The sequence below is a fragment of the Kribbella sancticallisti genome, assembly GCF_039530625.1.
Lineage (GTDB): Bacteria > Actinomycetota > Actinomycetes > Propionibacteriales > Kribbellaceae > Kribbella > Kribbella sancticallisti.
In genome coordinates this window covers 56,901-170,943 of the sequence record NZ_BAAAOS010000006.1, presented here as the reverse complement: position 1 = coordinate 170,943, position 114,043 = coordinate 56,901, and the positions used below count along the sequence as shown (strand labels likewise).

Sequence of the window (114,043 nt, the reverse complement as noted above, 5' to 3'; positions counted from 1 at the left end):
ACCGCGAACGGCTGAAGGCGTCGATCGGGCCTTGGCTGACCAGGCTGTCGGACGAACTGGCCGACGACTGGGCCGAGGTGGTGATGGGTGAGCGGCAGATCTACGGCCCGAGTGGGGTGGCGGCGCATCGGATCGCGTTGCAGCGCTTGACGCTGCGGAGCAACACCGAGTTGCTGAACCTGGTCGCGGACAGTGCCCGGGAGTTCGAGCTGACCGGTGACACCCGGTTGCTCGACGACGAGTTCGTGCGACCGCGGATTACCTTGCTGACCGAGTCGATGCTTGCCTTGCGCAACAGATTCCTGACGGCCAGAGCGGCTGCCCAGGCCTCTGCTGCCGCTCCGGCCTCTGCTCAGGCAGCGAAGAATGTCGTGCCGCTGAGGCGGGTCGGGTAGTCGCCGGCGGCCAGGGCCTGGTCGAGCGCGGCCAGTTGGGTGCACGCGGCGGCGAGCGCTTCGGACTGCGTGCGGCAGCCGTCGACGTACCAGTAGGGGTCGTCGGGCTGGCGGTCGTCGGCGTCGTCGATGTCGGCGTACCAGCAGTCCACGCCCTGGCAGCAGTAGTGCACCACCCGAACCTTGAGCTTCATGCCGGGTACGACGTCCCTCGTCCGGCCGCCGGTTCCCGGCCGCGGGAAAGGAACCTTTCGATCCTGGTGTGATCTGTTTACGAGCCGTGTTGCAACGTTGTACAACGAGTCATGAGGTTCTTCCGCCCCACCCTCGTGCTGGCCGCCCTGTGCGCCCTGCTTGCCCCGCCCGCCCAGGCCGCCGTGCCTGCCGACCGGGAGAATGGGGTGATGGCGAACAGCTTCCGGAACCCTGTGAACGGTGGCGCCGACCCCTCCCTGTTCTTCCACAACGGCCGGTACCACGTGGCCACCACGACCGGCGACCACATCGGCATCTGGTCCTCGCCGAGTCTAGCCACGCTGCTGGTCGCCCCGGAGAAGGTGGTCTGGCGCGACAACGACCCGAGCCGCAACACCCAGATGTGGGCTCCGGCGTTCCGCCACGTCGGCAGCCGCTGGTACATCTACTACACCGCCTCGGACGGGGTGGACGCGAACCACCGGATGTACGTGCTGGAGTCCGCCGGCGACGACCCGCTCGGGCCGTACAGCTTCAAGGCGAAGATCGCGGACTTCGGCGAGTACGCGATCGACGGCGAACCGATCACCCACAACGGCCGGCAGTACTTCGTCTGGACCGGTCCCGGCCGCGGGCAGGGTGGTCCCGCGCAGTTGTACATCGTGCGGATGAGCAATCCGTGGACGGCGACGGGTGGCCGGGTCGCGATCCCCGCCAGCGGGGGGTGCAGCGAAGTACGGGAAGGGCCGACGCCGTTGTATCGCAACGGGCGGACGTTCCTCACCTACTCGACCTGCGACACGGGCAAGCCGGACTACCAACTGTGGATGAAGAGCATCGCCAACGGCGCGGACCCGATGGTGGCGTCCAACTGGGTGCAGCATCCCGGCCCGATCTTCTCCCGCAACGACGCGACCGGCGTCTGGGGACCCGGGCACCACTCGTTCTTCCAGTCGCCGGACGGGACCGAGGACTGGATCGCGTACCACGGGAAGAACACCAGCACCTACACGTACGCCTTCCGGACCGCGCGCGTGCAGAAGATCGGCTGGAACGCGGACGGCACCCCCAACCTCGGCAGACCGCTGGCCGCCGGCGCCACCCAGACCCTGCCCTCGGGCGATTCCGGCGCGGCCACGTCGGTGATCAACGACACCGACCTCGCCCAGATCCAGTACGCCGGCAACTGGCTGTCCGGGTCAGGCTGCGGCAACCAATGCTTCTGGGGCAACGATCACTGGAGCGGCGAGACGAACGCCTCCGCCACCATCCGTTTCACCGGCAGCAAGGTCGCCCTGCTCAGCGTCGCCGACCGAGGCAACGGCATCGCCGCAATCTCCATCGACGGCGGCCCCGAGCAACGCGTCGACTACTACAGTTCCATCCGGGTGGGCGAACAACTCATGTACATCAGCCCCACCCTCGCCCCAGGCCCTCACACCTTGAAGGTCCGCGTGACCGGAGACAGGAACCCCGCCTCCACCAGCGCGGTCATCAGCCTCGACCGCATCGAGGTGTACTAGCCGCGCGCGAGCCACTCCGGGGCGAGGAGGGACCAGACCTCGGAGCTGTGGCGGGTGCCTTGGTGGAGGTAGTCCTCGCGGAGGACGCCGTCCAACCGCATGCCCAGGCGCCGGGCTACGTTGCTGCTGGCGGTGTTGTCGGGGCGGGTGATCCACTCGACGCGGTGGATGCCGCGGGTGCGGACGACCCAGTCGATGAGGTGTTCGGCGGCCTTGGTGATGAGGCCGCGGCCCTGGCCGGCCGGTTCCAGCCAGCAGCCGATCTCGCATTTGCCGGCCGCGGCGTCGAAGGCGACGAACATGGTGCCGCCGACGAGGGTGCCGTCCAGCCAGATGCCGTACAGGCGGCCTGCGTCGCGGGCGGCCAGGTCGGCGTACCGCTGCAGGGTGGCGCGGGCCGACTCAAGGTCCGTACTCCGGCTGGCCCACGGCACCCAGGGGTCCACGTTTTCGCGGGCCCGGTCGATGTGAGCGAGAAACTCTTCGGCCTGCCACGGCTCCAGGGAGCGCAGCTCGGCACCTTCATTTAGCGCGATGGCGAACACGTTCGGCACTGTAGCCGCGGATCGGGGCGGCATCCACCGAATTAGCCGGCCCACCTCGGGGTCCAATTGTCGTCGGCGGGCCGGTGAGTGCCGAGGTGGTCGCGGAGCTTGGCAAGCCCCGGATGCGGGTTGTCACGAAGCCAGACCAGCGAGTGTGGATAGACCGGGGTCGGGTCGCGCAGGGCGATCCGCCGGAGGTCGCAGTCGACCGGCCAGACGAGTGGGGTGTGCTCGCCGACGAAGGTCGCCAGGAACGGGTTCTCCGCGACCGCGTCGAGGAGCGGCTCGATGCCGAAGTCGGGCCCGGTCGTCTCGATGGTGAGCCCGAACGCGGCGGCCAACTCCTCGTAGTACGCGGCCCACTCGGTGCCGGCGGCGTTGCCGGGCATCCAGATCCGGTGGCCGGCGAGTTGGTCCGGCCTGACCGCGCGTTCCGCGGCGAGGGGATGGTCCGGGCTGGTGACGATGTGCAGGGGCTCGTCGAAGACCCGGACCATGGCGAGATCATCGAGACGCGTCGGCGGGGCGACCGCGCGGAAGGATGCGTCGAGCGTGCCTGACCGCAGGGCTGCGATCGCTGTCGCCCTGTCGAAGAGGGTTACCACGTCGAGGCCGACCTCGGGATGGGCGCTGTGGAAGTCGCGCAGCAGTTTGGCCGGAGCGAGCCGTCGACCGATCACGTCGACCCGCAGCGGGCGGCCGCCTCGCCGTACCGATGCGGCTGCGCGTTCTGCTGCTTGCAGGAGGGCCTGGGCGTGGGGCAGGAAGGCCTGACCGTCGATGGTCAGCTGGGCGCCGCGCGCGGTACGGGTGAAGAGCCGGACCCCGAGGTCCTTCTCCAGCGCGGCGATGCGTTTGAAGACGGCCTGCTGGGTGATCGACAGGTCGGCGGCCGCTTCCTGGAACTGCCCGGCGTCCGCGGCGGCGACGAAGGTGCGGACGGCTTCGAGATCCACATCGATGGACCTTAGACCAACAACGTCGCGTTGTGGCTCGCCGGTCGTGCGGTTGTTTGATCGCCCGAAGCCCGCGTTGCTTGGATCGTCGGCATGATGGCAAGACGGTCGCTCGGGCGGCAGTTCGGATGGCTCTGGGCGGCGTACGGAGCGAGCACTTTCGGCACCTGGCTCGCGTTCGACGCGTTCACGCTGGTCGCGATCCTGGTGCTGCACGCCGGTACTACGCAGGTGTCAGTGCTCGCCGCGGCCGGGCTCGCGGTGGGAGCGGCGGTCGCGGTACCGCTCGGGCCGTGGGTGGACTTCCGGCGCAAGCGGCCGGTGATGGTGGCGATGGACCTGATCCGGTTCGCGGCGCTGATGAGCATCCCGGCGGCGTACGCGCTCGGCCGGCTCAGCTTCATCCAACTGCTGGTGGTCTCGGTGCTGGTGGCGGCGGCGGACATCACCTTCAGGGCGGCGAGCGGCGCCTGCTTGAAGGAGTTGGTCCGGCCGGAGGACCTGCTGATCGCGAACGGTCGATTCGAGTCGACCACCTGGACCGCGACCATGCTCGGGCCGCCCATCGGTGGGGTCGCGATCGGGTTGTTCGGCCCAGTGACGACGATCGTGGCGAACGCGGTCAGCTATCTGCTCTCGGCACTGGGGGTCCGCGCGATCGGCGGCGACGAGCCGAAGCCGTCGCGGATCGGTGTACCGCGGCTCCGGGCGGGCGATCTGCTCGACGGTTGGCGATCGATCCTGGCCCACCCGGGCCTGCGGGCGCTGTTCCTGAACACGATGCTGGTGAACGGCCTGATCATGGCGACGGCGCCGCTGCTCGCGGTACTGATGCTCAGTGAGCTCGGGTTCGCGCCCTGGCAGTACGGTCTCGCGTTCGCCGCGCCGTGCGTCGGTGGGCTGATCGGCTCACGGCTGGCCCGGAGATTCGTCGAGCGCTTCGGTCAGCACCAGGTGATGCTCGTCGCGGGTGCGCTGCGGGCGTGCTGGTTGCTCGGGTTGGCCTTCGTCGGCCCCGGCACCGGCGGTCTGCTGCTGGTGATCCTGGTCGAGCTCGGGCTGATCGCCTGCATGGGGGTGTTCAATCCCGTGTTCGCGACCTACCGCCTCGAGCAGACGGCGACGGATCGGGTCGCGCGGGTGCTGTCGGCGTGGTCGGTCAGCAGCAACGCCACGATCGCCGCGCTGACCGCGCTCTGGGGTGTGCTGGCAGGCCTCACCAGCCCCCGTACCGCGATCGCGATCGCGGGCGTCCTCATCCTGGCGACACCACTGCTTCTCCCACGCCGACAGTCCACGCCACTACTGGTAGATCTCTAGCTCCACGATCCGCGAGTACGTCAGTCCCTCATTGCTGGCAAGAGCCAGAATCCGTACCGCGGTCGCCGTCACCGGGGTGAAGGTGGAACTCGTCAGGCCGGCCTTGTTGTCCCGGACCTGCGCGACTGGTTGCCAGCTGCCGTTGACCTGGGCAAGCACATCCCAGTCCTTCAAGCCGTAGCCGGCGGCCGGGTACTGCTTCGAGTTGAGCGTGTAGAGGTCGACCCGGCTGACGGCCTGCGGTTGGTCGAAGGTGACCTGGACCCAGTCGGGGAAGTTGCCGCGGGTGGCGTCGTTCCAGCCGGTGCCCTTGGCCCAGTGCTCGGAGTCGCGATCGCCATCGACGGCGCCGCACACAGGGTAGACGGGAAGATGCTCGCTGGACGCGGTCACCGGGACGTAGCGGGCCAGGTTGCCGGTGGTGTCGACAGGTGCTTCGCCGACTTCCACCGGCAAGGTCAGCTCCTGGTCGCCGGCCTTGACCGAGATCGAGTACGTGCCGGGTGCGGTCCCGCGAGGCGCGTTGACGTCGATCCGCACCTTGAGGGTGTAGCCCGGCGGCAAGTAGCTCGACACCAGCTTGCGCGACAGGGTGAGAGGCGCGTCCGCCTCGAGGAACGCATCGGCGTACACGGCGTTCTTGCCGGTGTTGCCGAAGCGGAGCTCGAAGCCTTGTTTAGCACAGGGAACCGGTGTCACGGCGACCTGAGCGACATCGGCTCCCAGCGTCAGGCCGCGGTGCACCGAACGGTCCGCGGCCGCGGGGCCGGTGATGCCTGCGGCAACGATCCCGGCCAGTACCGCGCCGACCAGGACGAGTGGGCGCCAGCCATGGATTCTCATCGCACCTCCAAGCCGGGGTTGCCGGCTTCCACCACGAACGAACGGACGGTCGAGATCGGGGCACCCGGCTTGTCGATGTACGGGACCACCTTGCAGTCGACTTGGAGTTGTTGCTCGTCGAAGCGGAGTACGGAGTAGCCGCGCCGTTCGTCGACGAACTTCAGGTGCGGGTTGCCGTCGAGGAACTTCTGGCCGTTGGCCGACACCGGTACTCCGTTGCCGCCGCTGCTGAATGAGGTCGGCACCAGTTCCACGCCGTAGGTCTGGGAGGCGGGATCGGCGAAGTCGCGCTTCATGTCCATCGCATAGCCCGCGTGCACGTCGCCGGTCAGGACCACCGGGTTGCGGTGGCGGTTCAGGGCGAGCCCGTCGAGCACGGTCTTCTGCTCCGCGCCGTACCCGTCCCAGGCATCCATGTTGTAGAGGTTCGACGCAGTGGGGTCGAGGTCCATCCGGCTCATGATCACCTGGTTGGCCAGGATGTTCCAGGTGGTGTGGGACTGGTTCAGGCCGTTCAGGAACCACTGGGTCTGCTGCCGCCCGGCCAGTACCCGGCCCGGGTCTCGTCGAGCCTCCGAGTCGACCTTCCAGCCGTCGCCGGCGGCCTGGTCCGACCTGTACTGCCTGGTGTCGAGCACGCTCAGCTCGGCCAGCCGCCCGAAGGTGAATCGCCTGTAGAGCAAGTAGTTCGGGCCCTGTGGAGCGGGACCACGTAGTGGCAGGTGCTCCCAGTAGGCGCGGTACGCGTTGGCCCGGCGTACGAGGAAGTCTTCTACCGGGGCGTTGCTCTTGGAGATCGTCCCGGCGTAGTTGTCCTGTACTTCGTGGTCGTCCCAAGTGGTGATCCAGGGTGCGTTCTGATGGGCGGCCTGGAGGTCGGGGTCGGACTTGTAGAGCGCGTACTGCAGTCGGTATCGGTCCAGGGTGTCCGCCTCGGTACGGAACTGGCTCGGGACCGGGTCAGCCACGTTGCGCAGACCACCGGCCGCAGAGATGCCGTACTCGTAGATGTAGTCGCCGAGGAACACCACCGCGTCCACGTCCTCGGAAGCGAGGTGCCGCTGTGCTGTGTAGTACCCGTCGGGCCAGGACTGGCAGGAGCTCACGCCTAGGGTCAGGAGACCACCTTGCTGGCCGGGAGCGGGCGCAGTACGGGTTCGGCCGGTGGGGCTGAGGTAGCCGTCGACGCGGAAGCGGTACCAGTAGTGCCGGCCGGGCTGCAGGTCGCGTACGTCGACGTGCACGCTGTGGGCGAACTCCGGACGGGCGGTGGCTCGCCCGGATCGGACTACCCGGCGGAAGTGCTCGTCGGTCGCTACCTGCCAGTCGACGCCCACCTCCTTGTACGGCGCACCGCCGAGTGGCTCGTACGGCTTCGGCGCCAACCGGGTCCAGATGACGACCGCATCCGGCAGTGGATCGCCAGAGGCGACTCCGAGGGTGAAGGGGTTGGCGGTGAGTCCACCGGACCCACCACTGCCGAGCGCGGTGCCCGGCAGGTTCGTCCCGAACGCCACCGCGGTGGCGGCGCCGGTGAGAGTGAGGAATCGGCGTCGGGCCAACCTCACCGCTGGTCTGAGATCTTCTGTCACGTGATCAGGGCTCCTTTGGGCTGGTACCTCACGCGGACCGGCCCGAACAGGCCGGACGTCCGCTGTCCCCCGAAGACGAAATGGGTGGGGCTGACCGCGTCCAGGTAGGGCGCGACCGTGCCGAACACCTCGATGTCGAGCGTGTGCTCACCCGGCGGGAGGTCGGTGAGCTCGAAGACGTAGGGCGAGCAGAACCGGACTCCTGCGCTCTGACCGTCGACCAGGACTTCCGCGGTGCCGCGGACTCGGCTGAGGTCGAGTTGGATGCTGCCGCCGGTGGTGGTGAGCTGGCGCCGGTAGCGGACACCGCCGCTGTACTCCGCCAGGCCGTGGTCTTCCCAGTTGCCCAGGGCGATCCGGCCGGGTCCGACGATCGCCCGGATCGGTCCGGTCAGAGCTGCGCCGGCTTCGAAGCCTGGCTCGGTGAGGAGCGTCAGCAGGCCTATGCGCCCGCCCTTTGGGACCTCCGCCACGAGATGCCCAGTCCCGGCGGCGATCTCGGTCTCGTCCACCGTGACGACCGCGTGACCCACCAGCTCGAACTCCAGCCGGATGGTGCCTGGCGGCAGTTCGAACCGCAGATACTCGACTCGCTGCGGCTCTACCCGAGGCACAGCGAAGGTAATCGGCTCGACGACCTCCGTGCTCGTACCGTCAAGCCAGGCAGCCTGCGGCAACGGATGTGGTCGTCTGTGCAGGTAGAGGTCCGCAAGTGCGCGGTGACGTTGGCGCCTCCGAACTATCTTCGCCTGTACTCCATTGACCTCGGCGTGCCAGTGGTGGTCGGAGAGGACCAGGCCGTCGACCATGATCGGCGACGGCTGTGTCACCTCGATCGACACCACGTTCTCGCCGGGTCGGAGAGCCGCAGCCACGTCGTACCGGCGTACGCGTGGGGTGGGTCGCTCGTAGGGCAGGAAGCCGCCCTGGCGGCCTACCTCGACGTCGTTGATGAAGAGCTTGGCTGAGCCGCTTGCGGTCAGCGTTAGCTCGGTAGTGCCCGCTGAGACCGCGGAGGTCGAGTAGCGGATCGCAGTACCGGCCGCGGGTGGCTCGGCCAGGGCTATCCACTCGGGACGCCAGTACGCCGCGAGGTCTCGGACGAATGCGAGGTTGGCGCGCAGTGGGGTTTCCACCTCGGGCGTCAGGCGCAGCTCGATCGTGTGCCGCCCGGCGGAGAGACGGGCGGGCGAAGTACCGAACTGGCCGCCCGCATCGTCGACGGGTACTGCGATGCCGTCGAGCAGAAGCTCCTTGGCTGCGGGTGCTCCGACGACGATCGTGGTGTCGAGTGGTTCATCCAGGCCGAAGGCAGCCCGGAACGAGACAGTCTCCCCGGCTCCCACGACGCCGAAGTCGAGAAACTCCTCCGGCACGTGTCCCTTCGGCCCGAGCGCGTCCTTGTGGATCTTGTCCTTGAAGATTCCGAGCCGCTCGGAGTACTCGATTGGCGATCCATCGATCACCCCATGCGGCCCGAAGGTGGCATGCGCGGGTCGCCACTCACTCTCACCCTCGACCCGATGCTGCAGAGCCCACCGCTCCACCACAACTTCCTCAGGATTCCCGCCAGGCCAGGCGAAGTCGCCCCACGTGTTGTCCAGCGTCGGCAGGAGCGTTGCCTCCCAGTCGCCGGTCAGCTGTTCCTCCACCTCCGCGGTGGGCGCTTCCACTCGGGGCTCCTCGCCTTCGGCGAACACCACCAGCGCGGCCGGTCCTTGGTCGAACGGGACGGTGACCTCGGTGACATCTCCGATCAGCTGGTAGGAAAGGGGCTTCGGGTCAGCACCGAACGGCGAGCAAAGGATCGGCACTCCCGTTGCATCGCGAACTCGCAGAGTCGTCTCGCGCAGATAGCGATCGGGGTCGAAGGAATAGCCGACGGTCGCCCAGTCATGACTGATCCCCCGCTCGACCGTGCGACCATCGCCGACTCGGGTCGCACTCCACTCGGTCGCCGTGACGAAGACAACGAGCGATCCATCCACCTCCCGAACCAACGTCGGTACGTCGGCCTCCACCCGCCGCGGCAACCGCGCCAGCGCCTCCGGCACCTCCGCGGCCGTCGCCACCAACTGCGCCTCACCCCGAGCGAACCGCTCCCGCAGCAACGCGACCGCCTTGTCCCCACCAGCCACCCCGCGAGCCGGCAGCGCCCCGACCGCGACCAGCACACCCCCAGCACCGGCGAACTCATCCAGCCGCTCGGCGACCGGCCCTTCCAAAACAGTTGCCGCAGGCAACACGACCGCCGCGTACTGCTCATCCGAGATGAAGAGCTTCGCCGACTCGATCTCAGCAGCCGCAACCGAGTCGTCATCGATGACATCGGCATCGATCCGAGCCCGATCCAGCACCCCCAGCACCGGCGCGAACCACGTCGCATCACCCACGAGCTCCCGATAAACCCCCTGAGCCCGTACTGCGTCCGCCCCCGGCCCGTCCATGGTCAAGTCGGCCTGTGCGGTGGCATTGGGAAACAACACGGCGACCTCGCAAACATGCCGCCCCATCGACAGCGCGGCGCACAACCTCGCGACCGCATCGGCGAAGTGCTTGTGGTGGCGCCAGTACGGCTGCCGCCAGTCTGTCGACGGCGGCGCCCACTCCCACCAGCCCGCCCGGGTCGTGTAGTAGACCGCATGCGGGTTGTAGAGCGTGGCACCAGTCCGCAGCCACGGCAGCAACCAGTCGAACGTCTCCTCCAGCGTTCCACCCCAGCCAGTGGAGTGGAACGCCTCGATCCAGGTCCGCGGCCGGTCGTAGAGATGCGCGAGCGACGAGTGGATCCGGGCGTCGCCGTGGTGGTCGGAGCCAGGCGCACTGAACCAGCGATGCGTCCGCGCGTAGTCGGCGTACAGCTGCACGCCCTCGACAGGTAGACCGGCGCGCGCCGGGTCCTGCTGGTCGCATCCGACCAGGAGTCCATACCGCTCGTGCCACTCGTGCAGCGGCTTGAAGAACGCCTCCTCGGCCAGCGAAGCGCGCAACGCGTGGTAGTCACGCCGTACCCGGTCCGCGTCCGGCAGAGGCGAGCCCCACAAGGCAGCAAGCCGGTCACGGAGGTCATAGCCATATCTGCTGAGGAACTCCTCCGCGAAGGTCGCCGACCAGGTCGGCATCGACGGAAGCTCGTCTTGGAACGAGCCCACGACAACCTTGCCGAGGCGAGGACCCAGGCGTCGGGCGAACTCTCCGTGCACCTGGTCCAGCAGCGCAGTACAGGCTTCGCGGCCGAGGTAGTCGAAGCCGTGGTCCGTCTCGTAGAACAACGACAGCCGCGACTCCACTGCAGCTTCTACTGGCTCCCCTGGAGTGACAGACCGGCTAGGGCTGCCGTCCAACGACTCCAAGACGGCAGCGACGGGACGACCACCCGCAGGGCACTGCACAACCAGCTGCCCTGTACCGAGCGTGGTAGCCCGCTGCAGCCGGCGCCCGGCGTACGACGGCTGCCGGGCGACCAAGCGAGCCTGGAGATCCGCGCCGGAGAAGCCGAGCTGGTCGTAGAACCACAAGGAGACGCCCAGTTCCTCCGCATCCGCACAGACGCCCAGGAAGATCTCCCACCACGCCTCGGACAGGAACGGCGGATCGTCGGCGTCGCAGCCGTGGTCAGACCCGGCAGGCGCCAGATTGAGCACGACCAGCTGGTAAACGCCTCCTTCGACGAAGCGCTCGAGCTGCCAGCGCAGCCGGGCCGGGTCGAGCGGTTCCCCGCTCCACCACCAGATCGGCACCGGCGAGAAGGATCTGGGCGGGTCGGCCAGGACAGCCGCCAGACGGTCGGGCAATGGCATCGGGTCAACCCTTCAGTCCGCTGGCGAAACCGCGGATGACGTAGCGCTGGAGGACCAGGAACACGAGCAGGATGGGCAGCGCCGCGAGCACCAGACCGGCGGCGACCAGGCCGTAGTCCGACGTGTACTCGTTGACGAAGGCGAACACCCGGACCGGAACCGTCTCCCGGCCCGAGCCGCCCAGATAGAGCAGTGGGGTGAAGAAGTCGTTCCAGATGTGGACGGCGTTCAGGATCAGCACCGTGCCGGTGATCGGGCGCAGCAGCGGGAAGATCACGTGCACGAACGCCTGCAGGTGCGAGGCGCCGTCGATCAGCGCCGCGTTGGTGTAGTCGGCCGGCAGCGACCGGATGAATCCCGTGTAGAGGAACACCGTGAACGGCAGCTGGATCCCGGTGTAGAAGAGGATCATGCCCTGGTACGTGCCGAGCAGGCCGAGGTCGTTGACCAGTTGGTAGAGCGGGATCATGCCGAGCTGGAACGGCAGGATGATGCCGACCAGGAACAGGATGTAGAGGCCGTAGCTGAGCCGCCCGGCCTGCCTGGCCAGGAAGTACGCCGCGAGCGAGCCGAGCACGATCAGCACGATCACGCTCGAGACGGTGATCAGGGTGCTGTTGAGCAGGGCGGACCCGAGCGAGGCGGACTGCCACGCGGTACCGAAGCTGTCCACCGACGGCGGGTCCGGCGGTGAGAGCGGGGCGTTCGCGATCTGGCTGGGATCCTTGAAGGCCAACGTCACCAGGGCGTAGACCGGGAACAGGAAGGCGACCGCGGCGGCCACCATGACGAGCTCGAGGACGAGGGTGCGGGGGCGATAGCGGGTCTTCATGCGGCCGTCTCCCGGGAGCGCAGATAGGCGATCTGGACGAACGAGACGGCGGCGACGAAGATCGCCAGTACCAGCGCGACGGCGGTGCTGTAGCCGAACTTCCCGAACACGAACGCCTGCTTGTAGAGCACGGTCGACAACGTGTCGGTCGCGTAGCCCGGACCGCCGTTCGTCATCGCGATGATCTGGGTGAACAGCGTCAGGCCGCCGACGGTCGACAGCATCACGTTGATCGTCACGGCCGGCGCCAGCAGCGGCCAGGTGATGTGCCGGAACCTGGCGACGGTGCCGGCACCGTCGACCATCGCCGACTCGTGCAGTTCCTGGGGCACGCCTTCGAGACCGGCCAGGAAGATCACCATCGAGTAGCCGGCGCACTGCCAGATCACCGTGAAGGCGACCGACCAGATCGCCAGCGACGGGTTTCCGAGCCAGTCCTGCCGCAGGGCGCCGAGCCCGATCGCGTTCAGCGCGGCGTTCAGGCCCGCGTCCGGCGCCGGGTTGTAGACGTACTTCCAGAGGAACGACACCATCACCGGGCTGACCACGACCGGCGCGAAGAAGATCACCCGGAGCACCATCCGGCTCTTGATCGTGGTGTGCACGCCGAGCGCGAGCAGCAGGCCGATGCCGTTCTGCACGACCACGATCGCGATGGTCAGCAGCAGGGTGTTACGAAGCGCCCCGAGCGCCTGGTCGTCGTGCACCAACTGCTTGAAGTTCTCCAGCCCCACAAAGGACCGCTGCTCACCGACCCCCGACCAGTCAGTGAAGGCCGACCCCGCGCCGATGATGCTCGGATAGAGCATCACCAGCGCATAAACGACCAACGCAGGCGCCGCAAACAACCAGGGCGGCGCGACGCCACCTCTGCTCCTTCGCTTCCGTACGGCGTTTGGTCGTACGGACTCAGGTGCTGGAGCAAGAACTGTCGTCATCGAACTGCCTCCCTTCGCAAAACCGTGGACTGTCGGTCGCGACTGATTGAGTAGGCGGCATGTCCCGGTTCCGGATGTACCCGAGTCATCCGCAGCGATCTGCGTTGCTGGAGCAGTGCGGGCATGCCCGGTCCGTGTGGAACCTGGCCGTTGAACAGTGGTCGATGTGGACCCGCGACAAGACAGCGACGCCTGGATACGTCGAACAAGCGAAGCAGTTGACCGAAGCGCGAGCCGCGTTCGATTGGTTGCGAGCGGGGTCGCAGACCGTGCAACAGCAAGCGCTGCGAGATTTCGACCAGGCTGTGAGGAATTTCTACGCCGGTACCCACCGGCGGCCGAGGTGGCGTAAGGCCGGACTGCACGAGGGGTTCCGCATCGTCGGCCCCCAGGCATCCCGGATCGTGAAGCTGAGCCGGAAGTGGGCCGCGGTCAACGTGCCGAAGGTCGGCTGGGTACGGTTCCGGCTGTCCCGTGCCATTCCCGCCGCGAAGTCGTACCGGGTGACCTTCGACCGGGCAGGTCGCTGGCACCTCGCGTTCGCCGTCATCCCGTCGCCGATCCCCGCACCGGGCACGGGCGAGGTCGTCGGTGTAGATCGTGGCGTCACCGTCTCGGCCGCCCTGTCCACCGGCGAACTCCTGACCTGCCCCGGGCTGTCGGCGACCGAACAAGCACGGCTCAAACACCTGCAACGTCGTCTGTCCCGCTGCCGCCGCGGCTCCACCCGGCGTCAGCGGGTGAAAGCAGCGATCGCCACGCTGTCTGCCCGAGCGGTCGATCGCCGCAAGGACTGGGTGGAAAAGACCAGCACCGATCTCGCACGACGATTCGACGTCATCCGGGTGGAAGACCTGCGCATCGCCTCGATGACCAGACGACCCAAACCCAAACCCGACCCCGAACAACCAGGCACCTACCTGCCGAACCGTCGCCGCGCCAAGGCAGGTCTGAACCGGGGCATCCTCGCCAACGGCTGGGGACTGCTCGTCCAGCGTCTGGAGCACAAGGCAGCGGGCCGGGTCGAGAAAGTGAACCCTGCGTACACGTCGCAAACCTGCAGCGTCTGCGGGCACCGCGCACCGGACAACCGCGAGAGCCAAGCGGTGTTCCGGTGCACAGCCTGCGGCCATCAGGCCAACGCCGACGTGAACGCGGCAGCCAACATCGCGGCCGGACGGGCCGTCAGCGCACGCCGAGAGACGCCGGCACGGGTCTCGCCGAAGCGTGAACCTCAACTCGCTACCTCCACGTAGTAGTTGGAATCCCCGCCATTCACGGGCGGGGAGGACGTCAAGCGCTCTTCCGGTAGGCCGCGTCCATCTTTTTCAGTGCGCCGTCGACGGTTGTCTTGCCGCCCAGGAGTTCCTGGACTACTGCGAAGTGGGTCGGCTGTACTTCGGCGTTCGGCCAGCGCTGGTCCATGAACGGGACCGCCTTGTCGCCCGACAGGTAGGGCAGGAAGGGCTTCAGGACCGGGTCCACCTTCGGCTCGCCCTCGGAGTACAGGGGAACGCAGGCGACGGCCTCGGCCCAGGCGTTGACCATCTCGGGCTGCCCGCAGAAATCGAGGAACTTCTTGGCCTCGTCGGCCTTCTTGCCCTTCGCGCTGACGCCCAGGCCGACCACGATGCCGCCGGGGATCCAGTTGTCGGCCGGGTTGTCCGTCGCCGGCAGCGGGAACATGCCGAGGTCGTCCGGCGAGGGCGCCGCGGCCCGGTAGGCCTGGAGCACCGCGGAGACCTGGACGGCCATCGCGGCCTTGCCGGTGCCGACCATCGAGGTGGCCTGCTCGTACGTCGTACCGTTCGGGTTGTCGTTGAAGAAGCCGCGCTTCTGCAGTTCCAGGTACTTGTTCATCGCGTCGGCCCAGCCGGACCCGGCGAAGCTCGCGGAGCCGGCCGCCATCTTGTCGTCGAAGTCCGGCTGCTTGGAGTAGACCGTGCCCGGGACCAGGGCGTAGTTGATCAACTGGGTCACCCACGGCGTCTGGGCGCCCAGAGCGAACGGCACGATGCCCTTCTTCTTGAGGGTTTCGCAGACGGTCAGAAGCTCGCTCCAGGTGGTCGGCACCTCCACGCCGGCCTTCTCGAACGCTTTCTTGTTGTAGATCGCGCCGAGCACGCTGGTGCCCGGCGAGAAGATGTACGTCTTGCCGTCGTGTTGGTAGGCGCCCTTGAAGCCGGTGGGGATCTTCTGGGTCCAGGCCTGGTCGCTCAGGTCGGCGAGCAGGTTCGCCTTGCTGAGCTGGGCCATCGACATGGCGCTGCCGTTGCCCGGGTAGACCGCGTGCAGGTCCGGCGCGTTGCCCGCCGCGAGCTGGGCCCGCAGTGAGGTCTGCAGCTGGTCCGCCGGCGAGAAGGACAGGTTGAAGTCGAAGGAGCCGTTCTGCTTCTTGTACTCGTCGAGGGCCTTGCGCAGCCCGGCCTCCTGGCTGCCCGCGCCGATGACCTTCAGGCCGCCCCCGCCACCGGCACCGCCGCCGGACGAGGTGCCGCCGCAACTCGCCAGGGTTCCGGCGGCCATCGCGCCGCCCATCAACTGCAGGAGCCGGCGCCGGCTGACCGGCGTACGGATGATCTCGGGTGCCACGGTTCCTCCTGAGCTCGGGGCGCCGATGCGGCCCCGGAAATATCACCGCTGGATGTGAACAGAACGTGAAGGAGTGTTATATTCCTCACCTCGGGCACGCTACGAAGTGCCGAGTTGGCATGTCAAGAGTTCGGGGCACACCTTTTGAAAGGATTCAGTAGGCCACCGCCGGGGACGGCCTGAGAAGATGGCCGCGTGCCTGAGACCACCCGTGCCCTGTTGACCGCGCAGGCCGCCGCCTGGCAGCGGATCCTGGACCACCCGTTCGTCTCCCGGACCTCCGCCGGTTCGTTGCCAAAGGCCACTTTCGACCGGTGGATCGCCGAGGACTACTTCTTCGTGCTCTCGTTCCGTGACTACCTCGACGCACTCGCCGCGGCGGCCCCGGACGACGAGGCCCGGAAGGTGCTGGCCGGCGGATCGGCCGCGCTGGTGCCGGAGCTCGCCCTGTTCGAGCAGGCAGCCGCGGACCGTGGCATCGACCTCGAAGTGGAGCCCTCGCTGCTGAACCTGGGCTACTCCTCGTACCTGCTCGCCTCGGTCCAGGAAGGCTGGCCGGTCGGAATCACCGTGCTCTACGCGGTAGAGAAGGCGTACTACGACGCCTGGGCGTCTGTGCGCGACACGACCAGCCCCGATACGCAGTACGCCGGATTCATCGCGAACTGGTCGTCGCCGGAGTTCGCCGCGTACGTCGAACAACTCGGCGCCCTGGTGGACCGGGAAGCGCTGACCCCCGAGATGACCCGCGCCTTCGATCGGGTGGTCCGCTTCGAGCTCGCGTTCTGGGACCTGGTGCACGGGTGAAGACACCGGTCCTGGTCTGTGGTGTCGTCTTCCTCGGGCTGGTCGGCGGAGCAGCCGGCTACGAGGCGGGCGTCCTCACCCAGCCGTCCATCACCTCCCCGCTGGGGACGGCCGTGCCGCTCGCGGCCGCGACTCCATCGGTGTCACCGCACCGCAAGACCCCCGAGCCGTACCCGCTGCCTGCCTTCACCACCGCCGGACTCCGGTTCCACGACGTCGACTTCACCGTGCAGGGGACGACCGGCGGACAGACCAGGCTGTCGGTCCGGGCACCCCGCGGCTGGCAACTGGTCAGAGCGACCGAACGCCCGGAGGAGGTCAAGTTCCTCGATCCGCTGCGGGAACGCGGCATCCGGGTGGAATCGGGCTTCCCGCCCGCCCTGACCACGACGGAAGCGCGGCTCAAACTCGTCCGTGAACTGCAGGAGAGCCAGCCGTACGAAAACAATCTGCACATCAGCTCCCAGGGCGAGGACGTGGTGATCGGCGAGGACGGCGAGCCCCGGACCGTCTCGACGCTGATCTACACCTACATCCCGACCAAGACCCTGCGCTACGTGATCGTGCGCTGGGTCGCCACCGGGCCGGACCAGCGGGCGACGGTGGAAATGAGCATCACCGGTCTCCCCCAGGACGCCAAGGGACTGGCCGCGGTGGTCGCCGAGGCCAGCAGGACGGTCGAGCTCAGGAACTGACGGCTCGGCCGCTGAATCGCACCGACAGGGCTCGAACATTTCAGCGGCTTACGGTGTCCAACGACGTGTCGGAACGGACCGGGAGGAGGGGTGGTCGTGGCCGGACGGAGGGACGGGCGCGCCCTGCTCGGTTCGGGCTTGCTCGCGGTCACCCTGCTGGGGGGAGCAGGGGGCTACGGGGCGGGCCTGTTGACGACCACAGGCACCGCCACGGCGCAGGGCCAGGCAGGGCCACTCGCGGCCGTCAGCCCGCAGCCGTCCACGCCGACGGCATCGCCGACGCCGACGGTGATACCCAAGAAGATCGTGCCCGACAACTCCCCGGCGCTGCAGGCAGACGACCTGTACTACAAGACGCGGTCCTTCACGGCGACCAGCGTGGTGCGTTCGAGCGTCAGCGTGCGGGTGCCCGGGAACTGGACCCTCACCCAGCCGGACCCGCCGACGCTCGGGCGCTTTACCGACCCGACCTCCAAGCGCTGGATCCGGATCGAGGCCGGCTTCACCATCCGCCGCCCACCCGCGGAGTCGATGGCGGCCAGGGTGAAGGACCTGGGCAGCGTGCCCAAGAACCAGCAGGTGACGATCCTGTCCAGCGAGATCGACCCGAAGACGCAGAACGCGACGCTGGTCTACACCTACGTCCCGGAGCAGACCGTTCGCCATGTGATCGTGCGCTGGGTCGCGAACGAGGACGGCCTGTGCCACTTCGAGATGGCCACCACCGGACTCCCGCAGGACAAGAGCGCGCTGCTCGCGGTACTGGATCGCGCCACCGACTCGTCAACCCGCTCCGACAGCCCGCTCTAGGAAATTCGCCCGCCCCTCTCGCAACCTTTCCCGACGCCGTCTCTTCAGGCGACCGCGACCAGCACCGCGGCGGCACTGGCCAAGCAGAAGAGCCTGCGCGGGGCGGCGGGGCTGAAGGTGCCGGTCAGCGGGGCCAGATGATCCGGAAGATGACCGAGCGGAGCCGGTAGAACCGGCGGCGGCCGGACTGGATGAGGGCAGGCGACGGCCGCAGCCGTTCGACGACGATCATCACGGGGATTCCTTCACCTGTACTGGACCGAGTCGGCCACTTCCACTGCCTTCGCCTGGTCGGCGGCAGGCACCTTGACCTGCAGGAACAACGAGTCGCCAGTCCCCGTGTCGACTACTCGCTGCAGCAGCGTACTGCCATTCACGCAACCGAAGGAAAATTGGTCTAGCACAGTTTGGCTGCCGTTCTGTGTCGGCTTCATAACTTCGGTGCGCTCGCAGTCGTACTGCTTCGGGTCCGGGAACATCTTCGCCGGGTCACCGGGGCGCGGCATCAGCCCGACGAACACCCCCGACGACGTACCTTCCGGGGCGAGCCAGGTCTCGTCACTGCTGACCCGCAACGCGGGGCGGTCGTCCGGGCTACCCGGCGGACGCCAGTCGGACTGCGCGATCGCCCCCGCCCACTCTCGCGGCATCCGCACGGAGAAGCCGCCTTCGCTGACGTCCACCGCCTGCTTGGGCAACAGATACCGCTGCGCTCCGAACCCCGCCCCTCCACCCACCGCCAGGGCAAGCACCGCTGCCACAACCCACCGCCCACGCCGCCGCTTTCTCTTCACGGCAACCACCTCAGGCGCAGCAGCAACAGGTGTTGATGCGCCTTTTGTGGTTGCGGCGGGGGCAGGCGGATCGACCGTTTCCGACTCGTCCTTCGTGGCGGGTTCGGTGGGCTCCGGGGTTTTGACGATGGTGGGGGCGTTGGACTCGCTGAGGGCGGTCTTCTCGCCATCCTCTGACTCAGGCTTCGCGAGCAGCGGGAGCGGAGTACCGGCTGTCGCTGCCGGCGGCAGGAAGCTGTGGGTGGTTTCGTCGAGCGCCCCGACCAACTCGCGGGTGAACGACTCGACGTCCGGCCAGCGCTTCAGGCGGTCGGGGTCGAGGGCGCGGACGATCGCGGCGTCCACCTTGTCGGGGATGTCGAAGCCGAGGGAACTCGGGGGCGGCGGGGCCTTCACGCGGCCGGCGGCGCCCAGGCCGTCCACCTGGTGCGGGGAGCGGCCGGTCAGGGCCGCGTAGGCGACCGCGCCCAGCGAGTACTGGTCGGCGCGCTGGTCGAGCCGCTCGCCCAACGCCTGCTCGGGCGCCACGTACGACGGAGTACCGCCGGGCATGGTGATTCGCGACACCTCGTCGAGGGACTTGCCCAGGCCCAGGTCCGAGAGGACCGCCCGCTCCCCCTCGTCCGTACTACGGAACAGAACGTTCGCGGGTTTCACGTCACGGTGCAGCAGACCACGCCGGTGCAGCGCCTGGAGACCCCGTCCGACCTGGACGATCACCCCGACCGCCGGTTCCAGCAGCAGCGGCTTCTGCTTCAGCCGGTCGGCGAGCGTGCCGCGATCGGCGTACGTGAGCACCAGGAACGGCCGCCCGTCCTCCAACTCCCCCACGTCGTGCACCTGGACGACGTGCTCGGACTCGACCCGGCGCAGGAACCGGCCCTCCTCGAGGAACCGGCGGCGGACCGAGTCGTCGTGCGCCCAGTTGTCGGCCAGCACCTTGACGGCGACCTCGGCGTCGAGTTGCTCGTCGTGCGCGAGCCAAACCGTTGCGAAACCGCCAGAACCCAGGCGACGGCGCACGACGTACCGGCCTAGTCTGGTTGGGACCCCCATACAAGGCATTATGGATCACTCGGAGTTCCACGCCCCGGGGGACCGATGACAACGAAGGCGCAGATGAGCGAAAGCAGCAGTCCGACCGACGACCTCGCCGTCCTGGCCGAGCGCGCCGCCGGTGGTGACAAGAACGCGATGGACGACCTGCTCCGGCTGGTCTATCCCCGCGTCCTGCGGATCTGCCGCAGCGTGCTGCCGTACTCCGCGGACGCCGAGGACGCGGCCCAGGAGGCCCTCCTCAACGTCGCCACCAAGATCCACACGTACTCCGGCCGCAGCAGCTTCTCCACCTGGGTCCACTCGGTCGCGGCGAACTCGGCCCGTTCGACGTACCGCAAGCTCAAGCGCACCGCCCAGGCGGCGCACAACCCCGAGCAGATGGACCGCCCGGACCCCCGCACCACCAGCGTCATCGCAGGCACCCGGCTGGATCTCCTGGAGGCCCTGGAGACGCTCGAGCGCGACCGCCCGCAGATGGTCACCCCGCTGGTACTGCGCGACGTCTACGGCCTGTCCTACGAGGAGATCGCCGCCGAGGTGGGCGCCCCGCTCGGCACGATCAAGTCCCGCATCCACGACGCCCGCGAGGTCGTCCGCCCCCTCCTCCGCCCGAAGGACTGACCAGGTCGTCGCGCAGAGCGGCGATGGAGCCCTATCCGGCGACGCTCGGCGAGGCAGCCGGTTCGGTGGCCGCCGCGGTCGTGTGAAGGGTGGGGCTCCCTCCGGTCGCGTTCGTGCCTCGTACCTGCGGCAGGGGGCTCCCGCAACGGGGTTCTGTGTGCTCAGATGGGCTCATGAAAAAGCTCATCAACGACCCTGCCGATGTTGTGAGTGAAGCGCTGCGGGGGATGGAGGCGGCGCATCCGGACCACCTGCGGGTGGATCACGAGAACCGGATCGTCTACCGCAAGGACGCACCCAAGGCCGGGAAGGTCGGGCTGATCTCCGGCGGCGGTTCCAGGCACGAGCCGATGCACGGCGGGTTCGTCGGGCTCGGGATGCTCGACGCCGCCTGCGCGGGTGAGGTGTTCACCTCGCCGGTGCCGGACCAGATGATGGCCGCGACCAAGGCTGTCGACGCCGGCGCCGGAGTGCTGCACATCGTGAAGAACTACACCGGCGACGTGATGAACTTCGAGATGGCCGCCGAACTGGCCGCCGCCGACGCCGGTACCGAAGTACTGTCCGTGGTCACCGACGACGACGTGGCCGTCCAGGACAGCCTCTACACCGCCGGTCGCCGGGGTGTCGGGGTGACAGTGCTGCTGGAGAAGATCGTCGGTGCCGCCGCGGAGGAGGGCCGTCCGCTGCAGGAGGTGGCCGATCTCGCCAAGCGGGTGAACGACAACGGCCGCAGCATGGGGATGGCGCTCACGTCCTGCACCGTTCCGGCCGCGGGCAAGCCGACGTTCGAGCTGGCCGAGAACGAGATGGAGGTCGGGATCGGCATCCACGGCGAGCCCGGCCGGCAGCGGTTGCCGCTGGCGCCGGCCAAGGACGTCGCCGCGCTGCTCGTCGACCCGGTGCTCGGGGACCTGCCCTACCAGCAGGGCGACTCGGTGATCGCGTTCGTGAACGGGATGGGCGGGACGCCGCTGATCGAGCTGTACGTGATGTACAACGAGGTCCGGCAGTTGCTGGACCGGGCCGGGATCACGGTCGCGCGATCGCTGGTCGGCAACTACATCACCTCGCTGGAGATGGCCGGCTGCTCGGTCACGCTCCTGAAGGTGGACGACGAACTGGTACGGCTCTGGGACGCACCGGTGAACACCCCCGGCCTACGCTGGGGCGCGTGAGCATGGGAGATGAGACGGCCAAGTTCGCGAACTGGCTGCGGGATTCCGCGAGCACGCTGCACGACAACGCGGCGTACCTGACCGAGCTCGACTCGGCGATCGGCGACGCCGACCACGGCAGCAACATGGACCGTGGCTTCGCCGCGGTCGTCGCGGTCCTGGACGAGACCTCGTTCGAGAGCGTCGACGAGTTGCTGAAGAAGGCCGGGATGACGCTGGTCAGCAAGGTCGGCGGCGCGAGCGGCCCGCTGTACGGCACGTTCTTCCTGCGCTTCGGGACCGCGCTGGCCGGGGCGGAGATCACGCCCGCGTCGGTCGGTGAGGGGTTGAAGGCAGGCGTCGGAGGCATCCTCGCCCGCGGCAAGGCCGAACTCGGCGACAAGACCATGTACGACGCCTGGGCGCCCGCGCTCGACGCGTACGACGACGCGGTGGCGGGTGGAGCCGACCTCGCCGGCGCCCTCGCGGCAGCGGCGGAAGCGGCCGCGAAGGGCCGGGACGCCACGACTCCGCTGGTGGCACGCAAGGGCCGGGCCAGCTACCTCGGCGAACGCAGCGCCGGCCACCAGGACCCAGGCGCGACCAGCACCACCCTGCTGCTGGAATCCGCCGCTCGCACGCTGGCATGACCCGTTGATCGGGATCGTGGTGGTGTCGCACAGCCGGGCACTGGCTGATGCGGCGGTCGGGTTGGCGTCGGAGATGGTCGCCGAGGGCGATCGTCCGGTGATCGCGGTGGCCGCGGGGCTGGACGAGAGCACCTTCGGCACCGACGCCGCGGCGGTCGCGGAGGCGATCGGCGCCGCCGACAGCCCGGACGGCGTACTCGTGCTGCTCGACCTCGGAAGTGCGGTGCTGAGCGCCGAGATGGCGCTGGAGTTCGTCGACCCGGAGCTCGCTGAACGGGTGAAGCTGTCGAGCGCGCCGCTGGTCGAAGGGTTGGTCGCGGCCGTGGTCACTGCCTCGACGGGCGCGTCTCTGGACGCCGTACTGGCTGAGGCCGGGCGTGGTCTGGCCGGTAAGCAGGAGCATCTGGGCGGCGACGTCGCCGAGGATTCGCCGGTGGCCGCCGGTGACACCTTCCTAGAAGTTGCTGTCGGCAACGAGCATGGCTTGCACGCGCGGCCGGCGGCGAAGCTGGTGGCGCTGGTCCACGGGTTCGACGCCGCGGTCACGCTGACCAATCTGAACACCGGGCGTGGGCCGGTGGAAGCGGGCAGCCTGAGCATGGTCGCGACGCTCAACGCCCAGCAAGGTCATCGACTCAAGGTCGGCGCCAGTGGTCCACAGGCCGCCGAAGCGCTGGAGGCAGTGCGCCAGCTCGCCGCTCGGGACTTCGACGATCAGCCTGCTGCTCCTGTTGCTGCTGTGGCTGGGAAGAGTGGGTCGGGGCTCGATGTAGCTGTGGGGCCGGCGGCGGTGCTGGATGCCGAGGTGGAGCTGAGCGGGTATCAGGCCGGTGATGTCGACGCCGAGCGCGCCAGAGCGAAAGCTGCGCGACAGGCGGCGGAGGAGCAGTTGGTTCGGTTGCGGGATCGGGCGGTGGTGGAGGTCGGACCGGCTGAGGGCGCGATCTTCGACGCGCAGATCGCGCTGCTCGATGACGCTGTCCAGCTCGACGCGGTGTTCCAGGCGATCCGGAAGGGCGACAGCGCACCGGCAGCCTGGCAGCGGGCGCTGGGTGCCCTCGCAGCGGCGTTCGAGGCGCTGGATGATCCGTATCAGCGGGAGCGGGCGCAGGATGTGCGGAGCGTGCGAGACCGCGTTCTGCGGGCGTTGATCGGCGCCGAGGAGACTGTGGAGCCGGCTGCGGGTGCCGTGCTGGTCGTGCCCGAGTTGGATGCGGCGACGGCCGCGGGGCTGGATGCCGGGCGGATCGCGGGCGTCGCAGTACGGGCGGCTGGTACGACGGGGCACGGGGTGATCGTGGCGCGGTCGCGCGGGATTCCGTTGATCACCGGGATCGGTGACGTGACCGTGCCGGACGGGGTGCTCGTTGGTTTCGACGCCCGCGCCGGGTCGTTCGTCGTCGATCCACCGGACGGCGGCCAATCCCTCCGTACTGCGGCGCGCGATCGTGCGGCCGAGCGGGAAACGGCGTTGGCCGAGGCGGATCGTCCGGCGGTGACGGTGGACGGGCAGACCGTCGCCGTGTTCGCGAACGTCGGGTCGGTCCAGGACGCGGTGGACGCGCGCGGAGCGGACGGATCCGGCTTGGTCCGGACCGAGGTGCTCTTCGGGGACCGGCGGCAGGCGCCGAGTGTCGAGGAGCAGGTCGAGGTCTTCCGGGCGGTCGCGGCAGCGTTCGGCGGGAAGCCGATCACGATCCGGACCTGGGACATCGGCGGCGACAAGCCGCTCCCCTTCCTGCCGCAGGACGCGGAGGCCAATCCGTTCCTGGGTGAGCGTGGGATCAGGGTGTTCCGGCGGCGGCCCGAGCCGCTGCGGGATCAGCTGCGGGCGATCTGCCAGGTGGCGGCGGAGACGCCGGTGCAGGTGATGTTCCCGATGGTCACGACGGCCGAGGAGGTCGCCTGGGCGCTGGAGGAACTGGGGAAGGTCGGCACGTCGTCCTGGGGCGTCAAGGTCGGCATCATGATCGAGGTCCCCGCGGCCGCGTTGCGGATCTCATCCCTTGCCGACGGGCTGGATTTCGTCAGCATCGGGACGAACGACCTCACGCAGTACACGACTGCTGCCGATCGCGGGAACAGCGCCGTGGCCGGGCTGGCCGACGGCTTGGATCCGGCCGTGTTGCAGCTGATCGACCGGGTGGTCCGAGGCGTGCCCGACGGCGTCGAGGTCGCCGTCTGCGGCGACCTGGCCAGCGACCCGGACGCCGCGGTGCTACTCGCCGGCCTCGGCATCCACGAGTTGAGCGCCGTTGGCCCACAAGTCCCGCTGATCAAGGCACGACTGCGGCGCGCTGATCTCTCAGTGGCAAGCGTGAAGGCAGCGGAGGCGCTCAAGCAGCGGAGCGCCTCCGAGGTACGCAAGCTGGCTCACGAGCTGTAGTAGCGGAGCTCTACGAGGTTGTAGCCGCTGGTGCGGGTGGGCTTGGCGGGGAGGGTGTAAGACCCGCCAGGCTCCAGGTAGGTGACGGTGGGGGTGGAGCGGTCCAGGTCGACCACCAGAGCGGGGTAAGCGCCGGTGCGCCAGGTGTAGGACTCGCCGGCGTCGGGGGTCACGTGCTGGACGCGTACGTCGGGCTCGTCGACCACTGTCTTCACCGGGATCTCGCCGGGGCCGTCGAAGGCGCTCTCGGGCTGGACGTCGTCGGCGACCGTGTAAGGCTCACCTGACGCCTCCTCGCCGAGGTCCAGCAGCTCGATCAAGCGGTTCTGGTACTGCGCATCGCCGTCGTTCGTGAGCATGTGAACCGGCGACACCGGTCGATAGACCGAGCCCCCGACCGTCTCGCTGAGCTGCCGCGCAGGACTCCCGTCGAGCCAATCCATGTGGCACGGAGACGTGGCCAAGCAGAGCACGACGTACGGGTTGTGGTGCAGGTGCCAGCCCTGCGCCTCGCCTGGTTCGAGGGCGACCTCCCAGACGCGGACCCGGGAGTTTTTCAGCAGCACCCGGGTGCCAATCTCGCCGAGGACGACGTCGGTGCCGTCGGGGGCCTGGACGGTGGTGCCTGCGGTCATGCTGATCTCCGATCACCAGATGCTCGGTGCCAGGCTATTTCAGCCGCGCGGCGCGTACATGATCAGGCCCACGCCGACCAGGCAGACCGCCGCCCCGGCCAGGTCCCAGCGGTCCGGCCGGAACCCGTCAGCGACGACTCCCCAGGCGAGCGAGCCCGCCACGAAGACCCCGCCGTACGCCGCCAGGATGCGGCCGAAGTTCGGGTCCGGCTGGAGCGTGGCGACGAAGCCGTAGGCGCCCAGGGCAAGGATCCCGCCCAGCACCCAGAGCACCCCGCGCTGCTCGCGAACCCCCTGCCACACCAGCCAGGCGCCACCGATCTCAGCGAGCGCGGCGACCCCGAACAACCCGATCGAACGCAGTACGGTCATGCACCGCAGGCTAGGTGGTCAGCCCCGGCGCCACGCAAACCTCCGCCAGAGCCGACCGGGCCGCCGCGCGTCGGCTTAGCACTTCGTACTCACGCTCGTCGGACACGTATCCCCCAAGGATCCGCCCTCGCCGCTCCGCCCCCAGAAGCGGCCTAGTCCACTCTTGCAGGCGAGGAGGTCATCGAACTGTGTCGCCGCTGCGATCCGGAGCGGTCCGGTCGCGGGGTGAAATGGAGAGCCGGGGTGCCGGACATGTGAGGGGTATGACGCAGATATCGACGAGGGCCCAACCCGGGCCGGTGAGCGAGGCGGATGTGCCAGAGCCTGCTGACCGGCAGCAGAGGTTCGAGGAGTTCTTCGCGGCGAACCGGGAGGCGGTGCTCGGGTATCTCGTCCGGCGGACCGCGAACCGGCACGACGCGGCCGACCTGCTCGCCGACACGTTCCTGGTCGCCTGGCGCCGGCTCGAGGACGTGCCGCCGGGCGACCAGACCAGACCCTGGCTGTACGGCGTCGCCCGCCGGGTGCTGGCCAACCATCACCGCGGCGAGGGCCGTCGGCACGCCCTGGCCGACCGGCTCCGGCAGGAGCTCACCGAGCTCGACGAGGCGGCTGGTTCGCCGGCGGAAAACTCCCCCGCAGCCATCGCGTTCCGGGCACTGCCGGAGCAGGACCGAGAGCTCCTGTCCCTGGTGGCGTGGGAGGAACTCGACACCGCCCAGATCGCGATCACGCTCGGCATCTCGCGCAACGCGGTACGGATCAGGTTGCACCGGGCCCGGAAGCGGTTCGCCAAGTTGCTGACCGCTCCGCTGGACAACCGCTCCCTGGTCACCCTGAGAACTGTTCACCCTGAAGGAAGGGCCTCCCATGAAGACGCATGACCTCGAGGCGGTCACCCGCGGCCTGAACCCGGCTCCCACCACCGAGATCACCGACGCGGCCTGGACCCAACTGTCCGACGGCATCACTGCCGCCGGCGCCGAGGACCAGCAGGTCGTCAGCATCGAGACCCGCCGGCGACCGGCACGCCCCCGCGTCCTCCTGGTAGCCGCCGCCGGCCTGCTGATCGCCGGCGTGATCGCCGGGACCGTGATCACCCGGCCCGGGCAGGACCTTCCGCAGGCGTTGTCCGTCACGGACCAGGGTGACTGGCTGACGGTTCGCGTGGTCGACCCGGACGCCGACCCGAAGGCGTACAACGAGCAGTTCAAGAAGCTGGGCCTGAACATCAAGGTCAAGATGGTGCCGGTCTCCCCGTCAGGCGTCCGCAGCTACGCGACCTTCCTGTCCTACGAGGGCAGCGACGACGCGAAGCTGGGGCTGCTCGAACCGGGCGAGAACTGCCCGCCGACCCTGACCGCGAACGACCCGGCCTGTCAGTACGGCGTCGAGGTGGGCAAGTCGTTCAAGGGCAGAGCCGAGATCGAGTTCGGCCGGCCCGCCAGGTCCGGCGAGCTGTACCGGCATTCGCCGGGCGAGGCGAACGCGCCCGGGGAGGAACTGGCGGGCGTGAAGTATCGCAACCTGCGGGTCTCCGACGTCCAGAAGATCCTCGCGTCGCGCGGGATGACGGTCGCGACGTATCTCAACTCGACGACCGAGAAGGTGAACGGCGTCACCACGGCGATGGAGGTCGACCCGGCCCCGGGCGACTGGTACGTGCACTCGGTCCAGCCGCACTCCCCCGGAGTGGTCATCCCCTGGATCGGTCCCGCACCGGAGAAGTAGGCGCTACGACGAACTCCCGCTGGACCTCAGGTCCGGCGGGAGTCGCGTGCTCCGGAGCTCAGGACTGGCGGGAGCGGCGGGTCGGGGCGGAGGCCCAGCGATACGCGGCGCCGACCCAGACCAGTGCCGGGATAGCGAAGATGGCGGCGGCCACCTCACGGCCGAAGACCAGGAACACCAAGCCGGTCAGGAAGAACGGCAACGCCATCCAGACCGCGCCGACGAAGGCAGCCCAGCGCCAGCGGCCCTGCTTGCGAGGCGGCGGGGTGTAGAGGGCCGGCTGCGGAAGCCCTGCGAAGGCCGGCTGCAGGTCTGCGTGGGTGACGGCCTCGTTGACGATGTCGACCCGGCGGTGCAGCTCCAGTTCGTCGAGCCGCCCGATCGCGAACTGCTCGGAGAGTTCGTCGATGCTGACCAGGCGTTCCTCGTCGGTCAACCGGACCGGCATCATCCGGCGCCGCGCGGCAGCCACCCGGGCCTCCTGGCTCGCAGCCGCGGCCAGCCCGGCCAGGTTCGCCAGATCGGCCTTCGGCCGGGCTCTGTTCCGATCGGTCATCGCCAACACCCCACTCCCTTCTAGCGAGTGTGCCAGCCGCTTGGGCGACACCCAACCGATCAGGAGCCCCTGAAGCTGACAGGCAGCCAGGTCAGGGCAGGAGCAGGCGATCGCGGAGGCGGTCCAACTGATCGAAGGTGAGGCCGCTGGATGTCAGATAGCCCGCGACATCGGTGGAGCCCAGGAACGCGACCATCGCGAGGCACGCGTCCGCACAGTGCAGGTCGAGCTCGGCCGAACTGAGTGGTCGCTCCCCGGACTCGGGTGTCGCCTCGTAGTACGCGTTCATCGTCCGGAGGGCGAGCTCGTAGTCGTCCAGGATGTCCGCGACCGGCGTACCGACCAGCGACAGCAGCATCGCGATGATCATCCCGGTCCGGTCCCGGCCTGCCTTGCAGTGCACGAGTACGCCGCCCTCCGGCGCATCCGCGATCCGGGCGAACACCGAGGTGATCAGACCGGGCCAGCGCCGCAGCGCCTCCCCGTAGTACGCGGGGGTGTCGAGCCGCTCACCCCACACCGCCATGAACCCGTCGTCCTGCTGATCCTCGACGGGATGGTGGTGCACGATGTCGAGCACCCGTACCTCGAGCCGCTCGTAGTCGTTGCGCAGATCGATGATCGTGCCGATCCCGGCGTCGGCCAGCTGCTGCCAGCCGGCCTCGCTCAGCCCGTCCGGCCGCGCCGACCGGAAGATCCGGCCCGGCTGGATCGTTCCCGACCCAGCCGGCAGCCCACCGAGGTCCCGCGCGTTCGCCGCGCCGTCCCACTCCAGTTCGCGGCTCATCCCCGCGAGGTCAGCCGAGCGCGTTCGGGAGCGTGGCAGTCCATGTGCTGCGGAGCTCGGACAGCGGGATCTCGAACTGGTCCTGTACGTCGAGAGCCTCGCCGGTGACCACGCCGATCTTGGTGTGCGGGAAGCGGCGCGCGGTGCACATGTCGGTGAACCGGACCTCCTCGGTCCGCGGTACGGCGACCACCGCGCGGCCGGCCGACTCGGCGAACAGGAACAGGAACGGGTCGAGACCGTCCGGCGCCCACACCCGGGCGCCCGTGCCGCCGCGCAGCGCGGACTCGACCAGGACCTGGGCGACACCGCCGTCGCTGACGTCGTGCGCGGCGTCGATCAGCCCGTCGCGGGACGCGTTGATCAGGATGTCCGCGAGCTGCGCCTCGGCGGCGAGGTCCACCGCCGGCGGGCGTCCGCCGAGGTGGCCGTGGATGACGTGCGCCCACTCCGAACCCGACAGCTCCTCCTCGGTCTCACCGAGCAGGTAGAGCTGGTGGCCCTCCATCTCGGCGGTGAAACCGATCGGGGTCCGCCGGGTCACGTCGTCGATCACGCCCAGTACGCCGACCACCGGCGTCGGCAGGATCGGGGTCTCGCCGGTCTGGTTGTAGAACGACACGTTGCCGCCGGTGACCGGGATGCCCAGCTCGATGCAGCCGTCGACCAGGCCGCGGATGGCCTCGGAGAACTGCCACATCACGCCCGGGTCCTCCGGCGAGCCGAAGTTCAGGCAGTCCGTCACCGCGGCCGGGCGGGCCCCGGTGGTGGCGACGTTGCGGTAGGACTCGGCCAGCGCCAGCTTGGCACCGGTGTACGGGTCGAGCTTGGCGAAGCGGCCGTTGCAGTCGGTGGAGACCGCGACGCCGAGACCGCTCGTCTCGTCGACCCGGATCATCCCGCTGTCCTCGGGCTGGGCGAGCACGGAGTTGCCGAGCACGTACCGGTCGTACTGGTCCGTCACCCAGGACTTGTCGCACAGGTTCGGCGACGCGATCAGCTTCAGCAGCGTGTCCCGCAGCCCGTCACCAGTGGTTGCCCGAGGCAACTTCTCGGCGCCGTCGGCCTGCAGCGCGTCCTGCCAGGACGGCCGCGCGTACGGACGCTCGTAGACCGGGCCCTCGTGCGCGACGGTCCGCGGCGGTACGTCGACCACCCGCTCGCCGTGCCAGTCGATCTGCAGCCGGCCGGTGTCGGTGACCTCGCCGATCACGTCGGCCTGGACGTCCCACTTCTCGCAGATCTTCAGGAACCGCTCGACGTTGGCCGGCGTGACGACCGCCATCATCCGCTCCTGCGACTCGCTCATCAGAATCTCTTCCGGAGCGAGCGACGCGTCCCGCAGCGGCACCTTGTCGAGCGAGACGAACATGCCGCCGTCACCCGCGCTGGCGAGCTCGGAGGTCGCGCAGGACAGCCCGGCGCCGCCGAGGTCCTGGATGCCCTCGACGATCCGGGCGGCGAACAGTTCGAGCGTGCACTCGATCAGCAGCTTCTCCATGAAGGGGTCGCCGACCTGGACCGCGGGGCGCTTGGTCGGGCCGCCTTCGGCGAAGGTCTCGCTGGCGAGCACGGAGACGCCGCCGATCCCGTCGCCACCGGTCTTGGCGCCGTACAGGATGATCTGGTTGCCGATGCCGGTGGCGTTGGCCAGGTGCAGGTCCTCGTGCCGCATCACGCCGACGCAGAGCGCGTTGACCAGCGGGTTGCCCAGGTACGTCGAGTCGAAGACGACCTCACCGCCGATGTTCGGCAGGCCCAGGCTGTTGCCGTAGCCGCCGACGCCGGACACGATCCCCGGCAGGACGCGCTTGGTGTCCGGGGCGTCCAGCGGGCCGAATCGCAGCGGGTCCATCACCGCGACCGGGCGGGCCCCCATCGCCAGGATGTCGCGGACGATGCCGCCGACCCCGGTCGCGGCACCCTGGTAGGGCTCCACGTACGACGGGTGGTTGTGCGACTCGACCTTGAAGGTGACGGCGTAGCCCTCACCGATGTCGATCACGCCGGCGTTCTCGCCGATGCCGGCCAGCATCTTCCCGGCCGGGGTCTCCTGCGGGATGTCGCCGAACTTCTTCAGGTGCACCTTGGACGACTTGTACGAGCAGTGCTCGCTCCACATCACCGAGTACATCGCCAGCTCGCAGCTGGTCGGCCGCCGGTCCAGGATGTCGCGGATCCGCTGGTACTCGTCCGGCTTGAGCCCGAGCTCCGCCCACGGCTGCTCGACGTCCGGCGTACTGGTCGCGTTGCTGACGGTGTCGGATCTTGGGTCGGTCGACACTTTATTTCTCCTGGACTAGTGGTGCAGTGGGGTGGGACTCGGAGGAAACGGTAGCGGGCTGGTGATCGGCCAGCAGATGGGCCACCAGCAGCGGGAGGGCTAAACCGGTCATGATCGCGGGCAGTGCGACTCCGGCGTCGTTGAGCAACATGCCGACCAGCCCACAGGTCGACAGGGCAAGCAGTGTCGGCCGGACCATTTCACGGCCGTAGTAGAACCGGCGGTAGCTCTCGAACGGCACCTTGTCGGGCCAGACGGTCGCGAACATCGCCAGCAGGACCCCGGCGAGCATGAACCAGCCCGCCGGTGTCTGGAAGAAGCCCAGCGACATCTCCAGCTTGCGGATCAGTACGTCGTTCACGTCGCCGTCCAGCAGCCGGGCCACAAAGGTGCCGAAGTGGCTGCGCTGGTCCTCGGGTCGCAGGAAGTCCAAGAAGGCGACAGCGGACACCGCCAGCACTCCCGCGAGGCCGATGCCGACCAGAGCCTTGAACGTGATGCCACCACGCCAGGTGAGCCAGGCCATCAGCAGTACTGCGGGGGTCAGCGCGATGATGCCGCCGAAGTCGGTCCCCCAGCCCGGCTTGCCGTCCACGATGATCGCCAGCCCACCGATAGTCAGTACTGCGAGCGCAGCCTTCACCCGGCTCTGGTCGAGCAGCTTCTGCGCGACCCAGCCGGCCGTGACCAGCGCCGCGACCGCCAGGGTGGCGAAGGTGGAGTTGCCGAAGCCGTAGAACCGTCCGCCGATCACCGGCCCGTCCGCGAACATGCTGCCGAACTGCAGCGGCGTCCCCAGCACTCCGTCGACCAGCAGGATCACGTACGCCGCCAGCAGGATCCCCAGGCCGGCGTACTGCTTCAGGAGGGCCCGGGACACTGCTGCGAAGGCGGCGCTGATCGCGAGCACCACGAAGTACAGGGAGAGTCCGGGCGACGGCCAGCGCCACCAGACCGTCGCAGTGGACAGGAAGACCGCGATGAAGAACCCACCCTGGGTCAGCATCGTGAACTCACTCGTACTGCGGGCTCGGCGGCCGCGGGTGACCAGGAACCAGCCGAGCGCGATCAGTTGCGCGGCGAGAAGCGTCATCGCCACGGCGATCAGCATCGGGCGCGGGTGCTCGAACCGCTCGTTGGTGTCGAGGCGGTCCTCGATCACCGCGGTCGCATCGGTGTGGTGGTCGCCGGTGAAGTGGATCTCGTTGCCGTCGAGCGGCCCGGGCTCCTCCGCGCCGGCCGGGTCGATCGGCTTGGCGGCGCCTCGCAGTACCGTCGCGGTGACGTCGGTGAGCTGGATCAGCCCCGGCCCGCGGGTCGAGTCGCTGGTCAGCCAGCGGGGTACATCGTCGGGCGGGAGTTGCATCGCGACGAGGGGTTCCTGGTGCGCGTTCGCGGTCTCCTCGCTGATGCCGACCAGCAGCACCCAGGAGTCGTCCGCGGCGTCTTTGGCTTGCGTGACCAACTCGGCGACGCGGCGGCGGGCCTCTTCGCGGCCTTCGCGCAGCGGCATCGGGCCGGCGTCGATGATCGCGTCGCCGCAGTCCGTGCTGCCCAGCTTGGCCACGTCGAGCTCGGGCTGCCAGTCGCTGACCGAGCCGTTCGCTTTGGCGACCGCAATGGCGGCCCCCGGTCCAAACCCGCAAACCCGGTTCCGGCTCTCCCCGAGCCTTCCGAGGGGTGCGCCGGTGTGGTGCTCGGCCTGACGGTCGACATACGTCTGCCAGCCCTGCACCTTGCCGTCGACTACTCCTGGCAGCGCACCGCACTCCTGGTCCGGCACACTCCCCCAGGCCCGGGTGCCGGCGCTGATGGTCAACCACCCGTCCACCGGACAGGTATGCGGCCCCGCGGTTTTCACCGTGATCGACCCGACATGCGACTCGTTCACAAACGCCGTCAACTCCGGCGAAGCCTTCACATCACTCCACCGCAGCCCCGGCACCCCCACCACTACCACCTTCGCGAACAACCCCTGCCCACCCTGCGGCAGTCCGGCAGCCGCGGCGGCGAGCGATCGAGCAGCGCCGGCGGAAGCCGAGCCCGGGACGGCGACAGCGGAAGCCGAGCCCGGGGCGGCGACCTGCCCCGCCCACACCTGCGAGCTTGCTCGCGTGCTCAGCCCCAGCGGAGCAGCAGACTGGTCAACTGCCTGTGCCGGCGCGACGTTCGCAGTACCGGCGGCGGCTGCGAACACTCCGGCGAGGAACAGGGTGCGGACAAGGGTCCGCCGCACCCCACGAGGCTTCATCAGGAGGCGACGACGGCCTTCAGCACCGAGGTGAAGAAGCCGAGGCCGTCCGTGCTCGGCCCGGTGAGGGTCTCGACGCAGTGCTCCGGGTGCGGCATCAGGCCGACCACGTTGCCCCGCTCGTTGCTGATCCCGGCGATGCCGCGGTACGACCCGTTCGGGTTCTCGTCCAGGTAGCGCGCGACCACCAGACCCTCACCCTCGAGCCGGTCCAGCGTCGCCTCGTCGGCGACGAAGGAACCGTCCTGGTTCTTCAGCACGATGGTGATCTCGTGGTTCGCGTCGTAGTCGCTGGTCCAGGCGGTGCGGTTGTTCTCGATCCGCAGCGGCTGGTCCTTGCAGATGAACTTGCGGTGGTGGTTCTTGATCAACGCGCCCGGCAGCAGGTGCGACTCACACAGCACCTGGAAGCCGTTGCAGATCCCGAGCACCGGCAGCCCCTCGCCGGCCTTCTTGATGATGGTCCCCATCACCGGCGCGAACCGGGAGATCGCCCCGGCGCGCAGGTAGTCGCCGTACGAGAAGCCGCCCGGCAGCACCACCGCGTCCACGCCGTGCAGGTCCGCGTCGCCGTGCCAGAGCGGGACCGCCTCGGCGCCCGCGACGGCGGCGGCCCGGCGGGCGTCGACGTCGTCCAGCGAGCCCGGGAAGGTGACGACCCCGATCTTCACTGGTCGCCCTCGACGTGCAGGGTGTAGTCCTCGATCACCGGGTTGGCCAGCAGCGTGTCCGCCGCCTTGCGGATCTCGGCGACCTTCTCCTCGGTCGCCTCACCGTCCAGGGTGATCTCGAAGCGCTTGCCCTGACGCACATCGGCCACGCCGTCGAAGCCGAGCCGGCCGAACGCGCCGTGCACCGCCTTGCCCTGCGGGTCGAGGATCTCGGGCTTGAGCATGACGTCGACGACAACGCGAGCCACTGAAACTCCTGGTTCGGACCGGGGATGACGCCTGAATCCTACCGACTCGGCCGTACTGCTCCCGCATCGGCCGCTTTGTCAAGGGTGCGGGAGGCCCGGACGGGGTGGTCCCGGGTTTCTCCCCGGGGTAGGCCTGGGGTACCTGATCCGGCAGCGGCCGGGCCGTAGCCTCGGGACCATGTGGTTGTGGCAGTTGGCGCTGGCGGTGGGCTTCGGGATCGGGTCCGCCGTCATCCCGGTGATGAACGCGGAGGCGTACGTCCTCGGCGTGGGCGTCTCCGGAGCGCTCGATCCCGTCGTCGCCGCGGTCGGCGTCTCGGTCGGCCAGACCGTCGGCAAGGTGGCGATGTTCCTGGCGGTCCGCTACCGCCCCGGGTACGCGGCGAAGAAGGGCAAGGAGCCCAAACCGGTCGATCTGGACACCCGCCGCGGCCGGTTCATCCAGTGGAATCGCGACGTCAGCAAGCGCCTGCTCGACGCCCTGAGCGACCGGCGCTGGGGCATCCCGGTCACCCTGCTGAGCTCGTCGGTCGGCATCCCACCCCTGTACGGCGTCGCGCTGATCGCGGGCGCGAGCCGGATGGGCGTGGTGACGTTCAGCCTGTCCGTACTGGCCGGGCGGCTGGCGCGCTTCGTCACCCTGGCCCTCGGTGTCGGCCTGTTCTAGCCGGTGAACTTCTCGCCGGTCAGTTGTTCGTAGGCGCTGATGTACGCCGATCGGGTGCGCTCGATCACCTCGTCGGACAGCCGCGGCGGGGCCTCGCCGGACTTGCGGTCCCAGCCGGACTCGAACTGGAGCCAGTCGCGGACGATCTGCTTGTCGTACGACGGCTGCTGCCGGCCCGGGGACCACTGGTCGGCCGGCCAGAACCGGCTGGAGTCCGGGGTGAGCACCTCGTCGGCGAGCACGATCGTGCCGTCCTGACGGGCGCCGAACTCGAACTTGGTGTCGGCCAGGATGATGCCGTGCTGCTCGGCCGTGGCGTGGGCGCCGGAGTAGATGTCGAGGGTGAGCCTGCGCAGCGCGTCGGCGGTCTCGGCGCCGACGGTGGCGACCACCGCGGCGTACGAGACGTTCTCGTCGTGCTCGCCGAGGTCGGCCTTGGTCGCCGGGGTGAAGATCGGCTCGTCCAGCCGGGAGCCCTCGACCAGCCCGGACCGCAGCGGGATGCCGCAGACCTCGCCGGTGGCGTTGTAGTCGAGCAGCCCGGAGCCGCTCAGGTAGCCGCGGGCCACGCACTCGACCGGGAACATCTCCAGCCGCTCGCAGACCACCGCCCGTCCGGCGACCTCGGCCGGTACGTCGGTCGACAGGATGTGGTTCGGCACGTCCAACTGCTCGAACCACCACAGGCTCATCGCGGTCAGCACCTTGCCCTTGTCCGGGATCGGCGTGTCCAGGATCCAGTCGAAGGCGCTCATCCGGTCGCTCGCGACCATCAGCAGATCGCCCGACTCCAACTCGTACAGATCCCGGACCTTGCCGGAGTGGAGGTGCTTCGCGCCCGGGATCTCAACTGCCTGCGGAGGGGTGATCACATCCGCGATTGTTCCACCCGGCGCCTTCTCGCCGACAACCCGGCCGACAACCTGCCCGCCAGCCCGGCCGCTGTGCCACCGAGGCCCAGCAACCCGTCCCGCAGTACGCAGAGCATGCGGTTGTCGACCTGGCCGAGCCGGCCGATCGCCCGGGACCGCTTGACCAGCTTGGCCGTCACCGGCCTCCGCTCGGCGTCGTACGCCGCCAACGCCGTCGCCAGATCCTCAGTTGCGCGCAGGTGCCGAGCAAGGGCGCCGGCGTCCTCGATGGCGGAACAGGCGCCACGGCCGAGGTTCGGCGTCATGGCGTGCGCGGCGTCACCCAGCAGGACAACGCGACCACTGACGAACGGGACCAGCGGCAGCGGCAGGTCGTAGATGTCGTTCCGCAGCACGTACTCCGGCGGCGTCCCGGCGAGCAGGGCCGGGATCGGGTCGTGCCAGTCGCCGAAGCGCCGAGCGACCTCACCTGCGTCAGACGCCAAGCCTGCTTCACGATTCGCCGTGGCATACCAGTAGTACCGCCCGTCGATCAGCTTCGCGAACCCGAACCGTTGCCCCCGGCCCCACGTCTCCCCGCCCCCGTCGCTGAGGTCGACGTCGGCGATCCCCCGGTACGCCGTATAGCCCGAGTACCGCGGTCCCGGGTGCGACGGATGCAACGCCCGCCGTACGACGCTGCGAAGGCCGTCGGCCGCCACCACCAGCTCGGCCCGGAGCGACTCGTCACCAGCGGTCACAGTGACTCCGGCCGCGTCCTGGGATATCCCGGTCACGGTGATCCCCGTGCGGACGGTGACTCCCGGCCCGAACCGGTCGGTGATCAGCTCGTGCAACTGCGCCCGGTGGATCATCACCGGGATCTCGACCCCGAGCGCGGCCGCCTCGACCACCCAGCGGCCGTCGGGCCTGCGCATCCCGGCCATTCCCGCCGGAACGGCCGCCTTCTCCACGCCCTCGATCCCCAACTCCTCCAGCACCGCGACCGATGACGGCCAGACCGAGATTCCCGCTCCCACCTCGCCCAGCTCGGCCGCCCGCTCGAGCACTGTGACCTGCCAGCCGCACCCCTCCAGCGCGACGGCCGCCGCCACCCCACCGATCCCCGCTCCCACCACGATCGCTGTCCTCATGACTCGGACTCTACATCTGTAGAGTCGGGAACGGTAGAGTGTGCCCGGTGACGAAAAAGGTGCCGCTCGGCGAGGACCGCCGGGCAGCCATCGCCGATGCCGCCATCCATCTCGTGGCCACCCGCGGACTCCGCGGCCTGACCCACCGGGCCGTCGACACGGAGGCCGGCCTGCCACCGGGCTCCACGTCGTACTACTTGCGCACGCGCGCCGCCCTCCTCACCGCCTGCGTCAACCGGATGCTCGACCGCGACCTCACCGCCGGTACTGCGCCGCCCGCGGTGAACCCGGACCTGGCGGAACTGCTGGTCGGGATGATCTTGAACCTGGTGCGGGAACGCCCGGACGACCTGATCGCGCGGTACGAGCTGTCTCTCGAGGCCAGCCGGCAACCCGAACTCCGGGACGCGATCATCCAGGGCGGCAGGCGGCTCCGGGAGCGCCTCGCCGAACTGCTGGCCGCGTTGGGGATTCCGGACGCAGAGGTGGTGGCCTGGCCGGTCGCGGCGATGATGGACGGTTTGCTGTACGACCGGGTTGCCGGGGCCGGCTCCACCTTGTCGCCGGAGGCTTACGAGCACGCGGTACGCAGTACTTTGTCGGCTTTGCTGGCCGGGTTGCGACATGCTTAGCGCTGCGCAGTGATCGCCCGGGCACTTAGAGTTGGATCTTCGTAAACGCCGCCTGGGGGGCCGTTCGTGGTCGAGTCAGCTGCACAGCGCTACGCCCGGATCAGTACCGCGGAACGTCCGGCCGACACCAGGGTCATGATGCGGCGAGCGATCGTCCTGGGCGCGAGCATGGCCGGTCTGATGGCGGCTCGGGTGCTCAGCGATCACGCCGATGAAGTGCTGGTGATCGAGCGGGACGACTCCGCGGACTCCGCACTGCCGCGTCCCGGCGTACCGCAGGGCACCCAGGTTCATGCCTTGCTGCCCGCCGGTCAGGCCCAGCTGGACCGATGGTTTCCAGGTTTCACCGCTGAAGTGGTCGCCGCGGGCGCGGTGGATCCGCCGCCGACCGGGGTGCAGACCTTCGTGAACGGCATCCGGCGTCCGGCCTCGCCGCGGGAGACGCTCGGCCAGGCGTTGGTGAGCACCCGGCCGTTCCTGGAGTCGCAGGTCCGCCGGCGGACGCTGGAGATCGGCAACATCAAGCTCGTCCACGGACGTGCCGACGGCCTCGACTTCACCGGCGACCGGGTCACCGCTGTCCGCTACCACCCAACCGGCGAAGACGGGATCGTGACCGAGGTCGCCGATCTAGTGGTGGACGCGACCGGGCGGTCGAGCCGGCTCAGTGACTGGCTGGGCGCGGCCGGGTGGCCGCGGCCGGCGCTGACGCGGATGCCGATCAAGCTGAACTACGCGACCGCACTGTTCAAGCGGGATCCGGCGGTCTGCGACGTCTGGGTCTCGGTCGCCCAGACCCAGCCCAGCAGCGGGCAGACCGCGCGGATGGGCGGCGTCCTGGCCGTCGAGGACGACCGCTGGCTGGTCCTGGTCGCGGGGTACGCCGACGACCGCCCGAGCCGCGACGTCGAGGAGTTCCGCACCCGCTGCCGGGAGGACTTCCCGCCCGCCTTCGGTCAGATCGCCGATCGCGGCGAACTGGTCGGCGAGGTGATCACCTACCACCAGGCCGACAGCAGACGCCGCGACTACGACCGGCTGGAGCGATTCCCGGCGGGCCTGATCGTCGCCGGTGACGCCGTGGCCTCCTTCAACCCGATCTACGGCCAGGGCATGACGTCGGCGACCCTGCATGCCTCCTGCCTCTCGGCGTATCTGCGCTCCGGCCCGTCCCTCGACGAACCGGCCCGCGAGTACTTCGAACAGGTCCGCGTGGTCGTCGACGCCGCCTGGCAGGTCTCCACCTTCGCCGACCTCGAACTCCCCCACGTCAACGGGCCGTTCCCGCGGGGCTACCGCCTGGTGAAGTGGTTCTCCGACCTGATCTTCCAGGCCGCGGCGCACGACAACCGCCTCAACGACCAGTTCAACCGCGTCACCACCATGCTCGACCACCCGACCGCACTGGCTCGCCCGCTCACCCTCCTCCGCGCCCTTCGCCGGACCTACCTGCCTGTCGGCTGAGGCCTACAGGCGGTTGGTGAGGGTGATGAAGGTGAAGTAGCCGACGCCGATGACCGTGCCGACGTGACCGAGCAGGGACAGGCCGGCCCCCGAACCCCACGCGTCCGTGGCCTTGTCCTTGGCGTGCTTGCTGGCGCTGGGCAACCAACGGGCCAGGATCAGCAGGCCGACGATTGCCAGCAGCCACCACCCGGCGAGGGCCGGGAACGCTATCTCCCGGCGGGCGGTGACGAGGGCAACGATCCAGACGAGCAGAGTGAGCACGCCGACCGTGGTGTGAATCCGCACCAGGATCGAGGAGAAGCTCGCGACGCCACTCGACCGGGGCGTGCCGCTCGCGCTGTCGCCGCCGAGCCGGACGCGCGTCAGCAACACCACTACTGCGCCCAGGGCGGTCAGGAACCAGGTGATGTTCGACCATTCCACGTCCCGATCCTTACCCCGTCAGTAACTAAAACGAACGCATGAAGCGTGTCGCCCGGTGGGTGACACGCTTCCTGCGCTGCAAGTGACCGTGCCTGTCAGTTGGTGCCGCCGGTCAAACGGTCGTTCGTCAGGTCGTCTTGGTCTGTCTCGGAGCGCTGGGAACAGTCCCCGAATCCTGGGTCCCGTGGTGAGGTCGTAGATGGTGGTGCTGCCAACGGTCCGGGCCTGGAAGTTCTCCGCGACCCAGGTGCTGATCTCGCTCGAGGTGCCGCCACGTCCGCCGCCGAAGCCGCCTCTGCCGCTTCCGATGAAGTAGTGCACCTTGCCCTTCGCAACGAGCTCCTGGAACTCCGCCAACGTCGGCGCCGCGTCGGTTCCGTTGAAGCCGCCGATCGCCATCACCGGTACCTCGGCCGCGATCTGAATCGGCGCCGCCCCGTTGGCCGTCACCGCCGCAGCGGCCCAGGTGTAGCCCTTCGCGCCCTGCCGAAGCAGCGTGACCAGCTCACTCGAAACTCCACTGATCCCACCTCCACCAAGGAATCCACCCGCACCGCCCTGCGCGGCGCCGGCGCCCGGCGCGCCCTGGGCTGTTCCCCGCGGCGCTGTTCCTTGCGGCGGCGGTCCCATCCGGCCACCGCCACCCGGACCACCGCCACCCATCCGGCCGCCGCTCGCACTGGCAGGCCCGGCCGATGGAAGCGCTCCGGCATGCGCGGTACTGATCGTCTCCAGCGAGTACGCCGCCGGCCCGGCCAAAGCCGTCAACGCCAGCAAGGTCGCGGCGAACAACCCCGTACGGCGTACCGCAGTACGGTGCGACTTCAGCTCCGGCAGGATCATCACCAGACCAGCCGCCGCGACCCCCGCGATCAGGATCACCCAACGCAACCACGGCTGCCAGGTGGCGTTCGCCTGCAGCAAGGAGAAGCTCCAACCGGCCGTCAGCAAGGCGCCTCCGGCAAGTGTTGCGCGCGGCAACCACTCGGCCCGTCGCCGCCAGAGCACCATCGCCGCTGCCCCGATCAGAGCACCCACCGCAGGAGCCAAGGCGACCATGTAGTAGCTGTGGATGATCCCCCGCATGTAGCTGAAGACGAGCCCGGTGGCGACCAACCAGCCACCCCACAGGATCGCGAACGCCCGCGTTTTGTCGGTCCGGCCGGCCTTGCCGGCAGCAACCACCAGCACCACGGTCGCCAACAGCGCGGCAGGAAGCAACCATGCGATCTGACTCGCGAACTCGCCACCGAACAAGCGCTGCAGTCCAGTAGCGCCACCCCAACCGGGATTGCCCGTGCCACCACCGACAGAGCCGGTCTCGTTGCCGTTCAACCGCCCAAGTCCGTTGTAGCCGAGCGTCAACTCGATGATGCTGTTGGTCGACGACCCGCCGATGTACGGCCGGGCCGAGGCCGGCATCAGCTCGACGATCGCGATCCACCAGCCGGCACCCACGATCAACGCGCCCAGCGCGACCAGGCTGTGCAGCAGCCGCTGGCCCAATGCAGGTTTGCCGGCGATCAGGTAGGCGAGCCCGAAGGCCGGCAGCACCAGGAACGCCTGCAGCATCTTGGTGAGGAACCCGAAGCCGACCAGCACGCCCGCGAGGGCCATCCACCGCCAGGCGTACTTCTCCGAGTCGATCGCCCGCGTGACCGCCCAGGCACCCGCCACCAGCAGCAGAATCAGCAGCGCGTCCGGGTTGTTGAACCGGAACATCAGCACCGCGACCGGCGTCAACGCGAGGATCGTGCCCGCCAGCAACGCGGCGTTGGCCGAGAACCACCGCCGCACCGACACGTACACGAACCCGACGCTGGCAACCCCCATCAGCGCCTGCGGAACGAGCATGCTCCAGACGCCGAACCCGAAGATCCGCCCGGACAACCCCATCACCCACAACGAGGCCGGGGTCTTGTCCACGGTGATGAAGTTCGACGAGTCGAACGCCCCGAAGAACCACGCCTTCCAACTGGTGGAGCCGGCTTGCACGGCGGCCGCGTAGTACTCGTTGGCGTAGCCGTTCTTGGACAGCCCCCACAGGTAGGCGATCGCGGTGAGCACCAGCAGCCCGCCGTACAGGATCTTGTCCCAGCCGATCGAGGACGCCGTGGTGAGCGCGCGCGATCTCGCCTGGCCAGGCTCGGCGCGCGGTGGCGCCGTGGTGGTCGGTTCGGTGATCGTGGTCATCAGTTGCTCCGGGTGGTGTCGAGGACGGCCGGGGGTTCGAAGGTGGGAAGGGTGGGCGCCTCGTCGTCGAAGACCCAGGTCTGGAACAGGCTGAAGCGGACCACCGTGGCGGCCAGGTTCGCGACCGTCAGCACGGCGACCTCCAGACTCTTCGCCGGTACTGCGACCGCCGCGTGCAGCAACCACAGCGAGGAGGCGGTCAGGCTCCAGCCGATCGCGAAGGTGACCAGGCCGCGCAGTTGGTGCCGGCCGCGGTTCGCCACGCCCCGGACCCCGAAGGTGACCCGGCGATTGAGCGCGGTGTTGCCGACGGCGGTGATCAGCAGGGCCAGCAGATTCGCGACTTGGGCGGGCATCGCGTGCCGTAGTACGAGGTAGAGCAGGGCGTACGCGATCGTGCTCAGTACGCCGACCGCGGCGAAGCGCAGTACGCGGGCGGCCAGGGCGGTCTTGGGATCGGCGATCGCGGGACGGCCGAAGACTTGCCGGACCGGTTCGAGCGGGACGCGCCCGCGGCCGAGATCCTTGCTCAGCCTGGCGATTCCGCGCAGATCCTCGACCACGGTCCTGGCGATCGCCACCCGCGAGTCCAGGTCGTCCACCCAGTCCACCGGTACTTCGTGGATCCGCAGCCCGGCGCGCTCGGCCAGCACCAGCAGTTCTGTGTCGAAGAACCAACTGGTGTCCTGCACGAGCGGCAGCAGTTCGGCGGCCACGTCCCGGTGGATCGCCTTGAAACCGCACTGGGCGTCGGAGAACCGCGTCCCCAAGGTTGCCCGCAGCAACAGGTTGTAGCCGCGCGAGATCGCCTCCCGCTTGGGCCGCCGGACCACTCGGGAACCCCGCGCGAGCCGGGAGCCGATGGCGACGTCGCTGTGGCCGGCCAGCAACGGCGCCACCAGCGGGAGCAAGGCGTTCAGATTCGTCGACAGGTCGACGTCCATGTAGGCCAGGACGTCCGCGTCACTGCGGGACCAGACCTGCTTCAGCGCCCGGCCGCGGCCCGGCTGCTCGATCCGGACCACCCGGACCCCGGGCAGCTCGGTCGCCAGCAGGCAGCCGATCTCCCAGGTGGCATCCGTACTGCCGTTGTCGGCGATGCAGACCTCGGCCGGGAACGGGAACGCGGTGTCCAGGAACTCCCGCAACCGCCGGATGTTCGGACCGAGGTCGTACTCCTCATTGCGAACGGGTACGACGATCTCGACCCGAGGGTGACCTGAAATCTGCATGTCACCGATGCTGTCCGGTGAACCTGAGTCACTCCCTGCCCGCGGCTGGGAGTTTCCTGGGAGTCAGCCCTTCGCGGTACGGCGAAGCCAGAGCAGGCCGAGCACCGGCAGCACGAGCGGGACGAACCCGTAGCCCTGGCCGAAGTGGGACCAGACCGTCGCGTCCGGGAAGTCCTCGGGCACGGCATAGCTGAAGGCACCGATCGTGATCACGCCGACCAGCTCGACCAGGATCGCCACTGTCGCCACCCGGCGGGACAGCACCGTGGCCTTGGCGAGCGCGAAGGTGGCCGCGCAGTAGATGATCGCGGCAACGGCTGACAACACGTAGGCGACCGGAGCCACCGAGAACTGCGTAGCGATCTGTACTGCGGCCCGCGCGGTCGCCGCCAGCGCGAAGACTCCGTACACCAAGATCAGGATGCGGCCCGGCCCATGCCTGGTCGCCGACGGGTCCGCCACTTCAGACGGTCCAGATCTCGTACATCCGCAGTTCCAGCACCGGGATCACCAGGCAGGCGACGGCCAACGCCCCGGCGCCCCAGCGGCTGCTCTCCGCCAAGGCCCACAGGGCACCCACCGGCAGTACGAGCAGGGCGCCGATCAGGTAGCCGATGAAGAACGGGCCCGACACGTCCCGGTCCGTCCCCGTCAGCTGGATGATGCCCACCACCAACTGTGCGAGCAGGGCGACCTCGACGACGCCGAGCAGACCGAGCAGCGGCCAGTTGATCCTGCGGTCGAGAGCGGCCAGCACCACGGCGAAGATCATCGCGGCCAGCGACAGAGCGACCAGGACCCAGGTGAGCGGTTCGTACACGGACTAGAGGATGTCACCCGGGGTGTAGGCGGCGGCCTCGGGGTAGCGCTTGGCGAGTTCGTCGATCCGGTCGACGACGGCGTTGACCTGGGCGACGGCCGAGCCGGTGAAGGACAGCGGCTCGCCGACGATGCCGACGATCTGGTCCTCGGTCAGGCCGAGCCGGCCGTCCTCGCCGAGCCGGCGGAACAGGTCGTTCTCCGAGGTGCCCTTGCGCAGGTCCAGCGCCATCGCGACGGCGTGCTCCTTGATCACCTCGTGCGCGGTCTCCCGGCCGACCCCGTTCTTCACCGCGGCCATCAGCACCTTGGTGGTGGTCAGGAACGGCAGGTAGCGCTCCAGTTCACGCGCCACCACGGCCGGGTACACCCCGAACTCGTCCAGCACGGTCAGGAACGTCTCGAACAACCCGTCCAGCGCGAAGAACGCGTCCGGCAGCGCGACCCGCCGTACGACCGAACAGAAGACGTCGCCCTCGTTCCACTGGTTGCCGGCCAGCTCGCCGGCCATCGAGGCGTAGCCGCGCAGGATCACGGCCAGCCCGTTCACCCGCTCGCAGGACCGGGTGTTCATCTTGTGCGGCATCGCGGACGAGCCGACCTGGCCGTCCTTGAAGCCCTCGGTGACCAGTTCGTGCCCGGCCATCAACCGGATCGTGGTCGCCAGGCTCGACGGCCCGGCCGCCAACTGCACGAGCGCGGAGACCACGTCGTAGTCCAGCGAGCGCGGATACACCTGGCCGACGCTGGTCAGCGTCCGGCGGAACCCGAGGTGCTGGGCGACCTCCGACTCCAGCCCGGCGAGCAGCTTCTCGTTGCCGCCGAACAGGTCGAGCATGTCCTGCGACGTACCGACCGGGCCCTTGATACCGCGCAGCGGATACCGCTCGATCAGGTCCTCGAGCCGGGCGATCGCCACCAGCAGTTCGTCCGCGGCCGAGGCGAACCGCTTGCCCAGCGTCGTCGCCTGGGCCGCCACGTTGTGCGACCGGCCGGTCAGCACCAGCGCGGCGTGCTCCGCCGCCTTCTGGCCGAGCTGTACGGCGGTCGCCACCGCCCGGTCCCGCGCCAGCTCCAGGCTCGCCCGGATCTGCAACTGCTCGACGTTCTCGGTCAGGTCGCGGCTCGTCATCCCCTTGTGCACGTGCTCGTGCCCCGCCAGCGCGTTGAACTCCTCGATCCGCGCCTTCACATCGTGCCGGGTGACCCGCTCCCGGGCCGCGATCGACTCCAGGTCGACCTGGCCCAGCACCCGCCGGTAGTCCTCGATCACCCCGTCCGGGACGTCGACCCCGAATTCCTTCTGCGCCCCCAGCACCGCCAGCCACAGCTGCCGCTCGAGCACGATCTTGTACTCCGGCGACCACAGCTGCGCCATCGACAAGCTCGCGTAACGCGCGACGAGAACGTTCGGGATCAGGGGCTTGCTAGGAGTCGGCACGTACCCCATTGTCTCCCAGACCACCCAGTACTCCCATTCGGCCGTCTCAGCGAGAGACGGTCAGGGACGCACAGGTGTTGCCGCTGCACAGCTGGTAAGTCCCGGCAGTCGCGATGGCTGGGACGACCAACTGGTGAGGCCCGACCCCGGTGATCTTCGGCTGGGCCAGGTTGAGGCGCTCGACATCAACCGCCTTGAACCACGTCGGCTTGGCTACCGGGCTCCCGACGCCGAGGTAGTACAGGATTTGCCCGGCGCGACTGAGAGTGAAGTAGCCGCTGCGCAGATCGCCCGTCGGCAGCGTGAGCTCGATCAACTGCCCCGGCTCGGCCACCGCGGGGACGACTGCCATCACGAACGGCGTCGGGGTCGCCGGTACCGCGCCGCCGTGGTCGTCCTCCCCGACGAGCAGCCGAGACGCCGCCAGGAGGACCAGCACCACACAGCCCAGCACCGCCCAGTACGTCGCCCAGCCGCCGCGCCTCGCCGCGGCCCGCGTGAGGATCTCCGGGAAAGCGGGCTGCCCCACCTCGGTGTTGGATGTCATCGCCACAGCCATCGGCAGCCGGCATCCCGGTCATCGGCGGATTCGTCGGCTCCCGGTCGGTCGGGCGGTACTTCCCCCTGCGTCGACTCTTCCGCCACCACCATTTCTTCGCTCCCCCAGGTCGTCGGCATACCTGGTACACACTCCGAGCCCACCAAAAGGTTGCAACACCGACGAAACTAATTCTCGGCCTCTGCCACCGAAAACGACAGTCCCCCGGCGAGACTGCTCGCCGGGGGACCGAAAACCGTGGAGGTCAGAGCTCGCCGCGGGCGGCCTTCAGGGCGATGTCGGTGCGGTGCTGAGAGCCCTTGATCCGGATCTGGCCGACACCGGCGTACGCCCGCCGGCGGGCCTCGTCGAGGTCCGCGCCGGTGGCGGCGACCGCCAGGACCCGGCCCCCGGCGGTGACCACCTCGCCGTTCTCGAGCGCGGTACCGGCGTGGAAGACGCGGACACCGTCGGCCTCAGCCTGGTCGATGCCGCTGATCGTGTCGCCGCTGCGGGGCTTGGCCGGGTACTTCTTGGCCGCCACAACCACCGCCACGGACGCACCGGACTTCCAGCTCAGCGCCTGGGCGTCCTCTAGCTTGCCGGTGGCCGCGGCGTACAGGAGGCCGCCGAGCGGAGTCTTCAGCAGCGGCAGCAGGGCCTGGGTCTCGGGGTCGCCGAAGCGGCAGTTGAACTCGATCACCCGGACGCCGCGCGACGTCAGCGCCAGGCCGGCGTAGAGCAGGCCGCTGAACGGCGTACCGCGGCGGCGCATCTCGTCGACGGTCGGCTGGAGCACCTTCTCGGTGATCTCCTCGACCAGCTTTTCCGGTGCCCAGGGCAACGGTGTGTAGGCGCCCATGCCGCCGGTGTTCGGGCCTTCGTCGTTGTCGCCGAGCCGCTTGAAGTCCTGCGCGGGCTGCATCGGCAGCACGGTGACGCCGTCGGTGATCGCGAACAGCGACACCTCCGGGCCGTCCAGGAACTCCTCGATCAGCACCTGGTCGCACCCGGCCGCGTGCTCGAGCGCCTCAGCGCGGTCGGAGGTGACGACGACACCCTTGCCCGCGGCGAGTGCGTCGTCCTTCACCACGTACGGCGGCCCGAAGGCGTCGATCGCCTCGGCGGCCTGCTCCGGCGTCGTACAGACGTAGGCGCGGCCGGTCGGCACACTCGCCGCCGCCATCACGTCCTTGGCGAAGGCCTTCGACCCCTCGATCTGAGCCGCCTCCTTGGACGGCCCGAACACCGCGATCCCGGCCTCGCGCAGCGGATCGGCCAGCCCGGCCACCAGCGGCGCCTCGGGCCCGACGACAGCCAGATCGGCCCCGACCTCCCGAGCGAGCGCGACGACCGCATCGTGGTCCGCCATGTCCACCGGCCGGCAGACGATCGTCTGCCCGTCGTACGACGGCCGCAACGCGTCGATCCCCGGATTCCCCGGCGCCGCCACCACCTGCTCGACCTCAGGATCCCGGCTCAACGCCCAGACCAGTGCATGCTCACGACCGCCAGAGCCGATAACTAGAACCTTCACGGGCCACGAGCCTAGGGCATCGCCCTCGGTGCACTTACGCGTGTGCTGAATTTGCGCGGCCCTGGGCGGTGTAAGACTGCGCCTGACTGGAGGTATTCGATCGGCTGTGGTATCGACCGCTCCCAGTGCCGCGACGCGGGTCGGGGTGTACCCAGCCGCGCATGGGTAATAGTGAGGTGACTGTCGAGGTACGCTCACCTATCCGCGCCATCCACAGATGCCGCGGTATCAGCCGCCAGTTCCACAGCGGCTGGTTCGCGCAGGCGCAGGATTGCCCGGCGAATCTGGGCAGCCACCACTCGCGGCGTCAGAGGTCCGGTGTCGATCCGGAGGCTTCGGTAGCCGGACCGGTCGAGGTGGTCGCGGGTTTCCTCGTAGAAGCGCGCCTCTGCCGCGCTGCTGTCGGCTTGGCGCTGCAGCCGGTTGTGAGGCCCCTTGGTAGTCAGCCTGGCGGTGATGACGGCGGGGTCGGCAGTGAGAATCACCGCCAGGTGCGGGCGGTCCGCCAGAGCGTTGAGGTTCCACAGGAACTCCAGCTCGAGCCCGTCTAAGCGCTGCATCACCAGTGCGGATGGGACGTACCGGTCGCACAGGACGAGGTGGCCGGCCGCGAGGAGCGGTCGGATCTCGGTCTGCAGGTGGTGGTACCGGTCGGCGGCATACAGACAGGCCAACGCCGGACCGGTGACGGTGTCGGTGAGGTCGTAGGCGAGCTTCCCGATTGGTCCACGGGATGGCTCGACGGTGGTCTGAATCGTAACCCTGTCAGCCTTCAGGAGCTGGGCGAGGTGGGTGATGGTCGTGGTTTTGCCCACGCCGGACGGGCCGTCGATGGTGACGAAGAGTCCGGCGCAGGTCTCAGAAGAGGGTCGCAGCCGGGTCATCGGCAGAGCTACCCGTTGAGGCCTTACCGGCCATGGTGTCCAGCAGATCCGTCAGCGTCAGCGGGTCACCATCGACCGGTGACGCCAGATGGGCGACCAGCCGCGCGCAGACGATCGCGTCGTACGTCGCCCGGTGCGGGGCCAGGCCGCTCGGCAGGCCGTCGGCCAGCCCGAACGCGTCGACCAGGGCGCCGAGCTTGTAGGAGTCACGCCCGGGCAGCAGACGTCGAGCCAGCTTCAGGGTGTCGAGCACCTGCGGCGGCTGGTAGCCGGGCAGCTCGCGACCGACCACGCCGAGGTCGACGCCTGCGTTGTGGGCGACGAACACCATCCCGTTCAGCGCGGTGTGCAGTTCGCCGGCGATCTCCGCCGTCGTGGGAGCACCGGCGACCTCGTCGTCGGAGATCCGGTGGAACCGGCGCGCCATCGGCGTGATCGGCCGCGGAGGACGTACCAGCCAGCTCTTCGGCGTGCCGATCGTGCCGTTCTCGATGGGCACGATCGCGATCTCCACCAGATCGGGCGGCTGCTGGCCGTTGCCTTCGACGTCGACCACGGCGTAGTCGAACGCGGTCCACGGGGTCCGTGGCTCAGCCATTGGTCGTCGCCTCCCATCCGATGTCCGCGCGGCCGTGCCGATGGACGTGGTGCGGGTGCCCGGCGTCGTGAACCTGGAACGCGAACGCGTGCTGCAGAAAGTACCGGGGCTGCTCCGACGGTAGCCCCTCGACCTGCACCGCGCGGCCGTCGACGCCGAGCACCTTCAAGTGTGCCGCCTCGGGCAGTACTGCGGCGGCATCCTGGAACGCGCGCGTCGTCGGTACCTGGTGCGCGTCCGCGCACAGCTTCAGCTGAGCCATCGGGCAGATGTCGCATAGTTCGCGGATCCCGTAGTGCCCGTTGTAGTCCGGCAGACCGTGGACGTACGACACCGCGCAGGACGTTTTGCGGAACAGCGGTGCCGCGCCGGCAGCCCGGGCAGCGAAGGCGTCGACGACGCGGCTGTCGAGGGACTCGGGCACGATCTTTCGGCGCGCAGTGCCCGCGTACGGCTCGGGGATCCCGTTGGCCCTGTAGTAGTCGGCAATCTGGTCGCGGTAGAACAGCCCGGTGAACACCGTGGCGTCCGCGGCCGCGGACAACTCGACCGCGCGGTCCAGGTGCTCGTCGGTGTCGTTCAGGCCCGGCACCAGCGGCCGCCAGTACAACACCGTCCGGTAGCGGCGCGGCTCAGCCGCGGAACCGTACGCCGTCGCTCGGCGTAGCGACGCGGCCGCGACCGAGCCCGGATACGGCTCGACACGGCGGTCCTCGATACCGGAGTAGGTGAACAGCAGCGTCACCTTGAGGTTCTGCAGTGCGTTGAGTCGAGCGCAGTCGGCGCCACGCACGACGGCGCGAGTGATCACCAGCACGTGGTTGGTCAGGCCGCGGCTGTCGAGGTCCTCGAGTACGGCGAACAGGTGGTCCTTCACGCCCGCCAGGAAGGGATCGGTGGACCGGTTGAAGATCTGCACCGGAGTCGTGTGCGGCTTGAAGTAGCGGTGGCCAACCAACTGCTCGACCGCTTCGGCGTCCGTCATCAGGGCCGCCGGGGTGTCGGCGTCCCACAATCCGTAAGTGTGGCGGATGCAGTAGGCGCAGCCTAGCGGGCAGCCCTGCACGTAGTTCAGCGAGAGGCCGGACTTGCGGTACTCGACGACCTCGCGGGCGCGGTCGGGGAGAGCTGCGATGCTCAATGTGGGCAAGAGGGGAACGAAGGTGGCATCCATTGGGTTGCTCTCCAGACAGCGGTTCGACGGATTGGAACGGTGAGCGGACGCAGATGCAGGGATCAATGCGCCCGCTCACCGGGAACGGGGGCGGAGTCCTCGGCCCGGGGGCCTGCGAACAGGCCGAGGCCTCCGGTCAATGGGGGCAAGGCCGTGGCCGAGCGTGAGCGGTTGAGGAGTCTTGCCGGCGGCTGAACGGGATGAAGAAGTCCCGGTCGGGCCCCACCCCCAGCTCAAGGCGAGCGCATAAGCAGCACCGTGGCAGCGGTCGTGCGCTCGATCTCGTCCATCTTCGACGGAGCACCGAGCGGCTGGACGTGCGCGCGGCTCTTCGCTCACCGCTCCTCGTCCATCCAGCGACGGAACCGATTGTTGAGCCGCTGAAACCATGCCGCGGCCCGGCACCTGATCGCGACGGTCAGCCGTGAGAGTCGACGCACCGCCAATCACGACCGATCACCGATGCCGCATCGGTCGGCGTGAGCGGTTCATTCGTCACGCGCAGCCCGGAGAAGCGTCGCGACATCGCGGCCTCGTACCGGGCGGCCAGGGCAGGCTCGGCGCGGTAGTCGGCGATCGCGGTGTCGCCGAACCACACTCGGACCCGGCGGTATCTGGTCTCCAACTGCTCCTGGCCGTTCACCGGTCCTGCACCTCGGTGGCCGCGAGATAACCGATCAACAAAATCGCGACGGCATACATGGCGGCCATCCAGTCGTTCATCGTGGTCATCTCCCCCTACGGGTGGTGGTCTGCCGAGGCCGGGAGATAGGCCCGACCTCGGCGGTCGCGGCGCCGTCCTGTAGCCGCTCAATCACCATCCACGTAACCGGGCAGTGTGTGGGCGAATATTCAACATCGGGATACGGCACAGCCGAAGTCGTTGCTGAGTACAACAAAACGCGCCCCAACCCTGGAGAGTTGAGGCGCGTCGGTTGATCGGCTTAGCGGAGGTTCTTGACCATCGAGTCGAAGACCGGCGCGTCGGGGAACGGCTGGATCCGGCCTACTTGCTGATAACCCCACTTTTCGTACGCGCGCCGCGCCGGGGTGTTGTCCGGCTTCACCAGCAGGGTCACGCGCTGCTCGGTGCGATCAGCCAGGAGGGTGTCGTGCATCGCCTCGGCGAGACCACAGCGGCGCCACTGCTCGCGGACGAGCATGTCGATGATCGCAACGGTCCGACCCTCTTGCTCGTTGGCGACGTCATCGGGGAGTGGGTCGACCGCGCCGGCCCACCAGCCAGTGTTCGCAGCGAGCTGGTGGCCGTAGACACATCCGGCCGGGGATCCCTCGCTGTCAGCGACAACCAGGCGGAAGCCGGGGGCCTTCAGCCGGCGTGGCCACGCGCCCCTCATCCGGCCGAGCTCAAGCTGGCCCTTGTTGTGTGGCGGGGGGAAGAACACGTCGACGTACAGCTCACTGACGACGTCGAGCTGGTCGGCCGCCTCGGCTGGGCCGAAGACACTGAGCTGGATGTCGTTGAGGTTACTCATGCGGCTGGCACCAATCGCTCCACTGTCGAGGCTAGCTGGATGGCTGGGAGGTAGGTCTGCCGGGCCAGCACCGTTGCGGTCTTGCGGACCTCGGTTGCGATCCGGCGCGATCCGGCGATCGCGCCAGAGCCGAGGACGTACTTGGTGACGCTGATCGACTCGTCGAGTTTGCCGGTGCAGGCAAGGACGTTGCCTAGGTAAGCGGAGTAGATCGTGTGGTTGCGTAGCCCGGTTTCGGGGCTGCTAGCAAGGACAGCTTCTCGTGCCGCGCGTTCTGCGGCGCGGGCGTTCTTAGCTGCCCGTGCGCAGTGCATCTCGTGGACTGCGAGGTCGCCTTGTCCCCAAAACGACAGCCAGGCGGGCGCGTCGCCTGCACTGTCGCGGTCGAGCCACTGCCGAGCTCTGGCAAGACACCGGGCGGATTCGGCGGTGTCTCCGATGCCTGCATGCCCGATCGCTTCGCGGGCGGTGAGGAGTGAGAGGAGCTTCGGGTGTGCGTCTGGGCCAGAGGCTTTCCGGGCGGCTCGGGCCAAGCCGATCGCTTCCTGACCTCGGCCTGCTTCGCGGGCGGGGACGGCCATGGCTGCAAGCGCCATGACGCGGGCCTGATCGGCGCCTTCGCCGAGGTCGGCAAGGTGGCTGGCTTCGAGCCACCAGCGGCGGGCGCTTTCGCGGCGGCTGGAGTCGAAGGCTTGCCAGCCGGCCCGGACGGCGGCGACGGCGGTCACTTCCCGCAGTCTGCAGCCGGTGGCGAATCCGTAGGAGGCGCTGCCTACTGCGTCTTGGAGGTGGTTTGCGATGCCGGCGGTGAGTTGGTAGACCGTCCCGCCACCCTGTTGGTCTTCGAGGTTCTGCAGGCGATGCAGCGCTGCCCAACACTCTTCGATGTCAGCTGATCCGATTCGACCGGCCCAGGCCGGATCGGTCACTACCGCGGGAAGCATGGCTGCAGACGCGGCGGCGGCGATGTTCTTCAACAGGTCTCGGCGACGCATGTCCTCACTGTATGCCGGGTCTTGTGCAGGCGGATCGGCCCGCAGAATCCCCAGGGCTGCACAGATCGCGGTCAGCAACGTGGGATCGTTGCGCTTCCCGCACTCCACGCGGGAGATGGAAGCCTGGGCCGAGTTGGCGAGCCTGGCGACGTCGGCCTGATCGAGCTGCACGGCTTCGCGGACCACTCGGACGATCCGTCCGAGATCGCCGCTGATCAGTGCGGCCTGGCCAGCTGGGGTATTGAGCGCTTGAATTCCGGGCGTCGCTGCGGATCCGCGGATGTCCCCGAATTCTGGGCGCGGTGGACTGTCCCACGTCGGTATCACCAACCGTGAGCCGTTCACTGTCATCTCCCGTTCGTCGTGCGACGTCGACGGCAGAGCCGGGAACAGAGGCAGGGACCCCCGCAAAACCGATGAGGCGACACTGCACCGGGTGTGCCGGACAGGGATAGGCCTGCAAGCGGCCAGCTTGCGGACATCTTGACCATTGCAGTGGACATCTGTGGGCCCGGTCCGGCGGAAGCTCCAAGTCGTCGGTCCGAGTCCCGGCCGGCCAACTACGCTGAAGGAACAACACCTGCTCAAGAGAGGAGGCGCCGACGTGAACCAGGCGGAACCTCGCACACTGCTTGCACGGCTGATCAAAGACCGAAATCAGTCGACCAGCGATGCGGTGAAAGAATTCGCGGCGCACGCCGGGGATCTGGATGCACACGCCACCTTGTCAACTCGGCACTTACGGCGGTTGATGGCAGGCGAGCAGAACTCAGCGCACCCGGCCACCCGCCGCGTCGCTGAGGCCGTCTGGGGACACCCCTTCGCTGAACTTGTTGGACCACCGTCGGCATCGTCGACGGTCGCACCGGTAGCGACCGCAATGGCGCGGTCTCTACACGCCAATCCGCCCGTGGGGGGCGCGGCTGTGTCAGCTGGTGAAGCTGACCAACCGTTGTCGTTGAACGAGGAGCTCTTGATGGCTGCCGAGGACTCCGCGCGGTTCGTCCGCCGCGCCGGCGCAGTCTTGACCAGCGAGGTGCTGGAACAGCTGGAAGCTGACGTGGTCAACCTGGCTGAGCAGTACCTGCGTCGCCCGCCCTACGCGATGTTCAAGCCCCTAAGTGCGCTACGCGCCGAAATGTTCGAGATGCTCGAAGGCCATCCACGGCCCGAGCACGCCAAGGAGCTCTACAGGGTCGCCGGCCTGGTCAGCTCTCTCCTTGCTCACTTGAGCAGTGACCTCGGGCAGCCCTACGGCGTCGACACCCACACCCGCGCTGCGTGGCTGTGCGCAGACCTATCCGGAGACAATCATCAGCGCGCCTACATCCGCTGGGTCCAGTCCCAGGTCGCCTATTGGCAGCACGACTACACAAGATCGGCCGACCTCGCCCGGCACGGCCAGCAGTTCGCCCAGGTCGGCGAGAGCATGCTGCGGCTGGCCAGTCAGGAGGCGCGCGCCCTGGCCGCGCTCGGAGACGAACACGAAACCACTCGGGTCCTGCAGAGGGCTGGGTCCTCAATCGAGGCCACCCTCGACCAGCAGCCTGCACCTGGCGTGTTCTACTTCCCAGCAGGCAAGGCCGCCTACTACGCAGCCGAGGCCCACATAGCGCTCGGGGGAACCGCTCATCTCCACCAAGCTGTCGCTGATGCCGAGCGTTCCCTCGCCTTGTTCGCCGCAGGACATGGCCGGTCACCGGAACTCGTCGCGGCAGCACAACTCGATCTCGTCACCGCGCACTTCGGCCTGGACGACCTCGACGCTGGCGCGGAGCACCTCGCCCCAGTCCTGCAGTTGCCTGTCGAGAGCCGAACCATGCCGGTGATCGAGCGGACCTTGAAAATCGCGGCCAGCCTGACAAACGACCGGTACGCCGACTCTGCGGCCGCTGGGGACCTACGCGACCAACTGGATCAGTTCTGCAGCTACTCGGCCGGCGGGGGAGCGCCTCAGCTTCCCGCCTGATAGAAACATCGGATGAAGTTCCAGGTAGCAGTGTGCGGTCCTCGCGACTGCACGGAGGCCAACCGCCAAGCCGCCCGCCGGATCGGTGAACTTCTCGCCGAGGCCGGCGCGACTGTGCTGTGTGGCGGTGGCTCCGGAGTGATGGCCGCCGTGGCAGCCGGTGCACGTAGCCGCGATGGACTCGTTGTCGGGATCCGGCCGAACAATTCGCGCGAAGGTTCGTCCCCAGATCTGTCAGTCACGATCGTCACCAACCTTGGCGAAGCCCGCAACGCCGTGATCGTCTGGTCAGCGGATGCGGTGATCGTCGTCGGTGGGTCGTGGGGCACTCTCAGCGAACTTGCCCTCGCCAAGCGCCGAGGCGACGTACCGGTTATCTCTCTCGACGGGTGGCAACTGCTCGATGCTTCTAGCCGGCCCGTTCCCGGCATCGAGATCGCAGCATCGGCCGAGGACGCAGTACGGCAGGCCCTCGCCACGCAGCTACCGCCACCAACCGACGGATAGCAACTCGCTGACCGACGACAGAAAGGCAAGAGTCGTGACTGACGAGACCACTGACCGAGACGCATCTGGAGTCGTCGCCTTCGGCAACGAACTGGGTGTCCTCAAGGGACTCCGCCAGACCGGTTGGTGGCAGGCCGGCGCCGGCGATCCGGAGTCCATGGCAGAGCACAGCCGCCGAGTGGCCCAGCTCGCAGCTCTGATCGCCGTTGAAGAGGGTGGTGACCCTGCGCGTGCTTTGCGCAGTTGCGGCACCATAAGCCCGCCTAATCACCGTCCCCTGGTCGCGCGCAGGCGACGGAACATCTCATCGATCTCGACAGACAGCTCGTCGCTAGGGGTCAGGATGCGTACGGCGTCTTCGTACAGCGGCCACAGCTCCTGAACTGCCTGCTCAGGATCGCCGGCGCTGACGCGAAGGCGCGCAAGATCCAACCGAAGCGACAGGTAGTCACGACCATAGGCATCGATGCGGTGTTGCGCCCGGACGATCGATTCGAGTTCTGGAATCGCGGCATCGAGTTCCCCCAGCGCGACGCGGCACGCGACTGCCTGGCGGCGGTAATCCAGACTCTCCTCCGTGTCGTTACCGTCGAGTGTGTACGTCTTGGCGAGCGCCTCGAACTCGGGCGCCGCCTTGCGATAGTCCCCACCCAGATACAGAGCGGCCGCGTAGCTGATGCGCAAGTCCAGAGCCTGCTCGCTGTCCGAACCGAAGGAAGCTGATGCTCTCGGTAACAAGTCGCAGAGCATCTCAGATGCCTGGGTAAATCTCTCTTCGTCAACCAGTCTTTCGGCCTCAGAGAGGGCTTCATCCACCTCGTCGAGGTCGATCTCGGGAATTGCCGGCAGCGCTGCCACGTCACGCGTGAGCATCGAGGGACGCGGTCGCGGTGCAGCTGGCCTCCGAAATGGGCGAGTGGGGTCCGGGATCACACCCGCCGGCTGCTCGGTATCCGATGCGAGGCTGTCCGCTGGCGGCAGAAGCGGTACCAAGCGGTCATATGCGGCCCAAGCACTCTCCGGCCGGTCACTGGCATTCTTCGCCAGGAGATCGAGCACCAACCGCTCCAGGTCGGCGGGGATCCCAGCTTCCAGCTCTCGAAGCGGCGTCGGAGGCTTCTCCAGGTGCTGATACATCAGCGCGATCTCCTCCGTGGCATCGAAAACTCGCTGACCACTGAGCATCTCGTGGAGCAGGCAACCGAGCGCGTAGAGATCGGTCTGCGGAGTCACCGGGAGATTCTGAATCTGCTCCGGTGACATGTACGGCTTCGTACCCATGACCCGGCCAGTCGAAGTGAGCTTGGTGACGTCGCTGCGCAGGAGCGCCGCAATTCCAAAGTCGAGGACCTTCACGACACCACCGCGGGCCAGCATGATGTTGCCCGGCTTGAGGTCCCGATGGACGACCGGCACAGCGTGGGCGTAGGAGAGCACCGAACAAATCTGCGCCGCAACCGAAGCGGCCCAGGACGGAACGAGCCGCGTCTCCTCTGCCAGTACGTCGGACAACGACGGACCGTGGATCAACTGCATCACGATGAACAGCTGATTCGACCCGTCGTCGAAGGCAGCGTCGTACACCGCCGGCACACCGGGATGCTCCACCTTCGCCATGACCCGGGCCTCACGACGAAAGCGTCCGACCAGTTCCTCACGCTCCTCGTCCACCATCAGGAGCTGAGGCCGGATCAGCTTGACTGCGATATCCCGGTCCAGCACGGTGTCGTACCCGCGCCAGACCTCCCCCATACCGCCACGACTGATCGGTGCAGCCAGTTCGTACCGCCCGGCGATAACTCTCGCCTGCTCAGGCACGCATCTCCTCCCCAGGTGTCACCGAACAGTCTGCCGCCGATCACGTTGCGCGTCCACGGACACGGAGAGTCAGGCCGTGGTGTCCGGCAGGTTGTGCCGGCGCCGGATCATCCGGTACGCCGCTTTGCGTGCCTCGCGGGTGAGGCGGCCCTGGAACTCGGAGTCCGAGAAGTATTTCTCGGTGAACTTCGTGTCGACCTCGGCGCGCTCGACCATGATGTCCTGGAACTTCTTGTTGAAGGGCATCTCGAAATCGCCCTCGTTCCGGCTGGCGATAGCCGCCTGCTGAAGATCTGGATCCTCGACCGCGGCAACGACCCGCTCCTCGTACATGAGCTTGTCGGCCTCGCTCAGGCCCAGCCCGTACCGGTTGTTGAAGTCGTCGATCAGCTCCGACAGCAGCGCAGTCTTCGGGTCCTTGACGATCCCTCCGCCACCCTCGTCGAAGCCCGGCAACTCCTGTTCCCCTTCAGGCTCCAGCCCGACATCGTGCTCACCGGTCTTGCTGACTCGCAGGTGAGTCAGGTCGACCTCACCGATATCCAGCGCAGGGTTCTGACGCGCCGGCAGGCGGTTCAGCAGGTGTTTGCCGAACAGGTAAAGTCGCTCGAGCTCCGCGTCGGTGTACTGGATGACCTGCGACAGGAACCCGTACTTCCGTACGTAGTCGGAGAGATCACTACGGAACAGCTCCGCCGCATCGTGGTCCTCCGCGGCAAGCTTCTTGAACCGCTCAGCTGCCGGGTCGACGTGCCGATACAGACCAGCATGCTTCTGTTCCCAGCTCCGCCCACCGGCCTCCACGGCCGAACTGGGCTGCGAAGCCAAATAGCCGTCAACGAAGGCCTGCATCTCCGACTCGACGATCAGCTGGTGGTCCATGACTGCCCGCTGCTTCTGGTACAGCAGGTTCTCATCGACCGGCGTAGTCACGGCCTCCTCGTAGTAGGGCTTGAAGGCCTCTTGGATGTCCTCAGCATTATTGGCGAAGTCGAGGACGAACAGGTCTTCCTGGTTCTTCAGTGGGTGCGTGCGATTCAGCCGCGACAACGTCTGTACCGCGGCAACGCCCGCCAGCGGCTTCTCGACATACATGGTGGTGAGCAGCGGCTGGTCGAAGCCAGTCTGGTACTTGTCGGCGACGACAAGGATCCGGTACTCCGTGCGCAGGGGCGCACCGTCCTTGCCGCCCGTGCGCGCCTTGGCGTTCGGGTCATCGGCGCGCGTGTACGCGAAGGCGCCGGGGAGCTCACTCTCGGGCATGTGCCCGTTCATCACCGGCTCCGTGTATTCGGCACCGTCCACGCTCAGCTTGCCGGAGAACGCGACAAGGATTCCGGGATCGCTCATGCTCAGATCGTCGAGTTTCTCGTGTAGCGCTCGATACATCCGTACTGCGCTCTCCCGCGACCGAGTGACTACCATCGCCTTGGCACGTCCACCGAGTTGCTTGCGCGTGTTTGCGTAGAAGTGCCTCAGGATCACCTCGGCGTGCGCAAGCATCGTCGCGGGATCGAGGTAGACCAGCCGGGCCAGCTCCGCGCCGGCCTTGTCCGGGTTGACCTCGATGTCCTCGGCGCCTTCCTTCGCAACCCGCCAATAGGTCTTGTACGTCGTGTAGTTGCGCAGGACGTCGAGGATGAAGCCTTCGTCGATCGCCTGGCGCATCGAGTAGATGTGGAAGGCCCGCTTCTTGCCAACCGTGTCGTCGATGCCGAACAACTGTAGTGTCTTGCTCTTCGGAGTCGCAGTAAAGGCGAAGTACGACAAGTTCGGGTGGCGGCCGCGCGCCATGGCGGACGACGTCAGCGGATCGTCGTCGTCTCCAGTCTCCTCGGCGCCCAGCCCTCGCAGTACCTTCTTGAGCTTTGCGACCGAATCACCCGACTGCCCAGAGTGGGCTTCGTCGACGATGATCGCGATTCGCTTGTCTGCTAGCCCGGACACGCCTTCAAGCACGTACGGGAACGTCTGCACGGTGACGATGACGACCTTCGTTGCGGTGTTGTCGAGCGCCTTGGCCACCTCGGCTGACTTCGACCCGGCGGTACCGGTGATCCGCTCGACAACTCCAGGAGTGTGGTCGAACTGATAGATCGTGTCCTGCAGCTGCTTGTCGAGCACCGACCGATCGGTGATCACGACGATCTTGTGAAATACCGGCTCATTGACGGCGATCCGGCCTTCTTGTACTGCGCTCTCGTCGAGAGCGTCCGGCTCGGCAGAGCCATGCAAGGTGGACAGCCGGTGCGCGAGCCAGGCGATCGTGTTCGACTTCCCCGAGCCGGCCGAGTGCATCACGAGGTAGTTGTTGCCAGATCCGTTCCTGGCGGCGTGCTCAGTGAGCTTTCGTACGGCGTGCCACTGGTGATAGCGCGGGAAGATCATCGCACGGTCGTGCACACTCGTTCGTCCGTTCGACCGGCCCTTACTCCTAGCCGTCTTCGGGTCCTCCACATGCAGGAACCGCTTGAGCAGATCAAGCCAGTTGTCCGGGTTCCAGACCTGCTCCCACAAGTAGGCGGTCCGATAGCCCGACCCACCCTCCTGTACTTCGGGGTTCCCCGCGCCGCCGGTGTTCCCGGGGCCGCCCGTACCCTGGTTGAACGGAAGGAACGTCGTGTCCCTGCCCCGGAGCCTCGTGGTGAGGAACACGAGTTCCGGATCAACGGCGAAATGAACAAGCGCCCGCTTGGCGAACAGCAGCTCCTTCGGATCGCGATCCTCCCGATACTGCTTCTTCGCGTCCTCAACCGTCGTCCCGGTGAGGTGATTCTTCAGCTCCGCAGTAGCAACCGGGATACCGTTGACGAACAGCGCCAGGTCGAGCTCATTGGTGTTCTCCTGACTGAACCGAAGCTGGCGAGTAACGGACAACCGGTTCTTGCGGTACTCGTCCAACGCGTCGTCAGCCACCGTATGCGCCGGCCTGAAGTACGCCAGCCGGATCCGCACCCCGCGATCCTTCACCCCATTCCGCAGCACATCAAGCACGCCGCGGCTGTCGATCTCCTTGGCCAGAAACCGCAGGAACTCCCGCTCAGCCAACGCGACGTCCCCGCCCGCGTACTGCAGCAACGTGTCCCACTCCACCGGCTGCGAATCCCGCACAAACGGCACCAACTGATCGCCATCCAGCCCCAGCTCGCGATCGTACGTATCCGCCCGCCCCTTCAACCACCCCGAAGCAAGCAACCCACCCTCAATAGCCTCCTCAAACGGCTCCTCCGTATGCATCCGATTCATGACGTCCCCGTTCCCCTCGCCGTCGTCACGTCAACGCGGCCAGTCACCGCCGCCGTAATCAACGCACGCCGCTGCTCGGTAAGCACTTCTAATTGGCGCTCGCAATAACCGACGATAGCTGCGATCTCTAGACGGCGTGACTCCAGTGCAGATACGATCCTTGCCTGCTCAGACAGAGGCGGCACTGGAATCTCAATTTCGCGCGCTACGCCGAGATTAATCCGCGCTCGAGTGGAACCTCGCGTCAACAGGGACACCTCTTCGGCGATGACTGGTGAACTCATCGCCCATGCAGCATACTGATGCGTGAGCAACGACTGATCGAACCTTATACGGAAGCAATCCGCCTTTACAATAGACGGACCGAGACCGTCGGGCGCGACGCACGCCCGACCCACCGGATGATTTTCATCACCAAGGCCAGCCACTATTAGATCACCGGGAACGACAGCATGTCGCCGAAGTTCGCGATAATAGTCTAGTGAGATAAATGCCTCACTTGCGGCTTTGAATGAAGCCCTTCCAATATTTCCCAGCCTTATGACACGCGCACCCTCGTCGCGATAATGGCTACTCGTGAGCGAGCTGCCAAAAGGCCCGTCCGTAATCGCTTGGATGAACCTACGAATAGGTAGCCATTCACTGCGAGTCGCCACCCTCGCGACCAACTCGCCCCATTCAGCCGCAAAACGTTCAAGAAGTAGCTTTCGTTGCCGATCCCGGATCATCCACAATCGATCGATGCGCGCCGTCTCGGCGTCCAGGAAGTCGGCGATGCGCCGCTGCTCCTCCAGCGGCGGAAGCAACACTGGGAAGCGTCGAATGTCGCGCTGAAATAGATGCGGGACACCCATTCCATCCTTGAGCGATTGAATGTGCTCCTGAAGCGGCTTACTAGCAATGAGGAAGTGTAAATAGTTCGGATGGATGCCGCACGCGCGTATGAGAGCGATAGATCCATTTACTGTTGCAGGGCGCGGCAATTGACGTACTATATTCACGATTCCCAAAGTGTTGCCATCTTTCGCCAGTAAGACATCATCAATCGAGAGCTTCAACGATGGCGACTCTTCGTATCGATACGTGGAAATATAGTTAACTTGATCGAAGTCAATGACCGACGATTTGATATTAGGAGTTGCCAAGAACGCATAGCCAGCAGATTGATATTCGTCAGCAGTGAGAGCCTTCCAACCTATTCGAGCATTCACGCTCGCAACTCGGTCGAGCCGCGACGATTTCCAATGATGAGGAATGTCTCCAAATAGCCAACTCACGACACCACCTCGCCGAGGAGTTTTTGGATCTCGGCTTCGAGTTCCCTAAGTTCAGCGTCAATTTCTGCGAGGGGTCGAGGCGGGGTGTATACATAGAAATGGCGGGTGAAGGGGATTTCGTAGCCGATCTTGGTTTTGTCGTGGTCTACCCAGGCGTCGGGGACGTGGGGTAGGACCTCGCGTTCGACGTAGGTGTCGATGTCCTCGTTGAGTGGGACGTTCTCGTTGTCGCGGAGTTCGGGGTCCGGCTCGGGGGCGCCCTTCTTGAGTTGTACTTCGCCCTCGGGGTCGCGGACTGATACTGCGGCCCACACGGCCTTGTCGACTGCGGCCGGCGGCTTGCTGAGCTTGCTGAGGGCGCGGCGGACGGAGGCAGAGAACTCGCTCTTCTTGAAGGAAGGCGGCTGACCCACCAGGGTGCGCAGAGCCTCAAGGAGGTCGTCGCGGTCGTCGTACTTGGAGGTGGTCTTGCCTGTCTTGAGCGTCGCTTCTAGCTCAAGCAGAGCTTCCTCGGTGACCTCGAAGCGGAGCTTCAGTGGGCGCTCGACGGTGATGCGGTGGTAGCCGAAGTCTTCGTTGCGGAAGACCTTCACCTTGCCATGTAGCTCGTGGTCCGGGTCGTCAGCGACGGACAATGCGTCGGCGTACAGGCGCTGGATCTCTTCGATTTGATCGTCGGTGATGAGTTTGCGCTTGTCACCAAGGGACTTCCGCATCTTCGCCCAGTACTCGCGAGCGTCGAGGAGAACCACCTTGCCCTGGTGGCCTGGCGACTTGCGGTTCGTGAGGATCCAGAAGTAGGTGGAGATTCCGGTGTTGTAGAAGAGCTGGTCTGGTAGGGCAACGATTGCTTCCAGCCAGTCGTTCTCAAGGATCCACTGGCGGATCTTCGACTCGCCGGACTCGGCCGCGCCAGTGAAGAGGGGCGAACCGTTGAAGACGATGGCCAGGCGGCTTCCGCCCTCACTCGGCGGTCTCATCTTGGAGATCATGTGCTGAAGGAAGAGCAGAGAGCCATCGTTGATCCGTGGCAGGCCGGCGCCGAAGCGGCCTCGCATGCCCAGGTCGTTGGCCTCGTCGACGACCTCGGCTTGCGCCTTCTTCCACTCCACACCGAAGGGCGGGTTGGACAGCATGTAGTCGAACTTCTCGTGAGCCAGCTGGTCGTTGGTGAACGAGTTGCCGAGCTTGATGTTGTCTGGGTCCTGATTCTTGATCATCAAGTCGGACCTGCAGATCGCCCAGGACTCGGGGTTCAGCTCCTGCCCGAACGAGAAGACCTGACCTTGGGAGTTGTGCGACAGGATGAACTCTTCCGCAGCCGTCAGCATGCCGCCGGTGCCGCAGGCCGGGTCATAGACCTTGCGGCTCATCCCCGGTACCTGCAGTTCGCCTAGGTCCGGCGCAATCAGCAGGCCGGCCATCAGCTTGATGACCTCGCGCGGGGTGAAGTGTTCACCCGCTGTCTCGTTGGAGTCTTCAGAGAACTTGCGGATCAACTCCTCGAAGACGTAGCCCATCTCGTGGTTCGAGACCCGGTTGGGATGCAGATCGAAGTCGGCGAAACGAGAGACAACCAAGTGAAGCAGTTTCGCGTCGGCCAGATTCGCGACCTGCTCAGCGAACTTGAACTTCTCGAACGCCTCCTGAGCATTGGGCGAGAAGCCGCGGACGTACGAGTTGAGGTTCTTCGCCGCGTCGTCCGGCGCGCTCGCCACCGAGGTCAGAGTGTGCTTGGTGACGTTGAAAAACCTCTGGCCTGACTGTCGCGTTAGGAACTGCGTCGGATCAACGGCGCGGTCCGCCCACTTGGCGGACTCCTTCAGGACCGCCTCGCGAGTCGGCTCCAGGACGCACTCCAGACGGCGGAGGACGGTGAAGGGGAGGATGACCTTGCCGTAGTCGGCTCTCTTGTAGTCCCCCCGCAGCAGGTCAGCTACCTGCCAGATGAAGTTCGCCAGATTCTTCGGCGTGGTGTCGCTCAACGGATTCCCTCTCCCCGGTCTTTCGTTACATGGTGTGGATCGATCCAACGCTTCAGAGCGTTACGTCAGACGCAAAATCGGTGACGAATTGTCATGTCACGCGCCATCGTCGGGCGCAAGGGTTCCTCTCGTCAGGGCGTCGGAGAGGCTCTTCGCGAGTTCACGAGCCTCGTCGGCTGCCCTTTCCGCCATCGTCTCGAACTCGGCGACGCGCCGGAACGCTTCGCCGTACGGCCGCTGCTGCTCGATCGGCAGGAGCGGCACCTGGAGTCTCTTGAGGTTCACCCGGACCGAGTCCCTGGTGGCCGACGAATGCCGCACCGCCTCGCGAAGGTTCGCGGGTGCAGTCAGCATCCCGGCGACGAACCACGGGTCGAGGATCGCCGGGTCCACCCGAACGGCGTTCACATTCTGGCCGAGGCGGCTACCGATTTGTTCGGTCGTGGCCACCCTCGCTACAACCGATGCCGCGATGGTTGGTACCAGCACATCGCCAGGCTCGATCCGTACGGCGGTCGCCGGCGCGCGTCCACTCGGAGGCATCCGCCGAACCAGATCGCCTCCTGACACGGCGGGCTCGGACAACTCCTGCTGGTCGTTACCTAGCCTCGAGAACCCGCGGAGTATCTCTACAGCGCCTGTTCGCGAGAGTTCCTCCAAGGAGACTCGTCGAGCCTTCTCGAGTCGCGAATCGCTGTTGGCGACAAGGGGCGGAAGGCTCTCGCCTAATGAGCCCAGCCGCTCGAGCACTTCCGCGCGAGTGGCCAGGAGCGCCGCCGGCTCGGCGGCTCCTTCCTCGCTTGCTGCGAGATGGCGCGCAGGGGAAACGTCTACCTCCTCATCGAGCAACTCGATCACTGGGACCGCCTTACAGATGCCGGCCTGTTCCTCAACAGTCTCTGAGCTGTGGAAGGTCCGCCAGGCCTGGACAGCCAGGTCCAGGACCGGCGCTCCTATTCCGCCGGCGGCCTGCGAAGCATCTACGAGTAGGACTCTGTTCGCCCCGTGTCCCTCCGTCGGCCGCCGCAGGATCCACAGGTGCAGGCCCACCGCCGTTACCGGAAGAAGGCGTGGCGGTAGGGCTATGACTGCCTTCAGAGCACCGCGACGCAGAAGCTCGGCGCGGATCCTTCGCCCTGGTGAGCGCCACGCCGCGACCGGTGGCATCAAAATCACCGCCAGCCCACCCGGTCGCAGGTGCGCCAGAGCATCCTCGACCCACGCCAGCTCAGGCTCGGTCCGCGGCGGCAACCCGCCGAACTCCCAGCGCGGATCGAAGGCCAGTTGCTCGTCCGCCCAGTCCTGCAGGCCGAACGGCGGATTACAGACCACAAGATCGACCCGTTCGTCGGGGAAGGCATCGACCCGCAACGAATCACCGACCCGCACGACAGGCACTGGCCCACTCTCGCCATGCCGCCGGTGCGCGAAGAGCAGACGCAACTGCGCGATGCGGGCCGCGGCCGGATCAAGATCCTGGCCAAGACATCGCACCCGACCATCCTCGGTCATGGACTCATGAAGCAACGTCCCGGTCCCGCAGGCAACATCCATCACGCTCGCCGCCGGGCCCGCCAGCGAGAGCATCAGCCTTGCCACGCCTTGCGGGGTTGCGTAATCGGACGTCGCACCGCGGGCGGTCAGGTAGTGCGCGTAGAACTGTTCGAAGATCGTCGCTGGGTCGCCGTCGAGATCGGCGACGGCCGACAGTACCGCGTACTGCCGCGGTGACCACTCGTCGGCCAGGCCACCAGCCAGGAGGTCCCCCGGGCCGCTGGCCAGGCGGCGTACCGGCTCCACCAGCGAGGCCGGCGAGTGCAGATCCGCCTTCCCGAGCGTGCTCGACGAGCGGCTGAACAGAAACAGTCCGGCCAACCAGAGCGCCTCTCCGAGATCCGGACCTCCAGATGCCGCTTCGATCGTCCTCCACGCTTGCTCCGGTGCGCCGGCGGACGGCAGTTTGCCCTGAGTGGAGAGCCACTTCTGGACTGCTGCGATCTCGAACGTCGGACTGGTCGCGCTGCCGCCTACGGGTGATGGGAAGTCGGCGTATCGCTTGCGCCAATTGCTCACCGCCGCGCGACCAACACCTGCCAAGCGCGCGATGCCGACCGAAGACACAGTGCCCGGCTGATCCATGACTTCCTCCCCGTGGGCTGCTCCGGCTTACCCTACACACACCGGGGCTCCGTGTACACGATTGCCTGATGACCGCTTGTTGACAACGTTCACAAGATGTACTGTGATGTCCCTGTTCACGAAACGACTTCAAAGGGGCGGGCGGATGACCGGCAGCGACGGATCCACAGACGAACCGCAGGCAATGGGAGCGCACGATCAACCGGTCGTCGACACCGTCCTCATCCTGGCAACGGACGACCCCAAGCTGACCGAGCGTCAGCGCATGCTGGTACTCGCCTCGCTCGAAGGTGACGACGCGATCGCAGATGAACTCGACGTCGCTACCGAGTCGACCTCCCGCCTCGCCAGTGCGAGCACGACGGCCGCGGCGGAGCCGGTGGGAGCGTTCCTGACGTCGATCACCGTCACGGGGTTCCGAGGGATCGGCGAGAAGGCAAAGCTCAGCCTGCAGCCGGGGCCGGGGCTGACCGTTGTCGCCGGCCGGAACGGATCTGGAAAGTCCAGCTTCGCGGAGGCTCTGGAATTTGCGCTCACCGGCGAGAGCTATCGCTGGAAGGGGAAGTCCTCCTTCTGGAAGGACTCATGGCGCAACCTTCACCAGGTCCAGAGCACGGAAGTCCGGATCCAGCTCGCGGAGGAGGGAGTGGGGCGTACTGAGATCGGTGTCGAATGGGCGACCGACAGCGAACTCGGCGACAGCAGCACCTGGACGCAGCGGCACGGCAAGCCCCGGACGTCGGGTGTCAGCTCGCTGGGATGGGACAAGCCGCTGGAGCTCTACCGCCCGATCCTGTCGTACGACGAACTCGGCCAGCGGCTGGACGGGACTCAGACCGACCTCTACCGGTCGCTGGAGAGCATCCTCGGACTCGACCAGATCGCTGACGGCATCGAACGTCTCGGTGGCGCGGTGAAGCGACTGAAGGGTCCCGCGGACGAGGCGACCGCGGCGAAGAGCGCCCTGAAGGCGCTCCTTGAGTCAGCGACGGACGAAAGGGCCCAGTTGGTCTTGGCCCAGCTGAGGAAGCAGAAACCCGATCTCGATCTGGTGAGCGGAATCGCGACCGGCGTCGAGGCTCCTGATCAGATCGGAGCGCAACTGCGCGCCTTGAGCGAACTTGCCATCCCTGTGAAGGACACCGTCGACGAGGCCGCCACGGCACTGCTGGCAGCTTTGCAGAAGGTCGCCGGCGCCAGCGGCATCATCGCGACTCGGGCTGACGACCGGAGACACCTCCTGGAGAAGGCGCTGGAGTTCCACTCGCAGCACGGTGAGCAGACCTGCCCAGTGTGTGAAGGCAAGGTGCTTGACAATGCCTGGCGTGAGCGGGTGGCGACCGAACTCGCTGCCGAAAAGGCCGAGGTCGCAGCAATCAGGGCTGCGCGCAATGAGCTGGCCGTCCGGCATGACGCCGCCCGCGCCCAGCTCGGGGTACCGAACCTGGCGGCGATCGATGCTGGGCTCAAGCTGATGAACTTCGTCGAGGCGGAGGGCGCGCTGAAGGATTGGCGTGAGGCTCCGGCGGACGACGTCGAACTGGCGCAGCACCTCACCTCGAAGTGCACCAGGCTCATCAGCATCCTGACGCGCCTCCGCGACGAGGCCGCTGCCAAGTTGAGTGAGCGGGATGACAGCTGGCGACACCTCGCTGAACGGACCGCGGTCTGGCTGGATCTCCGCCGGTCGGCAGACTCGACCGACGCAGACTTTCGTGATGCGAAGGCCTCACTGGCCTGGCTCAAGGCGAACGCCGAGATTCTGCGGAACAAGCGACTGGAACCGCTCGCCGACGAGGCGCGGAAGATCTGGGCCAAACTCCGCCAGGAGAGCAGTATCGACCTGGACAAGATCACCCTCTCGGGTCAGCGGAACCGCGGCAAGGTGAACCTCACGGCCGAGGTCGACGGTGTCCCGACGGAGGCTCTGCCCGTCATGAGCCAGGGCGAGCTGAACGCGGTCGCGCTGGCACTGTTCTTGCCGAGAGCAACGATGCCGGCCAGCCCGCTACGGTTCGTCGTACTCGATGATCCCGTGCAGGCGATGGACCCGGCCAAAGTGGATGGATTGACCGAGGTCCTGGTGGAGTATGCGAAAGAGCGGCAGGTTGTCGTGTTCTCTCACGACGACCGCCTCACCGAGTCGGTACGCCGTACCGCACCTTCCGCGCGAATTCTCCAGGTCGAGCGCGGCGCCAACTCCAGGGTGGAGGTCGTCGAGTGCCAGTCGCCGGCCCGGCGCTACGTGCAGGATGCCCGTGAGCTGCTCCTGGACAAGGAAGTTCCGATCGACGTGCTGGAGAAGGCGATCCCGGCCTTCGCACGGTTCGCGCTCGAAGCGGCGGCACACGAGGTGTACTTCCGCCGGAGGTTGACGACGTCGGCCAAACACCGAGAGGTCGAGGACGCTTGGAAGGCGGCGTCCACCACACGTCAGAAAATTGCGCTCTCGTTGTACGGCAACAAGGCGGACAAGCTCGATAAGTGGAGCCGCCCTAGGTATCGAGAGCGGACGCTGAAGCTTTGCGGATCCGGCGCGCACCTCGGTCTGAAGCAGTCAACTGACGCTGCGGTCGACGATCTCCGACGCGCTGTCGACGATCTGCTGGAGCAGCGCTCATGAGGACCGAGCAGCTTCTTGGCTGCGCGGAAGCGATCCTCGACGGCCGGGTGTGCGGGTCTCCCCGGCGGATCAAGGTCGCCGCGTTCCTGATCAGGCAGGCGCTCGAGGCTGAGGTAGATGCGTACTGCGAGTACCTGGTCAGGTCGATGCCGTATCCGGTGAGGATGCGATCGAGGCTCGCGGTAATGCATGCCCTCGACCAGAACGGCCTGGACCGGATCGCGGAGCACGCCTGGAACGCTCTGAGCCAGGCTTGCCACCACCACGCTTACGAGCTTTCACCGACGGTCTCCGAGCTGCGTCACCTGCACGCGGAGGTGGCGCGACTCGCCGCGCTGAGGGCGACCATCACAGCGATGGCTTGCTGATGAGCCGGCCGCGGTGTCCGAAGAAGTGCGGGGTGTGCATGTGGGGGGTGCCCCGCACTTCCTCAGACACCGCGGCCGGACGGTCAGTAGGACCAGTAGTAGCGAGCGGCGGCGAATGCGTGGGACCGTCTGGCTTTGGAATCGGATACGGGAAGACATCTTCAGACGTAGAGGGGGAACCGATGGCAACGGAAATGACACCGTACGACCGCGATGCTTGGGCTGAGGTTGAGATGTGGCGCCGGCGTCGTCTAGAGAGTCAGACAAGGCACCTGCTTCCCGAAACGCTTCGGCGGCGTATGTCGAAAGCTGGTCAGATCGCAAGAGCACGCTTCGAGTCGATTCCTGGAGCCGCGGAGTTTGAGGCCAGCTTTGTGAAGGCCCTCGGTGGACTCCTCGACTTCGGTTCTCGGGCCGCGATGGCCACCGTTGGCCACGAAGCGATCGTCGAGGCATATCGAAAGCGCGGCCACGAGGTCGCGGACATCGACGACATCGGGAAACTAGAGCTGTGTGAGATGGACAAGGTCAGACCCAACCTTGGACTTGCCTACACCGCTGCTGCAACTGTGGAAGGCGCCGCGGCAGGGTTCGCCGTGTCCGGGGGCCAGATCATCGCGGCCGGAGGTTCAGTACTCGGGGCCGGTGTAGGTGGTGCGCCTGGAATCGGAACGGTGGTTGGGGTGATGGCGGCTGACGCAGCTGCCGTGCTTGTCGCCGCCAACCGGGCCGTGGCGCACATTGCCGCCTACTACGGCTACGACGTGGACCATCCGGACGAACGGCTGTTCGCCCTGGGAGTGCTCAGCGTGGGTACCGCGACCGAGGCCGGCAAGGCAGCTGCGTACATCGAACTGAACAAGCTCGTGCAAGCACTCGCACGTCGGGCCACATGGGATCAGCTCCGCCAGAACGCCGTGACCAGGGTCGTCGAGAAGGTCTTCACCAGACTGGGGTACCGGATCACCCAGCGGAAGCTCGGCCAGGCGGTGCCGGTCTTTGGCACCGTGATCGGCGCGGGGATGAACGCCCACCTCTTGTCCAGCGTCACTGATGACGCAAACCACATCTATCGCGAACGGTTCCTCCGTGACCACTATGGCCTCGCGCACGAACCGCTTGCGACACCGCCCACCAACGAGACCGACGTGGTCGACCTTGCCGAGTTCCTACACGAAGAGGTCGCCAAGGAGGACGGCCTCCCGACCGACGGCGGTGATGGCCAGCGGAGCTAGGGGCGGCGGATGGTCACCTTCTTTGGCGCGGCGGCCGATGGCGGGCGTCTGCAGACCGCCAGGTCGTTCGTCTGTCGGTGACTCCTTGCCGGTCTAGGCTTGCGGGTGACGCGTATCACAAGAGGAGTTGAGATGCCGGATCCTGTCAGTCACACGCTGGATGTCCCTGGCGCCGTTTTGACGTATGACGTGCGGGGTGATCTGTCGAACCGCCCGGTGCTGCTGGTGATCGGTTCGCCGATGGGGGCCAGCGGGTTTCCGACGCTGGCGTCGCACTTCGCCGACCGTACTGTCGTGACGTACGACCCGCGCGGGGTGGAGCGGAGTACTCGTACCGACGGTACGGGTGAATTGTCGCCGAACGATCACGCGGCTGACCTCGCGGCTCTGATCGAGGCCCTTGATGCCGGACCGGTCGATTTGTTCGCGAGCAGCGGTGGTGCGGTGAACGCGTTGGCGCTGATGGCGCAGCGGCCTGAGTTGGTCAAGACGCTGGTCGCGCACGAGCCGCCGCTGGCGGGCCTGCTGCCGGACCGGGAAGCGGCGCTGGCGGCATGCGAGGACATCTACCAGACCTACCAGCGCGACGGGATGGGCGCGGGGATGGCGAAGTTCATCGCCATCGTCAGCTACGAGGGCGAGATTCCGGCGGACTACACCGACCAGCCGGCGCCGGATCCGGCGATGTTCGGTCTGCCGACCGAGGACGACGGTTCCCGTGACGACGCGCTGCTCGGACAGAACATCCGCGGCTGTACGTCGTACCAGCCGGACTTCGACGCGCTCGCCAAGTCAGCCGACAGGATCGTCGTCGGCGTCGGCGAGGAGTCCGCGAACCAGCTCGCCGCGCGCGGCGGGAAGGCGGTTGCCGAGCGGCTCGGGACCACGCCGGTGGTGTTCCCGAGCAACCACGGCGGGTTCCTCGGCGACGAGTACGGGATGCCCGGCAAGCCCGAGGAGTTCGCGGCGAAGTTGCGCGAAGTACTGACGTGAGACGGACTGCCCCTGGCAGACGCCCGGCGGCTCATCTGCTTAGCTGGTCTCATGACTGACAAGCCTGAGATCGACTTTCCGGACGGCCCGCCGCCGGCGGATCTGGAGATCACCGACATCACCGAGGGCGACGGCGCCGAGGCCACGGCCGGCTCCCGCGTCAACGTGCACTACGTGGGCGTCGCCCACTCCACCGGCGACGAGTTCGACGCCTCCTACAACCGTGGCGAGCCGCTGGCCTTCCAGCTCGGCGTCGGCCAGGTCATCAAGGGCTGGGACACCGGCGTGCAGGGCATGAAGGTGGGCGGCCGACGCAAGCTGGTCATCCCGCCGCACCTGGCCTACGGCGACCGCGGCGCGGGCGGCGCGATCAAGCCCGGCGAAACCCTGATCTTCGTGGTCGACCTGATCAGCGTCAGCTGACCTACCAGCACCCAGCCCCCTGATGCGTCACACTGACGCGTCAGGGGGCTTTTACGTAGTTGTACTCATTCGCGTTGGCGCTCCCGCTGCTTCACTCGGGAGGCATGAGGACGATGGTTGCCACCACTGTTCCGGCGGCGGGCCGGGCCGGCTGGACGAAGTACGCCGCCCTGGCCGCGAAGGCCGTCTTGTTCCTCTTGTTGCTCACGGCCCTCTTCTGGCCTGACCTGAGCGGCATCAAGGGCAAAGCGTCGACGGCGCGCCTGGTCGTCTACCCGCTCGGCACAGCGGTGCTGCCGATCTGGTGGTTCGCCTACGGGCGAGCGAAGAACACCTTGCACCAGAGCTTCCCCTGGACCGCGGATCTGCTGATCACGATCCCGTGGCTGATCGACCTGCTCGGTAACCGGCTGAACCTGTTCGACACCATCACCTGGTGGGACGACGCTATGCATTTCCTGCTCTGGGGTCTCCTCACCGCAGGCGTGCTGATCGCCTTCGGGCCGCGCGGACTCACCCGCGGCCTGACCGCCTTCGTAGCCCTCGGTTTCGGCGCCACCGCCGCGGTGATCTGGGAAGTCGGCGAGTACGTCGCCTTCGTCCGCCACTCCCCCGAACTCCGAACCGCCTACACCGACACCCTCGGCGACCTCACCCTAGGCACCCTCGGCGCCCTCCTAGCCGGCCTGATCGTCCACCAGGTACGCCGTACCCAACCGCTTCCCCCCGGCGACCTCTCAGGGGTTAACCATTGAGAGGGTGGGTTGCCCCGCCAGAATCCGAGGGGGCAACCACGCGCTTGAGGGGTTAACCCCTGAGAGGCCGCCCGGGCGACGGGCGTACGCCGTGCCGGGTACGGGGTGCTAGCGGTCGGACGGGCGGCAGATTCCGTTGGCGGCGGCGCTGGCGGCCAGTGCTCGAGCAGCCGGGCTCTCCGGGGTGAGCTGATCGGTGTGGGTGGTGTGGCGGCCGATCGGGACGACCATCGGAGTGCCGGCCACCGGGTCCGGGATCACCTTCACCGCCAGGCCGAAGACGTCCTGGACGACCTTCTCGGTGATCACCTGACGCGGGTTGCCCTCGGCAACGATGGCGCCGTCCTTCATCGCGATCAGGTGGTCGCCGAACCGGCAGGCCTGGTTCAGGTCGTGCAGGACCAGCACGATGGTCCGCTCGTCGCGCTTGTTCAGGTCGACCAGCAGATCCAGTACTTCGAACTGGTGCGTCAGGTCCAGGAACGTCGTCGGCTCGTCCAGCAGCAGGATGTCGGTCTCCTGGGCCAGCGCCATCGCGATCCAGACCCGCTGCCGCTGACCGCCGGACAGCTCGTCGATCGGCCGGTCCGCGATCTCCAGCACGTCGGTCGACAGCATCGCGTCCGCGATCGCCTCGTCGTCGGCCTTCGTCCACTGCCGGATCCAGCCCTGCCGCGGATACCGGCCGCGGCCGACCAGGTCGGCGACCGTGATCCCCTCGGGCGCCGTCGGCGACTGCGGCAGCAGGCCGAGCTTCAGCGCGACCTCCCGGGTCGGGATCGACTGGATGCTCCTGCCGTCCAGCAGCACCGTGCCCCGGCTCGGTTTCAACAGCCGCGCCAGCGTCTTCAGCAGGGTCGACTTGCCGCACGCGTTGGCGCCGACGATCACGCTGATCTTGCCGGTCGGGATCCGCACCGACAGGTCGTGGATGATCTCGCGCTGGTCGTAGCCGACGGCAAGATTCTCGGCCGACAGACTGTGCTCCACTGAACTCTCCATTTCAGCCACCACTTCCGACCCGGTTGGCCCTCGCCAGCAAGAACATCAGGTACGGCGCGCCGACCACCCCGGTGACGACGCCCACCGGCAACTGGGTGTCGCCGAACGCGTGCTGGGCGATCAGATCCGACAGCGCGACCACGAGCGCCCCGATCAGCGCGGACACGATCATCGCGGGACCGGGCGACCGGGTCAGCCAGCGCGCGATCGGCGGCGCCACGAAGGCGACGAACCCGATCGGCCCGGCCGCCGCCGTCGCGACAGCGGCCAGCAGTACTCCGATCACGATCAGCCCGAGCCGAGATCCCTCCACCCGCAACCCCAGCCCGTACGCCGTTTCGTCGCCGAGCTGGAGAATCCTCAACCGGTGCACGAGCAGCGCGATCGCCGGGGCGAGCACGACCAGCATGATCGCCAGCGAGCGCACGTGCGACCAGTCCCGCCCGTTCAGGCTGCCGGTGAGCCAGATCAGCGCCTGCTGGGCGATCTCCACCCGCGCCTTGGTCAGCAGGAACGACGTCAGGCTGGTCGCCATCGCGCCGAGCCCGATGCCGACCAGGATCAACCGGTAGCTGGACACGCCCCGGCGCCAGGCCAGCACGTACATGGTGAAGGCGGTCAGCATCGCCCCGGCGATGGCCAGTCCCGAGACGGCGGCACCGGTCAGCCCGAGCGTCACGATGGCGAACACGGCGAACGCGCTGGCACCGTACGTGACGCCGATGATGTCCGGGCTGGCCAGCGGGTTGCGGGCCACGCTCTGGAAGATCGCGCCGGACATGCCGAGCGCGACGCCGACCAGGATCCCGGTCAGCGCCCGCGGCAGGCGGAGCCGGTTGACGATGAACTCGGTGGCCCGGTCGCCGCCGCCGAACAGCGTCTTCACCACGTCGAGGACGGGGATCTTGAAGTCGCCCAGGGACAGGGACACGCAGAACGTCACGAACAGGATCACCGCGAGCACGGCCATCACCGCGACCGCCCGGGCCTGCCGGACGGCCCGCGCCCGGGCGATCACCTGGGCCGGCGCGAGGTCTCCCGCCGTCTGGGTCACGCTCGCCATCAGAGATCCGCCAGCTTGCGTCGGCGTACCAGGGCGATGAAGAACGGGGCGCCGATGACCGCGGTGACGATGCCGACCTGGAGCTCGCCGGGCTGGGCCACGATCCGGCCGATCACGTCGGAGCCGAGCAGCAGGATCGGCGCCAGCAGCATCGAGTACGGCAGGATCCAGCGGTAGTCGGGGCCGGTGACGAGCCGGGCGACGTGCGGGATGGTGAGGCCGATGAAACCGATCGGTCCGGCGGCTGCCGTGGCCGCACCACAGAGCAGTACGACGGTGATCGCGGTGAAGACCCTGGCCAGGCCGACTCGCTGGCCGAGCGAGCGAGCCACGTCGTCGCCGAGCGACAGGGCGTTGAGCACCCGGCCCGAGAGCAGAGCCAGCACGATGCCGATGAGGATGAACGGCGCGACCTGCTCGGCGACGTCGGAACCGCGGCCGGCCAGCGACCCGACCGCCCAGAACCGGAACTGGTCGAAGGTGTTGACGTCGCCGATCAGCAGCGCGGTGGTGAGCGAGCCGAGCATCGCGGTCATCGCCGCGCCCGCCAGGGCGAGCTTCACCGGCGTCGCGCCTTCGCGGCCGAGTGAGCCGAGCATGTAGACCGCGACCGACGCCGCGGCCGCGCCGGCGAAGGCGAGCCAGACGTAGGAGGTGAGGCTGTTCAGCCCGAACCAGTAGATGCCCGCGACAACGAAGAGGGCCGCGCCGCCGTTGACGCCGAGAATGCCGGGGTCTGCCAGCGGGTTGCGGGTGACGCCCTGCATCAGCGCGCCGGACAGGCCCAGGGCCGCGCCGACGAGCAGGCCGATCAGCGTTCGCGGTACCCGGAGTGACCGCACGATGACGTGATCGGTGTCGGCCTCGTTGTAGTGGCGCAGGGCGTCGAGCACCGTGGCCAGCGGGATCTGCTTCGAGCCGACCGCGATGCTGAGCAGGCACACCAGGACGAGCAGCGCGATGCAGGCGACGAGTCCGGCGACCAGCGTCGTCCGCCGCGCGCGCGGGCGCCTCTTCCCGTCGGCGCCGGCGGCTGAACCGTATCCGCCGGAGCCAGAGCCGGCAGCGCCGGGCACGGCAGAGCCGTCGCCGTCGACCGGCCGGGCGGAGTTGGTGGCGGGGTCCGGCCGCGACGCGGCGTCGGTCCGCTGGGCGGGCGGTGGCATTGGACTTTGGGATCCTCTTAGGTAAGGCTAACCTCTAGGTGCTTCACCATAACCCGCTCGCCCATCGGGTCGCACCCGAACCCCTGCTTTGTCACTACTTTCCCTGACGGAGACACTGGCATGACGACAGTGCTCGAGCGACCGATCGACTTCGACTCGGTGCTCGCAACGGTGGCCGCGATCGACGACCTCAGCCCGCACCTGCGCCGGGTGACCTTCGTGGCGCCCCGGATCGCCGACGTGGTGACCGCGGGCCCGGACCAGCGCATCAAGGTGCTGCTGTCCCCGCCCGACGGCGGCGTACTGCGCCTGCCGACCGGCGACGACTGGTACGCCGAATGGTGCGCCACCCCCGCCGACGAGCGGTTCGTGATGCGGACGTACACGGTGCGCGCGCTCCGCCCGGAGGTCGCCGAGCTCGACATCGAGTTCGTCCTGCACGGCGTGAACGGACCCGCCTCGGCGTGGGTCAGCGAGGCCACCCTCGGGGCGGAGGTCGGCCTGATCCTCCCGTTCGCGGTCGACACCTCCAGCACCAAGGGCCTGCTGATGTCCGGCGTGGACTACGTACCGCCGGCTTCCAGCGTCAGCCGGGTCCTGGTCGCCGACGAGACCGCCCTGCCGGCACTCGCGGGGATCCTGGAGCTGCTGCCGGCCGGCGTACGGGCGACCGCGTTCGTGGAGGTCCCCGACATCCGCGACATCCGTCCGCTGCCGAGCCCCGGCCAGGTCGACATCATCTGGATCCCGCACACCGGCGGACCCGCCGACGGCCCGACTTCGTTGCTAGAGGCCCTCAAATCGGCGACGTTGCCGTTCGACGTCGACTACGCCTGGGTGGCGGGCGAGTCCGGCATGATCAAGCAGGTTCGCCGCCACCTGGTCACCACGGTCGGCCTGCCCAAGCCCGCCATCTCCTTCCAGGGTTATTGGAAGCGCGGCGAAGCCCAGGTCTGAGTACCGCGACCCCCCCCAAGAGTCTGGAGTACTGCGACCCCGGAGAGCCGGCCGAGGCTCTCCGGGGCGGCCTGCTCAGCTGGGGTTCTCGGCGTGGGTCAGCGTTTCCCAGGCGACGAACAGGTTGTTCGAGCCGGCCGGGCGACGCGACTCGGTGAGGGCCTGGGTGTTGGTCATCGCGAAGCCCAGCCGGGTGTGCATGGCGTTGTAGCCGACCTCGGTGATCGGGCCGAGACCGCGCTTGACGCTCCCGCCGCAGAGCCAGGACGGGACCTGCTCCAGGTTGCGCTCCCAGCGGGACTGGAACCCGAGCGCATGGCGCAGCCGGTCGCCGAACTCGGGGTACAGGTCGATGCCCTGGATCCGGGACGTCTCCAGCACGTGACCGATCGCCGAGATGCCGTAGCCGGTGTGGACGAAGTCGCGGCAGGTCTCCTGGGTCAGGCCGTTCACGAACGTGCTCTGGCCCTGCCAGTAGGCGATGATCTTCTCGCGGGTGTTGAGGTTCTGGCTCGGCTTCGTCTTCGGCAGCGCCCCGTCGGACTCCAGGTACACGAAGGCCGGCGTCCGGACCCGGAACAGCGAGATCGCCTTGTCGTAGACGGTCCGGTCCTCCAGGAACACGGCGATGCCCTGGATCGCCTCGGTCATGCTCAACTCCCAGTTCCCGTTGGAGTTCGAGCCGTTGATGATCTCGGGCAGGTAGACGGTGCGCAGCATCGTGGCGAAGCGGCCGGAGTTCGGCCAGTTGCCGTAGACGTGCTTGATGATCTCCGCGGCCTTCGGCCAGGATGACCCGGCCCATGCGGTCTGCAGCGGGGCGTTGCTGTTGGTGTGGTCCTGCAGCGTCGCGGACCACGCGTCCATCAACTGGATCGCCTTCTGGGCATAGCGATCGTCGCGGGTGATGTACCAGAGCACCGCGTCCGTGTACGCCGCGATCGCGTCCTCGCGCTCGTTCGTGCAGCCGTAGTTCGGGTTCGAGTACGAGCCGCACTCGACCACCGCGCGCGGGGTCGGGTTCCGGCTGAGTGAGCCGTAGTTGCTGTTCTTCGCCTGGTTGAACGCGTTCGTCCACGGCTGCGCACCGGCCTGGACCTTGGCCCGGACGAAGTCGAGTTGCGGCCGGCTGACACCGACACCGGGATGGGTGAAGGTGACCGGCGCGAGCAGGGCGGCCGGCGCCTGGGCACCGGCTTCGGCCTTGGAAGCGGCCTCGGCCTTGGCTCCGGTTTCGGCCTGGGAGGCGACGGCGGGACTGGTCAGCGCGCCGGCGACCAGCGCGGCGCACGCGGCGGCCAGCGCCGGAAAGAGTGCTTTCTTTCGCATGGGCGGAATCCTCAGGGTGTGGCGGGGGCGGTGGACGCTGCGATTCCCCCACTACCGCAGTGTCTTTTCGGAAGTTTGACGACAGAGCGTGAAGGCGTCAATATCCCAAGCCAGAGAAGATTCACGAGGTGAAAAAACCACGCTGATCTGGAACAGATCGCCGATTTGTCCCGCCCCAATGGAACAAAGTGAGGTCTTGTCCCATGAAACGACGCCACTTCCTGACCCTGGGAACCGCCGTCATGGCCGCCCCGGCACTACCCTCCGTGACCGCCGCCGCGGCCGCGCCGCCCTCCGACCTGCCGCCCTCCGACCTGCTGCCCTCCCGCGCCCAGATCGTCGCTCTCGTCCGCCGCGTCGCCGATCAGTGGATCGCCACCCACCCCGACCCCGGCGACAACGGCTGGGCCCGGGCGACCTTCTTCAGCGGCCTGATGGCCGCGCACCGGCTGACCAGCGAGAGGAGGTATCTCGACTACACCCGATCGTGGGCCGAGAAGCACGCGTACGGGATCCGCGAAGGCGTCGCCACCCGGCATGCCGACAACCACAACGTGATCCAGGCCTACCTCGATCTGTACGAGCTCGAGCCGTCGCCGAACAAGTTGACCGCGGCAACGGAGACGCTGCGCCGGATGGTTGCCAGCAGCAAGATCGACGACTGGTGGTGGGACGACGCGCTGCACATGGCGATGCCGCCCTTCGCCCGGATCGGCCGCCTGCGCAACGCCGGCGTATTGGACCAAGCTCTACCAGCTCTATCACCACACCAAGCGGACCCGCGGCCTGTACGACGCGTCGAGTGGGCTCTGGTATCGCGACGACCGGTTCCTGCCCGGCAAGATCGTCTCGCCGAACGGCAAGCCGGTGCTCTGGTCGCGAGGCAACGGCTGGGTCGCCGCCGGGCATGTGAAGACCCTGAAGGCGCTTCCGGCCACCCAGCGGAACGTCGCGGAGTACCGGAGCACGCTGGCGCAACTGGTGACCGCACTACGTCCGATCCAGCGGTCCGACGGATTCTGGAACGTCAACCTCGGCGATCCGCAGCATCTCCCCGGACCCGAGACCAGCGGAACCGCCTTCTTCACCTACAGCACGGCCTATGCGATCAAGGCCGGCCTGGTGACAGCCGCCGGCTATCAACCCGTCGCAGCGCGAGCCTGGAACGGAATGGCCGCCACCGCCGTCCACCCGGACGGGTTCCTCGGCTTCGTCCAGAAGGTCGGCGACCGGCCGGAATCCAGCCAGCCGATCACCTACGAGTCGACCGCCGACTTCGGCGTGGGCGCCTTCCTGCTGGCCGGCTCGGAACTAGCGGGCCTGGCTCGCTAGCGCCTCGGCCCTGACCCCGGCCGCGTCCAGCAACGACGCAGCCATCGTGACACCGACCCCCGCGAGCGCCTGGGCCCGTACTACGGCCCGGGCGCTCGTGCCGTCGAACACGATCGTCAACTGCACCGCCAGCGCCCCCGGGTCGTCGACACCGGCAGCCACCAGCTCGGCCTGGAAGAAGTCCGTCAACCGCTGCTTGAAGTGCCGCGCGACCACACTGCCCGGGTGCTCGGGATTCTTCAGCTCGACCGCGGTGCTGACGAACGGACAGCCCCGGAACCCGCTGGCCGTCATCAACTGCTCCTGCCGCTCGAACACCGCCAGGATCCGCTCTCGCGGTGTGGTCCCGTCCTCCGGTCCCGGCTCCAGCATCCGCTGGTACGCCGGCCCGTGGCTGGCCAGGCTTTCGGCGATCAGCTCGTCCTTGGACCGGAACAGCTGGTACATCGACTTCTTCGAGACCCCGGCCGCCTTGCAGAGCGCGTCCACGCCGATGTTCACGCCGTCGCGGTAGAAGAGTTCGCCCGCGGCGTCCAGCAGCCGGTCGCGGGGTGTCGCCTGGGTCGTCATGAGATCGAGCGTACCGGCTTGATTTGAGTTTGGAAACCGATCGGTTTACGGTGGGGAACCAATCGGTTTCCACCTCTGTCTCTGGAGTTCACCATGACCACCCTCGAAGGCGCCGTCGTTCTCGTCACCGGCGGCAACCGCGGCATCGGCAAGGCCATCGTCGACGACCTGCTCACCCGCGGCGTCAAGAAGGTCTACGCCACCGCCCGCAACCCCCAGCCGAGCACGGACGACCGCGTCGTCACCCTGCCGCTGGAGGTCACCGACCAGACCTCCATCGACGCACTCCTCGCAGCGGCCCCGGACGTGACCGTGCTGATCAACAACGCCGGCGGCACCTCCCCCGACACCTACCTGGACGTGCCCTTCGAGGACATCCGGCAGGTCTTCGAGGTCAACTTCTTCGGCCCGCTGAACCTGACCCGGGCGTTCGTCCCGGTGATCGAGCGCAACGGCGGCGGCCACATCCTGAACGCGCACTCCGCGCTGTCCTGGGTCTCCTGGCACGGCGCGTACGCCGCCACCAAGGCGGCACTGTGGTCCCAGACCAACGCGATCCGGGTGGAACTGCTGGACCGCGGCATCGGCGTCACCGGCCTGCACATGGGCTACGTCGACACCGACATGACGACCGCGGTGACCGCGCCCAAGGAAAGCCCCGCGGACATCGCCAAGGCCGCGCTGGACGGCATCGAGACCGGCGCCTACGAGGTGCTCGCGGACGACACCGCCCGTGGCGCGAAGGCCGCCGTGTCCGGCGACCTCACCAACCTCTACCCGCAACTCAAGAACTGATTCAGCGGCTCGCGACCTGGTACCGGCTCGAGCGGGCCACCACCTCTCAGCGCTGTGGAGCGGGATGACCCCGGAGTACGCCGCTTTGGTCAGCCGGACCTTCACCGAGCGGCGCAAGGTCGTCACCGACGCGGTCGCCGCACTGCTGAAGGAGTGAGTCGGCGACACGCGTCGGGCTGCTTTTCGTAGCGTTCTTGCGTAAAATCGGTCCGGATGATTGACGTTGTTGCGGTGTCACGTCCCGAGGACGTCGTGGTGGACTTCCTCTCCGTTCTCGATCCGGGCCAGGGTCGCGAGGTGCATCTGGTCATCGCCGATCACGGGGCCTATCTGAGGCTGCCGGCGGGAGTCCCGCTCGCCGGCCGCCTGGCCTCCCTGGCCGACTTGTTGGCCGCGGGCGGCGAAGGCGCCAAGCCCTTCTCGCCCGGTAGCGCGGCCGATGCGATCGCGCTGGAGACCGGCGACGTCGCCGCGACCGTCTGGACCCATTCCCCGGCCGACAGCCGGGAGCGGCGCGCCCGATGGGGCCTCGATGTCGCGGCCCTGGTCCGGGCTCCCGTGCGGCACGCGGTCGGTGACGCGGACCGGTTCCAGTGGACGACCGACCTGGACGTGACACTCGACCAGCCGCTGATCGACGCGAAGCTGGACTTCGTCAACACCCACTGCGCCGACCTGCTGCTGATCGACGACGCCGACGAGGACGCGCTGCTCACTCGGCGAGTGAGGTCGGTCGAGCGCTTCTTCGAGTCGAGCGCCGACGAACGCGCTCGCTTGTTCGCGTTGACGAGCAGCACGGACCCCGCGCTCGTACCCGATCCGTGGGAGTTCGCGACGTCGCAGTACGAGAACGAACGGCTGGGCGCGACCGCGGCCTGGGTGCGGAGTCACCTCGACCCCGCGGCCGGGCGGGTGATCGAGGTCGGCGCCTGCGAGGGCGCGTTGACCCAGCGGCTGCTGCGCGACGGCTACCTGGTCGACGCCACCGAGCCGAATCCGATCTTCCTGGCCCGGCTGCACGAGCAGGTCGAGGGCGAGGTCCGGATCCACCCGCACAGCTTCGAGGAACTGACCACCACCAAGCGGCTGACCGGTTCGGCATACCTGCTCATCGAACTCCTGTACTACGGCCAGGACCTCACGTTGCTCGACCGGTTCCCCACGGACAGGTTGTTCGTGGCGATGGAACCCGGGGAGCTGGCCCGGCAGACCTGGCCGCCCGGGTGGTCCGTCGAGGAGGAACTGGATCTGGTCCTGCCCCGCTTCGAGGCGGTCGTCGGCGGCCGCGCCTACCTGCGCAAACGGGGAAGCCGCGGACTGCTACTTCGCCGTCGCTGAGACGTGGATGTCGCGGTCGCGGGTGTACTCCATCCCCGCCGCGATGCCGTCCGCGACCTCGACGGACGAGAAGCGCTCGACGATGCGCAGGGCCAGATCGATCCCTGCGGTGATGCCGCCGGCCGTCACCAGGTCGCCGTCGTCGACCACCCGGTGGTGCTTCACGTCGGCGCCGAACTCCTCGAGCTCGTGCCAGGCGCCGCGGTTCGTCGTCGCCGGCCGCCCCTTCAGCAGGCCGGCCTCGCCGAGCAGCATCGAGCCGGTGCAGACCGAACCGATCCAGTCGAGCCGCGGCGCCAGTTCGGCGATCCGGGCCGTCAGTACGCCGCGGCGAGCCTCGGCCCAGGCGCCCTTCTCGGCGCGGTTCATCCAGCCGCCGCCGGGCACGAACAGGGCGTCCGGAGTACTGAGTCCTGCGGACGCCTTGAACTGCAGGCCATGCAGGCCGGTCACCTCGGCGGGACCGTCGAGCCCGACGAGCGCCAGCTCGAACTCGGGTCGCCGGGACGCGAGGCTCCAGACCTCGAACGGGCCCATCACGTCCATCTCGTCGACGCCGTCGAACACCAGGATCTCGATTCTCATGGGCTCCAGCCAACCGGGTCCCCATCATCGTCACCAGTGGCCGGATGGACGCTGTTCGCTAGGTTCAGGCCACTAGGCGATCGGGTGGGACCGTGCGGACCACTGGGCGCAGGGATGGGACCGCTGGGCGCAGAACGCTCGCACCATCGGTGATCGAACAGCTACCCATGGTGGAGACATCCCGCCCTCCGGAGGTCCGCCATGCCTCGACGCGTCAACGCCGGCTCGATCGTCACCATCGCCACCACCGTCCTCGCGACCACCGCATCCCTCACCGCGGCAGTCGCTCCCGCCGCCGCCAATCCAGCACCAGCTGCGACTCTGCTGCCAGCCGCGACTGCTTCGGCAGGCGGGAGTGCTTCGGCAGCCGCCACGGCCTGTGATGCGGCCGCCGCTGGGTTCACTCCAGTCCTTCAACTCGACCTGCCCGAGCGGGCGAGCTACCTGAACGAGACCCCGCCGTACAGCCTCGACCGGACCGCCGAGATCGGCTCGAACTTCGACCGGGTCGGCTACTGCCTCGAACTCAACGGCCCCGACGGACCCCAGTGGGTCTGGACGGCGATGGAGCCGTTCTCCAACGACGCAAGGCGAATCGGCCTGCCGACCAGACCTGGTGAGCTGGTCCGCCAGCGCGTCGGCGACCTCGAGGTACGGTCCAACGTGCCGAGCGTGACCAGCGGAACCGGCCAGACCGGCTACCTGGAGATGTGGCCGAACCAGTACCAGGAGAGCGCCAGCACCCAGGTCGCGAACGCCTCTCCGAACACCTTCGACGTCGACGACAACCCGACCTCGCCGCTCGGCTACGGCTCGTTCCAGGTCTCACAGGTCGGCCCAACCCGGCCGTCGAACCTCGCGGCCAAGCAGGTCTTCTCGATCAACACCTTCACCGAGTCCGACAACAGCCTGCTGTCCCTGGGCATCGGCACCAATCTCGGCGGCCAGCCCGACTGGACGTTCGCGAACAACGCCAACCGCTACTCCCAGCGCAAACTCACCGCCTACGTCCGTACTGCGCTCGTCGCGCTGACCGAGTCGCCCCAGGACCGCCAACTGATCCCGCGAGACACCAGTGGCGGCTCGACCGTGCCAGTGGCCGGCCGGGTTACCGACTCCCGAGTGAAGCGGGTCCAACTCCGCGTGACGAGCAACGGGAAGACCGAGACCTTCACCTCGTCGTCGAGCACCTTCCGCTTCACTCCACGAATCAAGGCGGGCCTGCAGGAGTACACGTTCGAGCTACGCGCCTCTGGGCCCGGGATCGACCGGGTGGTGGCTCGCCGGGACGGCGTGGTCTCGGGCGACGTGTACGTAGTACAGGGTCAGAGCAACGCGGAGGCGGCGAAGTACAGCGGAGCTGCGAACGCCGAGGAGTCGCCGTATCTGAGGAGCTACGGCACCTCTACCTCGAACGGCACGATCTCCGGCGCCGACCGGGTCTGGCACTACGCGACCGGCGACGTCACCAACCAGTCCGGCTCAGTCGGCCAGTGGGCCATCCGGATGGGCCGGCGGATCGTCGACACCTACAAGGTCCCGGTGGCGCTGTTCAACGGCGCGCACGGCGGCCAGCCGATCAACTTCTTCCAGCGCAACGACGCGAACCCCGACGACCTCACCACCAACTACGGCCGGCTCCGGGAACGTCTGGAGACAGCAGGCGTGATCAGCCAGGTCCGCGGGGTGCTCTGGTACCAGGGGGAGTCCGACAACGACAACGCGTCGGTCCACGTCACCGGCTTCACCTCGCTCTTGCAGGACTGGCGCTCCGACTTCGGCAGCGGAATCCCCGGCGGCAGCCGGTACTACGTGTACCAGGTCCGCACCTCGCCCTGCGGCAACACGACAGCCATGAATCTTCGCGAGGCCCAGCGGGATCTCGGGGACACGGCCGGCGTCACGGTGCTCTCCACGAACGGCCTGTCCGGCCACGACGGCTGCCACTACGCGTACCTCGGTGGATATCGCGACATGGGCGACCACACGTTCGCAGTACTGGCTAGAGACCTGTACGGCGGTCCGTCGGCGGGCGTGGCTCCGCCGAACCCGGCAAGCGTGACCGCCAGCGGCTCCGAACTCACCATTCAACTCCGCTCGACTGATCCGCTCACTGTCGATGCAGGCTCCGCCGCTGACTTCCGGGTCGAGGGTGCCGCGGTCACTGTCTCGTCGGTTACCTACCAGCCGGGCGGCAAGCTCGTGCTCACCCTGTCGGGCCCTCCAGCTGGTGTGACAGGCCTGACCTACCAGGGACACAACAGCGCCGGCCCATGGATCACCAACGCCACCGGCACCGGTTTGCTCGCCTTCACGCTGCCAGTCACTTCGTAGACCGAGGGCGCGGCCGGTGCCCACCGCCCCGAGGCACCGGCTGCGCTCAGTGACTGGGCCCCGAGTGGGCTGGTACCGACGTACCGTAGATGGCATGTCAGTCACAGGGGGACGGCCTTCCACGCCGACGGAGGTGCTGGAGGAGCGGGTCGGGCCGTACCGGTTGATCCGGCGGCTCGGCCAGGGCGGCATGGGCGTCGTGTACCTGGCCGAAGGTCCCGAGCACAAAGAGGTAGCGCTCAAGGTACTGCGCCCCCACGTGGCCCACGACCCGACGGCGCGCGCCCGGCTGCAGCGCGAGGCGACCAACCTGCAGAAGGTGAACCACCCCGGTGTCGCCGGAATCCTCGACCACGACCTGGAGTGCGACCGGCCGTACCTGGTCACTCGGTTCGTGCCCGGACGGCCGCTGGACGAGCAGGTGGACGACCGTGGGCCGCTGACCCCGCGGCGCTGGCTACCGCTGGCCGGCTGCCTGGCCGAGTCCCTGCAGGCGGTCCACCACGCGGGTGTGATCCACCGGGATCTCAAGCCCGGCAACGTGATGATGTTCAATGGCAAGCCGGTGATGATCGACTTCGGCATCGCCCAGGCCGCCGACGACCTCCGCCTCACCCAGACCGGCCTGGTCATCGGTACGCCGGGCTATCTCGCGCCGGAACTCATCGAAGGCGAGATGGTCTCCGAGTCCGCCGACTGGTGGGGCTGGGCAGCCACCGTCACCTATGCGGCCACCGGTCGCCGTCCGTTCGGCAAGGGTCCTTTCGAGGTGGTCCTCCACCGAGTCCACACCGGCAAGGCCGACCTCGAGGGACTGGACCCACGCCTCAAGCCACTACTGGCCGCCGCCCTGTCCCCGGACCGCCGCGACCGCCCCACCCAGACCGAGATCATGGCCGGCCTCAACCGCTACGCCGAGGGCAGGGACGCTCTGGTCCCGGACGCGTCGAAGGACACCGCGGTGGTGAACCCGCCTACCGCGTTGATGACGCGAGTGATGCCCGAAGGGACTCCGAGCAAGGACCACGACCCGGCAGAGGTAGCTCAGTTGGTACCGCCGGTGATTCCGCCGCTGTCGGCCTTCGCGCCACTCCGCGACAAGCTGAAGGATGTCGCCGCCCAGCAGAAGGCCAAGAACCAGGCGGCCGCGGTCGTACCCAGTCATCCCGCTACGTACAGCCCGACGCCCACGTCGGCAGCGCCGGCGGCTATGCCGCTGCCGTACCAGGCCGCGCCTCCTGCTGGACCTACGTTCGCGCCCTACCCGGCGCCGGCCAACTACCCCGGCCAGGCAGTAGCGCCGTACCAGCAGGCTTACCCGCAGCCGTACCAACAGCCTCAGCCGCCGATGACGTACCAGCAACCTCAGCAGCCGGCGTCGTACCAGCAACCCCAGCAGCATGGCACGGTTGCCAAGCGGCAGGACCACACGCCGGTGGCGAAGGTGGACGCCCCACCCTCAGCCAACCAACAACTGGCTCGCTCCGTGCTCCTGGCAACTCTGCTGTTCGCGCTAGCCGGTCTGATGGCTCTGACCCCGGGCCTGGGACTACTGGTCGCAGCAGTCCTCATCGTCGTCGCCAGGACGGTTGACCGAGGCAGCACAGCGCTGATGCGGCGCCGCCAAGTACGCGGCGGACGAGGCAAGTCCGACGGCCTGGTCGCCGTCGCGGCCAGCCCGGTCCACCTGATCGCGGCAACCCTCATCACGCTCTTCTGCCTGATCCTGCCGGTCATCGTCGGCTTCATCGTCGGCGGCACCATCTCCGCCGGAGCAGCGAGCTCCAGAGGTCTCGACTGGCAGCCGCTGTCCGCTGTCGGCTTCGGTGCCGGCGGCTTGGCCGGGCTACTGATGGCCTGGGTAGGCCCGGGCGGTTCGTCGCTTCGCCGCGGCTCCAAGATCGCCCTGCGCAAGGCCTTCCGCCCTGCCTGGCTGAGCCTCCTGATCGCCGCGCTGCTCGCCGGCGCGGCCATCAGCTCCTTCACCAGCGCGGCCAACGGCGGCGGCGCCGACTGGGCCCGTACTCCGGTCACCGCGCCGGACCTCCCCAACCGCCCCGGGCTCAGCGACTTCCGCGACTACCCGGTGATCCGCGACCTGCCCTTCATCGGTCGATAGTCCGTATCGGCCGCCGACAACGACTGAGCCCCCGCCGGTAGTCGGCGAAGGCTCAGGCTGACGGACTGTTCAGATGCGGTTGTCGAGAATGACCATCTGCGACCGCTCCGGCCCAACGCCGACCGCGGAGATCGGTGCGCCACTGAGCGCCTCGACCGCCTTCACGTAGGTCTGCGCGTTCTTCGGCAGGTCCTCGAAGGTGCGGCAGCCGGTGATGTCGTCGTCCCAGCCGTCGTACTCCTCGTAGACCGGCTTCGCGTGGTGGAAGTCGGTCTGCGTCATCGGCATCTCGTCGTGCCGGACCCCGCTCACGTCGTACGCGACGCAGACCGGGATCTTCTCCCGACCGGTGAGGGTGTCCAGCTTGGTCAGGACGAAGTCGGTGACGCCGTTGACGCGGGCGGCGTACCGGGCGATCACGGCGTCGTACCAGCCGCAGCGGCGCGGGCGGCCCGTCGTCGTACCGAACTCGAAGCCCTGCTGACGCAGCCATTCACCGTCGGCGTCCAGCAGTTCGGTCGGGAAGGGCCCCTCGCCGACGCGGGTGGTGTAGGCCTTCACCACGGCCATCACCCGGTCGATCCGGGTCGGCGGGATGCCGGAGCCGGTGCAGGCGCCCGCCGAGATCGCGTTGGAGGAGGTGACGAAGGGGTAGGTGCCGTGGTCGACGTCCAGCAGCGTCGCCTGGCCGGCCTCCATCAGTACGGTCTTGCCCTCGTCCAGCGCCCGGCCGAGCAGCAACGGGGTGTCGGCGACCATCGGGCGCAGGCGGTCGGCGTACCCGAGCAGTTCGTCCATCACCTCGGCGATCTCGACCGCGCGGCGGTTGTAGACCTTCACCAGCAACTGGTTCTTCTGCTCCAGCGCGCCGGTGACCTTCTGCTCCAGGATCTTCTCGTCGTACAGGTCCTGGACCCGGATCCCGATCCGGTTCATCTTGTCTGCGTACGTCGGCCCGATGCCGCGGCCGGTGGTGCCGATCTTGCGGCTGCCGAGGAACCGCTCGGCCACCTTGTCCAGGGTCCGGTTGTACGGCGGGATCAGGTGCGCGTTGGCACTGACCACCAGCCGGGACGTGTCGACGCCACGGGCCTGCAGGGCGTCGAGTTCCTCGAACAGCACGCTGAGGTCGACCACCACCCCGTTGCCGATCACCGGCGTCACGCCCGGGGTCAGGATTCCGCTCGGCAGCAGGTGCAGCGCGTACTTCTCGTCACCGATCACCACCGTGTGGCCGGCGTTGTTGCCGCCGTTGAACTTCACCACGTAGTCGATCTCGGCCCCGGTGTTGCCGAGCAGATCGGTCGCCTTGCCTTTGCCCTCATCGCCCCACTGGGCGCCGACGAGCACGATTGCGGGCATCTCAGCCCTCCTCTTCACGCGTCGGCCCGACGGCTCCATCGCCGTGCGTGGCCGGCCGCTGGCTGTTCCTCGGTTGAGAAAGGGTGAAGCCCGGGCACGGTTCACCGAAACTTCACTCCGGCTCCGCGACCAGGCTCTTGCGGCGAAAGCCTACCGGAACCGCGCATTACCACGCTCACCCGCGTCCGCGCGGGCAACACGTGACACCGGGCGCGCAATCCTTCACGACGGGTTGCCATTTTCCGTGATCGCGTGCACACTCTTAGTCAGCGGCCCGCCGAAACTGCCGCAGGGGACGGTTCCGGCGGGCCGCTTTCTCGTTGCCCGCGGCATCTCGCTCCGCTGTTCTCAGTCGACGCTGAGGCCTTCCGGGTTCGACGCCAGCCACTCCTTCACCCGACGGTCCGCCTCCTCGCGGGAGACGTCCTCGACCTTGGTCAGGATCGCCCAGCGGTGCCCGAACGGGTCGATCACGGTGCCGTACCGGTCGCCGGTCATGAAGGTCTGGACCGCTTCCACCTGCCGCGCCCCGGCCTCGATCGCGGCCGCGAAGGTCGCGTCCACGTCCGGCACGTAGTGCACCAGCGACGAGTGCACCCACTCGCCGTTCGGCGCCCGCAGCCCGATCTGCGGCATCTCGTCGCTGATCTGCAGCATCGAGTCGCCGACCCGTAGTTCCGCCTGACCCAGCCGGCCGTCGGGCATGTCCTGCCGGCTGAGCACCTCGGCGCCGAACACCTGCTGGTAGAACTCGATCGCCTTCGGGCCGTCCGAGACCGCCAGGTACGGGGTGAGCGAGTGATAACCGTCGGGGATGGGGTTTACCGTGTTCGTCGTCATGCGATCAGTCTTCGGTACGCCGTACCGACCGGTCTTGTAAGAAAGCGACAGCCACTTTGACGATGCCGCCGGACCACGAGAAGGGCATCCTGCACCCGCGGGAACAGGCCCGGCACCGGACCCTGAACCGGCTCGCCCCCGGCCCGGAGATCGGCCGCTTCGTGGAGTGGTACTGGATCGTCGAGTGGGACCTCCAGGAGCCGTACGTCGCCGAGGTGCTGCCCTACCCGAGCGTGAACGTCACCTTCGAACAGCCCGGCGGCGCCTTCGTGAACGGGGTCTGCACGCGCAAGTTCGAGCGCGAACTGCGCGGCCGCGGCCGGGTATTCGGAGTGAAGTTCTGGGCCGGCGGCTTCGGTGCGGTGACCGGGCTCGACGTCGGCTCGTTCCGCGACCAGGTGCTGCCGCTGCGCGAGGTCTTCGAGGATGCCGACCGGCTGGCGGACTTGGTCTTCGCCGAGGACGAGGACGTCCGCCGCCGCGCGGTGGTGGAGGCGTTCCTGGCCGACCACCTGGTCGCCACCGACCCGCAGTACGAGTTGGTCCGGCGGGTGGTCGCGGCGATGGGCGAGGATCGCGAACTGACCCGGGTCGACCAGGTCACCGACCGCTTCGACCTTCCGGTGCGCAAGCTCCAGCGCCTCTTCCGCCGCTACGTAGGCGTCGGCCCCAAATGGGTACTACGCCGCTACCGCCTGCACGACGGCGCCGACCTCCTGGCCCGCGGCGATGTCTCCGAACTGGCCGAACTCTCTCTCGCCCTCGGCTACTTCGACCAGGCCCACTTCTCCCACGAGTTCAAGCAAGTCATCGGCCTCACCCCCGCCGAATACGCCACCCGCGCCGTCGCCGAAGCCCAATACACCTACCGTTGACGGCAGCAGATTCCTAAGGTACACCTGAATATCAGGTGAACCTTAGTATTTCTCCAGCGGATGTGGGGGCACACCGTGACTACTGACAGTGCAGCAAGACTGCGCCCGGCTGCTTCGGCCTCGAGCCGGCGGGCGGGTGCGATCGGATTCTGGGCGGCCGTGCTGGGCGTTGCCGGCGGCCTCTTCCTGATCTTCTACCCGGCTGCCGTGGACGACGGCCGCTACAGCTATCCCTTGACAGCAACGGGTTTCGCGATCATCCAACTGGTGTTCTGCGTTCAGCACCTCGGCCTGGTCGTGCTGCTGGCGGCGCTGTGGACCTCCGGCGCCGCCGGCCGTTCAGGGGTCGGCCGGATCGGCGTCGGAGGCAGCGTGCTCGCCATGCTTGGGCTCGCTGCCGTCGAGGTGGCCGCCATCAGCGCCCGGGACTCGCTCTACCCGAGCCCCGAGACCGACACCCTCGACATCTGGTACGGCGTGACGTCGATGGGCATCGGCGTGTTCCTCATCCTGGCAGGCATCGCCGTACTGCGTGCCAAAGCCTGGTCCGGGTGGCCGCGCTACCTGCCACTCGCCCTGGGGATCTACGTGTTCGTCCCGCTGACTCCTGGCATCTTGGGCCCGTGGGTCGTGGCCCGGCTGGCCATCACCGGCTGGATGGTCCTGTTCGCCGTGCTCGGCTGGACCCTGCTCCGTCGCGGGACCCGGTAGACCACCACAGCCATCGCGGCGGCCACCGAGGTCGCCGCGATGGCCAGCGTGAATCCCAACTGAGGGCCGCTGGCATCTACAGCGCGACCGGCGACAGCCGCACCCATCGCGATGCCGGCGGCACTGCCGGAGTTCAACCAGGTAAAGGCCTGAGTCAGTACTGCGGGCTCAACCTCCGACTCGACCAGGACCGCCGACAGCACCTGGATCGGCGCCAAGGCCAGTCCCGGCAAGGCCAACGCGAGGGCGAGGGTCAGCGGACTATCGGCACCGAGCAGCGGCAGGCTGGTGACGAACAGAACGGCCATGACGGCGACGAACTGAGTCCTCGCCGGTAGACGCCAACGCCTTGCCCCATAGGCGATTCCGGCTGCCAGGCTGACCAGACTGGTGATGCTGTACAGCGGCCCGGCCAAGGATTCGGATCCCCTGCCCACCGCGAAGGCGGTCACCGAGACCTGCATGGTGCCGAAGAACAGCCCGACGCCGATGGTCGTACCGACGAGTGCGAGGAACCCTGGTCGCAGCAACCGCACTGAGCCCTCTGTGCGAACACCGGCGGTGGGCGGCGGCGCAGTACGGCGTTGGAGAGCTAGTGAGAGGCCACCTGCCAGTACGAGGCTGGTTGCCAGGATTGAGCCGGCTACTGGTGAGCCCAGCGCGCTGACCGTGCCGATCAGAGCCGGGCCGACCAGGAAGGCCAGGCCTGTGCCGAGTGACTCCAGGGCGAAGGCTGATGAGAGGACAGGGTTTCCGCGCAGCGCATGCGCCCAGCGAGCTGCGGTCTGGGCGCCGATCTGTGGGAGCGAGCCGCCCGCCAGGACCCCGGCGAGGATCAACATCCACACCGGCGACGACGACACGGTCAGACCGATCAGCAGGGAGATCGCCGAGGCGTGCAGCAGCAGGGTGATCGGCAGCATGCGTGGCTGCCCGAACCTGTCGATCAGCCGCGCGACCTGCGGGCCACCGACCGCCTCGGCGATGGCGAAACCACCCGTCACGCTGCCGGCGACGGCGTACGAGCCGGTTGAGCCGTGCACCAGCCAGACGATGCCGAGACCGGTCATCGCGATGCCGATCCGGGCAGGTGCGGCGGCTAGGTAGAATTTCCACGCTCCGGGCGTCTGCAGGGCGACGCGGTAGCCACTCGGTGGCCTGTCGGGCGTGCGGATCCGTCCGGTGAGTGCCGGCACGGTAGTACCTTCCGCTGCCCGGCGGGGCGGTGATCTGACCGAGGGCGTCCTGCTTCGCCGGTCCGTCCGTGCCGCCTACAACCGTCCATTTTCGGTAGGAAGCGGGGACGCACGCCGCCTACCGGCTATGTCACCGGGCAGAACCTCGAGGGTTTTGATGACGCGCTCAGTCTACAGGCCTGGAGAAGCGGCACCAGCCGGCTGCTGTCCACCTCCGCCGCGACAGCCACATCCTGCGGAAACCCGTACTCCGTGAGCTCGCGTCCGCCCGCGCAGTCGTACAGCAACTCGGGCAGCTCCCCAGCAACCTCCCTGTACGCCGCGGCCGCCGCCCGGGCTTCTGGAGAGAGCGGGGTAACTCCGCGATCAGCCAGTGCTGCCAGGAACGCGCCTGCTCCCCAGAGGTCCTCCACTGCCGGGCGCAACGACCCGTCTGTCCACCTCTCCCCTGCAGCAATCGCCACAACAGTGAGAGTGGGGTCCTGCGCCAGTTGGGCCGCTGCCCAGTCGGCGGCGGCCGACGTGTTGTGCAGGGAGACGGCCAGGACCGTGGCACCACTGTCGCTGAGCTGCTGGGAGATCGTGGAGCCGTTGGGCGACGGCAGTACCAGCCGCTGCACGCCTTGCGCTTGCCGGATGGAGTCGGGCGAGAGAGTGATGCCCTGCTGTGACCGGCCTACCGCCAGGACCGCGTCGAGCTGTTCGGCGTACGCGACTGCTGTCTCGTCACGCCAGCGGTAAGGGAACACCTCGATGCCGCAGTCGACAGCAACGGTGACGGCGGTAGTGAAGGACAGTACGTCCACCACCGCCACCAGGCTGCCGGGAACCGCGGCGGCACCGGCCGGGCCCCAGTCGAAGCCGGCACGGAATCCGTGTTGGGAGTAGGGGCTGGTCACCGACGGATCATGTCCCGCCGGCGCCGGCCCCTACAAACCACTTTCAGGCCAGGACGTCGGCCGCGGTCGGGGAGGAGTCGCGCAGGAAGGTCGCGCAGCGCTCAGCCTCGTCCTTCTCATCGATGATCGCGGCCGCCTTGCCCAGAACTGCCAGGCAGCGCAGGAAGCCGCGGTTGGGCTCGTGCTCCCACGGGACCGGCCCATGGCCCTTCCAGCCGTTGCGGCGCAGTAGGTCCAGACCGCGGTGGTAGCCGGTCCGGGCGTAGGCGTAGGCCTCGATCGTGCGGCCGTCCGCGAGCGCCGCCTCGGCCAGCTCCGACCAGGCCAGCGAGGAGGTCGGATACTTGGCCGCGAGGTCGACCGGAGCGGCCCCGGCGGCGAGTTCCGCGGCCGCCGGGTCGACGGGGAGTAGTGTCTCGGGTGGACCTGACAGCAGATTGTTCAATTCCATAAGCACATGATCGCCGATCACGCAGCCGACCCGGCACGTGACCGGCTGGCGAAATCCGTTGACCGTTCACCGGGCGGCCACGGATGCTTGAGACCCTGCGTCGAGACCGCCGTGGTTCCCAGCTACGGCCGGAAGGAGGCACCGGATGAGCGTGATCGTCCTGAACGCGTCATACGAGCCGCTGCACACCGTGTCGATCCAGCACGCCATCCGGATGCTGGTCCGCGAGGTCGCGGTGGTCGAAGAGGCACATGGCGAACGGACAATCGGCCCATTCCCGGTGCCCCGCGTACTGCGCCTGGTCCGGTACGTGGTGACGCACTGGCGCTACGCGGCCGGCCGGATGAAGTACAGCAAGCACGGGGTGCTGAGGCGGGACAGGTTCCGCTGCGCCTATTGCGGGCTGGACAACGCCGACACGATGGACCATGTCCAACCCAGGTCCCGCGGCGGCCGGACGGAATGGCTGAACGCGGTCGCGGCTCATGCGTCGTGCAATGAGCGCAAAGGCAACCGCACTCCTGCCGAGGCCGACATGCCGCTCCTCTGGCAACCTTGGGTGCCGACCCGCGCTGAGCTCGTCATAAAGACATGACGGGCTTTTTTCATGCCCTCTTTCCACAGGTCTGAGGTCGTCGCGGCGAAGAGGTCCTGATCGCTGCATCTTCTTGGGTGTGAACCCACAACTCAGCGTGATGACCACCATCCGCGGCGGGGTGTTCACTCGTGCGGACGCGCGTGCGTGTGGCTACCCCGACCCCGACATCGACTCCCTGCTGGACACCGGCGGCTGGCGCCGGATCCGGCGCGGCACCTATGCCCCGCACCAGACCCTCACCCTGGTCGACGAGGAGATGCTGCACCTCCGCCGCCTCTATGACGTACTGCGATACGGCGAGCCCGGGTTGATCGCCAGCCACCAGTCAGCGGCCGCCCTGCACGGGCTGCCGCTGTGGGGGCTCGACCTCTCGCACCTCCACCTGACTACCCGCACCGGCCGCGCTGGTCGGCGCAGCGGCGGAGTGCATCGCCATGTCCGAGATCCAGTAGGCCCTGGCGTCCAACTGTGGAACAAGCTGCACCTGGTCACGCCATCCCGGGCGGTCGCCGAGGTCGCCGCCACCTGCGCCCTCGCCCCCGCCGTCGCCCTGGCCGACGCCGCCTTGTACGCCGGCCTGGTGACGCCGAGTTCCCTCAAACGAGCGGCCAATCAACTCCCCCGCGGCACCGACCGAGCCCACCGCGTCCTGGCCCACGCTGGGACGCCTTCTGCCTCGGTCGCCGAGTCCCGGCTTCGCCTGATCCTCACCGAAGCCGGCCTGCCTTCTCCTTCCGCCTCACCACCACCCGTCCTCACCCCCGACGAGCCCTCCCCCGACCCCTCCGTCGACCTCGAAGGCTGCATTCTCTGGTTCCCCGACGAACGAACCGTGATCGAGTTCGACCCCCGAATCCCCTTCTGGAGAAGCGATTCCGACGACGACCTGGAGGAACACTCCGATGACGACTCTCTCGACGGCCCCGATGCAACCTCACCCGACCCCCTCGAGTACTGCTGGATCTCCTGGGCCGACCTCGACCACCCGAGCCACGTCATCCACCAAGTCCAAACAGCCTTCACCCGCGCCATTCGGCGTACGGGCGTGCGCGTCTTCGACCCCAACCGCCCCCGCCGAAAACCCACCACCCACCTGCTGAGGTTCTAGTGCGATCTGTTCCCGGCGTGCCTCGCGGGGTGGGTCCGGTTCACCCGTTGGTGGCAGTGGGCTCGCTCGCGGGAGGGATCCGCGCGGGGGTGCCCGGGACGCAGGGTGGTCGGGCCGGGGCTGACAAGAGCGCCGGCAGGAGAGGAGTGACCGAGTTGAGTATCCAGGTCCGATCCCGCCACAGGGTCCTGCGCTTTGCCCTCACAGCCCTGGTCGCGGTGACCACCGCCGGCTCAGTACTGGGAGGTGCGTCGGCGTCAGCGGCCGGCTCACGACCGGAAGGCGGGTCGCCGGCAGGGGCTGGCTCACGGCCGGAAGGCGGGTCGGCGGCAGTGGTCGAGCGGGCTTCCGGCGAGCCGGTGATGAAGGTGACCGGGAAGAGCGGCGGTGTCTTGGGAGCTGAGTGGGGCGAACTGGCCGGGGATCCGGTCAGTTTCGAGATCGACACCCACGCGACCGATCCGTTGCGGCCGGACGGCAGCTTTCACGTGATCCACCGCAAGCCGGACGGGCGACTGCTGGCCGAGTTCAGCGGCCGCACGACCAGCCTGTACGCCGTTGACGAGGTCGCGGTGGTCACCGGTGTGATCGAGCGGGCCGAACACCCCGACGTGCCGCTGGAGTTCGTCGGGAAGAAGGTCGCGTTCACGGTGTATGACGGCGGGCGGCACGACCGGATCGGCTGGGTCTGGGGATTCTTCGGCGCCCCGGTCAACCGCGTTCAGGGCACCGCCCCGACCTTCCCCCTCAGCTGGGGCGACTTCACCGTCAAAGGTGGCCCAGGGCAACAACCAGAATCCCCACGAGCCGGATCCACGCCGAAGGGCAATCGCTCTAACGCACCCCTCATCACCCAACCGACCGGCACTCCGGACGGCACGGCCGGCACACCGGACGGCACGGCCGGCACACCGGACAGAACGGCCGGCTCTCCGGACGGCACGTTCAGCGCTCCGGACGGCACGTTCAGCGCTCCGGACGGCACGCCCGGCGCTCCTCGCGTGACGATCGCCTCCGGCTCCGACGGAGGGCGGCAGCGGGGGACCAGCGTGCGGGCGGTTCTGGGCGGGACCAGCAAGGCGCCTGCTTTCAGAGGGGATCCGTTGCGCTTCTCCCTCGCGGCGAGGATCGCGCCGGGTGGGAACGCGAAGGAGGTAACGGGCGGGTTCCACGTCATGCATCACAAGCCGGACGGTTCGGTGGTGGCCGACTTCGAGGGGAAGATCACCTGTCTCACGGTCGGCGGCAAGGTAGGCGTCGCGACGGGCGTGGTGACGAGATCCGCCGCGCCTGAACTCGTCGGGAAGCCGGTCTCGTTCTCGCTGAAGGACGGCCGGATGGATCGCCTGGGCTGGCTCTGGGGGTTCTCCGCCACCGACGAGCCGATCGTCGACTGCCAGTCGACCGTGCCGTTCTACGCCCCGGACTGGGGCGGCCTCACCGTCCGCTGAAGGACCGGCCTCACGAGGCGCTGAAGACAGCGGCTCGAAGTCCGGCTCGATGTCCGGCTCGAGAAGAAGAAGAAGAAAGGGCCCGCCGGATGGCGGGCCCTTCCAGGACGTGCTTTGCCTCAGGTCAGGACGTGCTTTGCCTCACGTCTGGACGTGCTCTGCCTCAGGTCGGGACGTGCTTTCCTCAGGCGGGAGTGCTTTCCTCAGGCGGGAGTGCTTGGGTCAGGCGGGAGTGCTTTCCTCAGGCGAGGAGCGAGGTGCCGGTGGAGCGGAGGTGCTCGCAGGCCTCGGCGACGCGCTGGGCCATGCCGGCCTCGGCGGCCTTGCCCCAGGCGCGCGGGTCGTAGGACTTCTTGTTGCCGACCTCACCGTCCACCTTGAGCACGCCGTCGTAGTTGCCGAACATGTGCGCGGCGACCGGACGGGTGAACGCGTACTGCGTGTCGGTGTCGACGTTCATCTTGATCACACCGTGGTCGACGGCGGCGCGGATCTCCTCCAGGGTGGAGCCGGAGCCGCCGTGGAAGACGAGGTCGAACGGGCGCTCCTTGCCGACCTTGGCGCCGACCTGGTCCTGGATCTCCTTCAGGATCTCCGGACGCAGCTTGACCGAGCCCGGCTTGTAGACGCCGTGCACGTTGCCGAAGGTGAGCGCGGTCAGGTAGCGGCCGTTCTCGCCGGTGCCGAGCGCCTCGACCGTGGCCAGGCCGTCCTCGACGGTGGTGTAGAGCTTGTCGTTGATCTCGTTGGCGACGCCGTCCTCCTCACCGCCGACGACACCCACCTCGATCTCCAGCACGATCCGGGCGGCCGCGGCCTTGGCCAGCAGGTCCTTGGCGATCTCGAGGTTCTCCTCCAGCGGCACCGCGGAACCGTCCCACATGTGCGACTGGAACAGCGGGTTCTCGCCGCGCGCGACGCGCTCGGCGGAGATCTCCAGCAGCGGCCGGACGAAGCCGTCCAGCTTGTCCTTGGGGCAGTGGTCGGTGTGCAGCGCGATGTTCACGTTGTAGTTCTTCGCGACCTCGTGCGCGTACGCCGCCAGCGCGACCGAACCGGTGACCATGTCCTTCACGGTCGAGCCGGACAGGTACTCGGCGCCGCCGGTGGAGACCTGGACGATGCCGTCCGAGCCGGCCTCGGCGAAGCCGCGGATCGCGGCGGTCAGCGTCTGCGACGAGCTGACGTTGATGGCCGGGTAGGCGAAGCGGTTCTGCTTGGCCTTGTCCAGCATCTCGGCGTAGACCTCAGGGGTGGCAATAGGCATGTCTCGCGGTACTCCTCACAGCAAAGTTCATGTGGGTTGAGCTCCAGTATCGCCGCCGCATACTGCGCTGGATGCGGCGGGCCGCCTGTCGGACGGTCAGGTGACCGGGGAGCGAACGACAAGGCGAACAGACCAGTCGATGAAGAGGATCGGTCCAGTTCGGGTCAGGCCGAGCCGGAGCGGGGGCCCCGGGGAGTCAGGGCCATGTGCAGACGGTAGCGGTCGGCCCGGTAGGCCGACCAGGACAGTTCGACGACCTTGCGGCCGGCGAAGGTGGTGCGCTCGAGGACCAGCAGGGGTGCCCGCCGAGCCACGCCGAGGACCCGGGCGACGTGACCGTCGGCGTTGTCCGCCCGGACGGTCTGTTCACCCGAGGTGACGACGACGTCGTACTCGCTGGCGAAGACGTCGTACAGGGTGCCGAGCTCACGGCCGAGCAGGCCGGGGAAGAGCGCGGACGGGTAGTAGCCGACCTCGTAGGCCATCGGGGACGCGTCGGCGGTGCGCAGCCGCTCGACCCGGATCACCTTGGTGCCCTTGGCGACCCGCAGTCCCTTCGAGGTCTCGTCGGACGCCTCGATCTCGGTCGCCGAGAGCACCACGGTGCCCGGCTCGAGACCGCGGGCCCGCATCTCCCGGGAGAACGAGGTGAGGTGCAGCTGGGAGTCGACCTGGGGACCGGTGACGAAGGTCCCCTTGCCGTGCACGCGTTCCAGCGCGCCGGACTCGACCAGGTCGCTGATCGCCTGCCGGACGGTCACCCGGGAGACGTTGAGCTTGTCCACCAGGGCCCGCTCCGACGGGATCGGGTCGCCGGGGTGCAGTTCGACGTCGATCAGCCGTTCCAGTACCGACCGGACCTGGGCCCGCTTCGTCGCAACCATCGAAACTCGGTCCTCCTGACCTGGGCGGAACGCCGGGGGGTGCCCCGGTGTGCCGCTCACTGCTATCGTGCGCAGCATACCTGTTAAGACCAGATAGGACCAGTGATCGTCGTGGTGTCACCGCCCGTCCCCGCCCCTGCCACCCAGATGGCGCGCGAGATCGCCGAGCAGCCCGCGGCGCTGGCCGCGACCTTCGAGCACGTGCTGCCGCTGCGGCACGAGATCACCCGGCTGGCCGCGGGCCGCCGGCACGTGATCTTCGTGGCCCGGGGCTCCTCCGACAACGCGGGCGTCTACGGTCGCTACCTGACCGAGATCCACGCCGGCCGGCAGGCCTCACTGGCCGCTCCGTCCGTGGCCACCCTGTACGGCGCCAACCTCGACCTGTCCAACTCCCTGGTCGTGGCGGTCAGCCAGTCCGGCGCCACCCAGGAGATCGTCGACACCGCCGAGTGGGCCAAGCGCAACGGCGCCGCGATCGTCGGCATCACCAACGACGGCAACAGCCCACTGGCCTCGACGGCGGATGTCGCTCTGATCACCCAGGCGGGCCAGGAACTGGCCGTCCCGGCGACGAAGACCTACACCACCCAACTGGCCGCGATCACCGTCGCGGTCGACGCACTGGCGCAGAAGCCGGGCACGCTCGACGCCGACATCGCCCGGGTCCCGGAGGCCGCCGCGAAGATGCTGGAGGGCTCGGTGGACGCCGCGGCCGACCTGCTCGCCGGCGCGCACGACGTCCTGTCGAGCGGCCGCGGCCTCACCTTCGGTACGACGCTCGAGGTGGCTCTCAAGCTGGAGGAGACCTGCCTGCAGCCGGTCCGCGGCCTCTCGTACGCCGACCTCAAGCACGGCCCGATCGCGGTCGTCGACGCCGACCTGGTCACCATCCTGGTGGCGGCCGGCGACGGTCCGGCCCTGCCGGGGATGACCGAACTGGCCTCGATCGTCCGCGAGAAGGGCAGCAAGATCCTCGGCATCGGCGGCGACGCGACCTTCGCCTCCCGCTGCGACGTGAACCTGGCCGGCCCGGACCTGCCCGAGACGCTGGCCCCGCTGGCCCTGGTGATCCCGGCCCAGCGCGCGATCGAGGCCCTGGCCCGCAAGCTCGGCCTCGACCCCGACGCCCCGCGCGGCCTCCGCAAGGTCACCCAGACCGACTGATCTCCGGGACGAATCCCCTGTACCGCGGCCGCCGCGGGACAGGGGATTTTCTCGCCGGAAAAGTGATCATTTGGTGAGCACTTTGGCTGGGATCGTTGGTGGCAGAAGAGGAAACAGCACCGACGAAAAGGACCAGCGACATGTTGCGAGGATTTGCCACCGTCAGCTTCTTCGTCCAGGACATGGCCGCCGCGAAGGCCTGGTACACCGAACTGCTCGGCATCGAGCCGTACTTCGCTCGCCCGGAGATCGGGACCCCGGCGTACCTGGAGTTCCGGTTCGGCGACTTCCAGTGCGAGCTCGGTCTGATCGACGCGAAGTACTCCCCGCACGGTGTGTCCGACCAGCCCGCCGGCGCCATCATCTACTGGCACACCGACGACCTGGAGGGCACCGTCGAGCGTCTGCTGTCCCTGGGCGCGACCCTGAACGAGAGCATCACCGCGCGCGGCGACACCGGCTTCCGCACCGCCTCGGTCGTCGACCCTTTCGGGAACATCATCGGCGTGATGTACAACCCGCACTACCTGGAGATCCTCGAGACGTTGAGCACCTGAGCCCGCCCGAGCGCCGCCGACCGCCGGTGGCGCTCGACGGCGTTCGACGGCGCTCCCGAGGTTGCTGGACCGCCGACGTGGAGGCCTTGGTTGCGCTCAGATTCGGCCGCGGCGGTTGAGGGCGGTGCTGATCTGGTCGGCGCAGGCACGGAGCGGCTCCAGTACTTCGGCGTGCAGCGAGGCGCGGGTGGAGCGTGAGGCGTGCGCCGACACGTTCAGGGCGGCGACAGCGCGACCCCGCGAGTCCCGGATCGGTACTGCGATCGACCGCAAGCCCAGCTCCAACTCCTGATCCACCAGGGCGTATCCGTCCGCACCCGCCTTGGCGATCACGTCCCGCAGGCCGTCCACCGACGTCACCGTGTGCTCGGTCAGCGGCTCCGGGTCGAGCGACGACAAGTACGCCGACAGCTCATCCTCGGGTAGTCCCGCAAGCAGCACACGGCCCATCGACGTCACGTACGCCGGCAGCCGGGCCCCGACCCCCAGTGCCACCGTCATGATCCGGCTGGTCGGCACCCGCGCCACGTACACGATGTCCGGCAGGTCCAGCGTCGCGATCGAGCAGGACTCCCGGGTCTTCGCGCTCAGCTCCTCCATGAACGGCCCGGCGATGTCGCCGAGGTCCAGCGAGGACAGGTAGGCCCAGCCCAGCGCGAGCACCCGCGGCGTCAGCGAGAACCGTCGCCCGTCGCTGCGTACGTAGCCGAGCTCCTCCAGCGTGAGCAGGATGCGGCGCGCGGTCGCCGGGGTGATCCCGACCTCGCGCGACACCTCGCTCAAAGTCAGCGAGGGCAGCTCGGCCGAGAACGCCCGAATCACCGCAAGTCCACGCTCCAGACCCTGCAGAAACGAGCCCCCCGCAGCCGCCGCGGGCGCGGCTCGGTCGGTTGAGGACCCACGGGTCGCCGCGGGATCACCCGTAGACGAGTCACCAGGCATGGACTAACCTTTTCGTTGAAAGAAGAATCTTTCGCTGAGCGAAATCCTAGCGGAGCATCCATGACAAGTCCAGTTCCTCTGGCCGACGCGATCGCCGAGCACGTGCACGACGGGGACACCGTGGCCCTGGAGGGCTTCACGCACCTGATCCCCTTCGCCGCCGCGCATGAGATCGCCCGGCAGGGCCGGCGCCACCTGACCCTCGTCCGGATGACGCCCGACCTTGTCTACGACCAGCTGATCGGACTCGGCTGTGCCGACGAACTCGTGTTCTCGTACGGCGGCAACCCCGGCGTCGGCTCGCTCCACCGACTCCGCGACGCCGTTGAGAACCACTGGCCGCACAAGCTCGCAGTACACGAGCACAGCCATGCGGGGCTCGCGAACGCCTACTCGGCCGGTGCTGCCCGCCTGCCCTTCGCAGTACTGCGGGGCTACCGCGGCACGGACCTCGAGGAGCAGCGGGACATCATCAGCCGGGTCACGTGTCCCTTCACCGGCGAGGAACTGGCCGCGGTGAAGGCGGTCAACCCGGACGTGACGGTGATCCACGCGCAACTCGCGGATCGCGACGGCAACGTCATGCTCTGGGGAATCACCGGAGTGCAGCGGGAGGCCGTGCTCGCGGCGAAGCGCGCCGTGGTGACAGTGGAGGAAGTGGTCGACGAGTTCCCCGAGCACACGGGCGCGGTGATCCTGCCGAACTGGGTGCTCTCCGCGGTGAGCGTCGTACCGAACGGCGCCTGGCCGTCGTACGCCGCCGGCTACTCCGTGCGCGACAACGACTTCTACCAAGAGTGGGACGCCATCTCCCGCGACCGCGAGGCCTTCCTCGCCTGGGCGGCGGCCAACAACCTAACCCAGGTCGCCAACGAGCAGACGGCGGCAACCCATGTCTGACTGGACCAGCGCGGACATGATGAACGTCGCGGCGGCCCGCGAACTCCACGACGGCGACGTCTGCCTGGTCGGCGTCGGCCCGCCCAACCTCGCCGCCAACCTGGCTCGGCGCACGCACGCTCCGAACTGCCGGCTCGTCTACGAATCGGGCGCGATCGACGCCAAGCCGAAGAAGCTGCCGCTGTCGATCGGTGACGACGACCTGGCCGCCACGGCGATCGCGGTGGTGTCGGTGCCGGAGATGTTCAACTTCTGGGTCGGCGCGGGGCGCATCGACGTCGGGTTCCTCGGCGCGGCGCAGATCGACCGCTACGGCAACATCAACACGACGGTGATCGGCGACCACGCCGACCCGAAGGTCCGGCTCCCCGGCGCCGGCGGAGCTCCCGAGATCGCCGCCGCCGCCGGCCGGGTGATCGTGATCGTGAAGCAGTCGCCCAGGACGTTCGTCGAACGCGTCGACTTCGTCTCGTCGGTCGGCTACGGCCCCACCGGCACGGAACGCGACGCGCCCGGTGCCGGGCCGACGCTGGTGATCACCGACCACGGCGTACTGGAGCCGGACCCGGTCACCCACGAGCTGACGCTCACCCGACTGCACCCGGGCGTCACGGCCGAACAGGCGCTCGCGGCGACCGGCTGGCCGCTGAAGGTTGCCGACAGCGTCCAAGCTGTGCCGGCGCCAAGCGGCGCCGAGCTGGAAGCCCTGCGAGGGCTCAGGAACCGGGAGGCCGTCGATGCCTGAGTCGTTCACCCACGTCGGCCTGCCAAGTCGCATCCTGCTCGGACCGGGCACGCTCGACCAGGTGCCGGCCGAGGCGGAAGGTCTCAAGGTGTTGCTGATAGCAACGAAGTCGGCGCGGGACAGCGCCGATCTGCTGGAGCGCGCGCTCGGGGACGCCTTCGCGGGACGGATCGACGAGGTTCGCCAGCATGTGCCGACGGAGACGGCGGACGCTGCCCGCGCCCAAGCGGCCGAGGTCGGCGCCACCGGCATCGTCGCCATCGGCGGCGGCTCGGCCATCGGCCTCGCCAAAGCGATCGCCCTCGTTCAGGGCCAACCGATCATCGCTGTTCCGACGACGTATGCGGGGTCGGAGATGACTCCGGTGTGGGGACAGACCGAGGGCGGCGACAAGCGGACCGGCACCGATCTGCGGGTGCTGCCGAAAGTCGTCATCTACGATCCGCTGCTCAGCCGTGGTCTTCCGCTGAAGGTGACAGCGGCGAGCGTGGCGAACGCGCTGGCGCACTGCGTCGAGGCGACCTGGACCGAGAAGGCGGACCCGATCACCGAGGTCATCGCGGTCGAGGGTGCGCGGGCGTTGCGAGAGGGATTGCTGCAGGTCCTGGACAATCCCACCGATTTAGATGCCCGAAGCAACCTCCTGTACGGCGCGTCGCTGGCCGGCTCCGCGCTGGCGACAGCAGGTACGGGCATTCACCACAAGCTGTGCCACCTCCTCGGCGGCACCTACAACCTCCCCCACGCGGAAACCCACGCCGCCGTCCTCCCGCAGGTCACCCGCGTGAAAGCCCTCAAGGTCCCGCGCGCGAAGGCACGACTGGAAACCGCGCTGGAGACGGACGACCTCGCTGCCGGGCTGTTCGACCTGTTCGCGCAAGCCGGTGTGCCGACGAGCCTGCGCGAACTCGGGCTGACCGAGGCTCAGGCCCGCGAAGCGGCCCGGCGCTTCGCCGGCGCCGCCCCGGCCAACGCGGTCCAGCTGGACGAAGCCGCCGTGACCGACATCCTCACCCGCGCCTGGGCAGGCGAACGACCTGAAGGAGCCCGATGAGATCCGCCTATCTACTCGACGCCGTCCGCACGCCCGTGGGCAAACTCGGCGGTGCCTTGGCGGGCGGCCGCCCCGATGATCTGGCCGCGGTCACCCTCCGGGAACTCCTGATCCGCCACCCCGCCCTCGACTCCGCCGAGATCGAGGACGTCTTCCTCGGCAACGCGAATGGCGCGGGTGAGGAGAACCGGGACGTCGCCCGGATGGCCGCCCTGCTCGCCGGCTACCCCACCAGCGTCCCCGGTACTACGGTCAACCGCCTCTGCGGGTCCGGCCTCGAAGCCGCGATCCAGGCGGCTCGCGCGATCGAAACAGGCGACGCTTCCTTGGTAGTCGCCGGCGGCGTGGAATCGATGAGCCGCGCACCCTGGGTCCTCCCCAAGCCCGACAAAGCCTTCCCGCACGGCAGCATCAACGCCGAATCCACCTCTCTCGGCTGGCGGCTGGTCAACCCGCGGATGCCGAAGGAGTGGACGCTCTCGCTCGGCGAGGCCACCGAGCAACTGGCCGAGAAGTACCACGTCAGCCGCGAAGCGCAGGACCTCTTCGCCCTGGAGAGCCACGAGAAGGCCGGGAAGGCCTGGGCAGCGGGCAAGTTCGACACCGAGGTGGTGCCGTGGGAGCACCTCGCGCCGATCCTGCCGAAGAACGCGGCGCCGCTGAGCCGGGACGAGTCGATCCGCGACGGCGGTACGCCCGAGGTGATGGCGAAGCTCCGACCCGCCTTCCGGGACGACGGCACGGTCACCGCGGCCAACGCGTCCACCCTGAACGACGGCGCGTCCGCAGTACTGGTGGCTGACGAGGCGACGGCGACGCGGCTTGGTATCGAGCCGCTGGCACGGATCGTCAGCCGGGCGGTGCACGCGGTCGATCCGCGGTACTTCGGGATCGGACCGGTGGAGGCGTCCCGCAAGGCCTTGGGGAAGGCGGGAATCGGCTGGGACGACCTGACCCTGGTCGAGCTCAACGAGGCGTACGCGGCGCAAAGCCTGGCCTGCTTGGGCGAATGGCCCGAACTGGACCGCACGAAGGTGAACGTGAACGGCGGAGCGATCGCCCTCGGGCATCCCCTGGGCAGCTCCGGAACCAGGATTCTGACCACGCTCGCGCACGAACTGCAGCGGCGCGGCGGCGGCTACGGCCTGGCGACCCTGTGCATCGGGGTCGGCCAGGGACTCGCGATGGTGATCAAGGCATGAGGAGCAAGCAGATGGACCTCGAAGGCGACGAACTGACCGCGGCCGTGGTCGCCAGTTTCGACGGCAGTCCGGACCCACGGACGAAGCAGGTGCTGGGCGCGCTGGTGCGCCATCTGCACGCGTTCGCCCGTGAGGTCGACCTGACCGAGCAGGAGTGGTTCGCCGGGATCGACTTCCTGACCCGGACCGGCCACATGTCCACCGGCACCCGGCAGGAGTTCGTCTTGCTGTCCGACGTCCTCGGGCTGTCGATGCTGACGGTCGGCCTGGGGAACAAGAAGCCGGCCGGGGCCACCGCGTCGACGGTGTTCGGGCCGTTCTTCGTCGAGGGATCACCGGAGATCAAGCTCGGGGAGGACTTGTCCAACGGCGCTCCCGGACAGCCCTGTCTGGTGGCGGGCCGCGTCCTGGACCTCAAGGGCCGGCCCATCCCAGGCGCACTGGTCGAGACCTGGCAGGCCGACGAGGACGGCTTCTACGACGTCCAGAAGGACACCGACGGCCCGCAGAACCGCGGTCACCTGACAACTGATGCCAACGGCAACTACACGTTCTGGGCGGTCCGCCCGGTGGCCTATCCGATCCCTGACGACGGCCCGGTCGGCGAACTGCTGCGGGCCGGCGGTCGCGGCCCGATGCGCCCGGCCCACATCCACTTCATGGTCACCGCGCCCGGCTTCTCCCGGCTGATCACCCACGTCTTCGCCGCCGGCGACGAGCACCTGCGCGACGACGCCGTCTTCGGCGTGAAGGACTCGCTGATCGCCGAGTTCACCGAGCACCCGGCCGGGACCGCCCCGGACGGCCGCACTCTCGACCAGCCCTACTCGACCGTCCAGTACGACTTGGTGCTCGCCACCACCGAGGAGACCCGATCACTGTGATGACCACCGATGTGCTGATCGTCGGCACCGGCCCGGCCGGCGGCGCCGCCTCCCTGTTCCTGTCCAGCTACGGCATCGACAACGTCGTCCTGACCCGCTACGGCTGGACCGCCAACACTCCGCGCGCCCACATCACCAACCAGCGCACGATCGAACTGATGCGCGACATGGGCATCGAGGACCAGGTGGTCACCAAGGGCACCGAGCACGGGCTGATGGGCCAGACCGCGTTCTGCACCAGCCTGGCCGGCGAGGAGATCGGCCGGATCCGCACCTGGGGAACGCATCCGCAGCGGCTGGCCGACTACACCGAGGCCAGCCCGACCCTGCCCTGCGATCTCCCCCAGACACTCTTCGAACCGATCCTGGTCAGTACTGCGGCCAGCCGGGGCGCGCGGCTGCGCTTCGACACGGAGTACGTGTCGCTGGAGCAGGACGACGACGGGGTGACCGCGACGGTCCGGGACCGGTTGTCCGGTGAGATCTACCAGATCCGGGCGAAGTACCTGATCGGCGCGGACGGCGGCCGGAGCAAGGTGGCGCAGGACATCGGGCTGCCGATGGCCGGGGCGATGGACATCGAGGGCTCGATGAACATCGTCTTCGAAGCCGACCTGTCCAGCTACGTCGCGCACCGGCCGAGCGTTCTGTACTGGGTGCTCCAGCCGGGCGCGCAGATCGGCGGGATCGGCGCCGGCCTGGTCCGGATGGTCCGGCCGTGGAACGAGTGGCTGATCGTCTGGGGCTATGACATCAGCCGGCCGGCTCCGGTGGTCGACGAGGCGATGGCGACCGAGATCGTGCACAACCTGGTGGGTGACGACACGATCGACGTCAAGCTCAAGGGCACCTCGGTGTGGAGCGTCAACCACATGTATGCCGAGAAGGCATTCGTGGGCCGGGTGTTCTGCATGGGCGACGCGATCCACCGGCACCCGCCGAGCAACGGCCTCGGCTCGAACACCTCGATCCAGGACGCGTACAACCTCGCCTGGAAGCTGGCCCTCGTACTGCGTGGTCAGGCGTCGCCCACGTTGCTCGACACCTACGACGAGGAGCGGACCCCGATCGCCAAGCAGATCGTGGACCGGGCGAACAAGAGCCGGACGCAGTTCGGGCAGATCTTCCACGCGCTCGGGATGACTCCGGACGCGCCGGCGGGACGCACGATCGACTCACGCAAGGACGACACCCCCGAAGGTGCCGCGCAGCGGGAGGAACTGCGCAAGGCGATCGAGCTCAAGGACTACGAGTTCAACGCGCACGGGGTGGAACTCGGCCAGCGCTACCGGTCGGCCGCGGTGATCCCGGACGGCACCGACGAACCGGCGTACGACCGGGATCCTGAGCTTTACTACCACCCGACCACCTGGCCGGGTGCGCGGATCCCGCACGCCTGGCTGACCCGCGGGACCGAGACGGTCAGCACGCTGGACGTGGTCGGCAAGGGCCGGTTCACCCTGCTGACCGGGATCGGCGGCGAGGCCTGGGTGAAGGCGGCCAAGGTGATCGCCGAGGAGACCGGCCTCGACCTCGAGCCCGTCGTCATCGGCCCCGGCCGCGAGCTCGACGACCTGTACGGCGACTGGGCCCGGCTCCGCGAGATCACCGACACCGGCTGCCTCGTGGTCCGCCCCGACGCCCACATCGCCTACCGCTCCCACGCCCTCGCCGACGACCCGACGGCCGCGCTCAGCGACGCGCTTCGCACGCTGCTCGGCCGGTAGCCGGACGGCGGGCCGGTAGCCGGATGGAAGGCGGTAGCCGGATGGGGGCGGTAGCGGAACGGTTTGTCAGCTGGCCCACTGGCTGTTGAACTCGTCCCGGTTCCAGTTGCGCGGGCCGGTGGTGTGATCGACCTTTTCGAGCAAGGCCGACACCTCGGCGGTCTCGGCGTCGAGGAGGGTCAGAAGAGCAAGCCTCGCCTCCTCGCTGCGGGCCTCAAGAGCCGCGGCGGCGAGTGCCCGCACCGTGCCGATCTCGTGGAGCAGTTCGTGCCAGATCTGTTCCGTGACATACGAGCCAGAACTCATGGTGTCCCCCATGTGTCGTCGCATAACCCGTGACAGCACGCAGGCACGCGCCGTCCCCGCCCGAGTTGGGACTGACTTGTGTGTGTAGAGCTCACTTGCAGGCCTCCCACCGGAGGCCTCAGAGCACCAACGCGCAGACCTGGCTCGGGGTTACGGCCTCGTCTCAGACCTTCTGATCGAAGGTGTGCCGGCGGATCCAGGCGTGGAGGGCGATGGCCGCCGCCGCGCTGGCGTTGATGGAGCGGGTCGAGCCGAACTGGGCGATCGAGAGAACGTCGGTGCAGATCGCGTGCGCTTCCTCGGTCAGGCCCGGGCCTTCCTGGCCGAACAGGAGGACACAGTTCGTCGGTAGGTCGTACGTCTCCAGCGGGACCGAGCCCGGCAGGTTGTCGATACCGATGACGGCGAGCCCGTGCTGTTCGGCGTACGCGGCGAGGTCCGCGAGTCGCGGGTGGTGCCGGACATGCTGGTAGCGGTCCGTGACCATCGCGCCACGGCGGTTCCACTTCCGATTGCCGACGATGTGCACCTCCTTGGCCAGGAAGGCGTTCGCGGTCCGGACGACCGAGCCGATGTTCAGGTCGTGCTGCCAGTTCTCGATCGCGACGTGGAACGGGTGGCGCCGGGTGTCCAGGTCCTCGACGATCGCCTCCAGCCGCCAGTACCGGTACCTGTCCACCACGTTGCGGCGGTCGCCGGCCGCGAGGAGTTCCGGATCCAGCCGCGGATCGTCCGGCGGATCGCCCTGCCAGGGGCCGACGCCGACCTCCGCCGGGCCGACCAGATCCGCCCCGACCAGGTCGGCGGTGTGCTCGCGATTGGCGTCCTGCATAGGTCGGGACGCTACCCTGTCCGCGTGCTTCCTATGATCGCGATGCTGATGCCGAACTGGATGGACCCGGAATTCCTGCTGAACTGGCTGGGTGACTGGGCCCTGTGGGGTACGGCCGCGGTCATCTTCATCGAGTGCGGGCTGCTGTTCCCGATCCTGCCCGGTGACTCACTGCTGTTCGCGGTGGGTATGTTCATCGCGCTCGGCACCATCGGTGTCCCGCTCTGGGTCGCCTGCGTGGTGCTCACCGCCGCCGCCTTCCTGGGCAACGTGTCCGGCTACTACATCGGCAGAGCGCTCGGGATGAGTCTGTTCCGGAACCCGGACGCCAAGTTCCTGAAGCCGAAGTACATCGAGCAGACCAACGAGTTCTTCGAGAAGTACGGTCCGCGGGCGCTGGTGCTGGCCCGGTTCGTGCCGATCGTGCGCACCTTCATCACGGTCACCGCGGGCGCCGGCCGGATGGACCCGAAGAAGTTCTTCCTGTGGACCGGCGTCGGCGCGGTCCTGTGGGGCACCGGCGTCACCTTGCTCGGCCATGCGCTCGGCCGGATCAAGTTCATCCACGACCACCTCGAGTCGGCCCTGATCCTGCTGGTGATCCTCTCGATCGTCCCGATGATCGTCGAGTACGTCCTGGCCAAGCGCCGCGAGCGCAACAACCCGACCAAGCCGGGCGAGCCCGTCCCCCTGACCGAAGATGAAATGCGCGTCTGACCAGACGTAGCCGGTGCTGACTCAACTCTCGGCCACGCGCAGATGTCGCAGGCAGAGTTCGAGCGGTACCGACGCAACGCCCTGTCCCAGGGCCTCGAAGGACTCGCCTGCCAGCAAACGCCGTACATCCGCCGGCCGGATCCGCAGGTGATGGCTGACGAACTGTCGTTCCGACAGGTCGATCCGGACGTCGAGATCCCGCAGCGGCGCATGGATCCGGGAGATCCCGTAGAACTCCGGCTTCGCGCCCTTCTCGAGCCAGCGGCCGAAGCCGACCACCTCGGTCTCGATCCGGATCTGCCGCATCGGCGCGCTGATCAGGCCGAGTTCCTCCCGCAACTCCCGTTCCATCCCCGCGGCGACCACGTCCGCCAGCCGGGACCGGCCAGTGATGTCCTGCGGTTCCAGACTGCCTGAACCACTCGGCGCCACCAGTCCGCCCGATGACCTGGCTGCCGGTCCCTGGTGGACCAGCAGAATCCAGCCGTCCTCGGTCAGCGCGATCGTGGAGATACCGATCTGGTTGGCGAGTTCGCTCTGTGCCAGCGGAAGCAGCCGGCCGGAGTCCGTCATGATGTTCCGGGTGACGTCGGCCACCACCCGTCGAAGCCGCCGGCTCCACCACCGATGACCGGCCAGGTAGTTCGACGCCATCGTGTCGAAGTACCGGGCGGGTTGGAGCCAGGCCTCCCCGCCGGCCGGATCGAGATCGTTGCACAGCCGCACGTTCAACCCGTCGAACGGTTGCGAGGCGGCCCTCGACCTCTTCGATCTGGCCAACGCGATCACGGCCGGCTTGATCGCCGCCAGGTCCGGCGGAAGGACGAAAGGCCGCCGCTCGACCACGATCGGCCGGTCGAGGTTCCGGTCGACCGACGGGCTCGCGATCACCCGGCCCTGTGAGCAGCGGATCAACTGCCAGTCGCCGTCGACGAGCACGTCCGGGATCGGCTGGTCGAGCTTGTAGAGGTCGCGAAGGTCCTGCCGCACCTCACGCCAGTCCCCGATCAACGGGACCAGGCCCAGGATCGCCAGCACCGCCGCGATGACCGGAGTACCGAGACTGTCGACGCCCAGGCTCAGGACCGCGATACAGGCGAAGGCCGAACCGACCGCGGTCGGCCAACTCTTCGGCAGCAGCAACTTCGCCCAGCCCCAGCCGGCCCAGAACCGCTGGCGGATCCAGAGCCGAACCCCATGACGCAACGGCTGCGCCGGCTCGGACTGGACAGGCGTGATGGACGTGACGGCCTCGGGCTCTCCCATGGTTCCCCCTCAGACGACATATCGAGGCGGAGCCGGAGCCGTTACGCGCAGTCAGTGACCGAACGGAAAGTGCGCGTCCGACCAGAGGTAGTCGGTGCTGAGCTCGGCCAGGTCCGAGGTATCGACCTGACCGCACGGCAGTGGCCCGACCACTTGGCCGGAGCCGAGTGAGCAAGCCACCCGGATCCGGTCAGCCGCCTGGTACCAGACCAGCGCCCCCCGTGGCGCCGCCCCCTCGTGGAGGAGGGCGTGATGGTCGAGCCACCGCAACGCGTCGGCCGGATCGTGCCAGCCGCTGTCCTGGGCATAGCCGAAGGCCATCCGCTGGAACTTCAGCGACCAGTCCTGCCAGGCCGCCGAACCCACCCGTTCCAGTTGCCAGGTCAGCGCGGCTTCTGTGTCGCGTGGGTTCGAGACCCGCTCCACAGTCCGGCGCTCCACAACAATCTCCCCCATGGCCGTGCTCCCCCATCCTCCGGCAGCTGCCGTGGTACTCAAATCTTCACAACCCGGCATACAGCGGCCGTACATTACAAACCCCGACGACCAAGAGAAATCAAGTGATCGCCGGTTGGGTTGAGGTGAGGGAAGGCGGAGGGGTAGGAGAAATCAGCTGGTGGCCCGGCGTGGGTTCAGCCGACGGCGACGTGGGAGTCGAGGGCTGCCAGGGCCTGGCGGGACTCGGTGGCCTTCTGGTCGTTGGCGACCAGTTGCCAGACGCGGGCGGCGCGGGTGAGGTAGCGGCGGGCGAACTCGAGGTTGCCGGTGCTCGCGTACAGCCGGCCTAGGTGATGCGCGGCTTGGCCCTCGACGCTGCGGTCGCCCAGCCGGTGGCCGATCTCGATCGCGTCGAGCAGCATCCGGCGAGCCGCCGCGTCGTCGCCCAGGGCGATCAGCGCGTGCCCGAGGTCGGTCCGCCCGTACGCCGCGCAGTGGTCGTCGCCGAGGCTGTTGAAGATCTCCAGCGACGCCTGCAACTGGCGGACCGCCTGGTCGTGCCGGCCCTGCTGCATCCGCAGCGTGGCGATCCGGCGCCGGACCTTCGCCTCCCGGTGCTGATCACCCAGCCGTACTCCGAGCAGGAACGCCTCCGCCAGGTACCGCCCGGCGGTGACCGTGTCGTTGCGGCTCAGCCAGATCGAGGCCGCCGCACTCCGCGCCACCGCTTCGCCGTTCTTGTCACCGACCTCGACGAACGCCTCGACAGCCCGCTCGTACTCCGGCAGCCCCTCGTCCGGGCGGCCTCGCTCGCGCAGCCAGGTCCCCAGCCCCACGGCCACGATGCCGACGCCCTGCCGATCCCCGATCTCCTCGAAGATCGCCGCTCCCTGGGTCAGGTGCTTCCAGGCGGCGTCCCAGTCGTCCTGGTAGAGCGCGAGCTGCGCCAGGTTTCGGTGGATGATCGCCTGACCGCGCCTGTCCCCACAGGCGATGGCACTGACCAGGCCGGGCTGGTGCGACTCGTTCCAGTCGTCGAAGTACGCCCTCATGTCCAGGTACGGACCCCAGGCGGCGGCGATCCGCCAGGCGTGGTCGTGCAACCCGTTCTGCGCGGCCGCCCGGATCGCCGGCGCGAACGTACTGCGCTCGGCGTCGAACCAGGCGATCGCGTCCGACGGGGTGAACGGCTGCGGATCCGGCGAGAGCAACGGCCCGGTGTGCTCCAGCACGCCGAAGTACACGAACGGCAGGGCCGCGGTGGCCCGGCGGATCTTGTGCAGCAGCGACTCGAACACGGTCCGCAGGTCCTTGATCGCCTGCGCCTTCTGCTCGTCGTCGCCGACCCCGATCGCGTGCAGGCGGAGCAGGTCGTGCACCCGGTACCGGGCGGTGCCGTTGGCGTCCACCGAGCTGATCTGCACCAGGTTGACCTCGATCAACCGGTCCAGGCTGCGGCGTACCGAGGCCGGCGTGGCGATCGACTCCAGGATGCGGGCGGGGAACTCGCCGACCGCGAAGCGGCCGATCAGCCGGTAGAGCCGGCCTTCCTCGGCGCTCAACGCGTCGTAGCTCAGGTCGGCACTGGTCCGGACCGCGAGCTCGCCGATGCTCAGCTCGTCCAACCGGTGCGTCTCGTCCCGCAGCCGGCGGGCCAGCTCGGCCGGGCTCAGGTCCGGGCGCTGCGCCAGCCGGCTGGCGACGATCCGGATCGCCAGCGGAAGGTTGCCGCAGGCAGCGAGAATCTCCAGAGCCGCGGCCGACGAACTGTCGACCCGCCCGGCCCCCGCGACCCGGCGCAGCAACTCGGCCGCCTCGCCGTCGTCGAAGGTGTCGAGCGGCATGCTGTCGGCTCCGGCCAGGTCCATCAGCCGGTTCCGGCTGGTGATGACGACCGCCGACGCACCGGTGCCCGGCATCAGCGGCACGATCTGGCTCGCCGCCGCGACGTCGTCGAGGATGATCAGCACCCGCCGGCTCGCGAGCTCGGACCGCAACGCGGCGGACCGCCGGTCGGGATCAGCCGGTACGGCGGAATCCGACATGTTCAGGCTCAGCAACAGATCGGTGAGAGCACCCGCCGGATCACGGGGCTCGGTGGCTCCCCGCATGTCCAGGTAGATCTGCCCGTCCGGGAAGTACTCCCTGACCAGATGGCCCAACCGGATGGCCAGCGAGGTCTTACCCGTGCCCGGAGCACCCGAGATGACAGCGATCGGAGGACGGACCGGATCACGTCCACAGACCAGGTCGCGCAACTGCTCGAGCTGCCCCTGGCGTCCGCTGAAGTCGGCCAGGTCCAACGGCAACTGGCTCGGCGGGCGATGCGGCTCGGTGAGCACGGGCGACGCCATCAGGCCGGCAGGCTCGGCCGGCTCCTCGCGTTCCGCAGTACGGGTTGGTGCCGGGATGCCGGGGTTGGGCCAGTTGGCCGAGCGGCCGTTCTCGGCGCGGGCACCGGCCGCTTCGAGCTCCGGGCCGGGCTTGACGTCGAGCTCATCGGCCAACGTCTGAACGGCTTTCGCGTACGCCGCGCGGGCCTCGCCGGTCCGGCCGGCCGCCAGCAGCGCGTCGACGTACCGGCGCCACAGCTCCTCGTCGTACGGGTCTTCGGTGAGACGGCCACTGAGCAGAACCGCGGCACCGCTGGCATCGCCTTGCTCGAGGCGCAGGTCCAGCAACGCGTCGACCAACCCCCGGTACTGCGCGTTGAGCCGCGCGATCGTGCCTTCCCAGGCGGACGGGATCGTCAGATCGGCCAGCGGCTGACCGCGCCACAACGAGTAGGCGCGGGAGAGGACCACCATGGCCTGGCGCTTCTCCCCCGCGTCGCGCAGGTGGCCGCCCTCGGCCAGCAGTGCCTCGAAGAGGCTCGCGTCGAGTTCGTCGACGCCGACCTCGATGCTGTATCCGGCTGCGGACGTGTCGATCGACGCAGGCAGTCCGGCTTCCTGCAGAACGCCGCGCAGGGCCCGGACGTAGGTGCGGATGTTCGCCGTCGCGGAGCGTGGCGGAGTGCCTTCCCAGAGTGCGTCCGCGATCAGGTCCGTCGAGACGAACCGGTTGGGATGCAGGAGCAGGGTGGCGAGCAGTTGACGGGGCTTACTGGCGCGTAGCGGCTGGCCCTGGACATGTGCGAGGCGCAGAGGTCCGAGGATCTCGTACCTCAGACTGTCCACTTGACTGCCCTCTCAACTGTTGGCCCGCCCCATGGTGGCATCCCGGCCCGCTCGCGGGAAAGGCTCGGGAGCGGCGATGTATCTCGCGATGTACGCACGATGTATCTCGCCGGGGCATCGTGGTGGCCGGTACCGGGGGGAGGGCAGGCCCGGGAGTGACGAATGACCATCGTCGCGCCCGGGCCTGAATTTGGGACCTGGGCACTGAGCGACGGCCGTGGGGGCACTGGCCGGGGGAGCTCAGTGCCCCACCCGTCACCGGACCGAGGCCCTTAGTGGCTACCGGTGAAGGGCGGCTGGCCGTCCTGCGGGCCAGGGGCTCCCGCAGGCGGCCCGCCGACCGGCGGCTGACCCTGCTGCGGCGGGTACTGCTGCGGCTGGCCCTGCTGGGGCGGGTACTGGTTGATCTGG

The 114,043-nt window shown here is 68.1% G+C and carries 101 protein-coding genes and 2 pseudogenes (2 of these 103 only partly in view); 44 read left to right on the top strand and 59 right to left on the bottom strand.

Annotation, left to right across the window (positions count from 1 at the left end):
- Window positions 1-395, top strand: the 3' portion of a protein-coding gene (locus ABD255_RS02770; RefSeq protein WP_344209353.1) for a hypothetical protein. 349 nt of this gene lie to the left of the window's left edge; only the last 395 of its 744 coding nucleotides appear in the window; the start codon falls outside the window, past its left edge; it ends in the stop codon at window positions 393-395.
- On the opposite strand, the gene ABD255_RS02765 is transcribed toward ABD255_RS02770, so the two are convergent.
- Window positions 353-589, bottom strand: coding sequence for a hypothetical protein (locus ABD255_RS02765; RefSeq protein ID WP_344209352.1), 237 nt, complete (start codon window positions 587-589; stop codon window positions 353-355). The genes ABD255_RS02770 and ABD255_RS02765 overlap by 43 nt on opposite strands.
- 111 nt (window positions 590-700) lie before the next feature.
- On the opposite strand from ABD255_RS02765, the gene ABD255_RS02760 reads away from it, so the two are divergent.
- Window positions 701-2,113: a glycoside hydrolase family 43 protein gene (locus ABD255_RS02760; RefSeq protein WP_344209350.1), complete on the top strand. Its 1,413-nt coding sequence runs from the start codon at window positions 701-703 to the stop codon at window positions 2,111-2,113.
- Here the strand turns inward: ABD255_RS02760 and ABD255_RS02755 are convergent.
- Window positions 2,110-2,658 (bottom strand): GNAT family N-acetyltransferase, encoded by a 549-nt coding sequence (locus ABD255_RS02755; protein ID WP_344209348.1) that lies wholly within the window; start codon window positions 2,656-2,658, stop codon window positions 2,110-2,112. The genes ABD255_RS02760 and ABD255_RS02755 overlap by 4 nt on opposite strands.
- A 41-nt stretch (window positions 2,659-2,699) precedes the next feature.
- Window positions 2,700-3,614, bottom strand: a complete 915-nt coding sequence (locus ABD255_RS02750) for a LysR family transcriptional regulator (RefSeq protein ID WP_344209347.1) — start codon at window positions 3,612-3,614, stop codon at window positions 2,700-2,702.
- 96 nt (window positions 3,615-3,710) lie between these two features.
- On the opposite strand from ABD255_RS02750, the gene ABD255_RS02745 reads away from it, so the two are divergent.
- A complete protein-coding gene (locus tag ABD255_RS02745) occupies window positions 3,711-4,934 on the top strand; it encodes an MFS transporter (RefSeq protein ID WP_344209345.1) in 1,224 nt (407 codons plus the stop codon).
- On the opposite strand, the gene ABD255_RS02740 is transcribed toward ABD255_RS02745, so the two are convergent.
- The 5 genes from ABD255_RS02740 to ABD255_RS02720 are packed head-to-tail and all read right to left on the bottom strand — an operon-like array spanning window position 4,917 to window position 12,831.
- Window positions 4,917-5,777: a discoidin domain-containing protein gene (locus ABD255_RS02740; protein WP_344209343.1), complete on the bottom strand. Its 861-nt coding sequence runs from the start codon at window positions 5,775-5,777 to the stop codon at window positions 4,917-4,919. The two genes, ABD255_RS02745 and ABD255_RS02740, sit on opposite strands and share 18 nt — an antisense overlap.
- Window positions 5,774-7,369 (bottom strand): alkaline phosphatase D family protein, encoded by a 1,596-nt coding sequence (locus ABD255_RS02735; RefSeq protein ID WP_344209341.1) that lies wholly within the window; start codon window positions 7,367-7,369, stop codon window positions 5,774-5,776. The genes ABD255_RS02740 and ABD255_RS02735 overlap by 4 nt, the downstream gene beginning before the upstream one ends.
- Window positions 7,366-11,169: a hypothetical protein gene (locus ABD255_RS02730; RefSeq protein ID WP_344209339.1), complete on the bottom strand. Its 3,804-nt coding sequence runs from the start codon at window positions 11,167-11,169 to the stop codon at window positions 7,366-7,368. The genes ABD255_RS02735 and ABD255_RS02730 overlap by 4 nt, the downstream gene beginning before the upstream one ends.
- A 4-nt stretch (window positions 11,170-11,173) precedes the next feature.
- A complete protein-coding gene (locus ABD255_RS02725; RefSeq protein ID WP_344209337.1) occupies window positions 11,174-12,001 on the bottom strand; it encodes a carbohydrate ABC transporter permease in 828 nt (275 codons plus the stop codon).
- Window positions 11,998-12,831, bottom strand: coding sequence for a carbohydrate ABC transporter permease (locus ABD255_RS02720; protein WP_344209336.1), 834 nt, complete (start codon window positions 12,829-12,831; stop codon window positions 11,998-12,000). Before ABD255_RS02720 ends, ABD255_RS02725 begins: the two co-directional genes overlap by 4 nt.
- Window positions 12,832-12,998: 167 nt before the next feature.
- Between ABD255_RS02720 and ABD255_RS02715 the strand changes: the two genes are divergently transcribed.
- Entirely contained in the window at window positions 12,999-14,195 is a 1,197-nt protein-coding gene (locus tag ABD255_RS02715) for an RNA-guided endonuclease InsQ/TnpB family protein (RefSeq protein ID WP_344209335.1), read from the top strand.
- Between the two features lie 37 nt (window positions 14,196-14,232).
- Here ABD255_RS02715 and ABD255_RS02710 read toward each other — a convergent pair whose 3' ends face one another.
- Window positions 14,233-15,531, bottom strand: a complete 1,299-nt coding sequence (locus ABD255_RS02710; RefSeq protein WP_344209333.1) for an ABC transporter substrate-binding protein — start codon at window positions 15,529-15,531, stop codon at window positions 14,233-14,235.
- 195 nt (window positions 15,532-15,726) lie between these two features.
- On the opposite strand from ABD255_RS02710, the gene ABD255_RS02705 reads away from it, so the two are divergent.
- The 3 genes from ABD255_RS02705 to ABD255_RS02695 all read left to right on the top strand — a co-directional run bounded on the left by ABD255_RS02705 (window position 15,727) and on the right by ABD255_RS02695 (window position 17,843).
- Window positions 15,727-16,338, top strand: coding sequence for a TenA family protein (locus tag ABD255_RS02705; protein ID WP_344209331.1), 612 nt, complete (start codon window positions 15,727-15,729; stop codon window positions 16,336-16,338).
- The gene (locus ABD255_RS02700) at window positions 16,335-17,033 is read left to right on the top strand and encodes a hypothetical protein (protein WP_344209329.1); all 699 of its coding nucleotides are present in this window, start codon (window positions 16,335-16,337) and stop codon (window positions 17,031-17,033) included. Before ABD255_RS02705 ends, ABD255_RS02700 begins: the two co-directional genes overlap by 4 nt.
- A 96-nt stretch (window positions 17,034-17,129) precedes the next feature.
- Window positions 17,130-17,843, top strand: coding sequence for a hypothetical protein (locus tag ABD255_RS02695; RefSeq protein ID WP_344209327.1), 714 nt, complete (start codon window positions 17,130-17,132; stop codon window positions 17,841-17,843).
- Between the two features lie 245 nt (window positions 17,844-18,088).
- Here ABD255_RS02695 and ABD255_RS02690 read toward each other — a convergent pair whose 3' ends face one another.
- Complete coding sequence (locus tag ABD255_RS02690) at window positions 18,089-19,693, bottom strand: serine/threonine-protein kinase (protein ID WP_344209325.1); 1,605 nt, start codon at window positions 19,691-19,693, stop codon at window positions 18,089-18,091.
- A gap of 63 nt (window positions 19,694-19,756) precedes the next feature.
- Here ABD255_RS02690 and ABD255_RS02685 point away from each other — a divergent pair, with 63 nt between their 5' ends.
- From ABD255_RS02685 to ptsP, 5 genes and pseudogenes are all read left to right on the top strand, one after another.
- Window positions 19,757-20,317, top strand: a complete 561-nt coding sequence (locus ABD255_RS02685) for an RNA polymerase sigma factor (protein ID WP_344209323.1) — start codon at window positions 19,757-19,759, stop codon at window positions 20,315-20,317.
- Between the two features lie 173 nt (window positions 20,318-20,490).
- Window positions 20,491-21,495, top strand: coding sequence for a dihydroxyacetone kinase subunit DhaK (gene dhaK, locus ABD255_RS02680; RefSeq protein WP_344209321.1), 1,005 nt, complete (start codon window positions 20,491-20,493; stop codon window positions 21,493-21,495).
- Entirely contained in the window at window positions 21,483-22,124 is a 642-nt protein-coding gene (gene dhaL, locus ABD255_RS02675) for a dihydroxyacetone kinase subunit DhaL (protein WP_425554368.1), read from the top strand. Before dhaK ends, dhaL begins: the two co-directional genes overlap by 13 nt.
- Before the next feature lie 4 nt (window positions 22,125-22,128).
- Window positions 22,129-22,539: pseudogene (gene dhaM, locus ABD255_RS02670) on the top strand (dihydroxyacetone kinase phosphoryl donor subunit DhaM); the annotation flags it as partial.
- Window positions 22,540-22,557: 18 nt separating this feature from the next.
- The gene (gene ptsP / locus ABD255_RS02665) at window positions 22,558-24,510 is read left to right on the top strand and encodes a phosphoenolpyruvate--protein phosphotransferase (RefSeq protein WP_344209502.1); all 1,953 of its coding nucleotides are present in this window, start codon (window positions 22,558-22,560) and stop codon (window positions 24,508-24,510) included.
- Here the strand turns inward: ptsP and ABD255_RS02660 are convergent.
- On the bottom strand, window positions 24,498-25,145 hold the full coding sequence (locus tag ABD255_RS02660) for a cupin domain-containing protein (RefSeq protein WP_344209319.1): 648 nt from the start codon (window positions 25,143-25,145) through the stop codon (window positions 24,498-24,500). The two genes, ptsP and ABD255_RS02660, sit on opposite strands and share 13 nt — an antisense overlap.
- Window positions 25,146-25,184: 39 nt before the next feature.
- A complete protein-coding gene (locus ABD255_RS02655) occupies window positions 25,185-25,517 on the bottom strand; it encodes a YnfA family protein (protein WP_344209317.1) in 333 nt (110 codons plus the stop codon).
- Window positions 25,518-25,831: 314 nt separating this feature from the next.
- On the opposite strand from ABD255_RS02655, the gene ABD255_RS02650 reads away from it, so the two are divergent.
- Window positions 25,832-26,401, top strand: coding sequence for an RNA polymerase sigma factor (locus ABD255_RS02650; RefSeq protein WP_344209315.1), 570 nt, complete (start codon window positions 25,832-25,834; stop codon window positions 26,399-26,401).
- Window positions 26,388-27,248 carry a hypothetical protein gene (locus tag ABD255_RS02645; protein ID WP_344209313.1) on the top strand — a complete coding sequence of 287 codons (861 nt, stop codon included), beginning with the start codon at window positions 26,388-26,390 and terminating at the stop codon, window positions 27,246-27,248. Before ABD255_RS02650 ends, ABD255_RS02645 begins: the two co-directional genes overlap by 14 nt.
- A gap of 58 nt (window positions 27,249-27,306) precedes the next feature.
- Here the strand turns inward: ABD255_RS02645 and ABD255_RS02640 are convergent, their stop codons facing one another.
- The 6 genes from ABD255_RS02640 to purS form a co-directional block, all read right to left on the bottom strand.
- The gene (locus ABD255_RS02640) at window positions 27,307-27,804 is read right to left on the bottom strand and encodes a DUF1707 SHOCT-like domain-containing protein (protein WP_344209311.1); all 498 of its coding nucleotides are present in this window, start codon (window positions 27,802-27,804) and stop codon (window positions 27,307-27,309) included.
- A gap of 91 nt (window positions 27,805-27,895) precedes the next feature.
- Window positions 27,896-28,591, bottom strand: a complete 696-nt coding sequence (locus ABD255_RS02635) for a tyrosine-protein phosphatase (protein ID WP_344209309.1) — start codon at window positions 28,589-28,591, stop codon at window positions 27,896-27,898.
- A gap of 10 nt (window positions 28,592-28,601) precedes the next feature.
- Window positions 28,602-30,875: a phosphoribosylformylglycinamidine synthase subunit PurL gene (gene purL / locus ABD255_RS02630; RefSeq protein WP_344209307.1), complete on the bottom strand. Its 2,274-nt coding sequence runs from the start codon at window positions 30,873-30,875 to the stop codon at window positions 28,602-28,604.
- Between the two features lies 1 nt (window position 30,876).
- Window positions 30,877-33,111 carry a hypothetical protein gene (locus ABD255_RS02625; RefSeq protein ID WP_344209305.1) on the bottom strand — a complete coding sequence of 745 codons (2,235 nt, stop codon included), beginning with the start codon at window positions 33,109-33,111 and terminating at the stop codon, window positions 30,877-30,879.
- 14 nt (window positions 33,112-33,125) lie between these two features.
- Window positions 33,126-33,797: a phosphoribosylformylglycinamidine synthase subunit PurQ gene (gene purQ / locus ABD255_RS02620; protein ID WP_344209303.1), complete on the bottom strand. Its 672-nt coding sequence runs from the start codon at window positions 33,795-33,797 to the stop codon at window positions 33,126-33,128.
- The gene (gene purS, locus ABD255_RS02615; protein ID WP_344209301.1) at window positions 33,794-34,045 is read right to left on the bottom strand and encodes a phosphoribosylformylglycinamidine synthase subunit PurS; all 252 of its coding nucleotides are present in this window, start codon (window positions 34,043-34,045) and stop codon (window positions 33,794-33,796) included. Before purS ends, purQ begins: the two co-directional genes overlap by 4 nt.
- Window positions 34,046-34,223: 178 nt before the next feature.
- Here purS and ABD255_RS02610 point away from each other — a divergent pair, with 178 nt between their 5' ends.
- The gene (locus tag ABD255_RS02610; RefSeq protein WP_344209299.1) at window positions 34,224-34,712 is read left to right on the top strand and encodes a hypothetical protein; all 489 of its coding nucleotides are present in this window, start codon (window positions 34,224-34,226) and stop codon (window positions 34,710-34,712) included.
- On the opposite strand, the gene ABD255_RS02605 is transcribed toward ABD255_RS02610, so the two are convergent.
- Together ABD255_RS02605 and ABD255_RS02600 are read right to left on the bottom strand one after the other, a co-directional pair.
- Entirely contained in the window at window positions 34,709-35,584 is an 876-nt protein-coding gene (locus ABD255_RS02605) for a phosphoribosylaminoimidazolesuccinocarboxamide synthase (protein WP_344209297.1), read from the bottom strand. The two genes, ABD255_RS02610 and ABD255_RS02605, sit on opposite strands and share 4 nt — an antisense overlap.
- Window positions 35,581-36,717 (bottom strand): FAD-dependent monooxygenase, encoded by a 1,137-nt coding sequence (locus ABD255_RS02600; protein WP_344209295.1) that lies wholly within the window; start codon window positions 36,715-36,717, stop codon window positions 35,581-35,583. Before ABD255_RS02600 ends, ABD255_RS02605 begins: the two co-directional genes overlap by 4 nt.
- Before the next feature lie 47 nt (window positions 36,718-36,764).
- On the opposite strand from ABD255_RS02600, the gene ABD255_RS02595 reads away from it, so the two are divergent.
- Complete coding sequence (locus ABD255_RS02595) at window positions 36,765-37,349, top strand: TetR/AcrR family transcriptional regulator (protein ID WP_344209293.1); 585 nt, start codon at window positions 36,765-36,767, stop codon at window positions 37,347-37,349.
- Window positions 37,350-37,415: 66 nt separating this feature from the next.
- Complete coding sequence (locus tag ABD255_RS02590) at window positions 37,416-38,813, top strand: FAD-dependent oxidoreductase (protein ID WP_344209291.1); 1,398 nt, start codon at window positions 37,416-37,418, stop codon at window positions 38,811-38,813.
- A gap of 3 nt (window positions 38,814-38,816) precedes the next feature.
- On the opposite strand, the gene ABD255_RS02585 is transcribed toward ABD255_RS02590, so the two are convergent.
- The 14 genes from ABD255_RS02585 to ABD255_RS02520 form a co-directional block, all read right to left on the bottom strand.
- On the bottom strand, window positions 38,817-39,239 hold the full coding sequence (locus ABD255_RS02585) for a hypothetical protein (protein WP_344209289.1): 423 nt from the start codon (window positions 39,237-39,239) through the stop codon (window positions 38,817-38,819).
- Window positions 39,240-39,257: 18 nt separating this feature from the next.
- Window positions 39,258-41,432, bottom strand: coding sequence for an ArnT family glycosyltransferase (locus ABD255_RS02580; RefSeq protein WP_344209287.1), 2,175 nt, complete (start codon window positions 41,430-41,432; stop codon window positions 39,258-39,260).
- Window positions 41,432-42,664, bottom strand: a complete 1,233-nt coding sequence (locus tag ABD255_RS02575; protein WP_344209285.1) for a bifunctional glycosyltransferase family 2/GtrA family protein — start codon at window positions 42,662-42,664, stop codon at window positions 41,432-41,434. The genes ABD255_RS02580 and ABD255_RS02575 overlap by 1 nt, the downstream gene beginning before the upstream one ends.
- Window positions 42,665-42,727: 63 nt before the next feature.
- Window positions 42,728-43,075 (bottom strand): hypothetical protein, encoded by a 348-nt coding sequence (locus ABD255_RS02570; protein ID WP_344209283.1) that lies wholly within the window; start codon window positions 43,073-43,075, stop codon window positions 42,728-42,730.
- A gap of 52 nt (window positions 43,076-43,127) precedes the next feature.
- Complete coding sequence (locus ABD255_RS02565) at window positions 43,128-43,484, bottom strand: hypothetical protein (RefSeq protein WP_344209281.1); 357 nt, start codon at window positions 43,482-43,484, stop codon at window positions 43,128-43,130.
- Between the two features lie 3 nt (window positions 43,485-43,487).
- Window positions 43,488-44,933 (bottom strand): adenylosuccinate lyase, encoded by a 1,446-nt coding sequence (purB, locus tag ABD255_RS02560; RefSeq protein ID WP_344209500.1) that lies wholly within the window; start codon window positions 44,931-44,933, stop codon window positions 43,488-43,490.
- A 37-nt stretch (window positions 44,934-44,970) separates the two neighbouring features.
- Window positions 44,971-45,471 carry a hypothetical protein gene (locus ABD255_RS02555; RefSeq protein ID WP_344209279.1) on the bottom strand — a complete coding sequence of 167 codons (501 nt, stop codon included), beginning with the start codon at window positions 45,469-45,471 and terminating at the stop codon, window positions 44,971-44,973.
- Between the two features lie 256 nt (window positions 45,472-45,727).
- Window positions 45,728-46,999 carry a phosphoribosylamine--glycine ligase gene (gene purD, locus ABD255_RS02550; protein WP_344209277.1) on the bottom strand — a complete coding sequence of 424 codons (1,272 nt, stop codon included), beginning with the start codon at window positions 46,997-46,999 and terminating at the stop codon, window positions 45,728-45,730.
- Between the two features lie 194 nt (window positions 47,000-47,193).
- Window positions 47,194-47,883, bottom strand: a complete 690-nt coding sequence (gene tmk, locus ABD255_RS02545) for a dTMP kinase (protein WP_344209275.1) — start codon at window positions 47,881-47,883, stop codon at window positions 47,194-47,196.
- A complete protein-coding gene (locus ABD255_RS02540) occupies window positions 47,858-48,481 on the bottom strand; it encodes a 3'-5' exonuclease (RefSeq protein ID WP_344209273.1) in 624 nt (207 codons plus the stop codon). Before ABD255_RS02540 ends, tmk begins: the two co-directional genes overlap by 26 nt.
- Window positions 48,474-49,622 (bottom strand): hypothetical protein, encoded by a 1,149-nt coding sequence (locus ABD255_RS02535; RefSeq protein ID WP_344209271.1) that lies wholly within the window; start codon window positions 49,620-49,622, stop codon window positions 48,474-48,476. Before ABD255_RS02535 ends, ABD255_RS02540 begins: the two co-directional genes overlap by 8 nt.
- Before the next feature lie 451 nt (window positions 49,623-50,073).
- A complete protein-coding gene (locus ABD255_RS02530) occupies window positions 50,074-50,298 on the bottom strand; it encodes a hypothetical protein (protein ID WP_425554362.1) in 225 nt (74 codons plus the stop codon).
- Between the two features lie 301 nt (window positions 50,299-50,599).
- On the bottom strand, window positions 50,600-51,151 hold the full coding sequence (locus tag ABD255_RS02525) for a GNAT family N-acetyltransferase (protein WP_344209269.1): 552 nt from the start codon (window positions 51,149-51,151) through the stop codon (window positions 50,600-50,602).
- Window positions 51,148-52,497 (bottom strand): helix-turn-helix domain-containing protein, encoded by a 1,350-nt coding sequence (locus ABD255_RS02520; RefSeq protein WP_344209267.1) that lies wholly within the window; start codon window positions 52,495-52,497, stop codon window positions 51,148-51,150. Before ABD255_RS02520 ends, ABD255_RS02525 begins: the two co-directional genes overlap by 4 nt.
- Window positions 52,498-52,651: 154 nt before the next feature.
- On the opposite strand from ABD255_RS02520, the gene ABD255_RS02515 reads away from it, so the two are divergent.
- Both ABD255_RS02515 and ABD255_RS02510 read left to right on the top strand, forming a co-directional pair.
- Entirely contained in the window at window positions 52,652-54,115 is a 1,464-nt protein-coding gene (locus tag ABD255_RS02515; RefSeq protein WP_486336041.1) for an NsdA family TPR-like regulatory protein, read from the top strand.
- Between the two features lie 12 nt (window positions 54,116-54,127).
- Window positions 54,128-54,622 (top strand): SLOG cluster 4 domain-containing protein, encoded by a 495-nt coding sequence (locus tag ABD255_RS02510; protein ID WP_344209263.1) that lies wholly within the window; start codon window positions 54,128-54,130, stop codon window positions 54,620-54,622.
- A 267-nt stretch (window positions 54,623-54,889) separates the two neighbouring features.
- On the opposite strand, the gene ABD255_RS02505 is transcribed toward ABD255_RS02510, so the two are convergent.
- From ABD255_RS02505 to ABD255_RS02485, 5 genes are all read right to left on the bottom strand, one after another.
- Complete coding sequence (locus ABD255_RS02505; RefSeq protein WP_344209261.1) at window positions 54,890-56,440, bottom strand: serine/threonine-protein kinase; 1,551 nt, start codon at window positions 56,438-56,440, stop codon at window positions 54,890-54,892.
- 69 nt (window positions 56,441-56,509) lie between these two features.
- The gene (locus ABD255_RS02500) at window positions 56,510-59,551 is read right to left on the bottom strand and encodes a type I restriction endonuclease subunit R (protein ID WP_344209259.1); all 3,042 of its coding nucleotides are present in this window, start codon (window positions 59,549-59,551) and stop codon (window positions 56,510-56,512) included.
- A gap of 131 nt (window positions 59,552-59,682) precedes the next feature.
- Window positions 59,683-60,963, bottom strand: coding sequence for a restriction endonuclease subunit S (locus tag ABD255_RS02495; RefSeq protein ID WP_344209257.1), 1,281 nt, complete (start codon window positions 60,961-60,963; stop codon window positions 59,683-59,685).
- A complete protein-coding gene (locus tag ABD255_RS02490; protein WP_344209255.1) occupies window positions 60,960-62,948 on the bottom strand; it encodes a type I restriction-modification system subunit M in 1,989 nt (662 codons plus the stop codon). The genes ABD255_RS02495 and ABD255_RS02490 overlap by 4 nt, the downstream gene beginning before the upstream one ends.
- 96 nt (window positions 62,949-63,044) lie before the next feature.
- Window positions 63,045-65,087 carry an N-6 DNA methylase gene (locus tag ABD255_RS02485; RefSeq protein ID WP_344209253.1) on the bottom strand — a complete coding sequence of 681 codons (2,043 nt, stop codon included), beginning with the start codon at window positions 65,085-65,087 and terminating at the stop codon, window positions 63,045-63,047.
- A 145-nt stretch (window positions 65,088-65,232) separates the two neighbouring features.
- Between ABD255_RS02485 and ABD255_RS02480 the strand changes: the two genes are divergently transcribed.
- The 6 genes from ABD255_RS02480 (at window position 65,233) to ABD255_RS02455 (ending at window position 71,484) form a co-directional block, all read left to right on the top strand.
- Complete coding sequence (locus ABD255_RS02480) at window positions 65,233-67,710, top strand: ATP-binding protein (protein ID WP_344209251.1); 2,478 nt, start codon at window positions 65,233-65,235, stop codon at window positions 67,708-67,710.
- Window positions 67,707-68,078, top strand: a complete 372-nt coding sequence (locus ABD255_RS02475; protein WP_344209249.1) for a hypothetical protein — start codon at window positions 67,707-67,709, stop codon at window positions 68,076-68,078. Before ABD255_RS02480 ends, ABD255_RS02475 begins: the two co-directional genes overlap by 4 nt.
- 182 nt (window positions 68,079-68,260) lie before the next feature.
- Window positions 68,261-69,313, top strand: a complete 1,053-nt coding sequence (locus ABD255_RS02470) for an EcsC family protein (protein WP_344209247.1) — start codon at window positions 68,261-68,263, stop codon at window positions 69,311-69,313.
- A 132-nt stretch (window positions 69,314-69,445) separates the two neighbouring features.
- Window positions 69,446-70,306, top strand: a complete 861-nt coding sequence (locus ABD255_RS02465; protein ID WP_344209245.1) for an alpha/beta fold hydrolase — start codon at window positions 69,446-69,448, stop codon at window positions 70,304-70,306.
- A gap of 51 nt (window positions 70,307-70,357) precedes the next feature.
- Window positions 70,358-70,729 carry an FKBP-type peptidyl-prolyl cis-trans isomerase gene (locus tag ABD255_RS02460; RefSeq protein WP_344209243.1) on the top strand — a complete coding sequence of 124 codons (372 nt, stop codon included), beginning with the start codon at window positions 70,358-70,360 and terminating at the stop codon, window positions 70,727-70,729.
- A gap of 104 nt (window positions 70,730-70,833) precedes the next feature.
- Window positions 70,834-71,484, top strand: a complete 651-nt coding sequence (locus ABD255_RS02455) for a DUF2238 domain-containing protein (RefSeq protein ID WP_344209241.1) — start codon at window positions 70,834-70,836, stop codon at window positions 71,482-71,484.
- Window positions 71,485-71,592: 108 nt separating this feature from the next.
- Here ABD255_RS02455 and ABD255_RS02450 read toward each other — a convergent pair whose 3' ends face one another.
- The 3 genes from ABD255_RS02450 to ABD255_RS02440 are packed head-to-tail and all read right to left on the bottom strand — an operon-like array spanning window position 71,593 to window position 74,715.
- Window positions 71,593-72,486 carry an ABC transporter ATP-binding protein gene (locus ABD255_RS02450; RefSeq protein ID WP_344209239.1) on the bottom strand — a complete coding sequence of 298 codons (894 nt, stop codon included), beginning with the start codon at window positions 72,484-72,486 and terminating at the stop codon, window positions 71,593-71,595.
- A 1-nt stretch (window position 72,487) separates the two neighbouring features.
- Entirely contained in the window at window positions 72,488-73,549 is a 1,062-nt protein-coding gene (locus ABD255_RS02445) for a FecCD family ABC transporter permease (protein ID WP_344209237.1), read from the bottom strand.
- On the bottom strand, window positions 73,549-74,715 hold the full coding sequence (locus ABD255_RS02440) for a FecCD family ABC transporter permease (protein WP_344209235.1): 1,167 nt from the start codon (window positions 74,713-74,715) through the stop codon (window positions 73,549-73,551). The genes ABD255_RS02445 and ABD255_RS02440 overlap by 1 nt, the downstream gene beginning before the upstream one ends.
- Window positions 74,716-74,835: 120 nt before the next feature.
- Between ABD255_RS02440 and ABD255_RS02435 the strand changes: the two genes are divergently transcribed.
- Window positions 74,836-75,672: a siderophore-interacting protein gene (locus ABD255_RS02435; RefSeq protein WP_344209233.1), complete on the top strand. Its 837-nt coding sequence runs from the start codon at window positions 74,836-74,838 to the stop codon at window positions 75,670-75,672.
- A gap of 75 nt (window positions 75,673-75,747) precedes the next feature.
- Here the strand turns inward: ABD255_RS02435 and ABD255_RS02430 are convergent, their stop codons facing one another.
- A complete protein-coding gene (locus ABD255_RS02430) occupies window positions 75,748-77,001 on the bottom strand; it encodes an alginate lyase family protein (protein ID WP_344209231.1) in 1,254 nt (417 codons plus the stop codon).
- Window positions 77,002-77,204: 203 nt separating this feature from the next.
- Between ABD255_RS02430 and ABD255_RS43605 the strand changes: the two are divergent.
- A pseudogene (locus ABD255_RS43605) lies at window positions 77,205-78,333 on the top strand (glycoside hydrolase family 88 protein).
- Here the strand turns inward: ABD255_RS43605 and ABD255_RS02420 are convergent.
- Window positions 78,313-78,903 (bottom strand): TetR/AcrR family transcriptional regulator, encoded by a 591-nt coding sequence (locus tag ABD255_RS02420; RefSeq protein ID WP_344209228.1) that lies wholly within the window; start codon window positions 78,901-78,903, stop codon window positions 78,313-78,315. The pseudogene ABD255_RS43605 and the gene ABD255_RS02420 sit on opposite strands and share 21 nt — an antisense overlap.
- Before the next feature lie 93 nt (window positions 78,904-78,996).
- Between ABD255_RS02420 and ABD255_RS02415 the strand changes: the two genes are divergently transcribed.
- A complete protein-coding gene (locus tag ABD255_RS02415) occupies window positions 78,997-79,698 on the top strand; it encodes an SDR family oxidoreductase (protein WP_344209226.1) in 702 nt (233 codons plus the stop codon).
- Window positions 79,699-79,911: 213 nt separating this feature from the next.
- Window positions 79,912-81,036, top strand: a complete 1,125-nt coding sequence (locus tag ABD255_RS02410; RefSeq protein ID WP_344209224.1) for a class I SAM-dependent methyltransferase — start codon at window positions 79,912-79,914, stop codon at window positions 81,034-81,036.
- Here ABD255_RS02410 and ABD255_RS02405 read toward each other — a convergent pair.
- Entirely contained in the window at window positions 81,019-81,621 is a 603-nt protein-coding gene (locus ABD255_RS02405) for a DJ-1/PfpI family protein (RefSeq protein WP_344209223.1), read from the bottom strand. The genes ABD255_RS02410 and ABD255_RS02405 overlap by 18 nt on opposite strands.
- Before the next feature lie 201 nt (window positions 81,622-81,822).
- Here ABD255_RS02405 and ABD255_RS02400 point away from each other — a divergent pair, with 201 nt between their 5' ends.
- Together ABD255_RS02400 and ABD255_RS02395 are read left to right on the top strand one after the other, a co-directional pair.
- A complete protein-coding gene (locus tag ABD255_RS02400) occupies window positions 81,823-83,955 on the top strand; it encodes a sialate O-acetylesterase (RefSeq protein ID WP_344209222.1) in 2,133 nt (710 codons plus the stop codon).
- Between the two features lie 94 nt (window positions 83,956-84,049).
- Window positions 84,050-86,074 carry a serine/threonine protein kinase gene (locus ABD255_RS02395; protein WP_344209220.1) on the top strand — a complete coding sequence of 675 codons (2,025 nt, stop codon included), beginning with the start codon at window positions 84,050-84,052 and terminating at the stop codon, window positions 86,072-86,074.
- A 69-nt stretch (window positions 86,075-86,143) separates the two neighbouring features.
- On the opposite strand, the gene ABD255_RS02390 is transcribed toward ABD255_RS02395, so the two are convergent.
- The gene (locus tag ABD255_RS02390) at window positions 86,144-87,436 is read right to left on the bottom strand and encodes an adenylosuccinate synthase (RefSeq protein WP_344209217.1); all 1,293 of its coding nucleotides are present in this window, start codon (window positions 87,434-87,436) and stop codon (window positions 86,144-86,146) included.
- Between the two features lie 348 nt (window positions 87,437-87,784).
- Window positions 87,785-88,276: a VOC family protein gene (locus ABD255_RS02385; protein ID WP_344209214.1), complete on the bottom strand. Its 492-nt coding sequence runs from the start codon at window positions 88,274-88,276 to the stop codon at window positions 87,785-87,787.
- A 62-nt stretch (window positions 88,277-88,338) separates the two neighbouring features.
- Here ABD255_RS02385 and ABD255_RS02380 point away from each other — a divergent pair, with 62 nt between their 5' ends.
- Entirely contained in the window at window positions 88,339-89,151 is an 813-nt protein-coding gene (locus ABD255_RS02380) for a DUF6597 domain-containing transcriptional factor (protein ID WP_344209212.1), read from the top strand.
- A 584-nt stretch (window positions 89,152-89,735) separates the two neighbouring features.
- On the opposite strand, the gene ABD255_RS02375 is transcribed toward ABD255_RS02380, so the two are convergent.
- The 3 genes from ABD255_RS02375 to ABD255_RS02365 all read right to left on the bottom strand — a co-directional run bounded on the left by ABD255_RS02375 (window position 89,736) and on the right by ABD255_RS02365 (window position 92,408).
- The gene (locus ABD255_RS02375) at window positions 89,736-91,058 is read right to left on the bottom strand and encodes an MFS transporter (protein ID WP_344209210.1); all 1,323 of its coding nucleotides are present in this window, start codon (window positions 91,056-91,058) and stop codon (window positions 89,736-89,738) included.
- Between the two features lie 125 nt (window positions 91,059-91,183).
- Window positions 91,184-91,957 carry a 2-phosphosulfolactate phosphatase gene (locus ABD255_RS02370; RefSeq protein ID WP_344209208.1) on the bottom strand — a complete coding sequence of 258 codons (774 nt, stop codon included), beginning with the start codon at window positions 91,955-91,957 and terminating at the stop codon, window positions 91,184-91,186.
- Between the two features lie 43 nt (window positions 91,958-92,000).
- Window positions 92,001-92,408: a DUF3151 domain-containing protein gene (locus tag ABD255_RS02365; protein ID WP_344209206.1), complete on the bottom strand. Its 408-nt coding sequence runs from the start codon at window positions 92,406-92,408 to the stop codon at window positions 92,001-92,003.
- A gap of 145 nt (window positions 92,409-92,553) precedes the next feature.
- On the opposite strand from ABD255_RS02365, the gene ABD255_RS02360 reads away from it, so the two are divergent.
- The 3 genes from ABD255_RS02360 (at window position 92,554) to ABD255_RS02350 (ending at window position 95,565) form a co-directional block, all read left to right on the top strand.
- Window positions 92,554-93,003 (top strand): HNH endonuclease, encoded by a 450-nt coding sequence (locus tag ABD255_RS02360; RefSeq protein WP_344209204.1) that lies wholly within the window; start codon window positions 92,554-92,556, stop codon window positions 93,001-93,003.
- A gap of 79 nt (window positions 93,004-93,082) precedes the next feature.
- Entirely contained in the window at window positions 93,083-94,114 is a 1,032-nt protein-coding gene (locus tag ABD255_RS02355; RefSeq protein ID WP_344209202.1) for a type IV toxin-antitoxin system AbiEi family antitoxin domain-containing protein, read from the top strand.
- Between the two features lie 332 nt (window positions 94,115-94,446).
- Window positions 94,447-95,565, top strand: a complete 1,119-nt coding sequence (locus tag ABD255_RS02350) for a hypothetical protein (protein WP_344209200.1) — start codon at window positions 94,447-94,449, stop codon at window positions 95,563-95,565.
- Between the two features lie 241 nt (window positions 95,566-95,806).
- Here the strand turns inward: ABD255_RS02350 and fbaA are convergent, their stop codons facing one another.
- On the bottom strand, window positions 95,807-96,832 hold the full coding sequence (gene fbaA / locus ABD255_RS02345; RefSeq protein WP_344209198.1) for a class II fructose-bisphosphate aldolase: 1,026 nt from the start codon (window positions 96,830-96,832) through the stop codon (window positions 95,807-95,809).
- A 164-nt stretch (window positions 96,833-96,996) separates the two neighbouring features.
- Window positions 96,997-97,716, bottom strand: coding sequence for a GntR family transcriptional regulator (locus tag ABD255_RS02340; RefSeq protein ID WP_344209196.1), 720 nt, complete (start codon window positions 97,714-97,716; stop codon window positions 96,997-96,999).
- Window positions 97,717-97,818: 102 nt separating this feature from the next.
- Between ABD255_RS02340 and ABD255_RS02335 the strand changes: the two genes are divergently transcribed.
- Both ABD255_RS02335 and ABD255_RS02330 read left to right on the top strand, forming a co-directional pair.
- Window positions 97,819-98,883, top strand: coding sequence for an SIS domain-containing protein (locus tag ABD255_RS02335; protein WP_344209194.1), 1,065 nt, complete (start codon window positions 97,819-97,821; stop codon window positions 98,881-98,883).
- A 140-nt stretch (window positions 98,884-99,023) separates the two neighbouring features.
- On the top strand, window positions 99,024-99,440 hold the full coding sequence (locus ABD255_RS02330; RefSeq protein WP_344209192.1) for a VOC family protein: 417 nt from the start codon (window positions 99,024-99,026) through the stop codon (window positions 99,438-99,440).
- A gap of 96 nt (window positions 99,441-99,536) precedes the next feature.
- On the opposite strand, the gene ABD255_RS02325 is transcribed toward ABD255_RS02330, so the two are convergent.
- Window positions 99,537-100,382, bottom strand: coding sequence for an IclR family transcriptional regulator domain-containing protein (locus ABD255_RS02325; RefSeq protein WP_344209190.1), 846 nt, complete (start codon window positions 100,380-100,382; stop codon window positions 99,537-99,539).
- Between the two features lie 60 nt (window positions 100,383-100,442).
- Here ABD255_RS02325 and ABD255_RS02320 point away from each other — a divergent pair, with 60 nt between their 5' ends.
- The 6 genes from ABD255_RS02320 to ABD255_RS02295 are packed head-to-tail and all read left to right on the top strand — an operon-like array spanning window position 100,443 to window position 106,894.
- Window positions 100,443-101,282, top strand: coding sequence for a CoA transferase subunit A (locus ABD255_RS02320; RefSeq protein ID WP_344209187.1), 840 nt, complete (start codon window positions 100,443-100,445; stop codon window positions 101,280-101,282).
- Complete coding sequence (locus ABD255_RS02315; protein WP_344209185.1) at window positions 101,275-102,027, top strand: CoA-transferase subunit beta; 753 nt, start codon at window positions 101,275-101,277, stop codon at window positions 102,025-102,027. The genes ABD255_RS02320 and ABD255_RS02315 overlap by 8 nt, the downstream gene beginning before the upstream one ends.
- Entirely contained in the window at window positions 102,020-103,081 is a 1,062-nt protein-coding gene (locus ABD255_RS02310) for a maleylacetate reductase (RefSeq protein ID WP_344209183.1), read from the top strand. The genes ABD255_RS02315 and ABD255_RS02310 overlap by 8 nt, the downstream gene beginning before the upstream one ends.
- Window positions 103,078-104,283: a thiolase family protein gene (locus ABD255_RS02305; protein WP_344209181.1), complete on the top strand. Its 1,206-nt coding sequence runs from the start codon at window positions 103,078-103,080 to the stop codon at window positions 104,281-104,283. Before ABD255_RS02310 ends, ABD255_RS02305 begins: the two co-directional genes overlap by 4 nt.
- Entirely contained in the window at window positions 104,280-105,167 is an 888-nt protein-coding gene (locus tag ABD255_RS02300; RefSeq protein ID WP_344209180.1) for an intradiol ring-cleavage dioxygenase, read from the top strand. Before ABD255_RS02305 ends, ABD255_RS02300 begins: the two co-directional genes overlap by 4 nt.
- Complete coding sequence (locus ABD255_RS02295; protein WP_344209179.1) at window positions 105,167-106,894, top strand: FAD-dependent oxidoreductase; 1,728 nt, start codon at window positions 105,167-105,169, stop codon at window positions 106,892-106,894. Before ABD255_RS02300 ends, ABD255_RS02295 begins: the two co-directional genes overlap by 1 nt.
- A gap of 66 nt (window positions 106,895-106,960) precedes the next feature.
- Here ABD255_RS02295 and ABD255_RS02290 read toward each other — a convergent pair whose 3' ends face one another.
- Both ABD255_RS02290 and ABD255_RS02285 read right to left on the bottom strand, forming a co-directional pair.
- Window positions 106,961-107,200 carry a hypothetical protein gene (locus ABD255_RS02290; protein ID WP_344209177.1) on the bottom strand — a complete coding sequence of 80 codons (240 nt, stop codon included), beginning with the start codon at window positions 107,198-107,200 and terminating at the stop codon, window positions 106,961-106,963.
- 163 nt (window positions 107,201-107,363) lie between these two features.
- On the bottom strand, window positions 107,364-108,032 hold the full coding sequence (locus ABD255_RS02285; protein ID WP_344209175.1) for a TrmH family RNA methyltransferase: 669 nt from the start codon (window positions 108,030-108,032) through the stop codon (window positions 107,364-107,366).
- A 33-nt stretch (window positions 108,033-108,065) separates the two neighbouring features.
- On the opposite strand from ABD255_RS02285, the gene ABD255_RS02280 reads away from it, so the two are divergent.
- Window positions 108,066-108,749, top strand: coding sequence for a DedA family protein (locus tag ABD255_RS02280; protein WP_344209496.1), 684 nt, complete (start codon window positions 108,066-108,068; stop codon window positions 108,747-108,749).
- Window positions 108,750-108,770: 21 nt separating this feature from the next.
- On the opposite strand, the gene ABD255_RS02275 is transcribed toward ABD255_RS02280, so the two are convergent.
- The 4 genes from ABD255_RS02275 to ABD255_RS02260 all read right to left on the bottom strand — a co-directional run.
- Window positions 108,771-110,015, bottom strand: a complete 1,245-nt coding sequence (locus ABD255_RS02275) for a hypothetical protein (RefSeq protein WP_344209173.1) — start codon at window positions 110,013-110,015, stop codon at window positions 108,771-108,773.
- Window positions 110,016-110,066: 51 nt separating this feature from the next.
- Complete coding sequence (locus ABD255_RS02270; protein WP_344209171.1) at window positions 110,067-110,471, bottom strand: hypothetical protein; 405 nt, start codon at window positions 110,469-110,471, stop codon at window positions 110,067-110,069.
- Window positions 110,472-110,647: 176 nt separating this feature from the next.
- Entirely contained in the window at window positions 110,648-113,632 is a 2,985-nt protein-coding gene (locus ABD255_RS02265) for an AfsR/SARP family transcriptional regulator (protein WP_344209169.1), read from the bottom strand.
- A 272-nt stretch (window positions 113,633-113,904) separates the two neighbouring features.
- Window positions 113,905-114,043, bottom strand: the final stretch of a protein-coding gene (locus ABD255_RS02260) for a LemA family protein (protein ID WP_344209167.1). The gene runs 680 nt beyond the window's last position; the window shows 139 of its 819 coding nt (coding positions 681-819); its start codon lies off the right edge, out of view — the gene reads right to left on this strand; its stop codon occupies window positions 113,905-113,907.

What these genes read in the sequence shown, in the direction of transcription:
- ABD255_RS02745 (WP_344209345.1), top strand. Translation starts at nt 3,711, where the DNA reads ATGGCAAGACGGTCGCTCGGGCGGCAGTTCGGATGGCTCTGGGCGGCG.
- ABD255_RS02525 (WP_344209269.1), bottom strand. Translation starts at nt 51,151, where the DNA reads ATGAGTAACCTCAACGACATCCAGCTCAGTGTCTTCGGCCCAGCCGAG.
- ABD255_RS02760 (WP_344209350.1), top strand. Translation starts at nt 701, where the DNA reads ATGAGGTTCTTCCGCCCCACCCTCGTGCTGGCCGCCCTGTGCGCCCTG.
- ABD255_RS02740 (WP_344209343.1), bottom strand. Translation starts at nt 5,777, where the DNA reads ATGAGAATCCATGGCTGGCGCCCACTCGTCCTGGTCGGCGCGGTACTG.
- ABD255_RS02400 (WP_344209222.1), top strand. Translation starts at nt 81,823, where the DNA reads ATGCCTCGACGCGTCAACGCCGGCTCGATCGTCACCATCGCCACCACC.
- ABD255_RS02435 (WP_344209233.1), top strand. Translation starts at nt 74,836, where the DNA reads ATGACGACAGTGCTCGAGCGACCGATCGACTTCGACTCGGTGCTCGCA.
- ABD255_RS02445 (WP_344209237.1), bottom strand. Translation starts at nt 73,549, where the DNA reads ATGGCGAGCGTGACCCAGACGGCGGGAGACCTCGCGCCGGCCCAGGTG.
- ABD255_RS02520 (WP_344209267.1), bottom strand. Translation starts at nt 52,497, where the DNA reads ATGACAGTGAACGGCTCACGGTTGGTGATACCGACGTGGGACAGTCCA.
- ABD255_RS02420 (WP_344209228.1), bottom strand. Translation starts at nt 78,903, where the DNA reads ATGACGACCCAGGCGACACCCCGCGACCGGCTGCTGGACGCCGCGGGC.
- ABD255_RS02330 (WP_344209192.1), top strand. Translation starts at nt 99,024, where the DNA reads ATGTTGCGAGGATTTGCCACCGTCAGCTTCTTCGTCCAGGACATGGCC.
- ABD255_RS02645 (WP_344209313.1), top strand. Translation starts at nt 26,388, where the DNA reads ATGAAGACGCATGACCTCGAGGCGGTCACCCGCGGCCTGAACCCGGCT.
- ABD255_RS02315 (WP_344209185.1), top strand. Translation starts at nt 101,275, where the DNA reads ATGTCTGACTGGACCAGCGCGGACATGATGAACGTCGCGGCGGCCCGC.
- ABD255_RS02290 (WP_344209177.1), bottom strand. Translation starts at nt 107,200, where the DNA reads ATGAGTTCTGGCTCGTATGTCACGGAACAGATCTGGCACGAACTGCTC.
- ABD255_RS02465 (WP_344209245.1), top strand. Translation starts at nt 69,446, where the DNA reads ATGCCGGATCCTGTCAGTCACACGCTGGATGTCCCTGGCGCCGTTTTG.
- ABD255_RS02580 (WP_344209287.1), bottom strand. Translation starts at nt 41,432, where the DNA reads ATGACCACGATCACCGAACCGACCACCACGGCGCCACCGCGCGCCGAG.
- ABD255_RS02285 (WP_344209175.1), bottom strand. Translation starts at nt 108,032, where the DNA reads ATGCAGGACGCCAATCGCGAGCACACCGCCGACCTGGTCGGGGCGGAT.
- ABD255_RS02295 (WP_344209179.1), top strand. Translation starts at nt 105,167, where the DNA reads ATGACCACCGATGTGCTGATCGTCGGCACCGGCCCGGCCGGCGGCGCC.
- ABD255_RS02310 (WP_344209183.1), top strand. Translation starts at nt 102,020, where the DNA reads ATGCCTGAGTCGTTCACCCACGTCGGCCTGCCAAGTCGCATCCTGCTC.
- ABD255_RS02450 (WP_344209239.1), bottom strand. Translation starts at nt 72,486, where the DNA reads ATGGAGAGTTCAGTGGAGCACAGTCTGTCGGCCGAGAATCTTGCCGTC.
- ABD255_RS02640 (WP_344209311.1), bottom strand. Translation starts at nt 27,804, where the DNA reads ATGACCGATCGGAACAGAGCCCGGCCGAAGGCCGATCTGGCGAACCTG.
- ABD255_RS02460 (WP_344209243.1), top strand. Translation starts at nt 70,358, where the DNA reads ATGACTGACAAGCCTGAGATCGACTTTCCGGACGGCCCGCCGCCGGCG.
- ABD255_RS02455 (WP_344209241.1), top strand. Translation starts at nt 70,834, where the DNA reads ATGAGGACGATGGTTGCCACCACTGTTCCGGCGGCGGGCCGGGCCGGC.
- ABD255_RS02385 (WP_344209214.1), bottom strand. Translation starts at nt 88,276, where the DNA reads ATGACGACGAACACGGTAAACCCCATCCCCGACGGTTATCACTCGCTC.
- ABD255_RS02360 (WP_344209204.1), top strand. Translation starts at nt 92,554, where the DNA reads ATGAGCGTGATCGTCCTGAACGCGTCATACGAGCCGCTGCACACCGTG.
- ABD255_RS02415 (WP_344209226.1), top strand. Translation starts at nt 78,997, where the DNA reads ATGACCACCCTCGAAGGCGCCGTCGTTCTCGTCACCGGCGGCAACCGC.
- ABD255_RS02725 (WP_344209337.1), bottom strand. Translation starts at nt 12,001, where the DNA reads ATGAAGACCCGCTATCGCCCCCGCACCCTCGTCCTCGAGCTCGTCATG.
- ABD255_RS02340 (WP_344209196.1), bottom strand. Translation starts at nt 97,716, where the DNA reads ATGGTTGCGACGAAGCGGGCCCAGGTCCGGTCGGTACTGGAACGGCTG.
- ABD255_RS02300 (WP_344209180.1), top strand. Translation starts at nt 104,280, where the DNA reads ATGAGGAGCAAGCAGATGGACCTCGAAGGCGACGAACTGACCGCGGCC.
- ABD255_RS02280 (WP_344209496.1), top strand. Translation starts at nt 108,066, where the DNA reads ATGATCGCGATGCTGATGCCGAACTGGATGGACCCGGAATTCCTGCTG.
- ABD255_RS02410 (WP_344209224.1), top strand. Translation starts at nt 79,912, where the DNA reads ATGATTGACGTTGTTGCGGTGTCACGTCCCGAGGACGTCGTGGTGGAC.
- ABD255_RS02270 (WP_344209171.1), bottom strand. Translation starts at nt 110,471, where the DNA reads ATGGGGGAGATTGTTGTGGAGCGCCGGACTGTGGAGCGGGTCTCGAAC.
- ABD255_RS02600 (WP_344209295.1), bottom strand. Translation starts at nt 36,717, where the DNA reads ATGAGGACAGCGATCGTGGTGGGAGCGGGGATCGGTGGGGTGGCGGCG.
- ABD255_RS02325 (WP_344209190.1), bottom strand. Translation starts at nt 100,382, where the DNA reads ATGCCTGGTGACTCGTCTACGGGTGATCCCGCGGCGACCCGTGGGTCC.
- ABD255_RS02475 (WP_344209249.1), top strand. Translation starts at nt 67,707, where the DNA reads ATGAGGACCGAGCAGCTTCTTGGCTGCGCGGAAGCGATCCTCGACGGC.
- ABD255_RS02430 (WP_344209231.1), bottom strand. Translation starts at nt 77,001, where the DNA reads ATGCGAAAGAAAGCACTCTTTCCGGCGCTGGCCGCCGCGTGCGCCGCG.
- ABD255_RS02390 (WP_344209217.1), bottom strand. Translation starts at nt 87,436, where the DNA reads ATGCCCGCAATCGTGCTCGTCGGCGCCCAGTGGGGCGATGAGGGCAAA.
- ABD255_RS02275 (WP_344209173.1), bottom strand. Translation starts at nt 110,015, where the DNA reads ATGGGAGAGCCCGAGGCCGTCACGTCCATCACGCCTGTCCAGTCCGAG.
- ABD255_RS02730 (WP_344209339.1), bottom strand. Translation starts at nt 11,169, where the DNA reads ATGCCATTGCCCGACCGTCTGGCGGCTGTCCTGGCCGACCCGCCCAGA.
- ABD255_RS02510 (WP_344209263.1), top strand. Translation starts at nt 54,128, where the DNA reads ATGAAGTTCCAGGTAGCAGTGTGCGGTCCTCGCGACTGCACGGAGGCC.
- ABD255_RS02715 (WP_344209335.1), top strand. Translation starts at nt 12,999, where the DNA reads ATGTCCCGGTTCCGGATGTACCCGAGTCATCCGCAGCGATCTGCGTTG.
- ABD255_RS02365 (WP_344209206.1), bottom strand. Translation starts at nt 92,408, where the DNA reads ATGGAATTGAACAATCTGCTGTCAGGTCCACCCGAGACACTACTCCCC.
- ABD255_RS02575 (WP_344209285.1), bottom strand. Translation starts at nt 42,664, where the DNA reads ATGCAGATTTCAGGTCACCCTCGGGTCGAGATCGTCGTACCCGTTCGC.
- ABD255_RS02395 (WP_344209220.1), top strand. Translation starts at nt 84,050, where the DNA reads ATGTCAGTCACAGGGGGACGGCCTTCCACGCCGACGGAGGTGCTGGAG.
- ABD255_RS02405 (WP_344209223.1), bottom strand. Translation starts at nt 81,621, where the DNA reads ATGAGAATCGAGATCCTGGTGTTCGACGGCGTCGACGAGATGGACGTG.
- ABD255_RS02690 (WP_344209325.1), bottom strand. Translation starts at nt 19,693, where the DNA reads ATGGGGGTCCCAACCAGACTAGGCCGGTACGTCGTGCGCCGTCGCCTG.
- purB (WP_344209500.1), bottom strand. Translation starts at nt 44,933, where the DNA reads ATGGGGTACGTGCCGACTCCTAGCAAGCCCCTGATCCCGAACGTTCTC.
- ABD255_RS02305 (WP_344209181.1), top strand. Translation starts at nt 103,078, where the DNA reads ATGAGATCCGCCTATCTACTCGACGCCGTCCGCACGCCCGTGGGCAAA.
- ABD255_RS02440 (WP_344209235.1), bottom strand. Translation starts at nt 74,715, where the DNA reads ATGCCACCGCCCGCCCAGCGGACCGACGCCGCGTCGCGGCCGGACCCC.
- ABD255_RS02610 (WP_344209299.1), top strand. Translation starts at nt 34,224, where the DNA reads ATGTGGTTGTGGCAGTTGGCGCTGGCGGTGGGCTTCGGGATCGGGTCC.
- ABD255_RS02685 (WP_344209323.1), top strand. Translation starts at nt 19,757, where the DNA reads ATGAGCGAAAGCAGCAGTCCGACCGACGACCTCGCCGTCCTGGCCGAG.
- tmk (WP_344209275.1), bottom strand. Translation starts at nt 47,883, where the DNA reads ATGACCCGGCTGCGACCCTCTTCTGAGACCTGCGCCGGACTCTTCGTC.
- fbaA (WP_344209198.1), bottom strand. Translation starts at nt 96,832, where the DNA reads ATGCCTATTGCCACCCCTGAGGTCTACGCCGAGATGCTGGACAAGGCC.
- ABD255_RS02555 (WP_344209279.1), bottom strand. Translation starts at nt 45,471, where the DNA reads ATGACATCCAACACCGAGGTGGGGCAGCCCGCTTTCCCGGAGATCCTC.
- ABD255_RS02380 (WP_344209212.1), top strand. Translation starts at nt 88,339, where the DNA reads ATGCCGCCGGACCACGAGAAGGGCATCCTGCACCCGCGGGAACAGGCC.
- ABD255_RS02765 (WP_344209352.1), bottom strand. Translation starts at nt 589, where the DNA reads ATGAAGCTCAAGGTTCGGGTGGTGCACTACTGCTGCCAGGGCGTGGAC.
- ABD255_RS02470 (WP_344209247.1), top strand. Translation starts at nt 68,261, where the DNA reads ATGGCAACGGAAATGACACCGTACGACCGCGATGCTTGGGCTGAGGTT.
- ABD255_RS02655 (WP_344209317.1), bottom strand. Translation starts at nt 25,517, where the DNA reads ATGACCGTACTGCGTTCGATCGGGTTGTTCGGGGTCGCCGCGCTCGCT.
- ABD255_RS02485 (WP_344209253.1), bottom strand. Translation starts at nt 65,087, where the DNA reads ATGGATCAGCCGGGCACTGTGTCTTCGGTCGGCATCGCGCGCTTGGCA.
- dhaK (WP_344209321.1), top strand. Translation starts at nt 20,491, where the DNA reads ATGAAAAAGCTCATCAACGACCCTGCCGATGTTGTGAGTGAAGCGCTG.
- ABD255_RS02660 (WP_344209319.1), bottom strand. Translation starts at nt 25,145, where the DNA reads ATGACCGCAGGCACCACCGTCCAGGCCCCCGACGGCACCGACGTCGTC.
- ABD255_RS02540 (WP_344209273.1), bottom strand. Translation starts at nt 48,481, where the DNA reads ATGGCTGAGCCACGGACCCCGTGGACCGCGTTCGACTACGCCGTGGTC.
- ABD255_RS02320 (WP_344209187.1), top strand. Translation starts at nt 100,443, where the DNA reads ATGACAAGTCCAGTTCCTCTGGCCGACGCGATCGCCGAGCACGTGCAC.
- ABD255_RS02480 (WP_344209251.1), top strand. Translation starts at nt 65,233, where the DNA reads ATGACCGGCAGCGACGGATCCACAGACGAACCGCAGGCAATGGGAGCG.
- ABD255_RS02635 (WP_344209309.1), bottom strand. Translation starts at nt 28,591, where the DNA reads ATGAGCCGCGAACTGGAGTGGGACGGCGCGGCGAACGCGCGGGACCTC.